This is a genomic window from Paludisphaera borealis (genome assembly GCF_001956985.1).
Lineage (GTDB): Bacteria > Planctomycetota > Planctomycetia > Isosphaerales > Isosphaeraceae > Paludisphaera > Paludisphaera borealis.
This window is the reverse complement of record NZ_CP019082.1, coordinates 7,257,286-7,372,628: the sequence shown is the minus strand read 5'-3', so window position 1 is coordinate 7,372,628 and position 115,343 is coordinate 7,257,286. Positions and strand designations below refer to the sequence as shown.

94 protein-coding genes, 1 tRNA gene and 1 pseudogene (2 of these 96 only partly in view) are annotated in these 115,343 nt (G+C 67.0%); 46 read left to right on the top strand and 50 right to left on the bottom strand.

Features of this window, described 5'->3' with window-relative positions; translation table 11 throughout:
• From BSF38_RS28515 to BSF38_RS28505, 3 genes are all read left to right on the top strand, one after another.
• Window positions 1-32, top strand: the final stretch of a protein-coding gene (locus BSF38_RS28515) for a DUF1559 domain-containing protein (protein ID WP_237170667.1). It extends 952 nt beyond the left edge of the window; the window shows 32 of its 984 coding nt (coding positions 953-984); its start codon lies off the left edge, out of view; the stop codon is at window positions 30-32.
• Complete coding sequence (locus tag BSF38_RS28510) at window positions 29-496, top strand: hypothetical protein (RefSeq protein WP_076350392.1); 468 nt, start codon at window positions 29-31, stop codon at window positions 494-496. Before BSF38_RS28515 ends, BSF38_RS28510 begins: the two co-directional genes overlap by 4 nt.
• A gap of 92 nt (window positions 497-588) precedes the next feature.
• Complete coding sequence (locus BSF38_RS28505; RefSeq protein ID WP_076350391.1) at window positions 589-2,688, top strand: G8 domain-containing protein; 2,100 nt, start codon at window positions 589-591, stop codon at window positions 2,686-2,688.
• A gap of 269 nt (window positions 2,689-2,957) precedes the next feature.
• Here the strand turns inward: BSF38_RS28505 and BSF38_RS28500 are convergent, their stop codons facing one another.
• Window positions 2,958-3,860 (bottom strand): AraC family transcriptional regulator, encoded by a 903-nt coding sequence (locus BSF38_RS28500; RefSeq protein ID WP_076350390.1) that lies wholly within the window; start codon window positions 3,858-3,860, stop codon window positions 2,958-2,960.
• Window positions 3,861-4,105: 245 nt separating this feature from the next.
• Here BSF38_RS28500 and BSF38_RS28495 point away from each other — a divergent pair, with 245 nt between their 5' ends.
• The 6 genes from BSF38_RS28495 (at window position 4,106) to BSF38_RS28470 (ending at window position 8,352) form a co-directional block, all read left to right on the top strand.
• Window positions 4,106-5,167 carry an NAD(P)-dependent alcohol dehydrogenase gene (locus tag BSF38_RS28495; RefSeq protein ID WP_076350389.1) on the top strand — a complete coding sequence of 354 codons (1,062 nt, stop codon included), beginning with the start codon at window positions 4,106-4,108 and terminating at the stop codon, window positions 5,165-5,167.
• Between the two features lie 17 nt (window positions 5,168-5,184).
• Window positions 5,185-6,183 carry an aldo/keto reductase gene (locus tag BSF38_RS28490; RefSeq protein ID WP_076351592.1) on the top strand — a complete coding sequence of 333 codons (999 nt, stop codon included), beginning with the start codon at window positions 5,185-5,187 and terminating at the stop codon, window positions 6,181-6,183.
• An 89-nt stretch (window positions 6,184-6,272) separates the two neighbouring features.
• Window positions 6,273-6,464 carry a tautomerase family protein gene (locus BSF38_RS28485; protein ID WP_076350388.1) on the top strand — a complete coding sequence of 64 codons (192 nt, stop codon included), beginning with the start codon at window positions 6,273-6,275 and terminating at the stop codon, window positions 6,462-6,464.
• Window positions 6,465-6,540: 76 nt separating this feature from the next.
• Complete coding sequence (locus BSF38_RS28480) at window positions 6,541-7,302, top strand: SDR family NAD(P)-dependent oxidoreductase (protein WP_076350387.1); 762 nt, start codon at window positions 6,541-6,543, stop codon at window positions 7,300-7,302.
• A gap of 22 nt (window positions 7,303-7,324) precedes the next feature.
• On the top strand, window positions 7,325-7,708 hold the full coding sequence (locus BSF38_RS28475; protein WP_076350386.1) for a DUF2255 family protein: 384 nt from the start codon (window positions 7,325-7,327) through the stop codon (window positions 7,706-7,708).
• Between the two features lie 248 nt (window positions 7,709-7,956).
• Window positions 7,957-8,352 carry a (R)-mandelonitrile lyase gene (locus tag BSF38_RS28470; protein ID WP_076350385.1) on the top strand — a complete coding sequence of 132 codons (396 nt, stop codon included), beginning with the start codon at window positions 7,957-7,959 and terminating at the stop codon, window positions 8,350-8,352.
• A 31-nt stretch (window positions 8,353-8,383) separates the two neighbouring features.
• On the opposite strand, the gene BSF38_RS28465 is transcribed toward BSF38_RS28470, so the two are convergent.
• From BSF38_RS28465 to nusB, 12 genes are all read right to left on the bottom strand, one after another.
• Window positions 8,384-10,912 carry a serine/threonine-protein kinase gene (locus BSF38_RS28465; protein WP_076350384.1) on the bottom strand — a complete coding sequence of 843 codons (2,529 nt, stop codon included), beginning with the start codon at window positions 10,910-10,912 and terminating at the stop codon, window positions 8,384-8,386.
• Window positions 10,913-11,028: 116 nt separating this feature from the next.
• Complete coding sequence (locus BSF38_RS28460) at window positions 11,029-13,545, bottom strand: LysM peptidoglycan-binding domain-containing protein (protein ID WP_076350383.1); 2,517 nt, start codon at window positions 13,543-13,545, stop codon at window positions 11,029-11,031.
• Entirely contained in the window at window positions 13,491-14,414 is a 924-nt protein-coding gene (gene rsmH / locus BSF38_RS28455; protein WP_076350382.1) for a 16S rRNA (cytosine(1402)-N(4))-methyltransferase RsmH, read from the bottom strand. Before rsmH ends, BSF38_RS28460 begins: the two co-directional genes overlap by 55 nt.
• A gap of 278 nt (window positions 14,415-14,692) precedes the next feature.
• Window positions 14,693-16,378 (bottom strand): 4Fe-4S binding protein, encoded by a 1,686-nt coding sequence (locus tag BSF38_RS28450; RefSeq protein WP_076350381.1) that lies wholly within the window; start codon window positions 16,376-16,378, stop codon window positions 14,693-14,695.
• Window positions 16,371-17,108 (bottom strand): Uma2 family endonuclease, encoded by a 738-nt coding sequence (locus BSF38_RS28445; RefSeq protein ID WP_076350380.1) that lies wholly within the window; start codon window positions 17,106-17,108, stop codon window positions 16,371-16,373. The genes BSF38_RS28450 and BSF38_RS28445 overlap by 8 nt, the downstream gene beginning before the upstream one ends.
• A 29-nt stretch (window positions 17,109-17,137) precedes the next feature.
• Window positions 17,138-17,767 carry a Uma2 family endonuclease gene (locus BSF38_RS28440; RefSeq protein WP_083713664.1) on the bottom strand — a complete coding sequence of 210 codons (630 nt, stop codon included), beginning with the start codon at window positions 17,765-17,767 and terminating at the stop codon, window positions 17,138-17,140.
• 37 nt (window positions 17,768-17,804) lie between these two features.
• The gene (locus tag BSF38_RS28435; RefSeq protein WP_083713662.1) at window positions 17,805-18,452 is read right to left on the bottom strand and encodes a Uma2 family endonuclease; all 648 of its coding nucleotides are present in this window, start codon (window positions 18,450-18,452) and stop codon (window positions 17,805-17,807) included.
• Window positions 18,449-19,543, bottom strand: coding sequence for a DUF362 domain-containing protein (locus tag BSF38_RS28430; protein WP_076350379.1), 1,095 nt, complete (start codon window positions 19,541-19,543; stop codon window positions 18,449-18,451). The genes BSF38_RS28435 and BSF38_RS28430 overlap by 4 nt, the downstream gene beginning before the upstream one ends.
• 100 nt (window positions 19,544-19,643) lie before the next feature.
• Complete coding sequence (locus tag BSF38_RS28425) at window positions 19,644-21,338, bottom strand: DUF6599 family protein (protein WP_237170665.1); 1,695 nt, start codon at window positions 21,336-21,338, stop codon at window positions 19,644-19,646.
• Between the two features lie 199 nt (window positions 21,339-21,537).
• On the bottom strand, window positions 21,538-22,443 hold the full coding sequence (gene ftsY, locus BSF38_RS28420) for a signal recognition particle-docking protein FtsY (protein ID WP_076350378.1): 906 nt from the start codon (window positions 22,441-22,443) through the stop codon (window positions 21,538-21,540).
• A gap of 112 nt (window positions 22,444-22,555) precedes the next feature.
• The gene (locus tag BSF38_RS28415; protein ID WP_237170664.1) at window positions 22,556-23,395 is read right to left on the bottom strand and encodes a PHP domain-containing protein; all 840 of its coding nucleotides are present in this window, start codon (window positions 23,393-23,395) and stop codon (window positions 22,556-22,558) included.
• Window positions 23,392-23,883, bottom strand: coding sequence for a transcription antitermination factor NusB (nusB, locus tag BSF38_RS28410; RefSeq protein WP_076351582.1), 492 nt, complete (start codon window positions 23,881-23,883; stop codon window positions 23,392-23,394). Before nusB ends, BSF38_RS28415 begins: the two co-directional genes overlap by 4 nt.
• A 546-nt stretch (window positions 23,884-24,429) precedes the next feature.
• Here nusB and BSF38_RS28405 point away from each other — a divergent pair.
• The 5 genes from BSF38_RS28405 to BSF38_RS28385 all read left to right on the top strand — a co-directional run bounded on the left by BSF38_RS28405 (window position 24,430) and on the right by BSF38_RS28385 (window position 29,269).
• Window positions 24,430-24,729 (top strand): hypothetical protein, encoded by a 300-nt coding sequence (locus BSF38_RS28405; protein ID WP_145952371.1) that lies wholly within the window; start codon window positions 24,430-24,432, stop codon window positions 24,727-24,729.
• 256 nt (window positions 24,730-24,985) lie between these two features.
• Window positions 24,986-25,984, top strand: a complete 999-nt coding sequence (locus BSF38_RS30475) for a DUF1549 domain-containing protein (RefSeq protein ID WP_076350376.1) — start codon at window positions 24,986-24,988, stop codon at window positions 25,982-25,984.
• On the top strand, window positions 25,969-26,820 hold the full coding sequence (locus BSF38_RS30240) for a DUF1553 domain-containing protein (protein ID WP_076350375.1): 852 nt from the start codon (window positions 25,969-25,971) through the stop codon (window positions 26,818-26,820). The genes BSF38_RS30475 and BSF38_RS30240 overlap by 16 nt, the downstream gene beginning before the upstream one ends.
• A 106-nt stretch (window positions 26,821-26,926) precedes the next feature.
• Window positions 26,927-28,225 (top strand): DUF1501 domain-containing protein, encoded by a 1,299-nt coding sequence (locus BSF38_RS28390; RefSeq protein WP_076350374.1) that lies wholly within the window; start codon window positions 26,927-26,929, stop codon window positions 28,223-28,225.
• 39 nt (window positions 28,226-28,264) lie between these two features.
• Window positions 28,265-29,269: a WD40 repeat domain-containing protein gene (locus tag BSF38_RS28385; protein WP_076350373.1), complete on the top strand. Its 1,005-nt coding sequence runs from the start codon at window positions 28,265-28,267 to the stop codon at window positions 29,267-29,269.
• 201 nt (window positions 29,270-29,470) lie between these two features.
• Here the strand turns inward: BSF38_RS28385 and BSF38_RS28380 are convergent, their stop codons facing one another.
• On the bottom strand, window positions 29,471-30,106 hold the full coding sequence (locus BSF38_RS28380; RefSeq protein WP_076350372.1) for a PEP-CTERM sorting domain-containing protein: 636 nt from the start codon (window positions 30,104-30,106) through the stop codon (window positions 29,471-29,473).
• A gap of 597 nt (window positions 30,107-30,703) precedes the next feature.
• On the opposite strand from BSF38_RS28380, the gene BSF38_RS28375 reads away from it, so the two are divergent.
• Window positions 30,704-31,660, top strand: a complete 957-nt coding sequence (locus BSF38_RS28375; protein ID WP_145952370.1) for a hypothetical protein — start codon at window positions 30,704-30,706, stop codon at window positions 31,658-31,660.
• A gap of 97 nt (window positions 31,661-31,757) precedes the next feature.
• Here BSF38_RS28375 and BSF38_RS28370 read toward each other — a convergent pair whose 3' ends face one another.
• The 6 genes from BSF38_RS28370 to BSF38_RS32310 form a co-directional block, all read right to left on the bottom strand.
• Complete coding sequence (locus BSF38_RS28370; protein WP_083713649.1) at window positions 31,758-32,072, bottom strand: hypothetical protein; 315 nt, start codon at window positions 32,070-32,072, stop codon at window positions 31,758-31,760.
• Between the two features lie 210 nt (window positions 32,073-32,282).
• A complete protein-coding gene (locus tag BSF38_RS28365) occupies window positions 32,283-34,925 on the bottom strand; it encodes a proton/sodium-translocating pyrophosphatase (protein WP_076350370.1) in 2,643 nt (880 codons plus the stop codon).
• A gap of 404 nt (window positions 34,926-35,329) precedes the next feature.
• Window positions 35,330-36,391 (bottom strand): vWA domain-containing protein, encoded by a 1,062-nt coding sequence (locus tag BSF38_RS28360; protein WP_083713646.1) that lies wholly within the window; start codon window positions 36,389-36,391, stop codon window positions 35,330-35,332.
• Window positions 36,375-37,067, bottom strand: coding sequence for a hypothetical protein (locus BSF38_RS28355; protein WP_076350369.1), 693 nt, complete (start codon window positions 37,065-37,067; stop codon window positions 36,375-36,377). The genes BSF38_RS28360 and BSF38_RS28355 overlap by 17 nt, the downstream gene beginning before the upstream one ends.
• Complete coding sequence (locus BSF38_RS28350; RefSeq protein WP_237170663.1) at window positions 37,064-37,645, bottom strand: ExbD/TolR family protein; 582 nt, start codon at window positions 37,643-37,645, stop codon at window positions 37,064-37,066. Before BSF38_RS28350 ends, BSF38_RS28355 begins: the two co-directional genes overlap by 4 nt.
• Window positions 37,642-37,764: an ExbD/TolR family protein gene (locus BSF38_RS32310; RefSeq protein ID WP_237170662.1), complete on the bottom strand. Its 123-nt coding sequence runs from the start codon at window positions 37,762-37,764 to the stop codon at window positions 37,642-37,644. Before BSF38_RS32310 ends, BSF38_RS28350 begins: the two co-directional genes overlap by 4 nt.
• Between BSF38_RS32310 and BSF38_RS31130 the strand changes: the two genes are divergently transcribed.
• Window positions 37,764-37,865: transfer RNA gene (locus tag BSF38_RS31130), tRNA-OTHER, on the top strand. The genes BSF38_RS32310 and BSF38_RS31130 overlap by 1 nt on opposite strands.
• Before the next feature lie 346 nt (window positions 37,866-38,211).
• On the opposite strand, the gene BSF38_RS28340 is transcribed toward BSF38_RS31130, so the two are convergent.
• The 3 genes from BSF38_RS28340 to BSF38_RS28330 all read right to left on the bottom strand — a co-directional run bounded on the left by BSF38_RS28340 (window position 38,212) and on the right by BSF38_RS28330 (window position 41,447).
• Entirely contained in the window at window positions 38,212-39,171 is a 960-nt protein-coding gene (locus BSF38_RS28340; protein WP_076350367.1) for a MotA/TolQ/ExbB proton channel family protein, read from the bottom strand.
• A gap of 252 nt (window positions 39,172-39,423) precedes the next feature.
• Window positions 39,424-39,894, bottom strand: a complete 471-nt coding sequence (locus BSF38_RS28335) for a hypothetical protein (protein WP_145952369.1) — start codon at window positions 39,892-39,894, stop codon at window positions 39,424-39,426.
• A gap of 452 nt (window positions 39,895-40,346) precedes the next feature.
• Entirely contained in the window at window positions 40,347-41,447 is a 1,101-nt protein-coding gene (locus tag BSF38_RS28330) for a DUF1559 domain-containing protein (RefSeq protein ID WP_099092045.1), read from the bottom strand.
• Between the two features lie 947 nt (window positions 41,448-42,394).
• On the opposite strand from BSF38_RS28330, the gene ispE reads away from it, so the two are divergent.
• From ispE to fmdA, 7 genes are all read left to right on the top strand, one after another.
• Window positions 42,395-43,273: a 4-(cytidine 5'-diphospho)-2-C-methyl-D-erythritol kinase gene (gene ispE, locus BSF38_RS28325; protein WP_076350365.1), complete on the top strand. Its 879-nt coding sequence runs from the start codon at window positions 42,395-42,397 to the stop codon at window positions 43,271-43,273.
• A gap of 31 nt (window positions 43,274-43,304) precedes the next feature.
• Entirely contained in the window at window positions 43,305-43,961 is a 657-nt protein-coding gene (locus tag BSF38_RS28320) for a SpoVG family protein (protein ID WP_076350364.1), read from the top strand.
• A 327-nt stretch (window positions 43,962-44,288) separates the two neighbouring features.
• On the top strand, window positions 44,289-45,269 hold the full coding sequence (glsA, locus tag BSF38_RS28315) for a glutaminase A (protein WP_076350363.1): 981 nt from the start codon (window positions 44,289-44,291) through the stop codon (window positions 45,267-45,269).
• A 58-nt stretch (window positions 45,270-45,327) separates the two neighbouring features.
• Entirely contained in the window at window positions 45,328-46,035 is a 708-nt protein-coding gene (locus BSF38_RS28310; RefSeq protein ID WP_145952368.1) for a transglutaminase family protein, read from the top strand.
• A gap of 127 nt (window positions 46,036-46,162) precedes the next feature.
• Window positions 46,163-47,809, top strand: a complete 1,647-nt coding sequence (locus tag BSF38_RS28305) for an alpha/beta hydrolase (RefSeq protein WP_168189483.1) — start codon at window positions 46,163-46,165, stop codon at window positions 47,807-47,809.
• A gap of 94 nt (window positions 47,810-47,903) precedes the next feature.
• Window positions 47,904-48,194, top strand: a complete 291-nt coding sequence (locus tag BSF38_RS28300; RefSeq protein ID WP_076350360.1) for an FmdB family zinc ribbon protein — start codon at window positions 47,904-47,906, stop codon at window positions 48,192-48,194.
• Between the two features lie 42 nt (window positions 48,195-48,236).
• On the top strand, window positions 48,237-49,493 hold the full coding sequence (gene fmdA / locus BSF38_RS28295) for a formamidase (RefSeq protein ID WP_076350359.1): 1,257 nt from the start codon (window positions 48,237-48,239) through the stop codon (window positions 49,491-49,493).
• A gap of 89 nt (window positions 49,494-49,582) precedes the next feature.
• Here fmdA and purQ read toward each other — a convergent pair whose 3' ends face one another.
• The 6 genes from purQ to BSF38_RS28265 form a co-directional block, all read right to left on the bottom strand.
• Window positions 49,583-50,371: a phosphoribosylformylglycinamidine synthase I gene (purQ, locus tag BSF38_RS28290; RefSeq protein ID WP_076350358.1), complete on the bottom strand. Its 789-nt coding sequence runs from the start codon at window positions 50,369-50,371 to the stop codon at window positions 49,583-49,585.
• Between the two features lie 19 nt (window positions 50,372-50,390).
• A complete protein-coding gene (locus BSF38_RS28285; protein ID WP_076350357.1) occupies window positions 50,391-51,221 on the bottom strand; it encodes an NYN domain-containing protein in 831 nt (276 codons plus the stop codon).
• A gap of 81 nt (window positions 51,222-51,302) precedes the next feature.
• Complete coding sequence (gene purL, locus BSF38_RS28280) at window positions 51,303-54,173, bottom strand: phosphoribosylformylglycinamidine synthase subunit PurL (protein WP_076350356.1); 2,871 nt, start codon at window positions 54,171-54,173, stop codon at window positions 51,303-51,305.
• A 109-nt stretch (window positions 54,174-54,282) separates the two neighbouring features.
• On the bottom strand, window positions 54,283-55,155 hold the full coding sequence (locus tag BSF38_RS28275; protein ID WP_076350355.1) for a prephenate dehydrogenase: 873 nt from the start codon (window positions 55,153-55,155) through the stop codon (window positions 54,283-54,285).
• Window positions 55,156-55,317: 162 nt separating this feature from the next.
• Window positions 55,318-56,658 carry a protein kinase domain-containing protein gene (locus BSF38_RS28270; RefSeq protein WP_076350354.1) on the bottom strand — a complete coding sequence of 447 codons (1,341 nt, stop codon included), beginning with the start codon at window positions 56,656-56,658 and terminating at the stop codon, window positions 55,318-55,320.
• A 107-nt stretch (window positions 56,659-56,765) separates the two neighbouring features.
• Window positions 56,766-58,433, bottom strand: coding sequence for an AMP-binding protein (locus tag BSF38_RS28265; RefSeq protein WP_083714035.1), 1,668 nt, complete (start codon window positions 58,431-58,433; stop codon window positions 56,766-56,768).
• A 388-nt stretch (window positions 58,434-58,821) separates the two neighbouring features.
• On the opposite strand from BSF38_RS28265, the gene BSF38_RS28260 reads away from it, so the two are divergent.
• Window positions 58,822-62,004: a PSD1 and planctomycete cytochrome C domain-containing protein gene (locus tag BSF38_RS28260; RefSeq protein ID WP_083713640.1), complete on the top strand. Its 3,183-nt coding sequence runs from the start codon at window positions 58,822-58,824 to the stop codon at window positions 62,002-62,004.
• Window positions 62,005-62,150: 146 nt separating this feature from the next.
• The gene (locus BSF38_RS28255; protein WP_076350353.1) at window positions 62,151-63,599 is read left to right on the top strand and encodes a DUF1501 domain-containing protein; all 1,449 of its coding nucleotides are present in this window, start codon (window positions 62,151-62,153) and stop codon (window positions 63,597-63,599) included.
• Here BSF38_RS28255 and BSF38_RS28250 read toward each other — a convergent pair.
• The 3 genes from BSF38_RS28250 to BSF38_RS28240 form a co-directional block, all read right to left on the bottom strand.
• Window positions 63,580-64,383 carry a tetratricopeptide repeat protein gene (locus BSF38_RS28250; protein ID WP_168189482.1) on the bottom strand — a complete coding sequence of 268 codons (804 nt, stop codon included), beginning with the start codon at window positions 64,381-64,383 and terminating at the stop codon, window positions 63,580-63,582. The two genes, BSF38_RS28255 and BSF38_RS28250, sit on opposite strands and share 20 nt — an antisense overlap.
• 304 nt (window positions 64,384-64,687) lie before the next feature.
• Window positions 64,688-65,590 carry a polysaccharide biosynthesis/export family protein gene (locus tag BSF38_RS28245; RefSeq protein ID WP_076350351.1) on the bottom strand — a complete coding sequence of 301 codons (903 nt, stop codon included), beginning with the start codon at window positions 65,588-65,590 and terminating at the stop codon, window positions 64,688-64,690.
• Between the two features lie 239 nt (window positions 65,591-65,829).
• Entirely contained in the window at window positions 65,830-66,381 is a 552-nt protein-coding gene (locus tag BSF38_RS28240; protein ID WP_076350350.1) for a hypothetical protein, read from the bottom strand.
• A gap of 326 nt (window positions 66,382-66,707) precedes the next feature.
• Here BSF38_RS28240 and BSF38_RS28235 point away from each other — a divergent pair, with 326 nt between their 5' ends.
• From BSF38_RS28235 to BSF38_RS28220, 4 genes are all read left to right on the top strand, one after another.
• Window positions 66,708-67,535 (top strand): hypothetical protein, encoded by an 828-nt coding sequence (locus tag BSF38_RS28235; RefSeq protein WP_076350349.1) that lies wholly within the window; start codon window positions 66,708-66,710, stop codon window positions 67,533-67,535.
• Between the two features lie 260 nt (window positions 67,536-67,795).
• A complete protein-coding gene (locus tag BSF38_RS28230; RefSeq protein WP_076350348.1) occupies window positions 67,796-69,358 on the top strand; it encodes a YcjF family protein in 1,563 nt (520 codons plus the stop codon).
• A gap of 63 nt (window positions 69,359-69,421) precedes the next feature.
• Window positions 69,422-70,882, top strand: a complete 1,461-nt coding sequence (locus tag BSF38_RS28225; protein WP_076350347.1) for a GTP-binding protein — start codon at window positions 69,422-69,424, stop codon at window positions 70,880-70,882.
• 22 nt (window positions 70,883-70,904) lie between these two features.
• Entirely contained in the window at window positions 70,905-71,345 is a 441-nt protein-coding gene (locus BSF38_RS28220; RefSeq protein WP_076350346.1) for a hypothetical protein, read from the top strand.
• Between the two features lie 36 nt (window positions 71,346-71,381).
• Here the strand turns inward: BSF38_RS28220 and BSF38_RS28215 are convergent, their stop codons facing one another.
• Genes BSF38_RS28215 through BSF38_RS28200 form a run of 4 tightly spaced genes read right to left on the bottom strand, consistent with a single transcriptional unit; the run spans window position 71,382 to window position 74,245 of the window.
• Window positions 71,382-72,269, bottom strand: coding sequence for a hypothetical protein (locus BSF38_RS28215; RefSeq protein WP_076350345.1), 888 nt, complete (start codon window positions 72,267-72,269; stop codon window positions 71,382-71,384).
• A 7-nt stretch (window positions 72,270-72,276) separates the two neighbouring features.
• Entirely contained in the window at window positions 72,277-72,786 is a 510-nt protein-coding gene (locus tag BSF38_RS28210; RefSeq protein ID WP_237170661.1) for an ExbD/TolR family protein, read from the bottom strand.
• A gap of 46 nt (window positions 72,787-72,832) precedes the next feature.
• Window positions 72,833-73,306, bottom strand: a complete 474-nt coding sequence (locus BSF38_RS28205) for an ExbD/TolR family protein (protein ID WP_076350343.1) — start codon at window positions 73,304-73,306, stop codon at window positions 72,833-72,835.
• A 24-nt stretch (window positions 73,307-73,330) separates the two neighbouring features.
• Window positions 73,331-74,245, bottom strand: a complete 915-nt coding sequence (locus BSF38_RS28200) for a MotA/TolQ/ExbB proton channel family protein (RefSeq protein ID WP_076350342.1) — start codon at window positions 74,243-74,245, stop codon at window positions 73,331-73,333.
• 1,187 nt (window positions 74,246-75,432) lie between these two features.
• Between BSF38_RS28200 and BSF38_RS28190 the strand changes: the two genes are divergently transcribed.
• From BSF38_RS28190 to BSF38_RS28155, 9 genes and pseudogenes are all read left to right on the top strand, one after another.
• Window positions 75,433-76,581, top strand: a complete 1,149-nt coding sequence (locus BSF38_RS28190; RefSeq protein ID WP_083713635.1) for an SGNH/GDSL hydrolase family protein — start codon at window positions 75,433-75,435, stop codon at window positions 76,579-76,581.
• A gap of 139 nt (window positions 76,582-76,720) precedes the next feature.
• Entirely contained in the window at window positions 76,721-77,155 is a 435-nt protein-coding gene (locus tag BSF38_RS28185) for a HEPN domain-containing protein (RefSeq protein WP_237170660.1), read from the top strand.
• Entirely contained in the window at window positions 77,134-77,859 is a 726-nt protein-coding gene (locus tag BSF38_RS28180) for a hypothetical protein (protein ID WP_076350339.1), read from the top strand. The genes BSF38_RS28185 and BSF38_RS28180 overlap by 22 nt, the downstream gene beginning before the upstream one ends.
• A 24-nt stretch (window positions 77,860-77,883) precedes the next feature.
• Entirely contained in the window at window positions 77,884-78,234 is a 351-nt protein-coding gene (locus BSF38_RS32305; RefSeq protein ID WP_237170659.1) for a hypothetical protein, read from the top strand.
• Complete coding sequence (locus tag BSF38_RS28175; protein WP_237170658.1) at window positions 78,186-79,325, top strand: trypsin-like peptidase domain-containing protein; 1,140 nt, start codon at window positions 78,186-78,188, stop codon at window positions 79,323-79,325. Before BSF38_RS32305 ends, BSF38_RS28175 begins: the two co-directional genes overlap by 49 nt.
• Before the next feature lie 193 nt (window positions 79,326-79,518).
• Entirely contained in the window at window positions 79,519-82,140 is a 2,622-nt protein-coding gene (gene alaS / locus BSF38_RS28170) for an alanine--tRNA ligase (protein ID WP_076350338.1), read from the top strand.
• A gap of 182 nt (window positions 82,141-82,322) precedes the next feature.
• Window positions 82,323-82,733 (top strand): annotated as a pseudogene (gene rplM / locus BSF38_RS28165) (50S ribosomal protein L13); the annotation flags it as partial.
• 306 nt (window positions 82,734-83,039) lie between these two features.
• Window positions 83,040-83,444: a 30S ribosomal protein S9 gene (gene rpsI / locus BSF38_RS28160; RefSeq protein WP_076350337.1), complete on the top strand. Its 405-nt coding sequence runs from the start codon at window positions 83,040-83,042 to the stop codon at window positions 83,442-83,444.
• 225 nt (window positions 83,445-83,669) lie between these two features.
• A complete protein-coding gene (locus tag BSF38_RS28155; RefSeq protein ID WP_145952366.1) occupies window positions 83,670-84,215 on the top strand; it encodes a hypothetical protein in 546 nt (181 codons plus the stop codon).
• Between the two features lie 355 nt (window positions 84,216-84,570).
• Here the strand turns inward: BSF38_RS28155 and BSF38_RS28150 are convergent, their stop codons facing one another.
• On the bottom strand, window positions 84,571-85,719 hold the full coding sequence (locus BSF38_RS28150) for an acyl-CoA dehydrogenase family protein (protein WP_076350335.1): 1,149 nt from the start codon (window positions 85,717-85,719) through the stop codon (window positions 84,571-84,573).
• Between the two features lie 519 nt (window positions 85,720-86,238).
• Between BSF38_RS28150 and BSF38_RS28145 the strand changes: the two genes are divergently transcribed.
• The 4 genes from BSF38_RS28145 (at window position 86,239) to BSF38_RS28130 (ending at window position 91,099) form a co-directional block, all read left to right on the top strand.
• A complete protein-coding gene (locus tag BSF38_RS28145; RefSeq protein WP_083713632.1) occupies window positions 86,239-87,396 on the top strand; it encodes a glycosyltransferase family 2 protein in 1,158 nt (385 codons plus the stop codon).
• A complete protein-coding gene (locus BSF38_RS28140; protein ID WP_076350333.1) occupies window positions 87,375-88,505 on the top strand; it encodes a DUF362 domain-containing protein in 1,131 nt (376 codons plus the stop codon). The genes BSF38_RS28145 and BSF38_RS28140 overlap by 22 nt, the downstream gene beginning before the upstream one ends.
• 46 nt (window positions 88,506-88,551) lie before the next feature.
• A complete protein-coding gene (locus tag BSF38_RS28135) occupies window positions 88,552-89,769 on the top strand; it encodes a glycosyltransferase family 4 protein (RefSeq protein ID WP_076350332.1) in 1,218 nt (405 codons plus the stop codon).
• Between the two features lie 145 nt (window positions 89,770-89,914).
• Window positions 89,915-91,099, top strand: coding sequence for a metallophosphoesterase (locus tag BSF38_RS28130; protein ID WP_076350331.1), 1,185 nt, complete (start codon window positions 89,915-89,917; stop codon window positions 91,097-91,099).
• A 25-nt stretch (window positions 91,100-91,124) separates the two neighbouring features.
• Here the strand turns inward: BSF38_RS28130 and BSF38_RS28125 are convergent, their stop codons facing one another.
• The 7 genes from BSF38_RS28125 to BSF38_RS28090 all read right to left on the bottom strand — a co-directional run bounded on the left by BSF38_RS28125 (window position 91,125) and on the right by BSF38_RS28090 (window position 100,645).
• Complete coding sequence (locus BSF38_RS28125) at window positions 91,125-92,099, bottom strand: alpha/beta hydrolase (RefSeq protein ID WP_237170657.1); 975 nt, start codon at window positions 92,097-92,099, stop codon at window positions 91,125-91,127.
• 272 nt (window positions 92,100-92,371) lie between these two features.
• Window positions 92,372-93,316, bottom strand: a complete 945-nt coding sequence (locus BSF38_RS28120; protein ID WP_083713626.1) for a class I SAM-dependent methyltransferase — start codon at window positions 93,314-93,316, stop codon at window positions 92,372-92,374.
• Complete coding sequence (locus BSF38_RS28115; RefSeq protein ID WP_145952365.1) at window positions 93,303-94,169, bottom strand: hypothetical protein; 867 nt, start codon at window positions 94,167-94,169, stop codon at window positions 93,303-93,305. Before BSF38_RS28115 ends, BSF38_RS28120 begins: the two co-directional genes overlap by 14 nt.
• A gap of 1,384 nt (window positions 94,170-95,553) precedes the next feature.
• Window positions 95,554-96,414, bottom strand: a complete 861-nt coding sequence (locus tag BSF38_RS28110; protein ID WP_076350327.1) for an ABC transporter ATP-binding protein — start codon at window positions 96,412-96,414, stop codon at window positions 95,554-95,556.
• 80 nt (window positions 96,415-96,494) lie between these two features.
• Window positions 96,495-98,075, bottom strand: coding sequence for a benzoylformate decarboxylase (gene mdlC, locus BSF38_RS28105; RefSeq protein ID WP_076350326.1), 1,581 nt, complete (start codon window positions 98,073-98,075; stop codon window positions 96,495-96,497).
• 66 nt (window positions 98,076-98,141) lie between these two features.
• Entirely contained in the window at window positions 98,142-99,320 is a 1,179-nt protein-coding gene (locus BSF38_RS28100) for a cupin domain-containing protein (RefSeq protein ID WP_076350325.1), read from the bottom strand.
• A gap of 194 nt (window positions 99,321-99,514) precedes the next feature.
• Window positions 99,515-100,645 carry a Gfo/Idh/MocA family protein gene (locus BSF38_RS28090; protein WP_076350323.1) on the bottom strand — a complete coding sequence of 377 codons (1,131 nt, stop codon included), beginning with the start codon at window positions 100,643-100,645 and terminating at the stop codon, window positions 99,515-99,517.
• Window positions 100,646-100,765: 120 nt separating this feature from the next.
• Here BSF38_RS28090 and BSF38_RS28085 point away from each other — a divergent pair, with 120 nt between their 5' ends.
• Entirely contained in the window at window positions 100,766-101,887 is a 1,122-nt protein-coding gene (locus tag BSF38_RS28085) for a Gfo/Idh/MocA family protein (RefSeq protein ID WP_076350322.1), read from the top strand.
• A gap of 27 nt (window positions 101,888-101,914) precedes the next feature.
• Here BSF38_RS28085 and BSF38_RS28080 read toward each other — a convergent pair whose 3' ends face one another.
• On the bottom strand, window positions 101,915-102,955 hold the full coding sequence (locus BSF38_RS28080; RefSeq protein WP_076350321.1) for a DUF1559 domain-containing protein: 1,041 nt from the start codon (window positions 102,953-102,955) through the stop codon (window positions 101,915-101,917).
• A 247-nt stretch (window positions 102,956-103,202) separates the two neighbouring features.
• Here BSF38_RS28080 and BSF38_RS28075 point away from each other — a divergent pair, with 247 nt between their 5' ends.
• The 3 genes from BSF38_RS28075 to BSF38_RS28065 all read left to right on the top strand — a co-directional run bounded on the left by BSF38_RS28075 (window position 103,203) and on the right by BSF38_RS28065 (window position 108,048).
• Window positions 103,203-104,603 (top strand): sensor histidine kinase, encoded by a 1,401-nt coding sequence (locus tag BSF38_RS28075; protein ID WP_076350320.1) that lies wholly within the window; start codon window positions 103,203-103,205, stop codon window positions 104,601-104,603.
• On the top strand, window positions 104,600-106,033 hold the full coding sequence (locus BSF38_RS28070) for a sigma-54-dependent transcriptional regulator (RefSeq protein ID WP_076350319.1): 1,434 nt from the start codon (window positions 104,600-104,602) through the stop codon (window positions 106,031-106,033). Before BSF38_RS28075 ends, BSF38_RS28070 begins: the two co-directional genes overlap by 4 nt.
• 176 nt (window positions 106,034-106,209) lie before the next feature.
• Window positions 106,210-108,048, top strand: a complete 1,839-nt coding sequence (locus BSF38_RS28065; protein WP_076350318.1) for an SGNH/GDSL hydrolase family protein — start codon at window positions 106,210-106,212, stop codon at window positions 108,046-108,048.
• A 17-nt stretch (window positions 108,049-108,065) separates the two neighbouring features.
• Here BSF38_RS28065 and BSF38_RS28060 read toward each other — a convergent pair whose 3' ends face one another.
• The 5 genes from BSF38_RS28060 to BSF38_RS28040 all read right to left on the bottom strand — a co-directional run.
• Window positions 108,066-110,960: a serine/threonine-protein kinase gene (locus BSF38_RS28060; RefSeq protein ID WP_076350317.1), complete on the bottom strand. Its 2,895-nt coding sequence runs from the start codon at window positions 110,958-110,960 to the stop codon at window positions 108,066-108,068.
• 188 nt (window positions 110,961-111,148) lie between these two features.
• On the bottom strand, window positions 111,149-111,997 hold the full coding sequence (locus BSF38_RS28055) for a dimethylarginine dimethylaminohydrolase family protein (protein ID WP_076350316.1): 849 nt from the start codon (window positions 111,995-111,997) through the stop codon (window positions 111,149-111,151).
• Window positions 111,994-113,301: an ornithine cyclodeaminase, nickel-pincer nucleotide-dependent gene (locus tag BSF38_RS28050; RefSeq protein ID WP_237170656.1), complete on the bottom strand. Its 1,308-nt coding sequence runs from the start codon at window positions 113,299-113,301 to the stop codon at window positions 111,994-111,996. The genes BSF38_RS28055 and BSF38_RS28050 overlap by 4 nt, the downstream gene beginning before the upstream one ends.
• Window positions 113,302-113,326: 25 nt before the next feature.
• The gene (locus BSF38_RS28045; protein ID WP_076350315.1) at window positions 113,327-114,496 is read right to left on the bottom strand and encodes a cystathionine gamma-synthase; all 1,170 of its coding nucleotides are present in this window, start codon (window positions 114,494-114,496) and stop codon (window positions 113,327-113,329) included.
• Between the two features lie 31 nt (window positions 114,497-114,527).
• A protein-coding gene (locus tag BSF38_RS28040; RefSeq protein WP_076350314.1) for a cystathionine beta-synthase crosses the window boundary here: on the bottom strand, window positions 114,528-115,343 show its 3' portion. Its footprint extends 537 nt past the window's final position; 816 of the gene's 1,353 nt are visible here — the last part of the coding sequence; its start codon lies off the right edge, out of view — the gene reads right to left on this strand; the stop codon is at window positions 114,528-114,530.

The following is a 115,343-nucleotide window of genomic DNA, read 5'->3' as shown; positions in this document are numbered from 1 at the left end:
GCCGCAACGGCGGGGAGATCGTTCAGGAATGAAGGAGTCGCCCCTGCCGACGCCCCGGCGCTGGATCCGCTCTGCGGCGACTTCCGTGGTCGCGGGACTCCTGGTCACGGCCGTCGGTTGCGGCGGCCCGGAGTCCTGCCTCGTCTCGGGCAAAGTGCTCGTCGACGACCGCCCCGCCGAGGGCGTCTACGTCGTCTTCCATACCGCCGGGGACTCGACCGGGCTGCCCGATTCCGGTTCGGCTCGATCGGGCGACGACGGCTCGTTCACGGTCGTCGTCAGCACGCCGGGCGAGTCGACGGTCACCGCGTTCTGGCCGACCGTGACGGTCAAGGATCAGGACACCATCGAGGGGGTGGATCGTTTCGGAGGCGCCTATCGCGACCCGCGACGTCCGGTTGCCACGGTGACGATCCACGAAGGCGAGAACGCCGTGCCGCCGATCAAGTTGACGAGCCCTCCGCGCGGCAAGTCGAGGACCTCCTCTCGCCGCTGAAGCTTTCGCCCTCGAGAAGAACCGAGCGGCGTGACGCCGCTCCCCGTACAGACCTCCGTCCACGCTTCCCTACGCACCCTTGAGAGGCCAACATGCAGATTCCTCGGTTTCCCCACTTCGTCTTCACCCTGGCATTGGTCGCTTCGTGCTCGTCGGCCTGGTCCGCCGAGCCCCCCCTGGTCCGGTCGGCGAGATCCGGCGCGTGGTCCGCAAAGGAGACCTGGGATCTGGGTCGCGTCCCGAAGGCCGGCGACCGGGTCGTCGTCCGGGGCGGCCATCACGTCGAGTACGACGTCGTCTCCGAGGAGGTCATCCGCCTGGTCCAGATCGCGGGGACCCTGGAGTTCGCCAGGGATCGCAACACGCGTATGGACGCCGGGTTGATCACGGTCACGAGCTCTGAAGAGCCTTCGGAGGACGGCTTCGACTGCCACGCGACGATGACGGCCATGAAGGACATGCCCGAGTCCGCGCGCCCCGCGCTGCTGGTCGGTCGGCCCGGATTGCCGATCCCGGCCGAGTTCTCGGCCGTCATCCGCCTGCACTACGTCGAGGGGATGGACAAAGTCTCGTGCCCGGCGGTCGTCTGCTGCGGCGGGCGGATGGAGTTCCACGGCCAGCCGCTCCAGCACACATGGCTGAAGATCCGGCAGACGGCCGACGGCGGGGCGTCTTCCGTCTATGTCGACGAATGGGCCGGCGGCTGGAAGCAGGGGGACCACGTCATCGTCACCAGCACGCGACGTCAACGCGATGGGCGCGGCGTGGGCGGCGACTTCCTGGCGGGGGCGCAGACGGAGGAGCGTCGGATCACCGGGCTCTCTGCAAAGGACTTCACCGGCGGCTACGCGGTCAGGCTCGACCGTCCGCTCGCGTTCTCCCACTTCGCCGAGGGGAACTTCCGCGCCGAGATCGCCAACCTCACGCGCAACGTCGTCGTGGAGTCGGCCGATCCCGACGGCGTGCGCGGGCACACCATGTACCACCGGAACTCGGCCGGCTCGATCAGCTACGCCGAGTTTCGTCACCTCGGCAAGAGAGACGAGAAGGGGCGATACAGCATCCACTTCCACCTGGCCGGCGAAACCATGCGGGGCAGCTCGGTGATCGGGGCCTCGATCTGGGACAGCCACAACCGCTGGATCACCATCCACGGCACCGACGCCTTGGTGGTGCGCGACGTCGTCGGCTACAAGAGCGTCGGCCACGGCTTCTTCCTTGAGAGCGGGACCGAGATCAACAACATCCTCGACCACAACCTCGCGGCGCTCGTCCTGCCGGGCAAGCCGCAGAAGGAGCAGGAGGTTCCCTTCGACCCCAATCGGGGCGCCGGGTTCTGGTGGGCGAACAGCCAGAACAGCTTCACCCGCAACGTGGCCGCCGAGTGCGCCGAGTACGGCTACAGGTTCGACGTGAAGAAGACGAAGGACTACGACCCGGTCCGCCAGATCCGCCAGCCCGACGGGACCCTCGCGGCGAAGGACGTCCGCGTCCTGCCGTTCGTCCGGTTCGAGGACAACGAAGCCCACACGATGAAATTCTTCTGCCTGAACCTGCGGGGGGTGACGCGACCGGACCGGGGCCTGGACTTCTACAGCCAGAACGAGAGCCTGGCGCGCGAGGCGGTCGAGGCCATGCCCGAGCCCGGCCACCCGTTCTGGATCCGAAACTTCCGCGGCTGGGAGGCTAACTGGGCGACTCACCTGGGCACGACCGGGGTGTTCATCGACGGTCTGGACGTCTTCCGCTCTGACGTGGCGATCTGGCGCTCCATCATGGACGGCTCCGGATTCCGCCGGATGACCACCAAGGACATGCGCGTCAACGACATCCATAACCCGATGAGTTCGGGCTACGTGCCCACGAAGGAGCAGGCAGACAAGGGCGCGTTCCGTGGCCTCTCCAGCTTCAAGGACGATATGCCGCCGACCACGGTGATCACGTCGGCCATACGGGAGGGTAACCTCGTCCGCGTCCGCGGCTCGGTCGCCGACACGAGCGACATCAAGCGGGTGCTGGTCAACGGCCGGGATGCGGCCTCCACGCGAGGGAGCTTCGCCGAGTGGGAGGCGGTCCTCGAGGCACCCTCCGGCGCGGCGATCGACGTCGGCGCGGGCGCCGAGGACGTCCACGGCCACGTCGAGCCGAGACCTCACGTGATTCATGTTGAGGCTTCAGGGATTTCGAGCTGATCCTCGGGCCATGCCGCGAACGAATCCCTCGGCCGCAAACGCCCTATGATTAATAATCGCATGCTCGAATGAGCATTGAGTGTCGCGGGGTCGGCCAGCCGGCCCCGCGCCATACTCGACTTTCTTGCTTGTTCGGAACCGGCGGGAGCGGAGTCTCAGGGGCAAATGCGCATTGCGCCCCCAACATCGGGCAGGGCAGGATCAGGGGGGACCTCCTACACGAACGCCGGGCCGATCGTCGGAGCCCAGGGGCATATGCTGCCGGGACTTCAACCGGCCACAAGACGAGCCCGCGTCTGCTCGGCCTCTTCAACGGGCGTCACGCCGAAGAGCCGCTTGAACTCCCGGCTGAACTGCGATGCGCTCTCGTACCCGACGGCCCTCGCGGCGGTGTTCGCGTTGTAGCCGTCGTGGGCCATGAGTCGCCTCGCCTGGTCGAGGCGGATTCGCTTGAGGTACTGGAGCGGGGAACTGGCCGTCACGAGCTTGAAGTAGTGGTGGAACGCCGCAACGCTCATCCCGGCCTGCCTCGCCATCTCTTCGACGCTGAGCGGCTTCGCGTACTCGGCGTGGACGTGTCTCAAGACCCGGGCGACTCGGGATAAATGCTCGTCCCGGCTGGCCAGGGCGCGCAGGGCCCCACCTTGCTCCCCTTGAAGCACGCGATAGACGACCTCGCGGACCGTCTGGCGGCCGAGCATGCGGCTGTCGAGCGGGGACTTGAGGCATTCGAGGAGACGGCAAATGGTCCCGCCCAATTCCTCGGTCATCGGGGTCGAGGAGATTCCCCGCGGCGTCGGGCCGATCGGCGACGGGGGTTCGTCCATCTCCAGCATCATCTCGCCCAGCATCGTCGGCTCGACGTTGATGGCGAGGAGGAGCAAGGGCTCCTCGGGGCTGGCCTCCGTCTCGCACTCCGCCGGGATCGGCACGGACAAGACGAGGTAATTGTATGCGTCGTATCGGTAGACCTCGCCGCCGAGATAGGCCCGCTTTCGGCCCTGGCCGACGATGAGGATCTTCGGTTTATAAACCACCGGGGCGCGGGGCGCCGGCTTCGAAATGCGAGCCACTTCCACCCCCTCGACGAGCGTACGATGCACCCCCTCGTGCGCGGCCACCTCGCCGAGGAGGCTCGCGAGCTGCTGGCGAGTGTCACGCTGGCCTTCCATCCCATCCTCCGGTCTTTCTAGGGTTCCCAGATGATCAGGTTACATAATTCCGCGTCCCGAGGGTAGTTCTCCTGGACCCTAATAGAATTGGGCAAACCTTTTGGAGGAACGTTCCTTTCCGTCCCCTGGCGGTTGGCCTCTAATGAACCTCGGTGATCCGATCCGCGAGGCAACGGCGTCGGAGCCAGTCATCGAGTCGTCGCCCATGCCACATGCCGGCGTCGCTCAAGAAAAAAGGATGTGATATGTATAAGGCAAAAGCTTATTCCGCCGCCGGTGAGACGTCTCCGATGGCCTCCACCACGATCCCGCGACGCGACCCGGCCGAACACGACGTGCAGATTGAGATTCTCTTCTGCGGCGTCTGCCACTCCGACCTCCACTCGGTTCGCAACGAGTGGAGCGAGTTCATGCCCACCGTCTACCCGATTGTGCCGGGCCACGAAATCGTCGGGCGGGTTTCCAAGGTCGGCTCCGCGGTCACGAAGTACAAGCCGGGCGACCTCGCCGCGGTCGGCTGCCTGGTCGATTCGGACCGCACGTGCCCCAACTGTCAGGCGGGGCTTGAGCAGTTCTGCCCGAACCAGACCCTGACCTTCAACTCCCCGGACAAGCACGGTGCCGCCCCGGTCACGTACGGCGGCTACTCGGACAGCATCGTCGTCGACGAACGCTTCGTCCTCCGCGTTCCTTCCAATCTCGACCTCGCCGGGGCCGCTCCGCTCCTCTGCGCCGGGATTACGACCTACTCGCCCATGCGTCATTGGGGCGTGACCAAGGGCAAGAAGGTCGGCGTGGTCGGTCTCGGCGGGCTCGGCCACATGGGCGTCAAGTTCGCTCATGCACTCGGGGCCCACGTCGTGGTCTTCACCACGTCGCCCCGCAAGAAGGAAGACGCCCTGCGTCTCGGCGCCGACGAGATCGTCGTCTCCCGCGACGCGAACGAGATGCGGAAGCATGCCGGCAGCTTCGACTTCATCCTCGACTGCGTCTCCGCCGAGCACGACGTCAACGCATACCTCAACCTGCTCCGCCTCGACGGCAACCTGACCCTCGTCGGCGCCCCGGCGAAGCCACTGCCGGTCTCCGCGTTCGGCCTGATTGTGGGGCGTCGCAGTTTGTCCGGCTCGGCCATCGGCGGCCTCCCCGAGACGCAAGAGATGCTCGACTTCTGCGGCGAACACGACATCACCGCCGACGTCGAGGTCATACCCATCCAGAAGGTCAATGAAGCCTATGAGCGGCTGCTCAAGTCCGACGTGAAGTACCGCTTCGCCATCGACATGGCGTCTCTCAAATCCGAATGACTTCGAAGGAGGAACACATGCAGAAGCGCAAACTCGGCAACAGCGGCCTGGAAGTCTCGACCATCGGACTCGGCTGCATGGGGATGAGCTTTTCCTACGGCCCGCCGAAAGATGAGCAGGAGATGATTTCCCTGCTCCGGACGGCCGTCGAACGCGGCGTCACGTTCTTCGACACCGCCGAGGTCTACGGCCCCTTCACGAACGAAGAGCTGGTGGGCGAGGCCCTCGCCCCCGTCCGCGAGCAGGTGGTGATCGCCACCAAGTTCGGGTTCGACCTCAGCGGGGACGACAAGCGGCCGGGGGCGGCGGGGCTGAATAGCCGACCGGAGCACGTCAAGCAGGCCGTCGAGGGCTCGCTCAAGCGGCTCAAGGTCGACGTCATCGACCTGCTCTATCAGCATCGAGTCGACCCGAACGTACCCATCGAGGACGTTGCGGGCGCGGTGAAAGATCTGATTCAGCAAGGCAAGGTCAAGCACTTCGGCCTCTCCGAGGCGGGCGTCCGGACGATTCGTCGGGCTCACGCCGTCCAGCCGGTCACCGCTCTCCAGAGCGAGTATTCGCTGTGGTGGCGGAAGCCCGAGGCGGAAGTCATCCCGACGCTGGAAGAACTCGGCATCGGCCTCGTGCCTTACAGCCCGCTCGGCAAGGGCTTCCTCACGGGCAAGCTCGACGAGCACGCCACCTTCGCCAGCAACGACTTCCGCAGCACCCTGCCGCGCTTCACGCCCGAGGCCCTGAAGTCGAATCAGGCCCTGGTCGACCTGCTCGGCGGCATCGCCTCACGGAAGGGGGCCACGCCGGCCCAGATCGCCCTCGCCTGGCTGCTTTCCCAGAAGCCCTGGATCGTCCCCATCCCGGGCACCACGAAGCTCAATCGCCTCGACGAGAACCTCGGCGCAGCCGACGTCGAACTCACGGCCGACGACCTCCGCGAAATCGAGACCACGGCCTCGAAAATCCCGGTGGAAGGGGACCGATACCCCGAGAAGCTCGAAAAGATGACCGGCCTCTGAACCATCGCCGTGGCATGCCGGAGCCGCGATCGTGAGCGAGGACATGTCTGAACTTCGGCTCGCAATCGGAACAATCGGAGGAGGGAACAATGCCTCATCTCATCGTGAAGCTCTGGCCCGGGAAGTCGGCAGAACAGAAGACTCGGCTCGCCGAACGGATCACCGAAGACGTGATGGCCGTTCTCGACTACGGAGAGGAGTCGGTGTCGGTTTCGTTCGATGAGGTCGCTCCGCAGGACTGGGCGGAGAAGGTCTACAAGAAGCCGGGATACACCATGTAAGGGGCATTTCCAGCTCCACGCTCCGACGACCGTGCACACCCACCCGAGCATGCCGAGCGAAAGAGGGAACACGTTTATGCATATGTCTTTTGAGGATAAAATTGCGCTCGTCACAGGCGCCGGCTCCGGCATGGGCCTGGCGACGGCGAAGGCCTTCGCCGAGGCGGGGGCGTCGGTGGTGTTGGCGGACAGCAATGAGGAATCGGTGCGTGCCGCGGCCGAGGAACTCATCGCCGCCGGTAACAAGGCGCTCGCCATCCGCTGCGACGTCGCCGTCGAGGACCAAGTGGCGGCCATGGTCGAGCAGGCCGTCGCCACATTCGGGCGGCTGGATGCGGCGTTCAACAACGCCGGCGTCCAGAGCCCCGTCGCGGAGACCGCGGATGCCAGCGGCGAGGAATTCGACCTCGTCAATGCGGTCAATCTCCGCGGCGTCTGGAACTGCATGAAGTACGAGCTTCTCCAAATGCGCAAGCAAGGAAGTGGCGCCATCGTCAACAATTCTTCGATCGGCGGACTCGTGGGTATCGCCGGCCGGGGGGCGTATCACGCCTCGAAGCACGGGGTGCTCGGGCTGACCAAGAGCGCCGCCCTAGAGTATGCTGCCAGGGGCATTCGCATCAACGCGGTCTGCCCGGGGATCATCGAGACGCCGATGGTCGCGGACATGCTGGCCACTCAGGCGGAAGCCATGAAAGAGCTGATGAAGGACGTGCCGATCGGGCGGCTTGGCCGGGCGGAGGAGGTCGCCGCCGCCGTCCTTTGGCTCTCCAGCCCCGGCGCGAGCTTCGTGATCGGTCAAGCGCTCGCCGTGGATGGCGGGTACACTGTCCGCTGAGGACGAAAGGCGAGGACCCACGATGACCACCTGGCCGAAAGACGAGCTGAGGAAGATCGCCGAGGCCGATGACCTGCACATTTCACCGTTCCGCGAGGATGGGGCGACCTACGGCACCCCGACGTGGATCTGGTCCGTCGCGGTCGACGACGCCCTCTACGTGCGTGCCTACAATGGAAAGAACTCTCGCTGGTACCGGGCCGCGGTGCGGCGGAAGGCGGGGCGGATCACCGCTGCCGGCATGACGAAGGAGGTCGTCTTCGAGCCGGTCGACGGCTCGATCAACGAACGCGTCGACGAGGCCTATCGGGCGAAGTACCGCGGTAGCCCGTATCTCAGCCCGATGATCGGGCCAACTGCCCGCTCGGCAACGGTCAAGGTCATGCCGCGCGAGACTGACGTCTGATCGTCGAGCCCATCCCGTGCGGCAGCCGGCGAACGCGATTCTGTTCCGACCGACGGGCCAGGGCTTTGAGGTGCAACTCGAACGGAGCAACTTGGATGGCTTCCTCTAACGATCATTACATCGACTGCGGTCCCGCCATGCGGCGCCGCCGCCACTTCATCGCCACGGGGTTAGGGTTGGCCGCGGCGCCGTCGTTGACTCAAATCGCCGTGGGCGCCCCCCTATATCAACATCATCCGGAGGTTCGTATGGAAATCAAAAGAATCGGCTCACAGCCTTCCGGCAAGGGGCCGGCCGACTGGTTCACCGGCGCGGTCCGCATCGACCCGCTGTTCCAGATCCACGCGCCGGCTCGCGCGGCCGGCGCCAGCGTCACGTTCGAGCCCGGAGCCCGGACGGCGTGGCACACCCATCCGCTGGGGCAGACCCTGATCATCACGGCCGGCTGCGGTTGGGTTCAGCGTGAGGGGGGCCCGGTCGAGGAAGTCCATCCCGGCGACGTGGTCTGGTTCCCGCCGGGCGTGAAGCACTGGCACGGCGCCGCGCCCACCACGGCCATGACGCATATCGCCATCCAGGAACAGCTCGACGGCAAGGTCGTCGACTGGTTGGAACATGTGAGCGACGAACAATACTGCAAGTGAGTCTTCGCATCTCACTCGCTGGCGGTTGGAGCTAAACCTTCTTGCGCGGGCGGAACCAGCGGGAGAGGGCGGTTTCGAGCTGGTCGGGGATTTGCAGGCCGCGGGCGGCGAGCTCGCGGTAGGCTTCCTTGGGGTCGTTGAGTGGCGTCTGGTGGGCGCGGGGGGCGTCCCAGAGGACGGACCGCTGGACGCTTTTGAAGTCGTAGTGGGTGATCAGCAGGCTGTTGTCGCGATAGATCCAGACGGCCAGGATCGGCTTGTTGCGGGAGCCGCTGGTGCGGAGGGTCGGGGTCAAAAGTTCGATCTGCTTGTTGGCCATGCCCTGGATGGCGACCTGGCCGGCGGCGGTGCCGCGGATCGAGGGGATGACGACCAGGCGGTAGGGGCCGATCGCTGTCGGGCGATGGCTGGCGGCCTTGGTGCCGGGAGCCTTCTGCATGGCCGTGACGGCTTCCTTCCAGAGTTCGTGGAGTTCTCCCTGGAGAAACCGGATAGGGTCAGGGTCGACGAGTTCGATTCGATCGCGGTCGGTGGGCGAGGCTTCCTCGGCGATCGCTTCCATGCGGGCGGCCTCGGCCCCCGCGCCGAGGCGCGCTGCCAGGGGGTCGAGCTCGTCGTCGGCCGGCTCGTCCTCGGGCTCGGCCCGCGAGAGAACCTGGTCGAGCTGCTTGGCCGAATGGTCGAGCTGCTCGACGACGCCGGCGGGGACGTCGCGGTTCAGGCGGCGGTCGAGTTCGTCGCCGGAGTCGCGGAGCCGCAAGACGCGGCTGGTGAAGTAGTCCCACACTTCACGCGCCCGACTCCGGTTCTGCCGCTCGGCGCGGGCCAGCTCCATCAGCGGATAGACGACCTCGGCCCACATGGCGGCGCCGGAAGGGTCGCGATTCGAGCCGCCCGAGGCGTATCGCAGGGCCGCCAGCCGGAGGTCGGAATGGTCGCGCCAGGCGTCGGCCAGCCGGTTCCAGCGCTCGACCAGCTTGTCGCCGACCTCGCTCCGGGGCGGGGCGAGTTTGGCCAGATCGTCGAGCGATCGCGGGATCAGGCCGGGGTTGAGCACGCCCCGGTCGTCGGTCATGTGCTTCTGGGCGTACGTGCTGGCGTCGTGGATCTCCTTGCGGACCTTGCGGAGCATCTTGCGGCGGGCGGGGGTCTCGCGCCAGCTCAGGAACTTGGCCAGCACGGCCGGGCTGAGCGCTGACCGTACGTCGATGCGCTGGTCGAGCAGCTCGGCGGCCTCGGCCACCGCCGCGTCGGGGTCGTGCGCGGTCAGCGCGTAGGTCGTCGCCAGGATCAGCCGCGCCCGGTCGGCGTTGAGCCGCTCGATCTTCCGACGCGCGAAGAACCGCTTGCGTCGCGAACCGATCAGGAGATAGGCCAGGTAGTGGCCGTAGAGGTAGCGTTCCTCGGGATTCAGCGCGATCGGCTCGGCCAGAACGGTCCGGAGCATCTTGCGGACCAGGGCCGATGAGACGAGGTCGGCCGCGTCGGCGATCGCGACGGGCGAGGGAGGGGCGCCCGCCGGCCGGTTCGCGATCGAAACCTTCTCGACGCCGGGCGTCGACGACTGGGCCGTGATCGTCCGTCCTTCCCCCAGCTCGGCCAGGGCTCTGAGGTCCAGGGGCGAATCGACCGGCTCGGCCGGCGCCGGGCTCGGCGCGGCGGGTTGGGCATGGGAATGTGTTGAGGCCTGGGGACGGAGCTTGTCGGCTTCGATCCGGAGGGCGTCGGCGATGATCGCGCCGTTGGCGGGACGGTCTTCCGGACGCTTGGCCAGCAGCGCGAAGATCAAGTTTTCGAGATCCGGGGAGACGCCCAGATCGCGCGAGCGGAAGATCGGCGGCGGGGTGTTCGTATGCTGCGCCATGACCGACATGGGCGTGCCCGTGAACGGGACGGCGCCGGTCGCCGACTCGTAGAGCATCACGCCCAGCGAATACAGGTCGGTGCGGTAGTTGAGCCGCTGCCCCTTGGCCTGCTCGGGGCTCATGTAATGCGGCGTGCCGCGAACCACGCCGGCCGCGTCGTCGTGCTCGGCCAGGAGCGAGAGGCCGAAGTCCGAGAGCTTGGGGGCGTCGGCGATGGTCAAGAGCACGTTGCCCGGCTTCACGTCACGGTGGATCACCCCTTGATGGTGGGCGTAATCGAGCGCCACGGCCACTCCGGCCAGGATTTGCAGTCGCTCGCCAAGCGTGATCTCCCGCCAGCGGCGGACGTAGCTCGTGCCGTCGACCTGCTCCATGACCAGGTACGACGTCCCCTCGGACTGGCCGAAGTCGTAGATCCGGACGACGTTTTCGTGCAGGAGCCGGGCGGCGATCTGGGCTTCGAGGCGGAGCCGCTTCGACACCTCTTCGCCGGCCTGCTGATCCTTGAGAACCTTGATGGCGACCGCGCGTTGGAGCACCTGGTCGGTCGCCGCGTAGACCGCTCCCATCCCCCCTCGGCCCAGCTCTTTCTCGAGCAGGAATCGGTCGTTGAGCGTCGTTCCCGTGCCAATCACCGTGGGGCTCCCGCCGTCGTTCCAGGCTTTGCCGTCGACTTCAGAAATGACGCTCGACATTGAACACGCCGTGGACGAGACGCTCACGGATCACCCAGCCATGATGCATCCGGAAGACTCGCGAGTCAATCTCGCGGTGCTTCACGGAAACATCATCCGGCGCGGCGGGCTCGGACTCAGCGGCGGCTTCGGGGTCGCGCGACCTTGGCGTCATCGGGGAGTTCGAGGATCTGGCCGACGATCAGTTCCGACGGGTCGTCGATGGTATCGCGATTGAGTTCGAGAATCTCGTTGGCGCGACGGCCGCTTCCGAGCCGGTCGCGTGCGATCGTCCGCAGGGTTTCGTCGGGCTGAACCTTGTGAACCGGCCGCGTCGAGACGCTGCGCGAGGCCGCCTCGGGCTCGGCGCGGTTGCGATCACGGTCGATCTCGTCGTCGCGATCGTCGTCGCGGCGGGCGGCGACGGCGCGGCCGGCGGGCCGTTTCCCTTCGTCGGACGCGCGTTCGGCGTCCGGGTCGGAGACCGGCAGGTTGAGCTCGACTTCCGACCGGCGCGCGCGGCGGATCGGCGCCACCCCCTTCGGGTCGGCCGCGTCGGCGGTCCTCGGCGAGCGCGACCGCGTCGCGGCGTCGGCGGCGCCCACCGGGCCGGTTCGAGCCTTCGAGCCGTAGCGCGTGCCGGGAGGGTCGATGAAGGCGGGGTCCAGGTCTTCGGGCGGCGGAACGCGAATCACGGCGCCGACGCGCAGATCCTCCGGCCTCTTGAACTTGTCGGAGTTGGCGTTTGCGAGCGCGCGATAGTAGCGTCCCGAACTGTAGTAGCTCTGCGAGATGGAATAGAAGTTCTCGCCCGACTCGACCTTGTGCAGCACCGTGTCGATCTTGCCGGCCGCTTTGGGGGGCGTCGTGGCGGAAGCCTGACCGCCGCGACCGCCTCGGCTCGCGTCCTGGCCGCTCGGGACGTAGGTCTCGACGTCGAAGCTCATCTCCTTGTCGGCGTGAGCGTCGGGGTCGGTGGAGCGGCCGGCGTCGCGACGATCGAAGGGGTCGTCAGAGTCGCTGCCGATGTCGCTGATGACGATGTTGCCGGAGCGGCGGATGGGCGTCACATCCTGGCGGCTCGGCGCCTCCGTCGGATCGTGCTTGACCTCGGCGGTCGGCGTCGATGCGGGCTTGCCGACGGCCGCCGGCGCGGAGGCGGCTTCGGGAACCGCCTGGAACGACGGCACCTCGCCCTGGGCCGGGGCCGGGGCGGACGTGGTGGCCGGCGCGGACGTAGTGGCCGGCGCGGACGTGGGGGCCGGGGCCGGGGCTTGGGACGGCTGTGGCTCCTGCCGCGGCGCGGGTTGGGGCTCGGCGACGTGGGGAGGCGCGTCGACGGGCGGGGTAGGTGCCGAGGGGGCCGCCGGTTTGTCTCCCAGATTCTTCATCACCGCGCCGGCGGCGGCTCCGATTCCGACGCCCAGGCCGATCGCGCCGACGGCTTCCTTGGCGGCCGCCCCGGGGACGACGGGCGCGGGAGCGGCCAGGGGCAGGATCGGTTCGGCGGCCGGCCCCGGAGCCGGACCCGCTCCGAGGCCGGGTGCCGGCGCGGGAGGCTGGGCCGTTGGCTCAGCTCCGGCTTTCGACGGTTCCGGCGTGCTCGTGCTCGGCGCAGGGGCCGGAGGTTCGGCAGGTTTTGTCGCGGGCGCGGGAGCAGGCGCGGGGATTTCGGGCGCGGGGACCGCTTCGGGCTCGACCGCCGGCTTGGTTTCGCCCGGCGTCAAGACCGGCGCGGCCGCCGGAGTGGGAATGGGGACGGGGGGCGGTGCCGCGGCCTCTTCGCGCGGCGGATCGCCGGGCTTCACGTCGGCCGCCGCCAATTCGAGCGCACCGAGCCCCGTCGCGTCGGTGATCGCCGGGGCGGGCGCCGGTTCGTGAGTCGCATCCAGATTCGTCAGGCCGCCCGCGTCTTTGTCGATGGCGGGCAAGTCGGGGAGGCCGGACTCGTCGACTCCGGCGGTCAGCTTCACGGGCTCGACGGGAGGCGTCGGTTCGCGATCGTTCGGCATCGCGAGGAGCGATGGGGAATGAGTCTCGCGTTCCGGCGCGGGCGCCGGATTGGGGGAAGGCGCCGGGCCGTCGGGGGGCGTCTTCGAAGCGCCGGCGTCGGCGAGGTGCTTGGGCTCGATATCGTCCGTCTCGGCGGCGGGCTTCGGCGCGGTTTCGGCGGTGTGCCCGGGCTCGACCGGTTTGGCATTCGCGTCTACGGGATCGAGGCCGCCGTCGGCCTTGGCCTTCTCCTTGGTTTTGGACTCGGCGTCCGCGTCAGGGCGGGGGCCGGGGCTGGGGATGTGGGTGATGGTTAGAACGCCCCCCAGAACCAGCACCGAGAGCCCCGAGGCGAGCATGGCGCGGGGATAGCTGCGGGCCAGGATCACCCCCTGGGCGGCCGCGAGGCTCGCTTTTTCGAAGGTCCAGCCTCCCGCGGCGAGGGCGGCCGCGCGGAACTTGTCGAAACCGCCGGGCGTCGCGGGCTCGGCCTCGGTCGCGAGGCTGGGCTCGGTCGCGTCGCCGGTCGCGACATCAGCATCGGCTTCGGCGAGGGGGGCGTGCTCGTCGTCGGCGTATACGGGCGCGTCGGCGGGCGCGTCTGGGTTCAGGGCCTGGGGATCGTCGGATTCGGAGTTCGGGAAGGGTCCTGATTCGACCATCGTTCGGCCACCCTCAGTTTGGCGCTACGCGCACGGGGATTGACGGCTGTTTCCTGCGCCGTCGCGATTACGGGCTTCTTGGTCAGGATGGACCAGCGAGGCTCGTTGCGGAACGCCCATTTGACGCGACGGTCTTCCAGCGAGTGGAAGCTGATGATCGCGGCCCGGCTCCCGGGTGCGAGCAGGTTGGGCAGTTCCTTCAAGAGAGCGTCGAGATGCTCCAGTTCGTCGTTGACCAAGATCCGCAGGGCCTGGAAGACGCGGGTCGCCGAGTCGATGGGGCCGTGCCGCAACCGACCGGGGATGCAGCCGCGGACCAGTTCGGCGAGTTGCCGGGTGGTCCGCAGCGGCTCCGCCGTTCGCGTCTCGACGATCCGTCGCGCGATCCGGCGGCTGAACCGCTCTTCCCCGAAGTCAAAGAACGCTTGGGCGAGTTCGTCGGCCGGCATCTCCGCAAGCAGCTCGGCGGCCGTCGGCCCCGAAGAATCGGGGTTGAACCGCATGTCGAGCGGGCCGTCGGCCGCGAAGCTGAACCCGCGATGCCGCCAGGCGAGCTGGTCGGACGAGAGCCCCAGGTCCAGGAGTACGCCCTGAACCCGTTCGGGGGGGATCTCCAGATCCGCCAGCACCCGTCGCATCGCGCTGTAGGGCGCGTGAACCAGCGTGACCGGCAGGCCGGCGGTGGCCTTGCGGGCCAGCTCCAGCATGTTCGGGTCGCGGTCCAGTCCGATGATCCGCCCTCCCGGGCCGACCCGCCTCGCCAGCGCCGCGGCGTGTCCTCCGGCCCCGGCCGTCCCGTCGACGATGATCGAGCCTTCGCGAGGATCAAGCCAGGTCGTCACCTCGTCGATCAAGACGGGGCGATGCACCGCTCCCGATTCCCGTTGCGGTTCGTGCTCGTCTTCCGGAGGCGTCGGCTGGCTTGACACGGCCTGCTCGCTGAGATGAGACGCCCCACGACCAAGGTACAGCCTGGAAGGGCCGCGCCCTGGGTGAGTGCGTCGGACTCTATCCAAACGCTCGATCCTGTCAACCCCGACGCCGAAGGCGCGAGCCCAAGGCGTCGAGAGTATTCCCGATCGTCTCCATCGGTCGGGGAGCGGGGCCGGCTTGAGGTGAACCAGCCGGCCCCGGGCGGCCTACGGCCTCAGACCGAGACCCAGTCCTGGCCCTCGCCGTCGACCAGCGAAAGCAGCAAAGATCGGCTCTTGTCGCGGGTTTCGCCGATGGCGGTGACGTAGACGGCTGGGTCGTCCTTGACGGGGCACTCGTGCTCGCAGATGCCGCAGCCGATGCACTTGACCGGGTCGATGAACGGCCGCTTCAATTCGAGCGTCTTGCCCCAGCGGTCGGTGACCTCGACGTTGCGGGTGAAGATCGCCTTCGGGCTGACCGGGCAGACTTCCTCGCAGACGACGCAGCTCGTGTCCATCGCCCAGGGGAGGCAGCGCCCCTGGTTGTAGAACGCGGTGCCGGTCTTGATCGGCCCCTTTGCTTCGAACGGTCCGATGCCGAGCTTCTCGACGATCGAGATTTCGCGGATCGCGCCGGTGGGGCAGACCTGGCTGCACAGCGTGCAGTTCAGCTCGCACCAGCCCATCTTGGAGATCATGATCGGAGTCCAGAGCCCCTCGACGCCGGCCTCGAACATGGCGGGCTGGAGGACGTTCGTGGGGCAGACCCGGATGCACTGGTCGCACTTGATGCACCGCCTCAGGAACTCGTCCTCGGCGACCGAGCCCGGAGGACGGATCACGCTCCGGTTGAAGTTCTTCCGCACGCCGCCCGAGAGCCGGGCCATCGGGAAGAAGAACAGGCCGAAGAGGCCGGCGAGGACCACCTGGCGACGGCCGACGGCCGGGTACGCGACCTCGCTCGCCTTGCGCGGCAGAAACCGGAAGGTGAGGGCGTCGTGCGGGCAGTCCTCGATGCAGTTGAGGCAGACGAAGCACTCGCTCTTGCGGAGGTCGCCCTGCGGGTCGGAGGCGCCTTCGCAGCTCTTGAGGCAGAGATCACAGTCGGTGCACCGGACCGGATCGCGGTCGATCCGCCAGATCGCGAACCGACTGAAGATTCCCAACAGCGCGCCCAAGGGACAGATCGCCCGGCAGAAGAACCGAGGAATCCACCAGTTGGCGAACAGGAAGCCCATGAAGATCAGGCCGACGATCCACGCCTGCCAGTATTCGCGAGGCTCGGTGTAGACGCTCTCGGTGCTCTTGTTGACCGTGGGCAGGACGCTGGTGGTCAGCGATCGGACCGTGAGCGCGATCGGGTCGAGCAGGCCGATCTGGAGCGTGCTGTTGCCCGCCTTGTGCTCCTCGGCCGACGCGGCGAGCCCCCAGCCGACCGCCGCGAACGCGCGCGCCGGGACCGACCGGCTCACCAGGGCGGGTTCGTAAAACGCGCGCTTGATCTTGCTGGGGGCGTCCAGGATCGTAGGGATGATCCAGAGGCTCGCCATCGCGAGCATCGCGGCGAGGATGTAGTACTTGATGGCGTAGATCTTGCGGTAGCGGTTGACCTCGATCATCTGCTTGGTGTTGCGGCGGTTGCCGATCCAGCCGAACAGGTGGTGGAGGATGCCGAACGGGCACATCCAGTTGCACCAGACCCGGCCGACCATCATGGTGATCGCGATGATCACCAGGCCCCAGACGAGGTTGCGATAGATCGTGTGGGTCGTCAGCGCCGTGGCGACCGCCACCAGGGGCGTGGCTTCCAGGAACAGCGACACCGGCCACCCCTTGAGGTAGCGCAGGTCGGTGATGATCAGGAAGAACAGGAAGAGGCCCAGAAACAAGACCTCGTAAGCGCGTCGGATCTTAACCATCGGTTCCTCCGGCGGGGGCGTTGGGCTCGGCTTGTTTCCTGGGCCGCCACTGGTCGGCCTTCTCCAGAAGCCTCGCCAGCGGCAGGCTGAAGCCGGGAAGGAGCGGGGTCTCGTAGCTCTGGCCTTCCGTCACGATATCATAAGTCGTCGTGGAAGACTTCCTGGTCTTCTTCGTCTTGTAGACCGTCATGACGCGCCGGAACCGATCGATGATCCAGTATTCCTTGACCCCGGCGGTCAGGTACTCCTCGCGCTTCTCTTCATAATCGCGCAGGGCGTCGCGGCGGCGCGACGAGACGAATTCGATCACGATCGCGGGGACGTCGGTTTGTTCATCGGGCTTTCGGCCGAGTCCGACCCAGATCGCCCGATCAGCCCGTCGGCGATTGGTCGTCGCGATGGTCTGTTCAGGAAGAGTGTCGGCGACGATCGGTTTTTTCGAGGGGGTCTCGAAGTACTGCGTCAGCATGTAGCCGAGATAGTCGTTGAGGCTTCGTTCACCTGGACCCGGAAATGGCGACACGACGAAGACCCCGCTGATGACCTCGTACCGATTGCCCCGGACGAACTCCGAGGCCGGGATGTCGTCGAACTCCTCGGGCTTCATCCGCAGGCCGGCCGATCCGGGGCCGTACCGATCGTCGTACTTGCGGCGGGCGATCGGCCTCGCGGTCGCTGGTTCGCGAACGGAGCGATGCGGCGTCGTGGTCGTCGTGGAGCCTTGGGTCATCGGGAGATCTTCCTCTTCAGCTTCGCCGGTCAGTCGAACAGGATCCCCTTGAGATCGAGCGTGAAGCCCGGCAGCACGTCCTCGCCGGAGAGCGTCGCCGGCCGGTCCAGGACCTCGACGGGGCGGCCGGGGCGGTGGATCTCGACCCGGCCCTTGTCGGGATCGAGCAACCATCCCAGCCGCAGGCCGTTGTCGATGTATTCGCGCATCTTCTCACTTGTGGTCGCGTCGTCGTCCGACGGCGAGCACAGCTCGACCGCGAAATCCGGGCAGATCGGCGCAAACCCTCGTTTCTCTTTGGGCGTCAGAGCGTTCCAGCGTTCGTTGCGAATCCACGAAGCGTCGGGCGACCGCGTTCCTCCCTTGGGCAACACGAACCCGGCGGAGGAGTCGAAGGCGATTCCCTCGCCGTCGGCCTCGGCCCAGACGACGAGCCGCGAGGTCAGCTTGGCGTTTCGTCCTCCGCTTTCCGATCCCGCTGGCGCCATGACGATGACATCTCCTTGCGCGGTCCGTTCCAGCCGAAGATCGGGATTGGCGCGGCAGAGGGCGGCGAAGTCGTCGTCGGCGATTTGCAGGCGGACGCTTCGGGGGATCGCCAACTCGATCCGCTCGTCCGCGACCGATGCCGTCGGGGCCTCGACTTGCACGCTTGCCATGGGATGATCTCCTTCACTCTTCAGTCGTTCCGGCCGGTCAGTCGAACAGAATCCCCTTGAGATCGAGCGTGAAGCCCGGCAGCACGTCCTCGCCGGAGAGCGTCGCCGGCCGGTCCAGGACCTCGACGGGGCGGCCGGGGCGGTGGATCTCGACCCGGCCGGTGATTGGATCGATGAGCCAACCGAGCCTCGCGCCCTGGGCGAGGTAACTGGGCATCTTCTGTTTCAGCAGATGTAACCGCTTTGATTTGTCGGATCGAGAACGGAGCTCGATCACGAAGTCGGGGCAAAGCGGCGCGAACTGCTCCTCCCGCTCTTTTTCCGTGAGTGTGTTCCACCGATCGCGGCGGACCCACGAGGCGTCGGGCGAACGGGTCGCCCCGCCGGGGAGATGGAAGCCGGTGGAGGAGTCGAAGGCGATCCCCTCGCCGTCGGCGTCGGCCCATAGGACGAGCCGCGAGGTCAGCCTGGCGTTCTTCGCTCCCGTGCCTCCGCTCGTCGGCGTCATGATCTCGACGACTCCATCTTCCGTTCGTTCGAGGCGAAGCTCGGGGTTGGCCCGGCAGAAGGCGAAGAAATCGTCGTCGGGGATTTGCAAGCGGACCCCCCGGGGGATCGCTAGCTTGATTCGCCTCCCCGATAAGATCGAGCCTGGATGGGTCTCGGCCTCGACGTGCGCGCTCATACGGTGATCTCCTCGGTCCACTGGGGACGCCAGTCCTTGCCGAGGCCGCGCTGGATGACCTTGTCGAGGTAGACGATCTCGTGCCGCGACTTTTCGAGCAGGCGGGTGACGCACCAACTGTCGACGGCCGTGTGGTCGGTGCCGACGACAATGGTGTCGCTCTTCTTGACGTCGTTCAGGCTGCCGCCGGTCGGGCCGTTCCGCATCAAGAGCTTGCGGCCGTCGGCGATCACCAGCGTCGGCTTGATCATGAGCGCGAAGTCGGAGATGATTCCGTGGATGTTTTGATGGAACTGGTTGCGGGGGTTGCCCAGCAGGCCGTACCAGTTCTTCATGGTGACGGTCGCCTTGCAGAGGTTGTGGTCCTTGACCGGCGAGACGCCGATGACCTTGGTGGCCTCGCGGAACGGCCGGTAGAACATCCGCCAGGTGTTGGTGATGGTCTCGCCGCCGACGTAGAGCTGCTCGAAGTAGCTGTCCTTGGGCATCATCAGCTCGGCCCCGGCGCGGAGCGCCGCGTCGCCGACCTTGGTCTTGAAGAAGCAGCTCTCGGGGTTGTTGATCGGGTTGTCGGCGACGATCACCTTGCGGGCGCCGGCGCCCAGGCAGAGCCGCACCACGGCGGCGACGGTCTCGGGTTGGCTGGTGGCGGCGAGGTCGGGGTTCTTGTCGAACGCCACGTTCGGCTTGACGACGACGACGTCCCCCTTCTTGATGAAATGGGAGACGCCTCCCATGGCGTCGAGCGCCGCCTTGACCATGCGGAACGCCTGATCGTGGAGCGCGGCGTCGCGGGTCTCGGCGTCGGCGTCGGCGGCGACCGGGCTGGAGCGGACGACGACCAGGCTGGGCTTGCTGGTGATGGGTTCGACGTTGAACGGCTTGAGGATCTGGGCCGGCGGCGGCTTGACCCCTTCCATGCCCCACTGGTCGCGGAGCAGCAGGCCGCCGCCCACCGCCGCGCCGGCCGCCGCGCCGAAGCCGCCGACCTGGTTCAAAAAATGCCGCCGCGAGAACGACTCGTCGGCCGGGTTGACGCCGCCGAGCCGCTCCAGGTTCTTGATCTGGGTTCGGGTCAGTTTCTCGCTCATCGTCGACCTCGTTCCAGTGAACCGCCGGGGAAGGCGGACGGCTCGTCACACGGGGATTCGGGTTCGCACGCGGTTCATCGTCTTGAGTTCATCGTGATGGTCATTTGCCGCCGCCGACGGCCGGGACCTTGTCGGGGAGGCTCTTGGCGAGCGCCCGGGCGAAGGCTTCGGCGGGGGGGGCGGTGGTCGCGCCGTTGGCGCCGGCCAGCGTGTTGCCTTTGCGGAAGACCACGTCGAACAGGCCGATGTTCGAGACGGCCACCATCGCGTCGGCCCCTTCGGATTCGAGCGGCTTGACCTCGGCCCCGTCTTCCTTGACGCTCGCCACGTAGCGGTCAAGGACCGCCTGGGCCTCCTTCGCGTCTTTGTAGGGCCGCAGGAAACCTTGCCAGCCGACGTCCCCCTCCTTGTAGTCGGCCATGAAAACCTCCGACAGGAAGCTGTAGCCGAAAACGTCCTGGGGCACGTACGTCGGATCGTTCTGACGGCCGCCGGCGGGCAAGAGCGCGAAATAGTCCGCCGGCGACATCTCCGCCGCGGCCGGCTTCACGTCGGCCGGTTTGGTCGCGGCCGCCGTGGGAGTCGTTGCGGGCGCCGGGCTCGCGGAGGAGGCGGCCAGGGCGGGGGCCGGCGCCGGGCTTCCCGGCTTCTGCTTGGCGGCGACGCGGCGGGCGATTTCGAGGGCGAAGGCGGCGAACTTCGGGTCGTCCTGGGTCGAGACGAGCTGCGTGTAGTATTTTCCGGCGTACAGGAACGTGCTTCCCGCCGAGGTGTAGCCGCCGTCGCCGAGGGCGATGCTCTGGTTCTCGTCGGGCTTCTCCGAGCCGAACTTGCCGAGCGCCCGCAGGGGGTCGGCCATCTCGAAGACGTAGAGCTGAACTTCCTTCGAATCGTCGTTGGCCGGGTGGTAGTAGGTGTACGCCATCCCCTTGACGCCGTACTGGAGGAAGCTCTCGGCGCGGCCGTCGATCTTCTCGTACAGGTTGTCGGCGTTGAACGTCTCGATATACTTGTCGCCCGACTTCTCCACGACCCAGCCGGCCGGGACGTCGGTCAGCGGCAGCATCGCGGCGATCGCCTTCTGAGGCTCGGGGACCGCCGCCAGCTCGGCGTCGACCTGGGCCGGAGCCAGGCCGTTGACCGGGGCCGGCGCGGGCGCGATCGCCGTGGCCGCAACCGCGGGGGCGCTGACCGCCGGCGCGGCGGCCGCCCTGACGTCGATGGGGGGGGCGGTGAAGTCCATGAGCTGCTGCGGGCCGTCGAGGTTGATGCTCTGGCGAAGCTGGGCCAGCGATTCCAGGACGTTGGGGATCGCCTGGGCGACGGCCGCCGAGGTCCCCGCCGAGGCCCGCAAGGCGAGCATCGCCTGGTCGAGCTTTTTGACGCCGTTGACTAGGTTCTTCCGCTCCAGGGCGAGTCGCTCCATCTCCTGCTTGACGGCCGCGTCGGCCTCCTTCAGGGTATTGAACCCCTTCCCCTGGTCGAGCACCGACCACGTCCGGTTGGGATCGAACTCGTAGCGGTTTTCGTCGAAGTGCCGGCTCTTGAGCACCAGGGCCGCGAACGTCGCCGGGATGCTCATGACCAGCATCGTGCCCACGATGATCGAGACGAACGACGGGCGCTGAAGCACCCGGCCGCGACGCGCTTTGAACCAATCCATGCGACCGAGGACGGCGACCGCGATGGGCGTGCTGGCGAACGCCGCGAGCGCCGCCGCCAGGCTGATCGTCAGGAGCGGGTCGTCGGCCAGCTCCGCGGTGAACTTCGTCCAGAGGTTCGCGACGTCCATCATGCCACCGCCGTTTGCTGTTGCTTTGGGATCTCGAACGATACAGCCGGAACGACCGGAATCCGAGTCGTCGCCAGGCTTTGCGGAAAGTCAGGGCTGGGTTCCCGGGCCGGGGCCGCAAGTTTGCTGTTTAACAAGCGTTGGATCGGCCCGCAATCCGGAATTATATCGGGGTTCCGTCCTCCGAGGCAATGCTGGCCGCTCAGGTGAACAGCGACTCCACGAAGGTATCGGCGTCAAACGGTTGCAGGTCGTCGATCGCTTCGCCGACGCCGATGAATTTGACGGGAAGTTTCATCGTCTGGCGGACGGCGACGACGACGCCCCCCTTGGCGGTGCCGTCGAGCTTGGTGAGGATCACGCCGGTGCAGCCGATGGCCTTGGTGAACATCTCGGCCTGGCGGATGGCGTTCTGGCCGTTGCCGCCGTCGAGCACGAGCAGAACCTCGTGCGGCGAGCCGGGAATCTGCCGCTGGATGACGCTCTTGATCTTCTCCAGCTCGCGCATCAGGTGCGTCTGGGTGTGCAGCCGGCCGGCGGTGTCGACGATCAGGACGTCGGTCGACCGGGCCAGCGCGCGCTGGCAGGCGTCGTGGGCGACGCTCGCCGGGTCGGCTCCGGGGGCGCCTCGGACGATCTCGCAGCCGGCCCGCTCGGCCCAGATCGACAACTGGTCGGCGGCCGCGGCGCGGAAGGTGTCGCAGGCGGCCAGCACGATCGAGTTGCCCTGGTCGCGGAGTCGCTGCGCGAGTTTGGCGATCGAAGTCGTCTTGCCCGAGCCGTTGACGCCGGCGATCAGGTAGACGCTCGGCTTCTTGGCGGCGACCGTCAGCACGTCCGGGCGCGGATCGTGGAGTAGCTCCTTGAGCTGGTTTTTGACGAACTCGACGAGTTCTTCGTCGGCCGTCTGGTCGGCGTAGGCTTCGCGGACCGACTTGATGATCTGCGCCGTGGCGACCACGCCGACGTCGGCCTGGATCAGCCGGCTCTCCAATTCGTCGAGAAATTCCTGATCGACCTTGCGGCCGAACCAGGAGCGGACGTTGAACAGTTGCGCCGTCTTGGCCAGCCCCTTCTTGAACCGCTCCAGCAACCCTTTGATCGCCATAACCGCCTTTCGTCTCGTCGGATGATCGTTGTCGCTACGTTGTCTGTTTCGCGCGTGAGGACGCCCGGAGGACCGGCCCTCGCTTGCAGGTCATTTTACCAAGTGTCGGTCGTCAGGCCGACGCCGGGTTCGACGGCTGTCGGTCTCGGAGGCGGTCGAGGTCGGCGTCGGAGGTGGTGATCGCGCCGACCCATCGGCCGGGGCGGTCGGGAGCGTGGAAGTCCGAGCCGGCCGTGGGGACCAGATCGAGCGTCACGGCCCAGTCGCGGAACCGGCGGCCGACCCGGTTCTGAATCCCCGGTCCGGCCGTCTCGATCGCCTGGAGCCCGGCCTCGGCGAGCGTTCGGAGCGATTCGAGCCGCAGGTTGTACGGAGGATGGGCCCAGGAAGCGACGCCCCCCGCGTTGCGGATCAGGCCGATCGCCTCGCGGGCGTCGAGCATGAGCTTGGCCGCGCAGGCCGGTCGACCGTCGGCCAGAAACCGATTGAAGGCCTCGCGGACGCCGGCGACCTGCTTGGTCCGGGCCAGGTATTCGGCCAGGTGCCGCCGGCCGAGCACCGCCCGGGGGAAGCAGCGGCGGACGGCCGCCAGGTCGACGACCATCCCCAGCTCGGTCAGCCGCTCGGCCATCGCCTGGAACCGACTGGCGCGGCCGGTCCGGAGCCGGCTCATCGCATCGAGCAGGTCGGGGTCGTCATCGCGGAAGAAGTAGCCGAGAACGTGGATCTCGCGGCCGTCGTATTCACAGGTAAGCTCGACCCCCGAGATCAGCTCGACGCCCAGCCGGTCCGCCTCGGGGCGCGCGACGGCCAGGGCCGAGATCGTGTCGTGGTCGGTGATCGCCAGGGCCGCCAGCCCCACGCCGGCCGCGGCGACGACGACCTCGGCGGGCGAGCAAGAGCCGTCCGAGTGCGTCGTGTGCACGTGCAGATCGGCGTTGCGACGGATCAACCGTTCTCGTCCCCGACCACGGGCGCGTCGGGGGCGTCGTCGCTTTCGAGGTCGGATGGGACCGCGTCGACTTCGGCGGCCGGGACCTTGACCTGGAAGACCTTGTCGAGAATCCCGTTGACGAACCGGCTCGACTGGGCGGTGCTGTACCGCTTGGCCAGTTCGAGGGCCTCGTTGATGGCGACCTTGGCGGGCACCTCGGAGCAGTAGAGCATCTCATAAGCGCCGAGACGAAGGATGTTGCGGTCGATGGCCGCCATCCGGTCGAGCCGCCAGTTCTCGGCGACCTGCCGGATCATCTCGTCGATCTCGGCCTGATGTTCCTTGACGCCGGCGATCAGGTCGAGGGTGAATTCGACGAGCTTCGCTTCACGCAGCAGCCGACGGTCGATGAACCGGCGGATGTCGGCTGCCTTGAAGCCCGAATTCTGCTCGATCTGGTACAAGACCTGGAGGGCGACTTCACGGCCTCGGGAGCGTCGCGTCATGATCAAATGCCTCGGCCTCGAACGGCGTCGCCTTCCCTGTTCTCGATAGCTTCAATATTGGCTCTCTCGATCATAGCCCATCCCGCCCCGGATCGAAAAGACCAGTGGAGTCGAACGATCGCGTCGAAGATCCACGAGCCGTCGCCCGCGCGCTCTGCGGCCGACCTTTTCTGATGGGGGTTTTGTTCGGCCTCGGCGGGCCTCGGGAGACCGACCCCTGTGCGGAAAATCTCCAGATTGGGCCAACCGACCTCGGTGGTTTTTACGTCTAGAATCTCAACGCGACGACGGTTCCATCCGCGCCGGACGATCCTCCGGCACTGGAAAAGCCTGGGCGATCGTTGTCGTCCCTCCGAAAAATCCTCCTAACTTTCGGCGTCCGCCGCCGAATATCCCGCCGAACATTTCCACCCCGTGATGCGTCGTATCGACAGCAGCCGGCGGTGGAACGAGACGCCCCGACGTTCGCGACCTACAAGTGTTATTGGAACCTTGTTGAATCCGAGCACGATGTCTTGGAACTCACGAAGCAAGGAAGTCGACTCCATGACCTCATCTCTCACCCTACGCGCCATGATGCCTACACCTTCGTCTCAGCCCGGCTCGCCCCAAGGACAGGGCCTTCGGTTCGACCCTCCGCACGACGCGCAGGACGTCGCCAACATTCTACGCCAATTGACGTTGCAGGCGTTCCACGCCGTCAAGCCGACCGCGCGAGGGTTTGACCTCCACGGCGTCCACGGCGAGATCGTCCGCCTCGAAGCCGAGATCGACCGCCTCGGCATGCGCAAGCTTCTCTCCTACACGTCCGCCCTGCGGAGGCGTGTCGAATCCGCGATGAAGTAATCTTCATGAGGTGTTGCTGTCGCGGAATTATTAAACAAAATTTGAAGATCGGCTTGAACTTGATATCTTGAAGGGTTATCTTTCGACGAAAGACAACAGATGGAGTCGGCCTCTTTTACCATGGAGTCGGCGTCATTCGTGGGTGCAGCCTTGAGGTGCATCGATGGAAACATGGAAGGTCGGAACGGCGCTTCCGCCTGGGCGGCGCGTTTCGAGAGACCGCGAGACAGTGAGACGAAGGGCGACGTCGGCCTGGGTGTCTTTCGCGTTCGCGTTCGGCTGGCTGGCGGCGACGGGCGCCGCGGCGGCCGACCAAGAATCGAGCGACTCGACCGCGCCGGCCGGCGCGGCAGGGAAACCGACGCCTCAGGCGGCGTCCCCTTCGCCTCGTCCCTCCCCCCCCTCGCCGGATGATTCGCTGCACGAGCGGATCGACCGGCTGATCGAAGCGAAGCTCGCCAAGGAGCTTCCCGGGCAGTCGCCCTCGGCCCCGGCTTCGGACGCCGAGTTCCTGCGCCGGGCGTTCCTCGATTTCTCCGGGGTGATTCCGACGGTCGACGAGGCCCGGGCGTTCCTCGACGATCCGTCGCCGTACAAGCGGTCGCGGCTGATCGACCGCCTGCTTGAGAGCCGTTCCTACGCGCGGCGGATGGCGCAGGTTTTCGACGTGATGTTGATGGAGCGACGGCCCGAGGCGTACGGCCCCGCGGCCCCCTGGCGGGAATTCCTGTTCCAGGCGTTCGCCGAGAATCGCCCCTTCGACGTCTTGGTCCAGCAGATCTTGGAGCCCGACGGCAGCGATCCCAAGACGCGTCCCGCGGCCCGGTTCCTGCTCGAGCGCGACGCCGACCCCCACACGATGACGCGCGACGTCGGCCGGCTGTTTCTGGGCATGGACATCCAGTGCTGCCAGTGCCACGACCACCCGCTCATCGACGATTACAAACAGCAGCATTATTATGGCCTTTACGCGTTCTTCAGCCGCACCGTCGTGATCGCCGGCAAGAACGCTTGCGGCGTCATCGCGCCGGGCGCGACGCCCGTCGTCGGCGAGAAGGCCGACGGCGAGGTCACGTTCGCCTCGGTCTTCAAGAAGAAGGTGACGCACAAGACCGGCCCGCAGGTCATCGACGCCAAGCCGCTCCCCGAGCCGACGGTCGACAAGGGCCGCGACTACCTGATCCCCCCGACAAGGACGGCAAGGTCCGGCCGGTCCCGATCTACAGTCGCCGTGCCCAGTTGGGCAAGGCGCTGACCTCGGCCGACGACCCCGCATTCGCCCGCAACATCGCCAACCGTCTCTGGGCGCTCATGATGGGCCGGGGCGTCGTCCACCCGCTCGACCTGCTCCACGGCGACAACCCGCCTTCGAATCCCGAGCTTTTCGACCTTCTGGCCGAGCGGATCGCGGCGATGAAGTACGACGTCAAGGCCTTCCTCCGCGAGCTGGCCCTCACCCGCGCCTATCAGCGGAGCAGCGAACCGCCTCCCGATTCGAGCGCCGAGTTGGCCGATCCGAACCGGTTCGTCGTCTTCGCCGTCCGTCCGACATCCCCCGAGCAACTGGCCTGGAGCACGATGGAGGCCGTCGGTTACGTCGCCGGCGTTCGTCGCGAGGTCGACCAGCAACTCGACGGCGTCGACCCCCGGATGAAAGCGATCCTCGCCCTTGACGCCAAGCGCAAAGCGCTGCGTGAAGCCGAGCTGGAAGCGGCCGTTTATTCCCGGCTCGCTCCCAACGTCGGGTCGTTCGTCAACCACTTCGGCGGCGTCGCGGGTCAGGCGCAAGAGGCCGCCGAAGCGACATCGACCGTCGACCAGGCGCTGTTCGTCACCAACGGCGAGCCGGTCAACGGGTGGCTCAACCCCGCGCACGGCTGGCTGGTCGGCCGTTGCGCCGCCATGGCCGACGCGTCGGCCGTCGCCGAGGAACTTTACCTGAGCATCCTCTCCCGCCGTCCCACTCCGGACGAACGGGCCGAAGTCGCCGCCTACCTCGCCGCTCGCAGCGATCCGAAAGAGCGTCCCGCCGCCGTCCGCGAACTGGCGTGGGCCCTCCTGGCCTCGACCGAATTTCGGTTCAACCACTGACAACAACGACGAAGGACGCGAACCCGGCCCAGCCGGCCGGAATTCGTCGCCTTCGGCTCGCCCCGCATCCCTCCCGCCGATCAAGCCCGCCGATGGAGACTTCGCCATGAAGTGCACGTACGCCTGCAACACGATGGACCACACGCTGTCGCGACGACGGTTCCTCGGGGGCCTGGCGGCCTCGGCGGCGGGGGCGGGCGCCCTCGGCGGCGGCTTCTCCAGCTTCCTCTCCCCGGCGGCCGGCGCCGAGCTGGCTGGCAAGCAACGGCACGTTCTGGTGGTCTGGCTGGCCGGCGGCGCCAGCCAGCTCGAAACCTGGGACCCCAAGCCCAAGACCGACACCGGCGGCCCGTTCCGATCGATCGAGACCAGCGTTCCGGGCGTGCGGATCTCGGAATTGCTGCCCAAAACGGCCATGCAGATGCACCGCCTGGCCCTGTTGCGGAGTATCAACACCAACGAGAACGATCACGGCAAGGGCGCCTACCTGATGCAGACCGGGCGTCCCCAGGCGGCGGGCATGGCGTATCCGCAGCTCGGCTCGGTGATGTCGAAGTGGCTGGGCGACGAAGCCAACCCGCTGCCCGGCTACATTTACATCACCCCCGGCGGCGGCGGCAAGGGGCAGAGCGAGGCGGCGTTCCTGGGCCCCAAGTACAACCCGCTGTACCTCGGCAACGGCAGCGCCCCGGCCAACACCGCGCAAGACCCGGCGATCTCGGCTCTCGGCGCATCGGGGCGTCAGGCCCTGCGAATGCACCTCAACGACCGCTTCGCCAAGCGCCGGCGGACCGCCGAGACCGAGGCGTACACGACGACCTATGAACAAGCCCAGAAGCTGATGACCCGTCGCGACGTCTTTGACGTCACCAAGGAGCCGGCCAAGGACCTCGACCGCTACGGCTCGCACGACTTCGGCCGTCACTGCCTGCTCGCCCGTCGGCTGCTGCAAGGGGGCGCGACGTTCGTCCAGGTCACCCACTCGAACTACGACACCCATAACGAGAACTTCGACTTCCACCTCGAACAGGTCGGCGAGTTCGATCAGTCGTTCGCGACCCTGATCGACGACCTGGCCGCGAGCGGGATGTTGCAGCATACGCTCGTCGTGGTGATGTCGGAGTTCGGCCGGACGCCGCAGATCAACTACCTCTACGGCCGCGACCACTGGGGGACCGCCTGGTCGGTCTGCATGGGAGGCGCGGGGATCACCCCGGGCAACGTCGTCGGCAAGACCAACGACCGCGGCACCGAGGTCGTCGACAAGCAGGTCGGCGGCGGCCATCTGTTCCACACCTACATGCGCGCCGTCGGGCTCGATCCGACCGAATCGTTTGAAGCCGACGGCCGCGCGATCCAGCTCGCCGAGCCGGCCGCATCGGCTATCAAGGAACTCCTCGTCTGAACGACGTCCCGCCGCCCGCCGCCAGAATCGGGGAAACCGATGCCCGCCGAGCCCGAGAAGACGCACATCGCGCGTGAACTGAAGTACGGCAAGCCGCTGATCGCCTGCCGGTTCGACCCGACCGGCAAGGCGGTTTTCGCCGGCGCCGAGGACGACACGGTCCAGCGCTGGGATCTCGCCGCCGACCCGGCGAAGGTCAAGCCGATCGCCTACAACGCCCACGAGGGCTGGCCGTTCGCCCTGGGCGTGTCGCTCGACGGCCAGACGCTTTTGACCGGCGGCACCGACGGTAAGCTGATCTGGTGGCCCGCGACGGGCGACGCCCCCAAGCCGATCCGCGCGCTCGCCGCCCATAAGGGCTGGGTCCGCGCGATCGCCTTCGCCCCCGACGGCAACCACTTCGCGTCCTGCGGCAACGACCGCAAGGTCCGGGTCTGGTCGCTGGCCGACGGCGCGCAGGTTCTTGATCTCCCCGGCCACGAGCGGCCGATTTTCCGGGTCGCCTTCACGGCCGACGGCAAGCACCTGCTGTCGGCCGACCTGAAGGGCCTCGTGATCCAGTGGGACGCGCGTACCGGCAAGGAGGAGCGCCGGCTTGACGCCTCGAAGCTCTATCATTACGACGTCGGCCAGGGGGTCGATTACGGCGGCGTCCGCGACCTGTCGCTCAGCCGAGATGGGGCGTTTCTGGCGTGCAGCGGACAGATCAACGCCAGCAACCCCCTGGGCGCGGTCAGCAACGCCGCTCTGGTCGTCCTCGACTGGAAGACCGGTGAGCACAAGCAGCTTCAGCACCCCAAGGAAGGGGTCTCGGGCGTCGCCTGGGGCGTCCGGTTCCACCCTGACGGGTTCCTGATCGCCTCGTCCGGGGGCACCGGCGGCAGCTTCCTCTGGTTCACGAAGCCCGATCAGACCAACGAGTTCTTCAAGCTGACGTTCCCGAACACCATCCGCGACCTCGACCTCCATCCCGACGCTCTGCAAATCGCCACCGCCCACCACGACGGCGTCGTCCGCATCAGCGCGATGAAGGCCAAGGCCTGATCGCTATGGACTTGCCGAACGTCTCGTTCGAGCCATGCTCGGCGGCGACCATGGCCGCCCGGACGACTCCGGAGAGCGGGATCGCCCCGAACCGGCTAGACGCCAGGCGCAATTCGCGAAGACGATTTGCGGAGGGGCCGATTAGCTCTTCCCGGTCGGCGGCTCTGTTTGACAGCGCGGGGACGGCCCCGAGTCGGCCGGTCAGACGGCCTTGGCCGCCTTGCGGCGTCGGCCGGCGGCGATCAGTCCGAAGACGCCGACGCTCAGCAGCGCCATGCTCGACGGCTCCGGTACGGCTTGGCTGATGACGCGCGCCTCGATTTCGAAGACGCTGGGCAGGGTTGACCATGCTCCGGGGCTGCCGACCCAGGCTTGGTTGAACGCGCCGATGGCCGCCCCGACCGCCGGGACATAGCCCAAATTGCCGGACGCGTTCGTGATCGCTCCCGTAAACGTGAATGTGTCGGGCACGACCACCGACGGGACGCTGAACGCGATCAGGGTGTTGGTCGAATTGATGGCGACCCCGGTCATCACCGCGCTCTGCCACAAGAGGGTCCCCGGAGCGCCGCCGGCGCCGTCGTTGGCGTAGAGGAACGCCTGAAGGTCGCCCGTAACGGACAGACCTTGCGAGGTGAATCCGAGGTCCAGCTCGGTCACCGCCCGAGGCGTGCCCGGCGCGGCCGTCACCTCGCCGCCGATTTGAAGAGCGCCCGTCGTGGTGATGCCCTGGTCGCCGGCGCTGGAGTTGTCGAAGATCAGGTCGGCCGAGGCGACAGCCTGAAACGAGACGGTGACCAGGGCCGCCGCAAGGATCGACCGAATTTGCACAAACATCAAGACTCTCCCAGGTGACGAAATTCCAGCGGAATCGATGTGACGGATTGTCGACCAGCTCTCGGTGCTCTCGCGCAACGGCATGGAGCGGAATTCGGTGGGGATTGTAACACCGGAAGTGGGTCGAACAGGCATCGTGTTGTGGGAAATCAACGATCTCGGGGAACCAAAGACCGCTTGGCGGCGAGGCGGGACCGTCCCGCCCACTTCGACGGCGTCGTCCGCCTTGGCGCCGTAAAGGCCAAGGCCGTGATCAGAGCGGAACGGTCTCTCCATAGAAGCCGTGCTCGCCGACGCCGCGTCGAATTAAGCGGCTCGACTGCTGGTCTCGGCGGAAAACGCCGATAGATCCGAGTACGAGCCCGAAGCGCCAGCGAGTGCATTCCCAGTCAGCCGTCCGGACCATGCACTCGCTGGCGCTTCGGGCTTATTCCCGAGTCTTGTAGGGTGGGCATTGCCCACCGTTTCAACCCGTGACGGCGTAACGATTTCGGATGGTGGGCAATGCCCACCCTACGAAGCTCATTCTCGCGCGACGGATCGCGAAGCCTTCTTCACAAGAAGGAAGGCGGGGGAGATGGAGGAGAATCGCACGACATGAGAAAGTCTGACTCCGTTCCCCGCCGTGATCGTCGATTTCTTCCTGATGGATTGGGCGATGCGCTGGCGCTCGAGCCGCGCAGGCTCTTGAGCGGCGGAGCGTTACATGCGGTTCGGACCCCAGCGTCGGCCCGTGCGCAGCGGGTCACGCCGGCCACGATGATCAATCGCGAGTACGCGGCGTTCCTCGCCGATTTCCGCCGGGTCGAGCAGTCGTATATCGCGGCTCTCAACGATCAGGCGGCCGGCACGACGACCGTCACGGCGAACCTGGTTCAGCCCTATCTGAGCGGCGGCAGCCAGGTCGTGGTCGACAACGCGTCGGTCTTTGGGCCCAACGGCTCGTTCGCCGCGCCCGTGACGGCGACCGTGACCATTTCGGGAGTTCCCAACGGCGCCTACCTCACGCTTGTGGGCCGCAGCGGCAATACGCTGATCGTCGACCCGGCCGCGTCGAGCGCCGTGAATCTGGCGGCTTCGGGCGTGGCGCTGACGGCCTCGGTTCCGGCCACCGCGCAATCGAGCGCCGCGGCCTTGTTCCCCACGTTCATCGTCAACCGCGCCAATCAGATGGCGATCAACCTGGTGATCTATTTCAACGGCCTGCCGCAGAAGCTTCCGTATTACAACGCCCCGCCGCGCACGCCGAACCAGCGCGGGGCGATCCAGAATTACGTCTATTCGTCGATCTCCGGGGGCGGGGCCACGAACCTCGTGGGCGCGCTGACGGCGATCCCCCTGCCGGCCACCGCCGGCGCCGACCTGCAAATCTACGACGCCTCCGTCGCCAGCGCGGTCGAGCAATCGCGGCTCCAGGTGCAAAACGGCGTCTCGCAGATCTTCAGCGGCAGGTTGAAGATCTCGATCCAGGCGCCGAACAACCGGCTCGGAATCGCGGCCAACAGCGGCGCGAGCGCTGGTGGAACGAGCACGCCCACCACCACCGGGGCGTAAAGTCGCCTCGGGGATTCCAGGACGAACACGAGGCGAGCCGGTCCGACGGAAAGTGTCGGACCGGCTCGCCTCGTTGTGATCTGAACGTCGCGCGGGGTTACTTGCCTCGGCGTCCCCCGGTGCCCTGCCTGCCGGCCTGCTGGTTGCCGCGTCCGATGTCGACCATGTGGTCGCGGATCGAGGGGCCGGAGTTCTTGGCCTGGGTGACTTCACGGATTTCGCGGGTCTGCTCGGCGGTCAGCTCGCTCGTGGCCGCCTTGGCGGGGTCGCCGGCTTTCGCCTTCTTGCTTCGTCCCGAGGGCTTGATCTGGCCCTTGCCCTTGAACCTGGCTTCGGCCGTCGCGTCGTCGGACGTGTCGGCGGCGCTTCGGGGCAGGGCGTCGCTGAGCTTGAATTTTCCGATCCCGGACATGGTGGATGTCTCTCCTTTAACGAACCTCGATCATCGATTCCGGCGGGCCGCTGATCCTTGATGCTAGATCGTATCGCGGCGACCGCACAAGAGGCAAAAGCCGGCGACCTGGCGACCCGTCGTTGAAGTTGAAAAAAGCAAGCCTCCCCGCTCCCGGTGAGCGGGGAGGCGGTGATGGATTTCGTCGCGGGTCGAACGCCCGGCGCGTGGTCAGACGTGCGAGCCGACGCTTTCGAGGCTTTGCTCGGCGGCGCCCGTGAGCTCGGCTTCCATCTCGCGAAGTTCCTTGCTCTCAGTCTTCGACCGCCAGACGGCCCAGCCGACGCCCACGGCGCAGAACAGGCCCACGATGTAGAGCACCCAGTAATAGTCGCGCTGGCCGACGGCCAGGATGGTCGGGATGGCCAGCAGGCTGACCATGTTCATGACCTTGATGAGCGGGTTCAAGGCGGGGCCGGCGGTGTCCTTGAGCGGATCGCCGACGGTGTCGCCGGTGACGGCGGCCTTGTGTTTCTCGGAGCCCTTGCCCGTGTACGCGGTGCGGGGCTCGTCCTCGATGGCCTTCTTGGCGTTGTCCCAGGCGCCGCCGGCGTTGGACATGAACACCGCCAGGAGCTGGCCGACGATGATCATGCCGGCGAGGAAGCCGCCCAGGGCCTGCGGACCCAGGAAGATGCCGACCATGATCGGCACCAGGATGGCCAGAAGCGCCGGGCCGATCAGCTCTTGCTGGGCCGACGAGGTGCAGATGTTGACCACGCGGCCGTAATCCGGCTTCTTGGTCCCCGCCCAGATTTCCTTGTCGCGGAACTGGATGCGGCACTCCTTGACGATCAAGAACGCCGCGCGGCCCACGGCGCGGATGAGCATCGAGCTGAACAGCATGGGGACGGCGCCGCCGATCAGGGCGCCGACGAACACCTTGGGAGTCGCCACCGAGAGCTTGCCGGCTTCGTTGAGGTAGTCGCTCAGCGGCATGGTCGCGACCTTATCTTCGCTGCCCACCGCGACGACCGCGATATAGCTGGCGAAGAGGCTGACGGCGGCGATCACCGCCGAGCCGATGGCGATGCCTTTGGTCTCGGCCTTCGTGGTGTTGCCCACGGCGTCGAGGTCGGCCAGGATCTGGCGGGCGCGGGTGTAGTTGGCCTCGCCCATCTCGGCCCGGTCGTAACCCATCTCGCCGATGCCGTTGGCGTTGTCGGCCACCGGGCCGAACACGTCCATCGAGATCGTGTTGCCGGTCAACGTGAGCATGCCGATGCCGCACATCGCCACGCCGTAGGCGACGAACAGCGGGCTGGCTCCGTCATAGATCAACACCGACAACAAGATCGCCCCCGCGATCACCAGCGTGGCCACCACGGCCGACTCGTAGCCGACCGCGATCCCCTGGATGATGTTCGTCGCGTGGCCGGTCTGGCAGCTCTTGGCCAGGCTCTTCACCGGCTCGTACTGCGTGTGCGTGTAATAGCTCGTGACCTTGTTCAGAGACACCGCCAGGATGATCCCGATCAAACAGGTCCACGCCGGCCGCATGTCGAGGGTCTGGAACAGGCCGAGGTTTGCCCAGAACGACTGTCGCGTTGAGAGGATCGGCCCCTGGTAAGCCTGGGTGAACGCCTTGAGCTCGGTCTTCGCCGCCAGCGCCGCGTCGCGGGCCGTGGCGAACTCGGGTGTGACGTTGTAGCCGTAGGCCGCCTGCGGGTAATTTTTGATGTAAGCGTCGTTGATGTGCAGGTAGGCCAGACCCAGGAACATGAAGCCGATCACGCTGATGATCGAGCCGATGATGAACCCCCGATGGACCGAGTGCAAGGCCTCGTCGCTGGTGCTGTCGGCGCCGGCCTTGACGCTGTAGGTGCTGATGATCGAACCGACGACGCCGATGGCCCGGACCAAAAGCGGAAAGATGACGCCGATATGGCCGAAGCTGGCGTACCCCAGGATCATGGCGGCGACGATCGTCACCTCGTAGCTCTCGAAGATGTCGGCGGCCATTCCGGCGCAGTCGCCGACGTTGTCGCCGACGTTGTCGGCGATCGTCGCGGCGTTGCGCGGGTCGTCCTCGGGGATGCCGGCCTCGACCTTGCCCACCAAGTCGGCGCCGACGTCGGCCGCCTTGGTGTAGATGCCGCCGCCGACCCGCATGAAGAGCGCAAGCAGCGTGCCGCCGAAGCCGAAGCCGAGCAGCACCTCGTACGCCTTCTCGCCGAAGATGATGAAGATGGTCGTGCCGCCCAGGAGCCCCAGGCCGTCGGTGAGCATGCCGGTGATCGTGCCGGTGCGGTAGCCGAGCTGAAGCGCGTTGCCGTAGCTCGTCCGCGCCGCGGCGGCCACCCGGAGGTTGCCGCGCACCGCCAGGCTCATGCCCACGAACCCGACCAGCCACGAGAAGAACGCCCCCGCGGCGAACGCCGCCGCGCGCCCGAACCGCACCGCGCCGGTCGCCTCGGCGGTGAAATAGAGGATCAGCGTGATCAGGAAGATCAGCGGGAACAGGGCCATCGCTTGCCGCATCAGGTAGGCCCACGCCCCCTCGCGCACGGCGTCGGCCACCTCGCGCATCTTCTGCGTGCCCTGGTCCGCGCCCAGCACCTGGCCGACCAGCATGCCCGCGTAGCCGAGTCCGGACACCGCGATCAGCAGAGTCAGGATCAGCCCCACGCGCTCCGGCAGGGCGTATTTCGTTATCGGCTCGAACAACTCGAGCGCGTGCTCGCCCTCTGGGATGCCCGCCGCCGGCGTGATGATCGGCGCGGCCGCAGTATCTTGTTGGGCGAATATCAGGGAAGGGCTCGCCAGCAGGGCTGTCACGAGCGTCGCTGTTCTGAGAACGTGCCACCGTTGCATGATCCCTGTCTCCAACCTTCAAAGAAGTTGAACCAACACGAGGCTCGTCGCACTCCCGATGCGTCGGTCGGTGGGAAACTTGCTGCCGCCGGCCCGTTGCAGGCCGAAAACCCACGAAGAGCAGGGTCGCGCCGGCTCCATCCTCAATGTCTTCCAGCCTACCGCCGACGACGACGTCGTCGTCCACGGACAGCCCGGCTCCTCAACGGAATCGTCGAAATTGCTGACGAAGGGTGATTCCCGATTCCTCCCGATTAAACACCAGCGGCGGCGGTCGGGAAAGAGCCTACATCCGAAAACCCATGGGTTCCAGATTCCTGGAATTCACCCACGGCGACGCCGAGTTTCGGCTCGTCGTACTTCCAGAAATGATGGAATGACGACATGATTCAGCGTTGTCGGAATCACTTGGGGAATCGGGTGGTGTCGATGTAGCGGTAGGCGCCGCCGGTGGCGGTGGCGAGGCGGCGGAGGGGCGTGTTCTGTCCGAGGTCGGGGCCGCGGCCGAACTCGACGGCCTGGATGCGACTCCGGCCGGTCTCGGCCAGCAATTTATCGACGTCGGATTCGCTCATCGAGTCGGCGTCGGTCAAGAAGAACACGACCTCGGGCTTGTCGGACAGCCCGGTGCGCAGGGCCAGGAAATGGTCGGTGCCGCCGTAGGGGACGACGGCCGTGAGCTGCGACCGGATTCGCGACTTGTTCACGGCGGAGGCCGACATCATCCCGGGACGGCCTTGCGGATCGGTCAGCTTGTTGGCCTGAAGGTGATAGAACGTCACCGAGACCAGGGCGTCGGGAGGGAGCCGATCGAGGCTCGCCAGCAGCTCGCGCTTGGCGACGTCGAGCGCGTTGCGCAGGCCCATGCTCCCCGAGCAATCGATCACGTACGCGAACGACCGTCCGGTCTCGCGGGCGCCGAAGAACTCGGCGCCGGGACCGATTCCGCGCCCAACGCCGCCGCCCGAGCCTCCTCCCTCGCCCTCTCCGCCTCCGCTCCCCGACCCCGCCAAAAGCCCGACGCCCGAGGTCGGCAGGCCCGGCAGGTCGCGTTGGAGCGTCGCGTCGGGTTTGACGTCGGTCCGGGGGAGGATCTCCGAGAGCAGGGCGTCGGCCGCCGGATCGCGCACGGCCTTGATCGCGGGCGCCTCGCCGGACGGAGCCAGGGCCGGATCGCCGATGCCGCCGATCTCGCCCGGGCTTCCGCCTCCCCCCGCGCCCGACGTCCGTTTCGGATCCGCGCGGTTGTCGACCGGCTCGATCTCGCCGCGAAGGGTTCGCGGCTTGTCGTCGTCGCGCGTCGCGGTTACGTTCATGACCGTCAGCGAGGCCAGGAGAACGAGCAGAACGTGGACGAGCGTCGAAGTCGCCAGCGATCGCGGGTCGGTCAGCGGGGTGGTTCCCAGCCGCTCGATCGCCTCGCCCAGGACACCCGCGTCGCGGTCGTACTCATCGCGAATCGCCATCGGCGGGCTCCCGTTCGTGATCGAAGAATTCCGGTTCGGGCTCGGAGGCGGCCGATCGGCCTCTCTCGCGGACCGTCGCCGGCCGGTTCAAGGTCCGCCAGGCGAGGATCAAGGCGATCCCCGCGAGGCCGATGAACAATCCTACGGCCCAGGTCGAGTCGGACCAGACCGAAACCGCGGCCTGGGGATCGAAATCGCGGGGCTTGGCCCGGGCTCGCGTCTCGACCCGCGGCGGTTCGGCGCCGACGATCAGGGGGGCGAGCCGGCCGCCGTCGTCGGCCGCGTAGCGCACCCGCCGCAGGAACGTCCCGGTGAAGGCGACCGACGCGCCCGAGGCGATCGCGGGCGCGTCCGTCGCGCCGAAGGCGAAGACCGCGCAGAAGAGGTTGCCCGGCGGCTCCTCGATCCAGGCTTCGACGAGCGGTGGAAAGCTGCCGACGGCGGCCTGGCGGAACACCCGCGCGACTCGCCCCCGGACGATCACGCGACGGCCTCGCCAGGCGTCGGGACGGGCCCACAGGTCGCGGAACGCGACGGCTTGCGGCGGCTCGCTGGCGTCGCTCTTGCCCGTCAGCGCCGCATGCTCGGCGGCCAGATCGGCAAGGCCCAGTGGCGCGTCGTCCTCGACCTGGCCGGCGAGAACGAACAGCGTCGCGGCGATCAGCCACGCGATCATGGCGAGGCTCCAGGCTGGGCCAGCCGGATCGTGGCGACCCCGGCGGCGGAGCAGACGGCGATGATCCGCGCGGCGGGCTCGTACATCAGCCGGTCGTCGGCGATCAGGCGGACCCGGAGCGGGCGCGAGCCCATCAGGCCGATGTAGCGATGGAGGCGGTCGGACAGGGTGTCCAGGTCGGGGACGACGGCCTCGCCCAGGCGGATCGTTTTGAGGTCGCCGAGGTCGTCGGCCTCGGCCCGGATCAGGAGGTCGTTTTCGAGGTCGGCGTCGATGGTGCGCGACGAGGTCGATCGAGCTTGCCCGCGCGCCGACGAGGGGAGGGCGGCCGGGGTCGACGGCAGGTGCAGTTCGATGTGCGTCTCGGCCGTCGGCGCCTTGAACGTCAGGATGAAGAAGGCCAGGAGCTGAAACGCCATGTCGAGCATCGGCGTGACCGGAAAGAAGACCTCGTCGGGCGGGCCGGGGCGGTACGAGCGCGATCGCGGCGAGGCGCCGGTCGCGACCGCCGTCGGGGGCGGCACCGAAGCGGGAAAGTCGTCGGCCTCGAAGAGCATCTGGTCGGGTCCGACGCTCACGGCTGTTTCCTCCTCAGGACGACGAGGCTGAAGTTGGCGAAGCCCTGCGTCTGGGCCTCGGCGAGCGTCCGCCGGACGTGGCCGTACGACGCCTCGCGATCGGCCCGGAGGATGACCACCGTCGGTAGCTCGGCGGCCGGGGCTCTCGGTTCGAAATCCGAACCGAGAGCGAGTTCGGCGCGTCGGTCCGGCTCGACCAGTTCGAGTCCCGAGCGGCGGATCGCGGCCTGGTTCTTCCACCAGGCGGCGGCGGCCGGACCTTCGAGAATCGTGTCGTCGACCAGTAGCCCGCCGCGCGCGTCGAGGCTCGCCGACAGCCGATCGACGGTCAGGTCCGAGCCGGGCAGGGCGGCCGGCGCCAACGGCAGCCGCACCGCCCGGTTGGCCCCTTCGAGCCGACTCCCAAAATGGATCAGCATCATGAAGAACGTGATCAACTGGAGGACCATGTCCAGCAGCGGCGTCAGGTTCGGACTGAGCATGTGCGAAGACGACGAGCGGGGCATGGGGCGACCTCGGCCGGCGCGGCGGATCGAGACGAGACGACACGACACGGGACGACTCGGTTACTCGGAATGGGCCGGGGGCAGCGCCGATCGCGGCGCCGCGCCGGCCGAGGCGGCCAATGCGGCGTTGAGGGCGAACGGGTGCGGGTGCGAACCGGTTCCCGGCATCGGCATAGGAGTCGCCGTCGAGGGGGCGGCCGGTTCTTGCGGCTTCACCCCCGGCGCGAACTGCTCCAGCAGCGGCTCGGCGGCCATCGCCACTTCGAGCGACAGCCGGGCGATCCGGTTGCGGAAGAACGAGTAGAAGTAGATCGCCGGAATCGAGATCGCGATCCCTTCCAGGGTCGCGAACAGCGCCGTGGAGATCCCCGCCGCGAGCTGGCTGGCCTGCGGCGACGAGCCTTCGGTCGCGATCACGCGGAAGGCCATGATCATGCCGTAAACCGTCCCCACCAGGCCGATCATCGGCCCGAGCGTGCCGACGGTGGCGAGGTAGGTGGTGCGGTGCTCCATCTCCATCGTGGCGTCTTCGTTGGCCATCTCCATCGACCGCTGCGCCTGGGCCACGCCGCTGGAGAGCTTGCGGACCCCCGCCGAGAGCACCCGGCCGAACAGCGACGGATCGGCCGCCGCCCGGCTGTAGGCGTCGCTGTACCGCTTCTGGTCCAGAAGCTCCTGGACCTCGCGCACCAGCCGCCGCGGCAGCGCGGCCGACGTCCGATAGCGAAGCGCCATCCAGACCACCAGGGCGATCAGATAGAACGACATCGCCGCGATCAGGACCCCGATCGGCCCCGACGCGCGGACCATCCAGCGAAAGAACGATTCGCGCGCGTCAACCTTGGGGGCGTTCGCGTCGCCGGCCGACTCGGCGCTCGCCGATCGCTCATCGCCGCCCCGGGCCGAGGCTCCGTCCTGAGCCGTCGCGCGCGTCGGTGCGAGCGGGACGAGGCCCTCGGGACCGGCCAGGAGCAGCACCCCGATCACCATCGCCAGCACGCGGCCGTACCATGATTCCATCGCTGCCAGACCTCCTCGCCCCGTCGTCGAAACCCCTCCACAACAGATTACTCGATCATCCCTCCGCCGACAACGCAAACCCAACAACGCCAAGGATAAGGAACGTACGACGACGCAAACGCACGATCGGCGGCTCGCCGGCCGCGATGCTTGAGGTGAGACGGGGGATCTGGGGAGGGGGGAGAGGAGCCGATCGGGAGATCGAGGTTCCCGGGGTCGGGCCGGGAACCTCGGGCTTGCAGCGAGGGGAGGTTACTTTTTCGAGGCGGTTTTCTTGGCGGACTTGGCGTCGACTTCGGTCGACAACTTGCCTTCGGCGGGCTTGGGGGCGGCCTTGAACTCCTCGGCGGTCATCTTGACGGTCGAGCCGTCGCGCATCAGGACTTCGCCGCCGCTCTCGGGGGCCGTCTTCTCATAGGCCACGACGGTCTTGGAGTCGGTCGGGTCGAAGTCCACCCCCCAGTAGACCACCACGGCTCCCGCCTGGAGTCCCATGTAGGCTTGAGGGAAGCCGTTTTCCATCGGAGCCAGGTCCTTGATCGACTTCGGGGCGGGCTTGCCCCCCTTCTTGTGCATCCGCAAGAAACTGTCGATGTCCTCAAGCGCCAGGGCTGCCTGCGTGGGCGCCTCAGAGCGGCTCGCGCCCGATGAGCCGCAGCCGGGGGCCGCCACGGCCAGACCCACGATGAACGCGAATCCGTAAGCCAAACGGGATAATGTCATGGTCCAATCTCGATGATTAAATAGGAGAAAGAAAACGACGGAAGGGGCATGCGCCGCCCCTTCTGCGGGTTCACTCGTCCAGCGCGGTCTACAGTCGGGTCGTGGGCGGCTATCAAGAAAAGCTGCCGCGAGCATGCCTTCTCCCTCAAGGGTGAAGGGAGTTCGGCGCCGGCCCGCATGATGCGATCCGAAAGCAAACCACGCGAGGGCGGTTTGCATTCGGGTTGCATACAACAATCAAAACAGGACGTTGCGAGCATGCCTTCTCCCCTTGCGGGAGAAGGTGGCCGGAACGACCGGATGAGGGGTGAATCATAGGAATTCCTCGGACGCCAAGGCGATCGAAGAACCCCTCATCCGCCCCTGCGGGGCACCTTCTCCCGCAAGGGGAGAAGGGAATTCGGCCTCGGCCCGCGTGCAACTCAAATGCAAACCGCGCTAGGGTTCGAAGATCAGTACGCGTCGCTGCTGACGACCTCGCCGCCGGCGCGGGTGCCGAGGGCGAACCAGGTCCGGGGGTTGATCGAATCCTTGATGAAGTGGACCGAGCCGTCGCAGAACGCCGTATTGGCGCCGCCGGGGTGGTAGCTTCGCGCGGCCTGGTGGGAGGCGTAGAACGTATCGTTGCCGCAGTCGTTGGCCTTGTAATTCGGGGTGATCGTGTGGGTGTAATTGGTGGTCATCGGCAGCCAGCGGTAGTATTGGCCGCCCCGATATTGGATCAACCAGTACACCTGGGAGTTGTCCCAGTTGGAACATTGAGGGTCGATGACCTGGTTGCTCCAGGTGGGGCCCGAAGTCTCGTAGTACACCATGTCGATCGAGTAGGGCGTTCTCCCCGAGGTCGAGGCTGAGCTGGACGCGCCGATGTAGTGCGACTTCGTGGTCTCGGCGAACATCCCGGTGTTCGACGTGCCGTCGGTGAAGACCGACATCTGCGTGCGGCTGGTGACCTTCTGATAATCGGGGGTGTTCACCTTCGCGGTTTCGTTGAGCTGGACGTTGAACGCCCCCAGGTAGGCGCTGTTGGTTTCTTCGTAGCCGTACGTGCCGCCGAAATACTGGCTGGCGGTGCCGCCCAGGCTGGCCATGTAGTTCGAATAGCCGAGTTCCGTTCCGGGCGCCGCGACGAACCGAGCGCTCGCGCCGTCGGACGGGCAGTTGTATACGGAGACGATCTGCGTCTGGGCCGTGTTGTTGAGTGACGAGGCGCCGTAGGTGTTCATACTCACGGAGAAATTGAACGCGTTGTAGGTGTTGCCTCCCTCGATGAACGGCAGGATCAACGCCTGAACATTCGCCCGGCCGCCGCCGCCGGGCGGGTTCGGGGCGCATCCCGGCGGAAGCTCGCTGTAGGTCGACTCGAAGGTCAGCGCCGCCAGAGCCATCTGCTTGAGGTTGTTCGTACATTGCGCGCGGCGGGCCGCTTCACGGGCCGACTGAACCGCGGGGAGCAAAAGCGCGATCAGGACGGCGATGATCGCGATCACGACCAGGAGCTCGATCAGCGTGAAGCCACGGCCGCGGCTTCTTCCAATTCGTTGAAGCACCATGAGCTTGGGTTCCTGAAGACGAGGGAAGGGATGGCGAGATCAAGAGGCGGAAGAGAGGCTTGCGCTTGCTTCGCGGCACCGCCGAGAGGGGGCTGTGCGGCGAGGTCGGAAACACCCTGGACCTTTGTGCCGGACGCTACGTCGCGACCGGTGGGGGCTGGGTTCGGGAGGAGAGGCTCATTGGACGCGGGGTTCTGGGCGCAGCCGATGATCCCAATGGCCGTCGCCCGGGCCACGAGGAGCCTGGAATCGGATGGATCCCGCAAGCATGTTTCGATGACTCTCAAGGGGGAATCGTCGAACCTTCGCACGCTCGGGCAAGGAGAGATGGTGCCCGATGCGTCTCCTCGGTGGACGACGATGGATTCGGCCGGCTTCCGAGAACGAGTAAGTTAGGAGATTTTCATCGATGGCTCGTTCATTCGTCAATACCTTGCGACCGAGGGATCACGCATTTTTTAAGACTCGGAGCGGATGCGTATCGACCGAGCGTTCGGAGAGGCCGTCGGCGGGCGACGGAACGTCTTGGGGGAGGGGGGAGTCGAGGCGGGCGTCGAGGGCCGAGAAAAGGCCGATGCAACCTTAGGCGGAAGGGCTCGCGAATAGGCGATTCGGGCTCGGAAAACAAGGGCGAAACGAGGGCGTTGGGACGGCTTTGAAAAAAGGTAAAAATGGTCCGTCGCCAAACTTAGGGCGATTCCGACTTTAATGATTTTTCGATCTTGCGAGGAATCGCACGAGGGGATAGAACGACCGCAGAACGGGGCTCGGAAGAGCGACGAACGACGAGGAAAACCGGCTTTGCAAAACCACGACCGCTCATCACACTTAATCGTACGAAGAGCGGCCTCGGCGGTAGGTTTTTTGGGAATCGTCGATCAAGGCGAGGCTCGCCTTTCCGGGTCGGCCGCAATGCGGTCGGCGAGGGATGAAGGAGTGTTGGGCCGATGATCGTCCGTTCGATCGCCGGGGGCGTGGAAGTCCTCGCGCCGGCGAAGTTAAACCTGTACCTTGAGGTTCTGAAGCGAAGGCCCGACGATTACCACGACATCGAATCGTTGATGGCGGCCGTCGATCTGTTCGACGTGCTGACCGTCCGCGACGAGGCGTCGGGGGCGATCGTGCTGGAATGCGACGATCCGAGTTTGCCGGTCGACGGCCGCAACCTCGTGGTCAAGGCGGCCGAGCTTCTCAGGGTGTTGACCGGATGCACGTCCGGAGCGCGGATCAGCCTCAAAAAGGCGATACCGGCTCAGGCGGGCCTGGGCGGCGGATCGAGCGACGCGGCGGCGACGCTGACGGCCCTGGATCGGCTCTGGAACCTTGGGACCTCTCCCGGACGGCTCGACGCGATGGCTGGCGAGATCGGCAGCGACGTGGCTTTCTTCCTGCATGCACCGGCGGCGGTCTGTCGCGGTCGGGGCGAGCTGGTGGAGGCCGTATCCCTCTCGGTCCCTCTCCATTTCGTGTTGATCGTCCCCCCCGTCGGCCTGAGCACGGTCGACGTGTATCGACGTCTGCGACCGCCCGAAAATCCCAGGACGATCGGACCGGTTCTGGACGCCCTGGCCCATGGAGGGCCGGTGGAGCTGGGTCGAAGCCTGTTCAACCGGCTTCAACCCGTCGCCGAGACGCTTCGCCCCGAATTGATCGGGGTGCGCGACGCTCTGGCGAGCCTGGACTCGCTCTTGTGCGGGTCCTTGATGAGTGGTAGCGGCTCAGCCTATTTTGGGCTCGGCCGTGATTCCGCCGCGGCCGATCGCGCCGCGGACGTCCTCAAGCCGCTCGGACTAGGATGGGTCCGGGCCGTGACCTGCGGCCCCTGAGCAGAGAACGCCTCGTAAAGGAGTACCGGCTGTGGAGATCACCGAAGTTCGCATCAAGCTCATGGAAGACAACTCGGGCAGCAACGAACGGTTGCAGGCCTTCTGCAGCATCACGTTCGACGACATGTTTGTCATCCGGGACTTGAAGATCATCGAGGGCGCCAAAGGCTTCTTCGTCGCCATGCCCTCGCGCAAGCTGACCGACCGCTGCCACAACTGCGGCACCAAGAACCACCTGCGGAGCCGTTTCTGCAACCAGTGCGGATGCCGGCTCGACGAGAACCGCGCCCTTCGCGACGCCGATGGACGCGCCAAGCTCCACGCCGACATCGCCCATCCGATCAACTCGATGTGTCGCGAGAAGATCCAGGCGGCCGTGCTCGCCTCCTACGCCGAGGAACTCGAGCGGGCCAAGATGCCGGGCTACGTCTCGCGGTACGACGACTACGAAACCGACGATTTCGACGTGCCGTTCGACAGCCACGCCGCGACCGCCCAGCACCCGGTCATGAGTGGCGAACCGCCGCTCCGCCGCGGGCCTCTTCGCGGCCACACCCAGCACGCCCGGGGTGGTCAGTCGGTCCTCCGAGGGCCGCACGTTCCCCCTCGCAAGGAGAGCTCGCCCGAAGGCGTCGCCTCGGAGCACCATCATCATCGCAACGACTCCTCGTTCGGCAACGGCCTTTGAGCCGTTCGTTCGCCACGAGTCGAGTCGAACCTCTTCGGTCCGGAGTCCGCCTGAGTACGCCCTCCTGAATCCGATCTCCACGACTTCCAACCCGAATTCGCATTCCGTTCTTCAACAAGCCTGGACTGCGTCTTTCAAGCCGAGACCGACGCGCCACGGTCCCCACCGTAGCGCCGGCTCGGCTTTTCGCGCTTCCCCGTCGATCGACGCGCCCCTCTCGCGCCGCTGGACCGGCGTTCGGTCCTTGATTATCATCCATCCAACGGCGAATCCATTTCCTCCGCCGATCGCGGCGTTTCCGTCATTGGGAAAGCGATTCCATTGGCCATGTCGACGAACTCCCCCTCCGGATTGACGGGTTCCTCGACCGCCGCCGATCGCGCGAGGGCTTTGACGGTTGAAGCGCACGAGCGGTTCAAGTCCGTGAGCGAGGGGAAGGTCGCGGACTACATCCCGGCTCTCGCCGCGACGCCCGGCGCGTTGTTCGGCGTTTGCATGATCGGCACCTCGGGCGCCACGTTCGCCGCGGGAGACTCGGACTACGAATTCTCGATCCAGAGCGTGTCCAAGCCGTTCGTGTTCGCCCTGGTCTGCCAGGCCGTCGGCGAGGACGAGGCTCGCGAGAAGCTCGGGGTCAACAGCACCGGACTGCCGTTCAATTCGGTGATCGCCATCGAGCGGACGAAGGATGGGACGACAAACCCGATGGTCAACGCCGGGGCGATCGCGGCGGCCAGCCTCGCGCCGGGGGCGACCGCCGAAGCCGAGTGGCGGTTCCTCCACGAGGGCCTGTCGCGCTTCGCCGGCAGGCCCCTTACGCTCAACCACGCGGTGTACGAGTCCGAGGCGGCTACCAACCAGCGGAACCAGGGCGCCGCCAAGCTGCTTCAGGGCTACGATCGCATTTACTTCGACCCGATCCAGGCGACCGACGTTTACACCAGGCAGTGCGCGCTGAACGTGACCGCTAAGGACCTGGCGGCGATGGCCGCCACCCTGGCCAACGGCGGGGTGAATCCTCTGACTGGGGAGCGCGTCATCGACGCCGTCCACTGCCAGCACGTTCTGGCCGTCATGGTGACCGCCGGACTTTACGAACAGTCCGGCGACTGGCTGTACGAGACCGGCTTGCCCGGCAAGAGCGGCGTCAGTGGCGGGATGGTCGCCGTCGCTCCGATGAAGGGCGGGCTGGGTACGTTCGCGCCGTTGCTGGACGATTCCGGAAACAGCGTCAAGGGCCGGCTTGCGGCCAGGTTCCTCTCCGAACGGTTGGGCCTGAACCTCTTCGCCTCGAACCCCGCCGGATGACTTCGAATGACGAGTCTCTCGCCGCGCATTCAGCTCGATTGGATTGGACGAGTCCGCCATGAAACGCATCCGCATCACCCACGTCAATTACCACGAGCCGGTCACGTTCGGCGTCCACCGCGCCCTGCTGAGGCCTCGCGAGGGCCACGATCTCCACCTCGAGAGTTCACGCCTCAAGATTGATTGCGTCGTCGACCCCACCGCTCAGTCTTACCCGTTCCAGTACGACGCGAGCGAGCAGGTGGAGATCATCCCGTACCGACTCCCTAGTTATCCGCACGACGGCCCGGCGCTTCGAGAATGGCTCCGAGACCTGTACAGCCCCGGCGATCTCGTCAACACCTCCGAACTCCTGAACAAGCTGAACACGCGCATCTACGAAGCGTTCCAGTACGTTCGTCGTGAGGAGCCGGGGGGCCAGCTTCCTTGCCAGACGCTCGGTCTGGGCACGGGATCGTGCCGCGACTTCGCCGTATTCATGATGGAGGCCGCCCGGCACTGGGGGTTCGGGGCGCGATTCGTCACCGGCTACATTCAAATGGGCGAAGGCCAGCACGGCGCGACCCACGCCTGGGCAGAGATCTACATTCCAGGCGCGGGCTGGCGAGGCTTCGATCCCACGAACAACAAGCTCGCCGGCGACGAGCACGTCTCGGTCGCGGTGGCTCGCGAGCACGACAAGGCCTCCCCGCTCTCCGGTTCCTGGCAAGGGCCGGCGAACGCCTGGGATCGATTGGAAGTTTCGGTGCAGGTCGTGGCGCTCTGATAGGCCTGGTGACACGCGCGGCAGTCGAGCCGGAGATACGGTGGAGTTCGCCATGACGATCAAGCCTCCAGATTCCGCTTCCTTACCGCCGACCTCCAGCTTGCTGCATCGGATTCGACGTGTCGTGATGCGAGTTTCCTTTTTTCTTCTTGTGCTGATCGCGGGCTATATCGCCGTGCTTTACACCTTCCAGACGAGCGTCATCTTCCCTGGCGCCGCGACTCAGGGCCGTCCCGAGTCGGTGGCGCGTCTCGGGCCGGGGGGGGAACTGACGCGGTTGACCACCTCCCACGGCGGCGAGGTCGTCGCGCTGTACGGTCCGGCGCTCCAGGCCGACGGCCGCGCGCACCCCGACCCGGCTTCGCGGCCGGCGCTCGTCTACTTCTACGGCAACGCCATGTGCCTGGCGTACAGCGCCGCCGAGTTCGACCGCTTCCGGCGGCTGGGGCTCAACGTCTTGATCCCCGATTACCTGGGTTACGGGATGAGCGGCGGCAAGCCCTCCGAGGCCGGCTGCCGCGAGACCGCCGAATCCTGTTATCAGCATTTGATGTCGCGGGGCTTTCGCTCCGATCAGATCTTCGCGGGAGGCTGGTCGCTGGGAGGGGCGGTGGCGATCGACCTGGCGTCGCGGCAGCCGGTCGCCGGGCTGTTCGCGTTCAGCACGTTCACGAGCGTGCGCGAGATGTCGCGGGCCGTCGTGCCGCTGCCGCTGCCGGGAGTCCTGTTCAAGCACAAGTTCGACAGCCTGAGCAAGATCTCCAAGCTGACCTGCCCGGTCCTGCTGGGCCACGGCCGCGCCGATTCGATCGTCCCGTTCTCGATGTACGAGCGCCTGGCCGCCGCGACGAAGGCGCCGCTGTCGAAGCTGATCGTCGACCGCGCCGACCACAACGATTTCTGCGACGTCGGCGGGCAGCGGATCGACGAGGCGATTGAGGCGCTTGTGGCGAACGACGAGAGGAGCCCAGGGGTGCTGGATGCGTTCCAGGCGAATATGATCTTCCCCGGCGCCGCGACCCAGGGCCGTCCCGAGGCGGTGGTGCGTCCCGGGCCGGGTGGGGAACTGGCTCGGTTGACCACCTCTCACGGCGACGAGGTCGTCGCGCTGTACGGTCCGGCGCTCCAGGCCGACGGCCGCGCGCACCCCGACCCGGCTTCACGGCCGGCGCTCGTCTACTTCTACGGCAACGCCATGTGTCTGGCGTACAGCGCCGCCGAGTTCGACCGCTTCCGGCGGCTGGGGCTCAACGTCTTGATCCCCGATTACCTGGGTTACGGGATGAGCGGCGGCAAGCCCTCCGAGGCCGGCTGCCGCGAGACCGCCGAATCCTGTTATCAGCATTTGATGTCGCGAGGCTTCCGCTCCGATCAGATCTTCGCGGGAGGCTGGTCGCTGGGAGGGGCGGTGGCGATCGACCTGGCGTCGCGGCAGCCGGTCGCCGGGCTGTTCGCGTTCAGCACGTTCACGAGCGTGCGCGAGATGTCGCGGGCCGTCGTGCCGCTGCCGCTGCCGGGAGTCCTGTTCAAGCACAAGTTCGACAGCCTGAGCAAGATCCCCAAGCTGACCTGCCCGGTCCTGCTGGGCCACGGCCGGAACGATCCGCTGGTCCCGTTCTCGATGTTCGAGCGCCTGGCCGCCGCGACCAAGTCCCCCCTCACGAAGCTGATCGTCGACCGCGCCGAGCACAACGACTTCTTCGACGTCGGCGGCCGGCGGATCGATGAGGCGATCAAGAAACTGGTGGCGGCGGTCGGGTCGGCGGACGATTGACTCGCTCCTTGGCGCGCGATAGAGTCGCGCAAGCTGGGGGGCCCGGACAGGGCGACCCTCATATCCCGATCCGATGGCGAATGTTGAGGTCTACATGGCGCTCTACGAATTTGCCTGTCCCGGATGCACGCCCGTCGAGGCCTTCTTCCCCATGGGGGCCGCCCCGGACAGTCTGGAATGTCCCGAGTGCGGCGGGCGGGCCGAACGGCGGATCTCAACGCCCCGCCTTTCGATCGCGGGCACTTCCGCCTTCAAACTGATCGACGCCGCCAAGAAGTCCGCCCATGAACCTCAGGTCGTGACGGGCGCCCTTCCCCAATCAGGCCGAAAACGAGCCACGCCCACGACGACCAATCCGCTCCACCGCAAGCTGCCGCGTCCCTGATCTTGCCATCCGCAAGTCCCAGCATCAGCGCCAGGAGGAGTCATGCCGAAGGTCATTTTTCCGCTCGATTCGTCGAAGAAGTTCGAGGACCAGGAGAAGCTCGGCCACAATCGCTGGCATCCGGAGATTCCGCCGGTCGCTTCGGTGAAGCCGGGGGACAGCTTCCGGGTCCACTGCCGGGAATGGTTCGACGGGGCGATCGTCAACGACGACTCGGCCGACGACATCCTGAACGCCCCGCTGATGTGCGTTCACAAACTCAGCGGGCCTTTCCGCATCGAAGGCGCCAAGCCCGGCGACCTGCTGATCGTCGACATCCTGGACGTCGGACCCATTCCGCAGGAAGACTCGGGCCCGCTGGCCGGACAGGGGTGGGGCTATACGGGAATTTTTTCGCGGAACAACGGCGGCGGCTTCCTGACCGAGCAGTTTCCCGACGCCTACAAGGCGATCTGGGATTTCAACGGCCAGATCGCCACGTCCCGTCACGTTCCCTCGGTCTCGTTTCCGGGGCTGATCCACCCCGGCCTGATGGGCACGGCGCCGTCGGCGGAGCTGCTCAAGAAGTGGAATATGCGCGAAGGGGCGCTGATCGCAACCGACCCGAAGCGGGTCCCGCCGTTGGCACTCCCGCCCGAGCCTCGCGAAGCCGTGCTGGGCGGGGTTCCCGCGGCCGACTTCAAGCGCGTGGCCTCGGAGGCCGCCCGCACCGCGCCGCCTCGTGAAAACGGCGGCAACCAGGACATCAAGAATATGTCCAAGGGTACGCGCATCTTCTATCCGGTCTTCGTCGACGGCGCCAACCTCTCCCTGGGCGACTTGCACTTCTCGCAGGGGGACGGCGAGATCACGTTCTGCGGCGCCATCGAGATGGGGGGCTTCATCGACCTGCACGTCGACCTGATCAAGGGAGGCATGGAGACCTACGGCGTCTCCGAGAATGCCATCTTCATGCCCGGCAACGTCGACCCGCAGTTCAGCCAGTGGATCGCCTTCTCCGGCACCTCCGTCACGCTCGACGGCGAGCAGCGCTACCTGGATTCCCACCTGAGCTACCAGCGGGCCTGCCTGCACGCCATCGACTACCTGACCAAGTTCGGCTATTCGCCGGAGCAGGCCTATCTCCTCCTCGGCGCGGCGCCGATCGAAGGCAGGCTCTCGGGAGTGGTGGACATCCCGAATTCGTGTTCCACCGTTTACATCCCGACGTCGATCTTTGATTTCGACGTAAGGCCTTCTGCCAAGGGCCCGCATCAGATCAAGCCGGGGATCGGCGCCCCGCGATCGGCCAACAAGTAGTAGGGCCGGCGAACGGCAACCCGACGTACAAAGCAAAGAGAGCCGCCTTCTGGGGCGGCTCTCTTTGGCTTACGTCCGGTGACGCGCGCCTACGCACGGAGCGCCGCGAGCGCCCCGCGGAAGACTTTCAGGCCGTGGCCTTCGGGTCCGAGTGCTTCGCCGAGGCGGGTCCAGCGGGGGTGATGGAGGGGCGAGACGAACCGCTCGGGGTGGGGCATCAGGCCGAAGATCCGGCCGGTGGGGTCGCAGACGCCGGCGGCGGCCAGGGACGAGCCGTTGGGGTTGGCCGGATACTCCTGGGTCGGCTTCCCCGTGGCGTCGCCGTACTTGAGGACGATCTGGCCGGCGGCGTCGAGCGCTTCGAGGGCGCTTGGGTCGGCGGTCAGGAACCGGCCTTCGCCGTGGGCGATCGGCAGGTCGATGGGTTCGTCGAACGACACGAACGGCGAGAGGCCGGGCTGGGGCAAAAGCGTGACCCAGCGCGCCTCGAACCGTCCCGAGTCGTTATGCGCGAGCGTGGCGGGGCAGGGGGCGTCGCCGCCGGGCAAGAGCCCGCAGCGGACCAGCACCTGAAAGCCGTTGCAGATGCCGAGGATCAGCCCGCCGCGGTCGTGGAACCGTCGCAGGGCGTCGCCCAAACCGCGGGCCAGATGCGTGGCGAGGATGCGCCCGGCGCCCAGGTCGTCGCCGTACGAGAAGCCGCCCGGGAGGGTCAGGATCTGGAACAAGTCCAGCGCATGGGGCTCCTCCAGCAGGCGGCCGACGTGCCAGGTCTCGGCGCGGCCGCCGGCGAGTTCCCAGGCGGCCGCCGTCTCCTCTTCGCAGTTGGTTCCCGGGGCCCGAAGCACGATCACGCGAGGCGTCGCCTTGGTGGTCATGTCGCTTGTCGAAACTCCGTTAGTAAGAGGGATCGGACGAGCCGAGCGACGACTGGTAGTCGGGTTCGGCGCGGTACGCGAGGTTGCGCCGCAGCAGTTCGGATTCGTAGACCTGGACCACGAAGTCGGCGGCGATCTTGAGCCGCGACGAGGTCCCCTTGGCGGGGAAGTCGGCCGGCGATCCCTTGCGGAACTCGGCGACGCCGACGTGCTTGGAACGGCTCTTGACGTAGTTGATGCCGGGGATGCCGTCGGCGTCGCCGGAGATCAAAAGCGCGATGTCGTAGGTCTCTTGCAGCGCCACCATGTCGACGGCCAGGCTCGTGTCGAGCCCCTTCTCATTGACCGTGTGGTGCAGCAGGTCGACCTTCCAGTGTCCTTCCTGGCGGATCTCGACGAAGTCGGTGGCCGACTGGACGCCGTGGTAGAACCGCTTCTTGCGCTCCAGGGCCCGTCGCTTGTTGTCGTACCACTCGCGGGTCTCGCCGAAGCAAAGGTTCCACGCTTCCTCGACTTTCCGCTCCATCGGCACGTCGGAGAGCCTTCGGCTGACGTCCTCGACGTAAGCGTCGCGGAGCCGCGGATTCATCTCGAACCGGGCCCGCAGTCGGGCTTCGGCCTTGGGGTCGTTCAGGTCCCATTCGTCCATCTTGCCGACGACGTACCAGTAGATCCGCGAATGCTGGGCGGTCGGCCATCGCGAGCCTTCGGCGAAGGTCCGGCCCCAGTAGTGCACGCTCTGCTCGAAGACGTGGCGATAGAACGCGCCGTAGTCGTCGACGCGGAGGTTCAGATGCTTGAGCACGCCGTCCAGATTGGAACCGTCTACGAAAGTGACGAACCTTAACATAGAATTACCCCCAGATACATCCCGAGAAATTATGGACATAGATGATACCGGATAGCGTTTTTGTTTGTAGGATGCGGACGACTACCAGCGGAGCGGTCGCCGCCAGGCTTCTTCGAGGGCCGACAACGTCGAATCGACGACGGGCGAGCCGTCCAGACCGGTGATCGTGAGCCGCGCCGGCTCGCCGTCGGCTCCGTCGCGGGTCTCGCCGAGCCGGCCCAGCGGCAGGCCGCCGAAGAGGTCGGCCAGCGCGCCGTAGCAATCGGGCTCGATTTCGAGCAAGAACCGCGACGGCGATTCCGAGAACAAGAGCGCGGCGTCGACGGCCGCGTCGTCGTCGCAAGGGACGTCGCGGAGCGAGACCTCGGCGCCCACGCCGCCGGCGAACGCCATCTCGGCCAGGGCGACGGCCAGGCCCCCCTCGCTGAGGTCGTGGCAACTGCGGACCAGCCCGCGCTGGATCGCCGTGAACAGGGCCTGGAACAGGGCCGACCCGAGCGCGGGGTCGACGGCCGGCGCGGCGCCCCCCTCGACGCCTCGCACCTCGCTCCAGAGCGAACCGCCGAACTCGCGGCGGGTCGAGCCGACCACGACGACGAGGTTGCCGGCCCGCTTGAAATCCATCGTCACGCAACGGCTGGCGTCGGGCGTCTGGCCGATCGCGCTGATGAGCAGCGTCGGCGGGATGGCCAGGCTCTTGCCGTCGTGCGTGTACTCGTTGTAGAGGCTGTCCTTGCCCGAGATGAACGGGGTCTTGTAGGCCATCGCCAGGTCGTGGCAGGCCTGGGCGGCGAGGACCAGCGACCCCAGCGTCTCGGGGCGTTCGGTGTTGCCCCAGCAGAAGTTGTCGAGGAGGGCGATCCGACGGGGGTCGGCGCCCACGGCGACGCAGTTGCGGATGGCCTCGTCGATGACGCAGGCCGCCATCGCATACGGGTCGATCTTGCCGTACCGGGGGTTGATCCCGCACGAGATCACCAGGCCCCGGTTCGAGCCGGCGACCGGCAGGATCACCGAGGCGTCGCCCGGTCCGTCCTCGCGGACGCCGACCAGCGGCTTGACCACGGTGCGCGCCTGGACTTCATGGTCGTACTGCCGGACGATCCATTCCTTGCTGCAAACGTCCCAGTGGCCGAGGATCGCCAGCAGGTCGGCGGTGAAGTCCTGGGACTCGGGAAGCTCGATCGGCCGCTCCGGCGGCGGCGTGAACGAGGCCGAACGGACGACCAGCGGCCGGCCTTCGTGGAGGAAGTCCATCGACAGGTCGCCGACCACCTTGTCGTGGTACCGGAGCGTGAGCCGGCCGGTCGCGACGAATTCGCCGAGGTCGGTCGCCTCGACCCCTTCGAGCGCGCACAGGTCGCGCAGCTCGGGCCACGATTCCGGCGGCACGGCCAGGACCATCCGCTCCTGGGCCTCGGAGATCCAGATCTCGGTGTACGAGAGCCCCTGGTACTTGAGCGGCGCGTTCTCGAGATCGACGACCGCCCCCAGCTCGGCACCCATCTCGCCGACGGCCGAGCTGAAGCCCCCCGCGCCGCAATCGGTCACGGAGCGGAAGAGGGCCCGATCGCGCGCCTGGACGATGACGTCGAGGACCATCTTCTCGGTAATGGCGTTGCCGATCTGGACCGAGCCGCCGGAGATCGATTCGCTCTGGCTGGTCAGCTCGACCGAGCTGAACGTCGCGCCGTGGATGCCGTCGCGGCCGGTCCGGCCGCCGATCGCCACGATGCGGTCGCCCGCCTCGACGCTCTTGAACGCCTTGCCGCGCGGCAGCACGCCGACGGTCCCGCAGAAGACCAGCGGGTTCGCGAGGTAGCCGGGGTCGACGGCCAGCGCGCCGTTGACCGTGGGAATCCCCATCCGGTTGCCGTAGTCGCGGACGCCGGCGACGATCCCCTTGAGCACCCGCTTGGGATGGAGCACCCCGGCGGGGACCTGGTCGGGAGGCAGGTCGGGGGCGGCGACGCAGAAGACGTCGGTGTTGCAGATCGGCTTGGCGCCCAGGCCGGTGCCGAGCGCGTCGCGGATCACGCCGCCGATCCCGGTGTTCGCACCCCCGTAGGGGTCGATGGCCGACGGGTGGTTGTGGGTCTCGACCTTGAAGCAGACGTCGTACTCGTCGTCGAACCGGACGACTCCGGCGTTGTCGGAGAAGACGCTCACCAGCCAGTCGAGCGACAGCTTCTGGGTCGCGGCGAAGATCGTCTCTTTCAGCAGGTTCTGGATCGTCCGGCCCTCGAACTCGATCCGCCCCTTGAGCGTCTTGTGCGAGCAGTGCTCGCTCCAGGTCTGGGCGAGGGTCTCAAGCTCGGCGTCGGTCGGGTCGCGGCCCAACTCGGCGAAATGGCCCTGGATCGTCCGCATCTCGGCGAGGCTCAGCGAGAGCTGTCCGTCCTTGCTCGTCCGCACGAGAGCGGCGTCGTCCATCGCCCGGATCGGCACCGTGATCAGCTCGAAATTGTACGCCTGGCCCTCGCCGAGCCGGTCGATTCGCAGCGAGCCGCGGAAGACCTGCTCGACGGCGTCGTTGGCCAGCACGCGCTGGATCAGCCGCGGGAGCTGGTCGGCGGGGCCTTCGATCCGGTAAGTGCGGATGCTCCGCGCGCCGTCGACCGCGTAGCCGAGGTCGCGCAGCAGGCCCAGCGCGCTTTCGCCCTCGGGGTCGGTGACGCCCGGCTTGGGCGTGACGTGGACGACCGTGCCGGCGTCGTCCTCGACGGACGGGCAGGGGCGGACGTGGAAGGCCTCGACCACCGGATCGACCAGGACCCGCCGCGCCGCCTCCTCCAGGTCGGTCGCCGACAGGTTCCCTTCGACCAGGAAGCCGCGTCCGGCTGTCGCCCGCCAGGGGCCGGGAAGGCCCGATTCGACGGCCTCCTGGGCCAGCCGGCGACCGGTCGAGTCGGGGTGATTCGGTGCGGTACGGATTTCAAGATGCCAGAGCATGCTTTTTTAATCGACGATTACGAGGGATTGAGTTTTTTAAGCACGACGGAAGGCGGATGCGGCGTCGAACCGAAGGCGGCGGACGCCGGCGAGGGCGCGGCGGGGTCGACTACGATTCGGGGGGTTGTTGAGCTTCGAACAGGGCGCGCCGGGTTCGGGCGTCGTCCCACCAACGACGGATGGCGTCCTCGTCGTCGTTCATCAGGGCGTATTTGAGGGTGGCGAGGCGGTCCTGGAGGGCGCCGACCGCCGTCATCAGTGGGCCGCGGTTCTCGCGGAAGATGGCCGTCCAGAGTTCGGTGTCGGCACCGGCCACCCGGCTGCCGTCGCGGAAGGCGCCGGCGGCGAGCGGAAGCCAGTCGACGGGGACCGTGGCGGCCAGCGAGGCGGCCAGCGCGTGCGGCAGATGGCTCGTGTAGGCGACGACCTCGTCGTGCTCGACCGGCCCCATCTCAAGGATGCGGCACCCCAGCGACGACCAGAACCCGCGCGCAGCGCGGAGGCGTGAGGCCGGGGTTTTGGCTGTGGGGGTGAGGACGCAGACGCGGTCGCGGAACAGGTCGGCCTTGGAGAAGGCCGAGCCCGAGCGTTCTGACCCGGCCAGCGGGTGGGCGCCGACGAACAGCTCGGCGGCGGAAGGAGTCTTTTCGACCTCTTCCACGATCCGCCGCTTGGTGCTTCCCGCGTCGGTGATCAGGGCCGTCTTGGGGGCGGATTCGGAGGCTCGCCGCACGTCGAGAGCGACCCGGCCGACCGGCGTGCAGACGACGACCACGTCGGCCTCGGCGACTCCCTGGGCCAGATCGGTCGTCGCGCGGTCGATCACGCCGCGGTGCCTCGCCTGCTCGAGCGCCTGCAAGTCGCGGCCCACGCCGACCACCGTCGAGGCCAATCCCCGGCTGCGCAGCGCCAAGCCGATCGATCCCCCGATCAGACCGACGCCGACGACGGCCACCGTTCCGAAGCGATCCAAAACACGCACCTCACACCGGAGTTCTGATAGAGCACGACCACGGAGTATTCCAAACAGCGTCGCCAGATTGATCGACTTCTCAGTCTCTTCATCTTAACCACGTCGCAACGACAAAACGAGAACATTATCCCCGACCGGCGACCCGTCGAGTCGTCGTCGCCGCCGGGGGGCTCAGGCCTGGGTGACCGCCGCCAGCTCGTTGAGCGCCTCGCCCATCGCCTTCGCCGATTTCCAGCGGTCGCGGGGCTGTTTTTCGAGGGCCTTGTGGAGAATCCGCTCGAGTTCCTCGGGGGCGTCGGGCCGGAAGGCGCGGAGGGGGACCGGCGGGTGCTGGAGGATGATCTCGTAGGAGTCGGCCCGGCGGGGGTCGAATCCCAGGTAAGGGTATCGGTTGGTGAGCAGGTAATACAGGGTGGCCCCGGCGCTGTAGATGTCGGCGGGTTCCTTGACGTCGCGAAACTCGCGGATATGGTCGGGCGACAGGAAGCTGGTCGACCCGCCGACGTCCCCCTGGCGGGTCATGGTCGCGAACAGGTTGGTGTCGGCGAAGCTTTTGGCCAGGCCGAAGTCGGAGAGCTTGATGCGCGGGCGATGGACCGGGCCCATGACGAGGATGTTCGACGGCTTGACGTCGCGATGCACGTAGCCCTTGGCGTGGGCGTAGGCGAGGGCCGAGAGGAGCTGGCGGCCGATCTGGGCGACCGTCGCGACGGGCAGGGGCTGCTTCTGGTTCTCCGCCCAGGCCAGGGCGTTCTTGCCGTCCACGTACTCCATGACGAGCTGGAAATGGCCGTCGATCTGGAAGATGTCGTAGAACTCGACGATGCAAGGGTGGCACTTGCCCCCCGGCATCAGCAGGCCCTGGAGCACCCGGATCTCGCGCTGGAAGTAGTTGAACGCCTTGTCGCCAGGCGCGCCGTTGACCAGCAGCATCTTGATGGCGACCCGGCGGTTGGTCGAGAGCTGGGTGGCCCGATAGACCTCGCCCATCCCCCCCTCGCCGACCAGTTCTTCGATCAGGTAGTCGGGATGGGTTTCCGGGAACCGCCTGCGCTTGGCGAGGCACTCGGAGCAGAGGCCGGAGTCGATGGTCGCGAACGCCTCGGCGTCGAGCACGCCGGTCTTTTCTTCCGATCGCGAGTCGCCGTCGATCCGGGTCGCCAGCCGGGCGCCGCAGCCGACGCAGCTTCGCGTGACCGCGCTTCCCGGATGCGACCCGAACACCACGACCTCGAACGCGCTCTCCCCCGCGGTGATCACGTCCCCTTCGCGGATCAGCACGCGCTCGACGCGAAGGCCGTTGACCTTCGTGCCGTTGGTGCTCCCCAGGTCGATCAGGTGGCAGGCGAGGTCGTGCTTCTCGATCTGGAAATGGTCGCGCGACAGCAAGACGTCCTGGACCATCGGAAACGACGCGCGCGAGGAACGGCCCACCACGAGGACGTCGGATTGGTCGATCCGACGCTCCTCACCGGCATGCGGTCCCGAGGTCACACGTAGCAACAGGTCCATTCCGGCCTCCGGCTCGCGACTTCAGATTGAATCTCCATGATATCCGATTTCGGCTGCGATTTGAATCCAGAAGAGCGCGCGACGCGCGGCCCTAATAGCGAACCGCGTCAGGCGACCGGCTGCTTCTGCGCCAGGTCGCGGAGCGAGCGGAGGTCGATCTTGCCGGTCCCCGTGATCGGGATCTCGTCGACGCGGACGAAGTCGCGGACCGAGGGAATCCAGAGCCGGGGGACGCCGGCCGCCATCAAGCGGCGGTGCACCTCGTCGGGGGCGACCCCCAGGTCGGTGTAGAGCACGCAGATCCGTTCGCCGTGCTTGGGGTCGGGCAGCGAGGTCACGGCCACATGATGCTCGTCGACGCCCGTCGCCTCCATGATCGCCGACTCCACCCCCACGTGCGGCACCATCTCGCCGGCGATCTTCGAGAACCGGCTCAGGCGGTCGGTGATCTTGAGGAACCCGTCGGGGTCGACGAATCCCAGGTCGCCCGTCGAGTACCAGCCGTCGCGGAGCACCTTCGCGGTGGCCTCGGGCTTGTTCAGGTAGCCGAGCATCACCTGCGGACCCTTCACGCAGATCATGCCCACCGCCCCCTTGGGCAGGTCGGCGCCGGTGTCGGGGCAGATCGTCTTGACCGACGTGCCCGGCACGGGGACGCCGACCGTCCCGGGACGGTTGCCGTGGATCGTCCGCCCCGCGCCCAGATCCATCTCGGCCGGGATGTTGACGGCGACGACCGGGGAAAGCTCGGTCGTGCCATAGCCTTCCATCGGCTCGATCTTCAGCGTCTCGTTGATGTCGCGATACGTCTCGGGCTTGAGCTTCTCGGCGCCGAGCAGCAGATGGGTGAGCGCGCGGAATTGCTCGGGACGGCAGTTTTTCAAATAGAACCGCGTGAACGACGGGGTGCCGGCGATCAGGGTGACGTCGTGGTCTTCGCAAAGCTTGCCGATCGTCCGGGCGTCGAGCGGGTTGAAGTGGTAGACCACGCTCTTGCCCAGGGCCAGGGGGGTCCACAGTCCCACCGTGAACCCGAACGAATGGAAGAACGGCAGGATGCCCAGAATCACCTCGTTCTCGTGGAGGTGGATCTGCTCCTCGATCTGATGCACGTTGCTGAGGATGTTGCGGTGCGAGAGCATCACCCCCTTGGGCTCGCCCGTCGACCCCGACGTGAAGATCACCGTCGCCAGGTCGTCGAGCCCGCGGCGGGTCAGGCCGGGCAGGAACTTGCCGAGCGTCGACTCGGGCGCGAACCGCGAAACGGCCGCTCCCCAGAGCTTGTCGGCGAGCTTCACGCGGGGCGGAACGTCTTCCAGCAGGATCAATTCCGCCTTCGGCTGCATCTGGCACTTGTCGAGAACGCGGGCCGACGTGACCACCTGGCGGATGCCGCACTGCTCGATCGCCGAATCGATCATCGCCTGGTTGGTCGTGAAATTCAAATTGACCGGAATCTTACCGAGCAGACCGAGCGCGAGATTGGCCACGGCCGAGGGGACCATCGGCGGGAGGATCAGTCCGACGTAGTCCTCGCTTCCCAGGTCGCGGGCCAGCACCCGGCTGAGGACCGCCGCCCGGAGAAACGTCTCGCCATAGGTCAGCTTCACGCCCGTGCTGTCGCGCATGGCGATCCGCGAAGGGTGGAGGCGGGCCTGCTTGATGAAGGCGTGCGAGAGCGAGCGCCACTCCGAGGGCAAGGGAGAGAGCGGACGGGGAACCCCGTGTCCCTCGATATCAACAGAATCCGCCGCCGCGGCGCTCGTTACAGTCATCGTAAGAAGCTCCTCCAGAATCATCTAACCTGACGAGACCTAAATATTTCGGTTGATTACGGGTGGATGGCTCAATGTACATCAGGAATACGAGCCCGACAACCGTTCACTTTCATGATATCGCGAAAACTCGGGTCGCGTTCGTATCATTTTTTGGTGCAGTTGCGCTATTTGCATGCGGCCGTGAAGGCGAGTCGTTTTTCGGTGTTGGGAGAGCGAGGATCGGCGAAGCCCGCGCAAGAGTCGTCGAAAAACACCGCGCGGCCGGCCGGATCGTGTACAATGAGCAGTTGAGGGCCCGCCAACCGCTTCCTTGCAGCCGGCCGCCAGCCAGAATCCCTCCGTATCCGTCGGGTTGCATCGAGACATCCTGCCGAGGAATTAGACCATGACTGAGCGTCGGCTCGAAGCGAGCCCACTCCGCGACGGTCTCGACCGTTACTTGTATGCGCCGGCGCGAGCCTGCCTCGCCGTGCTGGCCTTGGCCCCGTTCTCGATCGACGCGCGGGCCGGCGAGGGCGAGTCCAGGTCGCCCGGGCGGACGGCCCCGAAGACGGTCCAGTTCAATCGCGACGTCCGGCCGATCCTCTCGGACAAGTGCTTCCAGTGCCACGGCCCCGACGCCCACCAGCGCAAGGGGGACCTGCGTCTCGACACCCTGAAGGACGCCACGGCCGCATCGGCCTCGGGCGAGCGGGCCGTCGTTCCGGGCAAGATCGACGACAGCGAGCTGGTCCGGCGGATCGAATCGGACGACCTCGACGAGCGGATGCCGCCGGCCAAGTCGAAGAAGCAGCTCTCGGCCGCCGAGGCCCAGACGCTGAAGACCTGGATCGCCGAGGGCGCCGAGTACGAGGGGCACTGGGCGTTCCTGCCGCCGGTCGCGTCCGCCCAGCCGACCGTCTCCCGGTCCGACTGGACCCGCAACCCGATCGACGCCTGGATTCTGAAACAGCTCGACAAGGAAGGGCTCGCGCCTTCGCCCGAGGCCGAGAAGGTCGTCTTGATCCGTCGGTTGAGCCTCGACCTGATCGGCCTGCCGCCGACGATCGCCGAGGTCGACGCGTTCCTGGCTGACGATCGCGGCGACGCCTACGAGCGGCTCGTCGACCGCCTGCTCGACTCGCCCCACTACGGCGAGCGCTGGGGACGGATCTGGCTCGACGCCGCCCGGTACGCCGATTCCGACGGCTACGAGAAGGACAAGCTCCGCAAGGTCCATTTCTACCGCGACTGGGTCGTCCAGGCGATCAACCGCGACCTGCCGTACGACCGGTTCATCGTCGAGCAACTCGCCGGCGACCTGCTCCCCAAGCCGACCCAGGACCAGCTCGTCGCCACCGGGTTCCTGCGGAATTCGATGATCAACGAAGAGGGGGGCATCGATCCCGAGCAGTTTCGGATGGAAGCGATGTTCGACCGGATGGAGGCGATCGGCAAGGGGGTCCTCGGCCTGACGATCCAGTGCGCCCAGTGCCACACCCACAAGTACGATCCGATCACGCATGAAGAATATTATCAGATGTTCGCCTTCCTCAACAGCACCCACGAGGCGAACATCGCGGTCTACTCGCCGGCGGAATTGACGAAGCAGGCGGATCTCCTCCGCGCGATCCATGAGACGGAATCGAAGCTTCGCGCCGACCACCCCGACTGGGCCGAGCGGATGGGCCGTTGGGAAGAGTCGACGCGCGACCGGGGACCGTCGTGGCAGGTCGTCCGCACCAACGTCGACGCCAACAACGGCAGCGGCCAGAAGCATTACCTGCTCGACGACGGCTCGCTGCTGGCCGCCGGCTACGCGCCGACGCTGCACACGACCCAGTTCACGGCCCTCAAGCCGGTGCCGAGGGTCTCGGCCGTGCGGCTCGAACTCCTGAACGACCAGAGCCTGCCGCTGTCCGGCCCAGGCCGGTCGACCAAGGGGCTGTTCGCCCTCACCGACTTCCATGTGGAGGTCGCCCCGGCCGACAGGCCGAACGAGCGGAAAGAGGTCAAGATCGTCCGGGCGACCGCCGACGTGAACCCGCCCGAGACGGTGCTTGAGCCGATCTTCGACGACCGCAGCAAGAAGCGGCGGGTCACCGGGCCGATCGCCTTCGCCATCGACGGCAAGGTCGAGACCGCCTGGGGGATCGACGCCGGCCCCGGGCGGCGGAACGTCCCGCGCAACGCGGTCTTCGTGCTCGAAAAGCCGGTCTCGTTCCCGGCCGGCGTGATCGTCACGTTCAAGCTCGACCAGAAGCACGGCGGCTGGAACAGCGACGACAACCAGAACAACAACCTCGGCCGGTTCCGGTTCTCCACGACCGACGCCCCCAACGCCGAGGCCGACCCCGTCCCCGCCGGCGTCCGAGCGATCCTGGCGATCGACCGGGCGAAGCGGACGCCCGACCAGACGGCCGCCGTCTTCAGCTACTTCCGCACGACCGTCCCCGAATGGAAGGGGGCCGACGACCACATCGATGCGCTCTGGAAGCAGCATCCCGAAGGCTCGTCGCAGCTCGTCCTGGAGGATCGCGAGCGGCCCCGCGAGACGCACTTGCTCCAGCGTGGCGACTTCCTCAAGCCCGGCAAGGCCGTCGTTCCGGGCACGCCCGCGTTCCTCAATCCGCTGCCGAGCGACAAGCCGGCGAACCGCCTGACGTTCGCCGAATGGCTGGTCGACCGCCAGGCGCCCACGACCGCCCGCGCCTGCGTCAACCGCGTCTGGCAGGCGTACTTCGGCACTGGCATCGTGGCGACCAGCGAGGACCTGGGATCGCAGAGCGAGGCCCCGTCGCATCCCGAGCTGCTCGACTGGCTGGCCGTCGACTTCATGGACCACGGCTGGAGCGTGAAGCGCCTGCAACGGCTGATCGTCAACTCGGCGACCTACCGCCAGACGTCGCGCGTCAGCCCCGACCTGGCGGCCAAGGACCCGTACAACCGGCTCCTGGCCCGAGGCCCGAGGCAGCGGGTCGACGCCGAGATCGTCCGCGACGTCACCCTGGCGGCGAGCGGCCTGCTCGACCGGCACGTCGGCGGCGACAGCGTCTTTCCCCCCGCGCCGGCCTTCCTGTTCGAGCCGCCCTCCAGCTACGGCCCGAAGCAGTGGCCCGAGGCGTCGGGCACGGCCAGGTACCGCCGCGCCCTGTACACGTTCCGCTACCGGTCGGTGCCGTACCCGATGCTCCAGGCGTTCGACGCGCCCAACGGCGATTTCTCGTGCGTGCGTCGGCCGAAGTCCAACACGCCGTTGCAAGCCCTGACGCTGCTCAACGAGCCGATCGCCCTCGACTGCGCCCGGTCGCTGGCGGCCTTGACATTGAAGGACGGCGGCGCGACGGACGCCGACCGCATCGTCTTCGCATTCCGCCGCTGCGTGGCCCGTAAGCCGACCGCCGAGGAGGTCGAGGTGCTGTCGAGCCTCCTCAAGCGGCAGGTCGAGCGGTTCGCGGCCGGCGAGATCGACCCTCGCGAACTCACGGCCGACCAGCCCGCCACCGGCGTCGCCCCGGCGCAGCTCGCGAGCTGGACCGTGCTGGCGCGCGTGCTGCTCAACCTCGACGAGACGATTACCAAAGAGTAAGTGATCGTAGGGTGGGCTTTGCCCACCGGCTTCGACTTTCGACGTCGTCTAGCGTTCGGACGGTGGGCGGCGCCCACCCTACAAAAGAGTGAACGGCCATCGATTGGCCGACATGAGCCAAGAGTGAATTCCGCCGGAGTTTCGCCATGAACTGCCAGGATCATCTCTATCGCCGCACTGATCCCTCGCTCGTCTCGCGCCGCTGGTTCCTCGAACAGTGCGGCGTCGGTCTGGGGACCATGGCGCTGCGCGACCTGCTCGGTGGTGGGCTCGCGACCGCAGCCTCGCCGACGGCCGCCAAGGGGGGTAACCCGCTCGCCCCGAAGGCGCCGCACTTCGCGCCCAAGGCCAAGCGGGTCATCTTCCTGTTCATGGCGGGTGGGCCGTCCCATCTGGAGATGTTCGATAACAAGCCGCAGCTCGCGAAGTTCGACGGCACGCTGCCGCCGGCCGAGCTGCTCAAGGGCTATCGGTCGGCGTTCATCAACCCCGACGCCAAGCTGCTCGGACCCAAATTCAAGTTCGCCAAGCACGGCCAGTCGGGCACCGAGGTCTCCGAGCTTCTCCCGCATCTGAGCCGGGTGATCGACGACGTGGCCGTCATCAAGGGGATGTCGACCGACGCCTTCAACCATGCCCCCGGCCAGATCATGATGAGCACCGGCTCGATGATCTTCGGCCGGCCGAGCATGGGCTCGTGGGCCTGCTACGGCCTGGGGAGCGAGTCGCAGGACCTGCCCGGCTTCGTCGTCTTCAGCACCGGCCAGAAAGGCCCCAGCGGCGGCAACTCCAACTGGGGGAGCGGCTTCCTGCCGACGCTCTATCAGGGGGTGCAGTTCCGTACCGGGGGCGATCCGGTGCTCTACCTGTCGAACCCCAAGGGGGTCGACCGCAACATTCAGCGCGACTCGCTCGACGCCGTCCGCCAGCTCGACGAGATCCGGCTGGCGAAGATGGGCGACCCCGAGATCGCCACCCGGATCAACTCGTACGAGATGGCCTTCCGGATGCAGATGACGGCCCCCGAGGTCATGGACATCTCGCGCGAGCCCCAGCACATCCGCGACCTCTACGGGGCCGAGCCCGGCAAGCCGTCGTTCGCCAACACTTGCCTGCTGGGTCGCCGGCTGCTTGAGCGGGGCGTGCGGTTCGTCGAGATCTTCCATGAGGCGTGGGACCAGCATGGCGACCTCGTCGGCGGCCTCAAACGCAACTGCGGCGACACCGACCAGGCCTGCGCCGCGCTCGTCCAGGACTTGAAGCAGCGGGGGATGCTCGAAGACACGCTCGTCGTATGGGGGGGCGAGTTCGGCCGCACGCCGATGGTGCAGGGGGGGGCCGACGGCCGCGACCACCATCCCAACGCGTTCTCGATGTGGGCCGCCGGCGGCGGGATCAAGCCGGGGGTCAGCTACGGCGAGACTGACGACCTCGGCTTCAGCGTGGCCCGCGACAAGGTCCACGTCCACGACCTGCACGCCACTCTGCTGCACCTGCTCGGCTTCGACCACACGAGGCTGACCTACCGGTTCCAGGGCCGCGACTTCCGGCTCACCGACGTCCAGGGGCGGGTCGTCAAGGAGTTGCTGGCTTGAAGTCGGCGGCGCGACGCCCGAAGGTCGGTCGGAACCCCGCCCTTTGGGCTTGTTCGACAGCCCCTTGGAAGTCGTGGCGAAGCCGCTCGACCTCCGCTTCGGCGGCCTGCGCCTCGTCGCCGCGATCAAGCTGGTCGAGCACTTTCGCATAGCGCTCGAGTGTGTCGGCGTACGTCGGATTCAGGGTCGAGCCGGACCGCTTGAGGATCGTCAGCGCCCGCCGCAGGTGTGGCTCGGCCCTGTCATACTTCTCGAGTCGGAACTCGACGGACGCCAGGTCGCAGAGGGTCGCGGTGAGCGACGAGTTGTTGGGCCCGACGGCTTTCTCCTCAATCCGCAGCGCCTCGTGGAACAACTGCTCGGCCTGGGCGTCATGGTGCTGCTCGCGATGGATCAGCGCGAGCAGGTATAGGCTGTCGAAGAGCACGTCGGCGTTCACGTCGGGGTCGGGCTTGCGTACGTCGACCACCCACTTCTCCAGCGGCTCGGCGTCGGCGTAGCGCTTCTCCGTGTAGAGCACGCGCGACAGGTCGTGGTAGCTGCGGACCAGCAGACGCTGGCTGATCGCTCGGTACGGTTTCACCTGCTCGATGGCTTTCTCGAACCGATTCTCGGCAATGCTGTAGTCGCCTCTGTTGAATGCCTTCCAGCCCATATTGTTGTAGTAGGACCAATCGGCGACGACCGCCGGGGGCAGGGTCGCGGGCTGGGCCCGGAGGGTTCCGGCGGCGATGGCCAGGTGGATCGAGAGTCCGCATAGGAGCAGTCGGCGAAGTGATTTCATAGTGGCGCCGCCGAGTTGAAGAGTGCGGGGCGAACGAATCCGATCCGACGTTGGGTCGGCGCTTCGTCCGACGCGTCCGGAACCTCGGACGCCCTCGCCCCATTCTACTCCCAGGACGCGTCGATCGAAGGGCTGGAAATCGGAAAAAATGTTTCCAATTCCGTTCGGCTTCGAAACCAGCGCGAACCGATCGAGTCGCGGGCGGAGGTCGCCCATGGACTCGATCGGTTCGGGAAGTCTCTCGGTCGCCGTCGGCCGGGAGGTCGCGTCATGTCGTCACGTCACGTCCAGCGGACCGGCTCGATCAGCGAGCCCCTGGCTGGCTGAGGAGGGTCGGCTGAGTCGTCGTGCTCGCGCCGGCGACGCCACGGACGCCCAGCTTGGCGTAGTCGACCGACCGGATCGTGAACGAGGTCTGGAGGATCGAGTTCAGCACGGTCTGGAACGGGGCGGCCAGACGGTCGATGAAGATCGTGGTCCGGACGATCGGGTCGCGATAGACCACGACGCGGTCGCCGGGCATGAGCTGGTAATTCGTGGTCGGGTCGCCGCCGCTGGTGATCGCGGCCAGGTTCACGGGCAAGAGCTGCTCGCAGCAGGCGCCTGGAGGGGCGGGGCGGACCAGGCGGATGTTCTGCGGCGCGGCCGTCGGCAAGAGGCCGCCGGCGTACTGGAGGGCGTCGAGCACCGTCTCGTTGCCGGTGATCGGCAGCTTGCCGGGGGCTCCCACGTCGCCCAGGACGTAATAATTCTTGCTGTTATAGGCCGTCACGTCCACGAAGATCCGGTCCGAGTCTTTGGGATCGATCGGCTTGACCTTGCCCGTTTCCGGGTCTTCTTCGTACAGGCCGAGGACGTTGTCGGTCAAATGCTTGCGCAAGTGAAGGACGATCTTTTCCTTGATCTCCGGGATCGTCAGGCCGGCCACGAAGACCTCGCCGTAGAAACCGAGGGTGATCTTGCCGTCGGGACGAACCAGGCGTTCGCCCGAGATCGGTCGGCCGGGCAAGGCTTCCAGCACCTCGACCAAGATCAAGTCGGGGGGCTCGACCACGTAGTCGGGCATCGCGACCTTCTTGAACTCGGTGGGTATATTACTGTTGGCGATCTTCTCTTCCGGCGTCCGGACCGTCTGGCAGCCGCATGCGGCGCAAGCGGCCAGCGACATCAACCAGCCGGCCCGGCGGATCTTCCCTGTGCGTTCCATGCACCACTCCTCCCGGCACTCCGAGACCGGCTCGGCAGAAATCCCCGTCTCCCGCATCGAACGGTCGCCGCGATCCTTCACGGCACGTCCCGCTCGCCGGATCCCATTTCTGCTATTCGACTCATCCCAACGCTGTTCGCTTCGGCGTCCGACCCGCCGTCGAAGGGATCGGACTTGACAGTAGCTAAAATCGGCACAATCGCCCGCTCGCTCAAATCGAAGTCGCGCCGTTTTTGCGGTTATCGGGCGGGTTGTGGAAAATACCGCGACTCGCGCTGGTAGAATTTCCGGGAATTCGCCGCGCCGGCCGTCGTCGCGACCGGGGCGACCGGGGCGGCGCCCCTGGGCTGGATGCGATTGAAGTACCGCGACGCCTGCCCGCCGACGATGTTCGGGTTCCTCGTGTGCGCCGCCGCTCGGGGCGCAACTTCGCCCCCTCCTCGGACGCCGCTGATCCGGCCCGAGCCGAGCCCGGTGAACTGCTGGACCGACGAGACCGCCGACAGCCCCACCTGGCCCCGCGTCATCGGAATGGCCGTCCCATACAGGTAGCTCGCCGCCATCGGATCGACGAGCATCGGGTTGGCGTACCCCGACGCCGCCGCCTGGGCGGCCGCCGCCGAAGTCGCGTTCGCCGCCGGGGCCGCCACGCCTCGGCCCGGAAACGCCGGGGCCGCCCCGTTCTGATAGGGATCGACGCGCGCCGCCTGCCCGTGCGCGGCCGCCTCGAAGAGCGGAACGGCCGCAAGCAAAGGCAAGAGCCGGAAAACCATCCTCTGTCGACCGGTCATGACGCGCCGTTCCTTCCGTGAAGAGTCTCGGGACGAATCCGGGCCAACGACCCCAACCTTGTCTTCCATCGGCAAACCCACCGCTCCATTGCAGATAATCAAAATCGACCGATCGCAAATAATTCGCGAATTCCGTGCGATCGGCGTGATCTGATTCTTCGTCATTTGCGTAAAACCCGGATTCTACGCTGGTTATCCATTTTAACTGGAGCAGGACGAACGACGGACCCGATCGAAATCGCAGTGATCGAGCACGAAGCCGGGTCAGCCTCCCGTTCAGGATTGTCGGAGGCGCGGCACATCACCCCGATCGAGACGAGGCAAGGATGCTGACAAATTCGATGAGGAGGTTCTCCGGAAGGGCGCTGGCCGTCTTCGCGACGGTCGTGATCCTCTCCGACTGGACCATGGCGCAGCAGACCGGCTTGTTCCCGCTGGCCCCGATCCGGCGGACACGGCCCCGTTGCGACCAGCAAGACCCGGTTTACAAGCTCTACAAGGACCAGTATTTCGGATACCATCCGACGCTCTGGAGGAAGTTCCCCAGCGGCTGGGGCGCTCCCAGCCCTGAAGCGCCGGACAAGGAGAAGTCGTTCAAGGAAATCCCGCTGACCCCGCCGGAGGGTCTGGGAGAGGACCAGGGCGACCAGGGCGACCAGGGGCAGGACATGCAAGGCGAGCCCGGCGGCGCCCGGGCCCCGCTTCCCAACCCGCCCAGCGAGGACAACCGCTCTCCCTTTGAAATGGACGGCCCCGCCGCGGCTCCGAACGGAGCCCGGCCGAGGAATCCCAACGGCGCGAACCCTCCGGCGGGCGCTGAGCCCTCGCCCTTCGACAAGCCGGGCCCCCGCGCCGGCGCTCCGTCCGCCCCGCGATCGTCCGCCCCGGACCTCTCGGCGCCGGCCCCGACCCGGACCTCGAGGCGCGGCCGGCCCGCCGAGATCGACCCGGCCGACGCCGGCAGCCCGATCTTGGCCGCGACCGACGCGTCGGCCTCGATCGACGACCGCGACGCCGGTCTCCAGGACGTGAGCGGCGCGATCGACGCCCCCGTGGCCTCCCCCGCGATCGCCGATCCGAGCCGTCAGCCTGCGGCGAAGCGAAGCCGGATCGGCACGCTGATGAGCGGCCTGGGATGGAACGTCCGCCGCTGATCGCCGCGACTTCGCCGTTCGCCTGTCGTGATTCATCCGCGACGGGGGCGAGATTCTCGCCGAGCACCCTCCCCGGGAACCGCTCGGCGGGGCGCTCGCCCCCCGCGGCATTTCCCGACTCCGGGCGCGGTCCCGGACCGATGAGTCGGCAGACCTCTCTAGCGGTCGTCCGCCCCGAGTCGTCAGAATCAGGGGTTGGGCGAACCGAATCCCTCGCGTCCCCATCGGGTCGCCGTATCTTCGAGCAAGAACAAAGCGGCATGCGACATCCGAGATTCGGATCATCACGATTGCTCGCCCTTTCCGCCCTCGGCCTGGTGGTCGTCGGCCTGTTCCTCGCCCTCGCGTGGAACCACGACCGGCTGGGCGTCTGGGGCCGGACGCTCATCCTCCCCCTCGGCCTGGGCGTGGCTCTGCTCGCGGCGGCCGTCGTCCGGCTCGTCCGGCGCCGGAGTCCGGCGTCCACGACCGATCACCCGACCGACGCCGAGCCGCTCGACCCCGAGGTTCTGGCGCAGGCGGCGGAAGCCCAGTCGGCTCGGGCCCGGGAATTCATCGACAAGATCCGCGACGCCGACCGCCGCGACAAGCTCAAGGGCGAACTGGACCAGCTTGACGGCGCGCGCCGGCAGCCGCCGGCCGAGCTGGGCGTCGTCGTCTTCGGGACGGTCTCCGCGGGCAAAACGTCGCTGATCAACGCGCTGGTCGGCCGCCACGTCGGCGAGACCGGCGCGGTGATGGGGACGACGCGGCACGGCGAGAATCATGTCTACACGATCCAGAGCGTCGATGGGACCGTCCACCTGACCGACACGCCCGGGATCTCGGAAGCCGGCGCCGGGGGCGCTGACCGCGAGCACGAGGCGCGGCGGCTGGCGGCGCGGGCCGACCTGCTCCTGTTCGTCGTCGATCACGACCTGATCCGCGGCGAGTACGCCCCGCTGATCGAGCTGGTCAGGCTGGGCAAGCGGTCGATCGTGGTCCTGAACAAGAAGGACCGGTTCCCGGAAGCCGACCTCGCCGCGATCCTCGCCAAGCTCCGCGAGCGGCTCGACGGCGTCGCGCCCGCCGAGGATGTTGTGGCGGTCGCCGCCGCCCCCCGGCCGATCGCGCTGCGGACGGTCCTGCCCGACGGCGGCCACGAGACCGTCTACGAGGTTCAGGAGCCTGACATCCAGGCCTTGCGCGACCGGATCGCCGGAGTTCTGGCCCGAGAAGGCCCGTTGCTCCGGGCCGCCAACTTTCTGGTCAAGACGAAGCTGCTCAGCGACGAGGCGGAATCGGGTGTGGCGCGGGAACGGCTCCAGCGGGCTGACGAGGTGGTGGACCATTGCCAGTGGGTGACCGCCGCCACGGTCTTCGCGAATCCGATCCCGGCCTTGAACCTCGTCGCCGGTGCGGCAGTCCAGCTCGACATGATCGCCGACCTGGCGCGGATCTACGGCCTTGAGCCGTCCACCTCCCAGCTTCGGGCGCTCGCCGGGCGGATGGTTCAGGCGATGCTCAAGGTCGGGCTGATCGAGGCCGCGGCGTCGGTGATCGCGGGGATCTTCAAGCGGACGCCGCTTACGTTCGCCGCGGCGGGCGCCCTCCAGGCCGTGACGATGGCGTACCTGGTCCGGATCGCCGGCAAGGCGCTCACCGAGTATTACCGCAACGGCGAGAGCTGGGGCGAGGAGGGGATCGAGGCCGCGATCCTCCGGCAGTTCGAGCTGAACAGCCGCTCCGACTTTCTCCAGGACTTCGCCCGCCAGGCCGTTGACCGATTCTTGCGGAAGGTCCACCTCAAAGCCGCGAAGGTCGCGGGGCGGAGCGGAGCTTGATCCGAGTTCAACCCCGCCGCCGGCCGGTCGCCGTCGGCGCGAGAAAGACCGAGGCTTGACCCCATGAGCGTTCCGACGGACCCCCCGACGACCGCACCGGAGACGCCCAAGTCGGCGGCCGCGGCCCTCGATCCCCTGCTCGCCGAGCTGGAGCGGAAGCGGGGCGTCGATCCGGTCGTGGTCGCCCCCGACGCCGTCGACCGGGCGCGCGACACCATCGACGCCACGATCGCCTCGCTCAAGTTGACCCCCCAGGAGGAGCAGGCGATGGCCTCCGAGCTGGGCCAGCTCCGCGACCTGGCGCGCAAGCTCGACCAGTCGACCGTCGAGATCGTGGCCTTCGGGATGGTCAGTCGGGGCAAGTCGTCGGTCCTCAACGCCTTGCTCGGCCGCGACCTGTTCGAGGTCGGTGCCGTCCATGGGACGACGGTCCGGCGGTCGACCCAGGAGTGGGCCGACGCGGCGAGCGACGGCGAGGCGTTCGACGGCGCCCGCCTCGTCCTGGTCGACACCCCGGGGATCGACGAGGTCGGCGGCGAGATCCGCGAGGTCCAGGCCCGCGAGGCGGCCCGCCGCGCCGATATCGTCCTGTTCGTCGTCTCCGGCGACATGCAGCGCGGCGAGATCGACGCCCTGGCCGAGCTGCGACGGCTCCAGAAGCCGATCCTCCTGGTTTTCAACCAGATCGACCGCTACCCCGACGCCGACCGCCGCGAGATCCACGCCAAGCTTGAGGACGAGCGGGTCAAGGGCCTGATCCGCCCCGAGGACATCGTCCTGTGCGCCGCGCGTCCCGACCCGGTCCAGGTCAAGGTGCGGCTCCCCGACGGCTCGACGAAGACCGTCTGGGAACGTCCCGAGCCGATCATCGAGCCGCTCAAGGCCCGCATTCTGGACGTCCTGGAAAGCGAGGGCAAGGCTCTGGTGGCGCTCAACACGCTGCTGCTGGCCGGCGACCTGCACGCCGAGATCCTCGACCGCAAGGTCCGCATCCGCGACGAGGCGGCCGACCGCCTGATCTGGAACTTCGCGCTGGCCAAGGGCGCTGCGGTGGCCCTCAACCCGATCCCCGTCGCCGACCTGGCCGGCGGTCTGGCGGTCGACGTGGGGATGATCCTGGCCCTGAGCAAGGTCTACGGCATCCCTTTGAGCCGTCCGGCGGCCGTCCGGCTCGTCCGTGACATGATGTTCGCCCTGGGGGCGATGGGGCTCGTGCAGGTCGCCACCCGGCTGGTGGGCAGCGGCGTCCGGGCCTCGCTGGCGGGCCTGACGATCATGACCGGCGGGCTCGCAGGGCCGCTGGCGGCGATCGGCTACGGGGCCGTCGGCGTCACCCAGGCCGCGGCGGCCGCGTCGACCTCGTACGTCCTCGGCCAAGGCGCCGGCACGTATCTCCGCCAGGGGTGCCAGTGGGGGCCCAACGGCGTCAAAACGGTCATCCAGCAGCTTCTGGCCCAGGCCAAGGCCGACTCGGTCGTCGACCGCCTCCGCGACGATCTCAAGAACCGTCTGAAGCAATCGTAGACCCTCGTATGACAATGAGAGCATGACTCAACAGACCCGGAACGTTTTGATCGGCGCGGCGTGTTTCGCGGTACTCGCCTTGGGGCTGGCCTACGAGGTCGTCTCGACCCGCCCGGTGCGCCAGGCGGTGCAGGCCTACTCCGAGTTGGTCACCCTGGCCAACCGCCCGGACCTCTCCATCGCCGGCCGCCTGGAGGCCGCACGGCCCTTCTTCTCGGCCCGCTACCTCGCGACCCACGATCTCCAGACGGCCCGCGAGGGGGGCCTGGTGGGCCTCCCCCGCTACATCAACAAGAACTTCCAGGCGTGGCGCCAAGGCCCCGCCGTCTGGCTCTGCCCGAGCAACCGCATCGGCCCCGTCTACCAACTTGTCAAAGAAGACGGCCGCTGGAAATTCGACGGCCTCATCGGCATCCTCCGCTCCCGCAACGTCCTCGTCCCCGCCTCCGAAATGCCCGAGTAGACGTTTCGCTCTCGCTGGTCCGAACCATCGGGGCGATCAGCCCGACGGCGCTCGGCCTTCCTCATCCTCGTGCGGTTCGTCCTCGGGCCCTTGGGATTCGACCCACGCCTGGAGGTCGGCGGGGGGGATCTCGTCGGTGAAGGGTCGAGTCGAGCCGAGGCTCCGGCGCGGGGCGTAGAGGTACTGGAAAAGCTGGAACACCCAGCGGAGCAGCGAGACGAGGAACATCGCGCCGATCGCGACCATCGACCAGAAGAGGACGCGGTTCGACTCCTTGACGGGTTCGGCGGCGAGTGGGGCCTCCCAGCCGAGCTTGCCCACGAGCACCGGGGCGCCTCGGACGGCGTCGCCGGCCTGGTATTTCAGGATCTTCAGGAAGTAGCCGTTGAAGACGACCCGCTCGGAGACGTCGACGCCGATGGGCAGGCCCCTGGGAGCTTCCTCGAAGACGCAGTTATAAGGGTATTTGCGCGCGTCGGGGGTGGTGATCCAGGCCTCGTACAGCCATCCGGTCTTGCTCAGCTTCGACTCGAACCTGAGGATGCGCAGGGCCGTGCCGAGGAGGTGGACGGGGACGCCTCGGTAGCGTTCGGGGCGCTCCCACAGGTGCGTCGAGAACACGTCGCGGCGGCTCTCCTGGGCGAGTTCGGGGGCGGTTCGCTCGCGGGCCTTTTCGAGCAGCTTGGCATAGGCGGCGTTGTCGCGGAACGACATCGGCGTACGGTCGGTCACGGTCTCGAATTCGGGCGATTCGTCGGGCGCGACGGGTTCGGGGATCGACTCGACCCGCAGCGGCGGCTCGGGCGCGGGGGGGCGGTGGTGGGCGAAGTGCCAGACCGCGGCCCAGCCCGCGAGCATGACGGCCGCCAGGAGCGCCAGGCGGGGCAGCTCCGAACCTCGGAAGAACGGGTTGGACCGCTCCATGGCCGGGTCAGCCTCCCTCGTTCGGGCCGAGCTCGTCGAAGCTCAGCCTGGGTTCCTTCTTGGCCCTGAGAAAAGCGTTTGTGAACGCGTCGATGACCGTCATCAGCTCGGAATAGCGGAGGTTGGGGTCGACCTTGATCAGCGTCTGGTCGAACGGGGCGTCGGGGTCGAGGAGGTAGCGGTCGAGTTCCTTCGCGAGGGCGGCCTGCTCGTTGGGCACCTCGACGTCGGCGATGGTCACGCGCGCCAGGCGGCCGTCCTCGGCGGCCTTCAGGGTGGTGGGCAGGGTCCGCAGGCTCGCCGGCAGCTCGGCCGACGGGGCGGCGTCGGCCGGGGCGGCGGCCATCGAGGTCACCGGCTGGGGCGGCAGCAGGTTCATGATGAACTGGCCCTCGACCGGCGCGGCGCGGTAGGTCAGGACGAAGAACGTCAGGAGCTGGAACGCCATGTCGAGCATCGGCGCCACCGGCACCTGCGGCCCTTCGGTCTTCTCGGACTTGCGACCTCGCCGTTTCACGGAGGCGTCTCCCTCGGGAATGCGTGGAATAGGGCGGGCCCGGCGATCAGCCCCGGATCATGGCCTTGAGCGCGAATTTTCGGAAGCCCTGGTTCTGGCAGGCTTTGATCAGGTTCAGGACCGATGAGAAGGTGACGTCCTTATCGGCCCGGAGGATGATCGTGGTCGGCAGGCCGGCGGTCGCGACGTCGAGCTTCACGCCCGTGACCTTGAGGTTGAGCTTCACCAAGTCGGCCTGGTGCTTGATCGTCTGCGTCGCCTCGTTGAGCGGCTGAACTTCGTTGCCGGTGAGCAGGTTGCCGCTCTTGTCGATGTTCAGGACCAGGCGGTCTTCCAGCACCCGCTGCGAGTCTTCCACCGGCTGGGCCGAGCCGGCGTCGGGCAGGCGGATGCGCTGGTCGTAGTTGTCGGTGGCGAAATTGATCACGAGCATGAAGAACGTGATCAACTGGAACACGATGTCCAGCAGCGGCGTCAGATTCGGCTCGGCCGATTCCTTCGGCACAACGGATCCGCTCATGGTCGCACCTCCCCCGCGCGGCGGTCAGGCCGGTTTGTTGGTCTTGGCGGCCGTCACCAGCGAGTTGATCGTGCGGTCGGCGACCCGATTGGCTTCGATCGTCATCTGGGCGACGCGGTTGCGGAAGAAGGCGAAGAAGAAGATCGCCGGGACTGCGAGCGTGATGCCTTCCAGGGTGATGAACAGGGCGGTCGAGATGCCCTCGGCCACCTTGTCGGGCCGAGGCTGGCTGCCGGCGGCGGTCGCGATCTCCTGGAAGCTGCGGATCATGCCCCAGACGGTGCCGACCAGCCCGATCATCGGGCCGAGCGTGCCGATCGTCGCCAGGTAGCTGATCTTCATTTCAAGCTCGGTCACGGCCTCTTCGGAGGCCGTCGCGATCGCCTCCTTGGCCTCGGCCCGGCCGTTGGGGAGGTTGGCGATCCCCGCCCGGACCAGACGGGCCAGGAACGAGTCGTTGTCGCGGCAGGCGTCGTACGCCTCCTGGAACTTCTTGTCGCGGATCGCCGCTTCGAGCTTCTCGACCAGGGGCGCCGGCACGGCCTCGCTGACGCGGTATTCCATGAACAGGCGGATCACCAGGGCCGTGAAGTAGACCGACAGGAAGACCAGTAGGACGCCGATCGGACCCGACGCCCGGATGGCCCACTGGAGCATGTTCTCGGGCGCGGCGGGGGTCGTCCCCTCGGCCCCCGGCGCCCCGGGGGCCGGCTCGCCTTTCGCCGCGTCTCCAGCCGCTGGCTCCTCGGCCTTGGCCGCCGGGGCCGCGGCCGCCGGAGCTGGCGCCGCGGCGGGCGCGTCGGCCTTCTTGGCTTCCTGGGCCGAGAGCCGCGCGGCTTGGCCCCATGACAGCCAGATCAAGAACGCCGTCGCCATCGAAAACACGAGCCAGGAACCGCCCAACGCCCCGGCCCGACGGGCACCCAATTGCAGCCGCATGGAACCGATCCCCCCGACTGACACGACCAGAAATGCGAGATGGAAACCGCGAACGCCCCGCCCTCAATCACTCTACGACATCGCCGCGGGTTGAGTGACTCGAACCCTGGGGAACTCGACCCGGTTCGTCCCGTCGGTCCTCGTCGCCGTGGATTCACTATCCGATGGACTTCTTAGGCTGTCAATCCGGTGGAATTCGTGGTTGAGCGCATCGCGTCGTGTGGACCGTGGCGGCGATCTCCCGCAATTGGCTTGGTTCGACGACAAAACACACCGCCGGCCGCCCGGACCGCGGCCCCGGGGCCGTCGCCTCCGGCATCCCGACGCCTGGCCGGGCGGTATCGCGATTGGGTTTGTTCGGCGCGACGCGGGCGACCGAAAAACCGCAGTAAGTCCTGGATTTCAAAGACGTTGTGGGCTGACTGGAAATTGGGTTCGATCGCGCGGAAACCCGCCGCATTCGGGGGGCGACGAGCGGCCTCGCCCGTCGCCGCGTCGCTTTCGTGATTGGGTTTGTTCGGCGCGTCGCCATCGGCCGAAGGATCGTCCTGACACCTGATGGGGTCGAATTCGATTCGCTGTGAGGAAATTGGGTTCGCTCGCGCGGAAACCCGCCGGCTTCGGGGCCGTCGATCGGCCCGACGGATCGTCCCGGCCGCGCCGGCGATTGGGTTCGTTCGTCGTGTCGCGGGCGGCCGAGAATCAACCGCAACTCTTTGCGTGCATTGGCTTTCATCGCGATGGCGAAACTGGGTTCGCTCGCGCGGAAACCAACGCGTTTTCGGGTCGTCGCTCGTCCTGATCCGTCCCCCGCGTCGGGATCGGGCCGGCCGGCGAATTGGGTTCGTTCGCTCCGATTTCGTGATGAACTCCGATCGAGCCGGAGACCGCATGCCGGATTGACAAAGATCGTTCCGAGACGGAATTCCTCACTATGAGTATATGACACGATGCATCTGTTTGGATGAAGTTTTCCGTGGGGCGGCGAGCGGGTCGATTTTTCTGTTCGGGTGGATCGAGCGGATTGTGTTGGCCAGTGCGGGAGTGTGGCGTGGCGCGGCTTCGATCATTGACAGGCGGTGTCGGAGCCAGTCTGATCGAGCGGACTCTTCCGGCGAGCTTCCGGCGCGGGGGGAGGAGGTCGATTCGAGGTCCGTGGTTCCGGTCGTTCACGAAAGGGTTGGTCGATGCTGCGTTCAGGTTGCGTGGTTCTTGGGGTTCTCGCGTGGACGACGTCACCGGCCTCGGCTCAACAGACGACGAGCCCGGCGGCCGGCGCGCCGATCGAGGCGGCGCGATTGCTCCAGGGGCCCTGGGGCCAGGGTGAAGTCCACGGCGAGAGCGTCTTGTTCATCAAGGGCAAGGAGGGCGCCCCCAAGGCCAGGCTGCTCTACGACATCGACCGCGTGACCGCCGTCCGCAGCGCCGATGGACTCAAGACGTTCGAGGCCGGGCGCGACTTCCGGCCGCTCGCCGACGGCTCGGGCTTCGAGCTGACGGCGGACTCGCGGATTCCATTCCTCTCCGAGTCGGACCTCTTCCGGCCCAAGGGCTCGCCGACCAGCATCGGCCACAAGGCCGGCGATCCGGAGACGAGCGTCTTGTTCGACAACGCCCACTTCTTCCACGACCACCAGGTCGAGGTGAGCTACGTTCCTCGCGGCCCGAAGTGGGACGCGTACCGCCCGGCGTTCGCCGGCGACCGCTTGCCGCGCACCCTGGCGAAGCTCAAGAGCAAGCAGCCGATCACGCTGGTGGTGAGCGGCGACAGCATCTCCGAGGGCTTCAACGCGTCGAAGTTCACGAAGACCGCGCCGCTCCAGCCGGCGTTTCCGGAACTCACCGCGCGACAGTTGGAGCGGTCGTACGGGTCGAAGGTCGCCCTGCACAACCTGGCGGTGGGGGGCTGGTCGTCGGGGCAGGGGGCGGCCGACCTGGACCGGGTGCTGAAGCTCAACCCCGACCTGGTCGTGATCGCCTACGGGATGAACGATGTGAACCGCCGCGACCCCGAGGGGTTCAAGGCGGTCATCAAGGGGATGCTCGTGCGGATCAAGCAGGCGAATTCGGATGCCGAGGTCGTCCTGATCGCGACGATGACCGGCAACCCCGACTGGTTCGCGACGCCCGCCGAGATGTTCCCCGCCTACCGCGACGCGCTCAAGTCGCTGGAAGGCCCCGGCGTCGTCCTCGCCGACCTGACCGCCGTCTGGCGGCGGCTGCTCCAGCGCAAGCGGCACTTCGACCTGACCGGCAACGGCGTCAACCACCCCAACGACTACGGCCACCGCGTCTACACCCAGACGCTCCTCGGCCTGCTGGTCGAGAACCGCTGAGTGGCGATTTCTCCCCTTCGCGGCCGCCGCCCTTCAAATCCTGGGTTGCCGCGACCGGGATGGAACCGAAAAAATGGAAGTATCGGACCGGCGCCGTCCGGGATGAGCGAAAACGGACGACGGCCGGGGAGGATTCGGGTTGAATCACGCCGAACTGCAACGGATGACGGAGGAGCGCACGCGGGACGCCGAGGTGCTGCTTGCCGGCGGCCGGGGGGCGTTCGCGTATTATGTCGCCGGCTACGCCGTCGAATGCGCCCTCAAGGCGTGCCTTTTGAAACGGATGGTGCTCACCGGCTGGGTTTTCGACGAGAACGCGAAACGGGTCGATGAGTGCCGAACGCACGATTTTTCGACGCTCATCAAAATCGCCGGAATGCAGGCCGAGCTGAACCAGATGGAGGCGGCCAGCACACCCGAGGGCGTCGAGTTCCGGGCCAACTGGAAAGTCGTGAAGGAGTGGGCGGTCACAAGTCGCTATGATGAGAAGTCGGAGGCCGAAGCCAGAAAGCTCGTCGCGGCGATCACCGACGAGCCGAACGGGGTGATGATATGGATTCGGAACTACTGGTAGAACAGAAGGACGACGGGCGCAAGCTCGTCGAACAGCTCGCCCGCGACGGATTCGAGGTCGCGGCGGCGTTCTGGATTCTTCGCCACGGCAGGGTCTCATGGGAACTTTATATCGCGTCCCCGCTCGTCGATGGACAGAACTCGAACGAAGCATATCGCCGCCTCATCCCCTCGATCGCCAAGGTCCCGTCGAAGTGGGTCACGATCTCCGATTTGGATCTACTCAACCCCGAGAATCCGATCGTGAAGGCGGCCGTTGAGATCCGCGACCGCGATCCCGATGGCCGGGCCGTGACCTATGAGGGCGGTCGGCTCGGGGACATGGCGATCCAGGGCGCTTACATCTATCCGGAGATCGCACCCGCTCGTCTGTTCTTCATCGTCCAGTATGATCGGGGCGACCACACGAATGAATGGAACGCGAAAGTCGAGTATGTGACCTCCTATGAGAACATGAGGCTCCGGGGCGCGGTCGGTTACTCGACGGCGACTCGGGACGGCGACTCTCCAGCGGACCCCGGAGGCGCTCTTGTCGGCGCCCTGGTCGAGATCGACCCCAAGTTCGTCCCGTTCTCACCACGCGATCGGCAGGACATCCTCGCGGTCGCTTCCCGGCAGGCGAGGGCGGCGGCGGACGGGATGTTCAAGTCGCACCACCCGGAGGCGGTCGTCGAGTCCGCCGACGAACACTGCTTGGCGTCGTAGGGGTCGAGTGAAAGGGATAAGTTGATGACGTTCTTGCTCTGCCTGGCTTGTACGACCCTGGCCTGGGACGAACCTCCGAAGGCGGCGGCCCCGGCCCCGGCGGCGATCGACGTGGTTTCGGCCCTGGAGAAGACCCTGGCCGACGCCATCGCGCGGGCTGAGCCGTCGGTGGTGGCCATTCACCGCGACAAGGCCGACAACGCCCAGGAGACCCTGGCGGTCCGGGGCAAGACGCGGCGGCCTCGCCAGGTCGGTCCAGGGGGATCACCCGAGCCCGTCCGCTCGGCGAGGAAAACGATCAGATCTCGTTCGACTTCGGATCGGGCGTGGTGGTCGGCGACGAGGGGCAGATCCTCACGGCCTTCCATGTGGTGAAGGGCGCGCGGGGGCTGATCGTGCGGGCGACGGATCGGCAGGTCTTCGAGGCCGAGGTCATCGCGGCCGATCCGCGCAGCGACCTCGCCGTGATCGCGCCGATCTCGACTCCAGGTCTGGAGAAGCCCAAGCTCAAGCCGATCCCGCTCGGCGACGCCGGCGCGCTGCGGAAGGGGTCGTTCCTGGTCGTCCTGGGCAATCCGTTCAACGCGGCGCGCGACGGCAAGGCGTCGGCGAGTTGGGGCATTCTCTCGAACGTCTCCCGCCGGATCGACCAGGACATCGACGACGTCTCATTCACGAGGCGGGCGCCCCTGCAACTTCCGAATTATCCGACGCTCCTCCAGCTCGACGCCAAGCTCAACCTGGGAATGAGCGGCGGGGCGGTCGTGAATATGAAGGGCGAGCTGGTGGGGCTGACCACGATGGCGTCGAGCCCGGCCGGCTTCGACGCCATGGCCGGCTACGCGATCCCGATGGACCGCATGGGCCGCCGCGCGGTCGAGACGCTCAAGAAGGGCAAGGAGATCGAGTACGGCCTGCTGGGAGTCCGTCCCCATTTGCAGAGCACCAACCGCGTCGAGACGGTCGCGCCCAACTCGCCCGCGGCGCTCGGCGACCTGCAACGAAACGACGAGATCATCGGGGTCAACGGAACGCCGGTGTTCGACTTCGACTCGCTTATCCTGGCCATCGGCGCGTACTCGGTCGGCGACTCGATCCGACTTCTCGTCCGTCGCGACGGGCAGGAGATCGAAAAGCCGATCGTCCTGGCCAAGTTCCCGGTCGACGGCGAGGTCATCGCCACGACGCAGCCGCCGGCCTGGCGGGGGCTTCGGGTCGACTACCTGAGCACGCTCAACGCCCGGCCGGCCGGCATCGACCTGGTCGACGCGCTGCCGGCGGGGGTGGTCGTCCGCGAAATCGAGCCCGACTCGCCCGCGGCCCGGGCGGGGCTCAAGAAGTGGCAGATCATCCGTCAGGTGGGCGACCAACCCGTGGTCGATCCCGCCCAGTTCGCCAAGGCCGTCGCCGACCTGAACGGCCCCGTCACCCTGTTGACCGACCAGGGGCCGATCGTCGTCCGTTGAAGCCCGTCGCCAGGGGCGGCGGCCGGCTCTTCATCAAGGCCGGGTTGCCGCGGCCTGGCTCGTCCTGCACAATACATCGACGCCGCATTATTGTGGATCGAACTGTGCGCCGTTCCCCGCGCGGATCGCCCGCTCGGCCGGGACGTTCGGAAAACCCGCGAAGCCCTCGACCTCCGTTGCCGATGATCTCTCCATGAAAACCGACGACCTTCGTGAAGCGTATCTCGAATTCTTCGCCTCCAAGGGGTGCGTCCGCAAGCCGAGCGACGTGCTGGCGCCCAACGACCCAACGGTCCTGTTCACGCCGGCCGGGATGAACCAGTTCAAGCGCGAGTTCATGGGCCTGGGCGATCCGGGCTTCAAACGCGCGACGACCTGCCAGAAGTGCATCCGCACCGGCGACATCGAGAACGTCGGCAAGACGCCCCGGCACATGACGTTCTTCGAGATGCTCGGCAACTTCAGCTTCGGCGACTACTTCAAGCGCGAAGCGATCCACTGGGCCTGGGAATTCCTCGTCGACACCCTGAAAATCGATCCCAAGCGGTTGACCTTCACGGTTTACCTCGACGACGACGAGGCGTTCGACATCTGGCACAAGGAAATCGGCGTCCCCACCGACCGGATCACCCGGATGGGCGAGGACGACAATTTCTGGCCCGCCGGCGCGCCGACGCAGGGGCCCAACGGCGTCTGCGGGCCGTGTTCGGAGATCTTCTACCACGGCGACGGCATCGAGGAAGTCGAGATCTGGAACCTCGTCTTCACCCAGTACAACCGCGTCGGCCCCGGCCAGCTCGAACCCCTGCCGAACAAGAACATCGACACCGGCATGGGACTCGAACGCGCCGCCGCGGCGCTTCAGGGCGTGCGGTCGAACTTCGAGATCGACGTCTTCGCGCCGATCGTCGACGCCGCCGCCGACGTGCTGGGCGTCGATTACGCCCAGGCCCGCGACACGCTCGACGGCGTCCGCATCCGCCGCGCCAGCGACCACGCCCGGGCGATCACCTTCTGCCTCCACGAGAACATCCGGCCCGGCCCCGAGAAGCAAGGGTACGTCGTCCGCCGGCTGCTCCGCCGGGCGGTGCTCGACGCCTACCAGATGGGCCGCCGCGAGCCGTTCCTGTATACGCTCGCCCCGGTCGTGGCCGAGTCGATGCGCCGGGGGTATCCCGAGCTGGTCGACAGCGTCCCCCGGGTCCAGCACATCATCCGCGACGAGGAGGAGCGGTTCCTCCGCAACCTCGAAAACGGCATGCGGCTGCTGAACGACACGTTCCGCAAGACCAAGGCGGCCGGCTCGGACGTGATCGCCGGCGACGCCGCCTTCGACCTGCTCTCGACCTACGGCATCCCCGTCGAAGTCACCGAAAGCCTGGCCGCCGACCAGAACCTGCGGGTCGACATGCCGGGGGTCGAAGCCGCCCGGACCAAGTTCTCGGCCGTCTCGCGCGGGACGACCGAGGCCGCCGACGTCTTCGCCACCGGCCCGCTCGACACCCTGAAGGAAGCCTATCACAAGGGGAGCGAGTTCCTCGGCTACACCAGCACCGAGGCCCCCGCGACGGTCATCGGCATTCTTGAACAGGGCCAGCTCGCCCAGTCGGCCGAGGCCTCCCAGGGAGGTCCGCCGATCGTTCTCGTGCTCGACCGGACGCCGTTTTACGGCGAGTCGGGGGGCCAGGTCGGCGACGTCGGGACGATCCGGGGCGACGGGTTCGCGTTCCACGTCGAGGACACGAAGAAGGACAACGATTTCTTCCTCCACCTGGGCCGGGTCGTCGAGGGGAAGGTCGCCGTCGGCGGCCATGTGACCGCGACGGTCGACGTCGATCGGCGGCAGGCGATCCGCCGGGCCCACTCGGCGACCCACCTGCTGCACAACGCCCTCCACAAGCACCTGGGCAAGCACGCCCAGCAGGCCGGCAGCAAGGTCGAGCCCGACCGGCTCCGGTTCGACTTCGCCAACCCCGAGGCCGTCGGCAAGGAGCGGCTCGAAGCCATCGAGAAGACCGTCAACGCCCTGGTCATGACCGGCTCGGCGGTGAGCTGGACCTTGATGCCGATCGCCGAGGCCAAGACCCTCGGCGCGATGGCTCTGTTCGGCGAGAAGTACCCCGAGATCGTCCGCGTCGTCCAGATGGGCGACTTCTCCCGCGAGCTGTGCGGCGGCACGCATCTCGACAACGTCGGCCAGGTCGGCTTCTTCAAGATCGTCGGCGAGGAGTCGGTCGCGGCCGGCACCCGGCGGATCACCGCGCTCACCGGCCAGGCCGCCCTCGACCTCGTCCGCCAGGAGGAAGACGTCCTCGCCCAGCTCTCGGCCACGCTCCGCGTGCCGGCCAGCCAGGTCCCCGACCGCGTCGCCGCCCTGCTCGACGAGATCAAGACCCTCAAGAAGCAAGCCGCCCAGCGCAAGCCCGACGCCGGTGACAAGACCTCGGCCGACGACCTGCTCGCCGCCGCTCGCTCGGCGGGCGGCGCGACCGTCGTCATCGCGGCCGTCGAGAACGCCACGGCCGACGAACTGCGCGTCCTGATCGACGGCCTCCGTCGGAAGCGAGAGCAGGGCCTCGCCGTGCTCTTGATCACCGCCGCCGAGGGCAAGGTCCAGCTCGTCGCCGGCTTCTCGCGCGACCTCGTCGACAAGGGCCAGCACGCCGGCAACTGGCTCAAGAAGGTCGCACCCGTGGTGGGAGGCGGCGGCGGCGGCCGTCCCGAACTGGCCCAGGCCGGCGGCAAGAACCCCGACCAGATCCCCGCCGCTCTCGAACAGGCGTGGACCGTCATTCAGGAAAACCTTGGCGGTTGATCGGATCATCTGGGGGGGCAGGCGAAATAGAGCCTTGGCGTGGACCGTTCGGCGGCCGGCCGGGTTGACAAACCGATGAAGGTGGACTTGACGTCCGCATCGGGGCATGTAGGATGGAATTTTTCCCAACGACATTGGGATTCCGCGTCCAGCGCTTTTTTGTGACTCAGGCGTATTTCTCCATGAAGTGTTATCAAGCGAAGACCGGGGAGCTGACGCGTCAATGGTTCACGATTGACGCGGAGGGTCAGGTCGTCGGTCGGCTCGCGGCGCAGATCGCCTCGATCCTGATGGGCAAGCACCGCCCGACCTACACCGCCCACATCGACACCGGCGACTTTGTGATCGTCACCAACGTCGATAAGGTGATCTTCTCGGGCAACAAGTGGCGCGACAAGGTCTACCAGCGGTACTCGGGCCATCCCGGCGGCCAGAAGGAAGAGGCCGCCTGGAAGTTGTTCGAGCGTCGTCCGGATCGGATTCTTGAGCTGGCGATCCAGCGGATGATGCCCAAGAGCAAGATGGGCCGTCACATGATGGACAAGCTCAAGCTCTGCGTCGGCCCCAACCACCCGCACCAGGCCCAGAGACCGATCCCGCTCATCCCCCTGTCGGGACGGCCGGCCCCCGCCGGCGCCTTGATCACCGTCGCCGCCTCGGCCTCGAAGATCTCCGGCCGCGCACCCCGGGGCGAAGCCGCCCACGTGCACGCCGCCGACGCTTCGGCCGAGTGAGTGAGTGATTGAGATCGCCTCGACGTCTCGCTCGCCGGCCCGGCTCTGACGCCTCGCCGGGCGAGCCTATGCCACACAGGCCCGGTCAGCCGGCGCCGACCGTTCCGACGGACTCCGGGCCCCATCCGAGACGGGATCTTCCAGCCAAAGGTTGAGAAAACGAATATGTCAGCGACCGCACAAAAGACGTTCACCTGGGGCACCGGCCGGCGGAAGACCGCGGTCGCCCGGGTCCGAATCAAAGACGGCACCGGCCAGTTCATCGTCAACGGCCTCGACGCCAAAGAATACTTCCCGCTCGAAGTCTGGCTGACCGACATCCACGCCCCGCTCAAGGCGACCGAGATGACCGAGCGCGTCGACGTGTTCGTCAACGTCGACGGCAGCGGCAAGTCCAGCCAGTCGGGCGCCGTGGTCATGGGCCTCGCCCGCGCCCTCAAGGCCCACCGCACCGACCTCGACCAGGCCCTCCGCGACGGCGGCTACCTCACCCGCGACGCCCGAATGGTCGAGCGGAAGAAATTTGGACATAAGAAGGCCCGTAAGAGCTTCCAGTTCTCCAAGCGCTGATCGCTCGACCCGAGCGACTGGCTCTTACCGACTCCGAATCACGAAGACCCGCCGCGCCCCGGTCGCAAGACCTGGCGCGCCGGGTCTTTTTCTTGCGCGCCGATATTGTTTCGCTCGCCGCGTCTGGATCGTGTGATATTTACAGGTCCGTCTCACGTTGATATGATGCCGGCCGCTTCGCGATTGATCCGAGGCGCGGTCGTCAACTTACGGAGGAGCTGATCCATGAGAATGCGCATCCTGTCCGCCGCGGCCTGTCTGAGCCTCGTCCTGCTGGGCGCCGGTCTGGCGCAGCAGGTCGGCCCCGGCCCCGTCACCAAGACGGAAGATCGGCCGAACGCCGACCCGCCGTCGTCGGACGCCGCGCCGAAGCCCACGCCCGATAACGCGTCTCAGGTTGCGTCGCTGCGTTCTCAGTTGGTCCGGCTCCGCGCCGAGGTGGAACTGCTGGAACTGGAGCACGAGGCCGACGTGGATCGTTTCAAGGCTCTTGCGACGGATCTCCACGCCTCGAACGACCATGAGAAAGCAGAGAGCGTCGCGAGCTCGTTGATTCCGGAGTTCGAGAAGAAGGTCAACGGAAAGATCGAGCCTTCGATGTTGAAAGAGCTGGAGTCAGAGAGGCTCGTGGACTCCACCACCGCCCGAGTCCTCCGTGAGGAGTACGACAAGACGAAGAAGGAGTTCCTTCGCACGACCGCCGAACTGAACGAGAAGAAGCTTCAGTTGATCGACCTGGAGAAACGGTTCCGCGCCGTGGCCGGCGATTGACGGACGAGCCGGAAGCCGGCGAGTGCATGATTCCCGCGCTCATTTCCTCGCGGCGGCGGAGCCGCTCCGGCGGACTGGGAATTCACTCGCTGGCGCTTCGGGCTTGTATTTATGGAAGCCCGAATACAAGCCCGAAGCGCAAGCGAGTGCATTGTTTTGCGTCCGCTTATTCAGCACGCCGGCCGAGTTCGGAAATTCACTCGCTGGCGCTTCGGGCTTGTATTCGGACCCGGGGCCGCCCCAGCGTCCCCATTTTCATGAGGCCGGGTGTCCTGAAGGCGTCATGGCGGTTTGTATCGGGGCGTGCCGTCACCCATCAGCTTGTCATTATGGAATGAGATGACGATTCAACGCTCTAAATCCGCAGGTGCTGGGCGATGATGTTGCGCTGGATGTCGTTGGTGCCGGAGAAGAGGACGCCGCCGACGCCGTCGCGGACGTCGCGTTCGAGGCCCTCTTCGATGGTGTAGCCGGCCGCGCCGAAGATCCGGACGGCGTCGATGCTGTTCTGCACGAAGCTCTCGGACACGTGCAGCTTGGCCATCGAGGCGGCGATCGTGGCGTCCTTGCCCTGCTGCTTGAGCCAGGCGTAGCGATAGACCATGTAGCGGCTGGTCTCGACGCGGGTCATCATGTCGACGATCCGGTTCGAGACCGATTGGAACTTGCCGATCGACTGGCCGAACTGCTTGCGGGTCCGGGCGCGGTGGACGCAGCGGTCGACCTGCCGGCGCATCGTGCCGACGATGCTGGCGAGGATCGCGCCGCGCTCCCATTCGAGGGCCTGGTTGAAGATCCGCGAGCCGCGTCCTTCGCGCCCCAGCATGTTTTCGAGGGGCAGTTCGCAGTTCTCGAACACGAGTTCACCCATCGGCGCGGTCCGCATCCCGAGCTTGTCGATCTCGCGGACGACCTTGAAGCCCGGCGTGTCGCGGTCGATCAGGAAGGCCGTGATGCCGAGCACCCCCTTGGTGGGGTCGGTGGTGGCGAAGCAGAGGAAGACGTCGGCGACCGGCCCGCCGGTGATCCAGACCTTGCGGCCGTTGAGCACCCAGCGGTCGCCCTTGCGCTCGGCCCGGGTCTTCATGCTGAAGATGTCGGAGCCGGCCTCGGGCTCGCTGGCGCCGTTGGCTCCGAAGTGGCGGCCATCGACCAGCGGAGGCAGGAACCGGGCTTTTTGCGCGTCGTCGCCGAACATGAGGATCGGCATCGTGATCGTCCACAGCGACGCGTTCAGTGAGAACAGCAGCCCCGTGTCGGCGCAGGCGTAGCCGAGCCCTTCCATCGCGGCGACGGCCGTGGCGATCTCTTCGCCCTGCCCGCCGTACTCGCGCGGGACGGTCAGCCCGGCGGCGCCGAAGCGGGCGCACCGCTCGTAGCCCTCGCGCCAGAACTCGCCACGCTGATCGCGGGCGACGCCGTCGGGATCGACGAGCTGTTCCTTGGCGAAGGCGACGGCCGCGTCATACCACTTCTGCTGCTCTGCTGAGAATCCGAAGTCCATGACTTCGACCTCCTTATCGTCTCGTTTTTATTCCGGGAGCCGACGATCCAATCCGTGATGCGCGACTCCGAATACAAGCCCGAAGCGCCAGCGAGTGCATTGTTTTGCATTCGATTATTCAGAACGCCGGCTGGGAATGCACTCGCTGGCGCTTCGGGCTTGTAATTCGGGGTTGTAATCGGGGGTGGATTTTTCGAAGGCTCGGAATACGTGTCGGGTCGTCCGCTTCTCGTTCGTCCAACATCCATGCCGGCCGGATGATCGCCGAAGAACGGGCGTAGGGCAAGATCACAACGGTGAGCCGGACCGCGTTGACAGGTAGGAGGGTTCCGGCTACATTTCCGCCGCACGTCGCGGCCGTAGAGCCCGATGGACGGTTGATGGGTGCATCTTGGAGGAGACGACGGCGACTCGTTCGCCCCGTTCCGTGGCCCTATGGTTCAAGGCGCGTGCTCGGGCGACCCCATGGATGGAGACGCATTCCGGCGCGTGCCGCGTTTAGACGGGCGAGGGTGAATCATGGACGATGTCCCCGCTGGTCCGGCGAGCCCGGAGCCGCGGAGGCCATCGCTTTCCGTTGTGGTCCCCGTTTGCAACGGGGGTTCCGACTTCAAGCGCTGCCTCCGTCGGCTTCGCGACTCTTCCTGGGCCGACTTTGAGTTGATCGTGGTGGACGACGGTTCCACCGACGATTCGGGCCTCCTGGCCGAGAGCCAGGGTGCGATCGTGCTGCGCCACGATCGTCCGCAAGGCCCCGCCGCGGCCCGCAATCTAGGGGCTGAGCGGGCGTCGGCCGACCTGATCTTCTTCCTCGACGCCGACGTGGCCGTCTATCCGGATACGATCGAGCGCGGGATGGCCCGGTTTCTGGACGATCCCGGGCTGACCGGTCTGTTCGGCTCATATGACGACCAGCCGACGGCGCCGGGGCTCGTGAGCCGGTTCCGCAACCTGTTGCATCACTACGTCCACCAGCAGGGCGATTTCGAGCTGGACAGCCGGCCGGTGCATACGTTCTGGACCGGCTGCGGCATGATCCGCCGCCGCGACTTCCTCGATTTCGGCGGCTTCGACCCCCGGCTCTACCCCCGGCCGGCGATCGAGGACATCGAGCTTGGCTACCGGCTGACGCGGTCGGGACGCCGGATCGTCCTGGCGCGCGACGTCCAGGCGACGCATATGAAGCGGTGGTCGGTGTTCGAGGTGGTCCGCACCGACATCTTCCGCCGCGGGGTGCCGTGGATGTTGCTGATCAAGCGGAGCGGCACGCACGAGACCGACCTCAACGTGCAGCTCAAGCAGCAGGTTTCGGTGGCGGCGACGGGCCTGATGCTCGTCGCGGCGGCCGGCGTCCCGCTGTCGGCCTGGGCGGGCGTGGCGGTTGGAGCCTGCGCCGGGAGCGTGGTCGTCTTGAACCTCGAATTCTACCGGTTCCTGGGCCGGCGTCGGGGCCTGGGATTCGCCCTGGCCTCGTTCCCGCTGCATCTGCTGTACTTCGTCTGCTGCGGCGTGTCGGTCGTGATCGCGCTCTTGCGATGGCACGTGCTGGAACGGTCGCATCGGGCGAACGCCCGGGGGCGAGGCGAGCGGGTCGATCGCGGCGCGCGGTCTATTCCTGGACCGGCATGGAGTCGATTGGCACGGAGGCTCAAACGATGGACGGCGCGATCAAGGTAGCCGTGGTTCAGGGCGACCGCCGGCGCGGGGCCGTGGCCCAGGCGCTCGGGCTCATCGCCGACGACGTACGCGACCGCGTCCAGGGGACCGGCGCTCTGGTCGTCCCGACGCTCGACGAACTTGGCCGAGGCTGGGCGTCGACCGACCGCGACGCGCTCTCGGCGACGATCGACGCCCTGCTCGCCGCCGGGGCCGGAACGATCGACGTGGCGACCGGCAAGGGAGTCGCGCGTCCGGGCGCCGCGGCCTGCTTCGATCGGTTCGGCTACCGCTCCGAGACGGCGGGCCGTCCGGTGGCGTACCACGATCTGGACGCCGAAGCCGACGCCTGGACGACCATCGAGACCCGGGGCGGTCTTCCCGAGGACACGCTGCGCGTGGCGTCGCGCGTCGTCGCCGCGACCTGCCGGGTCTCGCTCTCGATCGCGCGGACGCACGGCGTTTTTCGGCTCGGCCTGGGACTGCCCAACCTGGCGACGGTCGTTCATCCCGATGATCGGCGGCGGCTGGAACCGGCGCCGTTTCCGTCCCGGCTGTCGTCGCGCGCCGCATCGATCTCCAGCCTGCTCGAATCATGGCGGGGATGGCTGGTGCGCGGGTGGTTGAGCGTCCGGTCGCTCGACGGCGGCATGATGCTGACCGGCCCCGAGCGCCGGCGACTGGAACGGATCGAGCGGGCGACCGACCTCCTCACGGCGCTTGCGACCTCGGTTCTGCCGACGATCAGCGTGGTCGACGGCTTCCTGGGGATGCACGGCGAAGGTCCGCGTCTGGGCAAGCCGCTCCGCCTCGGCACCGTGATCGCCGGGACCGACGCCGTGGCGGTCGACGCGGTCGCCGCCGCGATCATGGGGTTCGACCCGCTCAACGTGGCCTATCTGCGGCGGGCGCAGGCCGCCGGCCTCGGGGTCGCCGACCTGGCCGCCATCACGATCGTCGGCGAGCCGTGGTCGCAGGTGCGCCGCAAGTGCCGCCGGCACGCGTCGGATCGCCTGCTTCGGCTCGTCTCGGGACCCGACGACGGTCAGCCCGTCGGCGTCCCCAGTCCGCACTTCCGATCCCGGCGCGAGCGGTTGCGCGCAGCCGCCCGGAAGTCGTCGCGGTCGTAAACGATCACCGCGCCCGTCCTTTCTTCCACCAGGAGCAGGCTCGACGATGCGAATCGGCTTTGATGGGAGCTGTCTGTCGAACCGTCGCGGCTTCGGCCGGTTCGCGAACCGGTTGCTTTCGGCCCTCGTCCGCCAGGCGGAAGGGCATGAAGTCGTCGTCGTGATCGACGAGCCGTCGGCCGCGACGGTCGAGCTGCCCGAAGGCGCGACCGCCCGGATCGTCGGCGTCCGCGACGCCCCGAGCGCCTCGGCCTCGGCGCGCGGCCGGCGCAGGCTGCGTGACATGCTGGCCATGAGCCGGTCCGTGGCCGGGGCGCGGCTCGATCTCATGTACTTCCCCGCGACGTACACGTTCTACCCCGTCTGGGGCGTCCCCCGGCTGGTCGTGACGATGCACGACACGCTCCCCCTGGAGCATCCCGAGCTGGTCTTCCCGACGCGTCGGGGACGGGCCGCGTGGATGCTCAAAGAGTACGTCGCCGTCCGCTCGGCCGATCGGATCGTGACCGTCTCGGAGACGTCGAAGCGGTTTCTCAAGCAGCGGTTCCGGCTGAGCGACGACCGGCTGCGGGTCGTCGGCGAAGGGCCCGACCCGATCTTCCGGCCGATGGGCGACGACCCGCGCGCCGAGGCCGTGCTGGAGCGTTACGGCGTCTCGGCCTCGGCCCGGTTCCTGCTGTACGTCGGCGGTCTGAGCCCGCACAAGAACCTCCCCCGGCTGATCGAGGGCTTCGCGCGGTCCGCCCCCGCCGACGTTTCGCTCGTGCTGGTCGGCGACCTCAACGACGTCTTCCACACGCATATCCCGGAGATCCGCCGGACGATCGCCGACCACGCGCTCGAAGATCGCGTCATCCTCACGGGCTTCGTGCCGGACGCGGACCTCGTCTTTCTGTATAGTCGCGCCTACGCACTGGCGCTCCCCTCGCTGCTGGAGGGCTTCGGCCTGCCTGCCGTCGAGGCGATGGCCTGCGGGACCCCCGTCGTGGCGAGCCGGGCGGGGTCGCTCCCCGAGGTCGTCGGCGACGCCGGCCTGTTCTTCGATCCGCTGAATGTGGACGAGATCGGCCGGACGCTGGGCGCGATCCTCGACGATCCGGGACGCCGCGACGAACTCGCCGCGATGGCCCTCCGACGCTCGGCGCGGTTCGACTGGGACCGCTCGGCGCTCGATCTGCTCGCCTGCTTCGAGGAGCTTTCGCCCCCTCGATCCGCCTCCAGGCCTCACGCGGCCGGGTCGCGTAGGGTTCGCGAACGGTCGTGATCCGAAATTGGCCTTGAACGGATTCGTTCGGGATGCGCTGCTGATGAGGACGAAATGCGCGGCTCTAGCTCGCCAGCCCAGGAGACGCAACGACTCGATCGAAATGTGAGCTAGGCTTGAAGTACACCGACATGGAGTCAGCATCTTGGTCGCCAACCTTTTGATTTATCTGATCGTCGCGATCGGCGAGGCCGTTTGCGTGGCCTTCGCGATCAACGTCGTCCACGGTCGCGCCTGGAAAGTCCGCTGGCATGAGAAGGCGACGATGGCCTTCATGGCCGTCTGCGGGCTGGGGTCGCTCGAACTCGCCCGACGCTACCGGCTCACGCCGTTCGCGGACTGGCCGGTCCTCCTCAAGAGCCTCGCGACGCTCTGCTCGTTCGTCGCGCTCGTGGTGTTGCCCGCCGTGACGTTCGCGAGGAGTCGGCGTCGGACGCCCGAAGGGATGGTCCGCGACGATCATCGCAGCGTTCTCGACGGCAAAAACCGCGAAGCTTTCATCGGCCAGGGAACCTTTTCCTGGATGCTCCGGCTTCCCGGCAACGAGTCGCTCGATCTGACGGTTCACGAGTGGTCGTTGCGCATCCCCCAGTTGCCTCCCGAGCTGGACGAGCTGTCGATCTTGCACCTGACCGACCTGCATTTCTCGCACGCGTACGACCGCCGGTATTTCGAGGCGGTCGTCGAGGCCGCGGCGTCGGCTCCCGCCGACCTCGTCTTCGTCACCGGCGACCTCGTCGACGAGCCCGAGTGCATCGAGTGGATCACGCCGCTGCTTGCTCGCCTTTCCGGGCCGCTGGGCCGGTTCGCGATCCTCGGCAACCACGATCATCACCACGACATGGACCGGATCGCCCGAGCGACGACGGCGGCGGGGTACACGGTCCTCGACGGCGACGTGGCGACGGTCGACGTCCACGGCCGTCGGCTGGCGATCGGCGGCACGTGCGCTCCGTGGGGGCCGGCGATCGCCGCCGGCTCGATCCCCGAGGCCGATTTCTCGATGCTCTTGAGCCACACCCCCGACCTCGCGTACAAGGCGGCCGCCCAGGGCTGGGACTTCATGCTCTGCGGGCACAATCACGGCGGCCAGATTCGGTTGCCCGTGATCGGCCCCGTGCTCATGCCCAGCCGATTCAGCCGTCGGTTCGACCGGGGGTTCTTCCGGATCGATCCGACGCTGATGTACGTCAGCCAGGGAGTGGGCGCCAAGCACCCGATCCGTTACGGCTGCCCCCCGGAAATCAGCCGATTCACGCTCGTCCGCCACGACGTCGCCGCGCCGCGCGACCAATCGGCCGGCGCGGCGCGACAACCCGTCGAAGCCTGAGCGGAACGCGATCCGAGCCGGTCGATCAGCCCGGCCGCTTCTCAACCGCCCCAGCGGGCGCGGCCTGCGCCGCCTTCGCGGCGGCCGGCTTGGCGAGGTGCTGGTCGAACCATTCGACGAACGTGTCGAGGTCCTTGTCGAGCCCGACCCAGCCGTGTCCCGAGCCCTTCTTGACGATCAGGCGGCTCTCGACGCCGGTCTCCCGGAGCTTCTTCTCGAACGATTCCGACTGCTGGATCGAGACCAGCGTGTCGGCGTCGCCGTGGATGAGGAGGGTCGGCGGGTCGTCGGGCGTGACGTGGGTGATCGGCGACGTCGCGCGGGCGATCTCGCGCCGCGTATCGGGGTCGTCGATCGGAAGCCACAGGCCGGTCTTCTCGTCCGGCTTGCGGTAATCGAACGCGGCGCTGAACTGGGGCTCGAAGTCCGTCGCCCGGAGCCTTTCCTTGCCCGGCTCGCCGAAGTTCAGCCAGTCGGTCGGTGGGAAGAAGCAGGCCACCGCCTGCACCCGGCTCGACTCGCGATCGACGGGGTCTTTGGCCGAGGGATCGCCGGCCTTCCCTGCCGTGCCGAGCATCAACGACAGGTGGCCGCCGGCCGAGGCGCCGTAGACGCCCAGGCGGTCGGGGTCGATCTTGTAGTCCTTGGCGTGGTGGCGGATGAACCGCACGGCCCGGTTGACGTCCTCGATGATCTCGGGGACCTGAAACCGCGGCTGGCAGCCGTGGACGACGGCGAAGACTGTGTAGCCGTGGTCGAGGAACGGCTTGAAGAACACCGGTTGGATCGCCTCGTGCGACGAGACGAAGCCGCCGCTGACCATGAAGATCACGCCGACGCCCTTGGCGTTCGCCTTGGGCGTCAGCACGTCCAGGGTGAGCGCCGTGCCGTACTTGCGACCATAGATCACGTCTTCCTTGCGGTCGAAGCCGGGCTCGTCGGCCCGCGACGGCGCCGCCTGAAACAGGCCGAACGCCAGGAACAAGTTGAGAACAATCATCGTCACGCGCGTCATTTGCGGAGAGCCCCCAGGGAATTTCGGATCGTCCGGCGAACGATCGAGGATAACGGGGGGGCGCATGGCCGGGCAACGGTCAGGCGAGTCGAGTCAGGCGTGATCGCGCATCGATCGGCGCGGTTTCAGGAGCAAATATTGACGATGTTTAGACGAGAAGACGTGAGATAATGTTGGTTTCGGCGAAGGGTCGTGCGGCGCGACGCCGAGGAGGCGAGGTTCCTCGGCGTCGCGCCGTCGAGCTTGGGTCGTCTCGGTCAGGCGGGCTTTTCCGCGAAGAAGGTCAGCGACGACGTCAGGTATTTGACGAGGGGGGCGGGCGTGAGCTTGAACATCACTTCCGCCTTGGTATAGGACCCGTGCTTGAAATCAGGGCGTTTGCGCGCGGCCCGGATCGATTCCGCGTCGGCCGGGACGATCTCCGTCGGCGAGCGATACGAGGTGTCGGGGACGGCCCAGTAGGGCTTCAGGTTCGAGAAGCCGGCTTCCGTCACGAGCCGGTGGAGGGTCGGATAGGAATGGATCATGCCTTCGGGCCGCGACTTGCCGAGCAGCCGACCCAGGAGCGAGATCAACCAGCGCGGCATCGCCTGACCGAACCTCCAATTGAAAGTGTGCGGGTCGTGGACGCCGTGAAGGAGGACCATGCCGTAGCGATTCTTGGTCGTCAGGTAGATCCAACCGCCGGGTTTCAGCACCCGCCAGCACTCCCGTAGCAGCTTCTTCTGCGACTCGACGTGGGGGGTCGACGGATCGCGCTGGCCGCACCATTCCAGGACGAGATTCAGGACGACGCCGTTGAACTGGCCGTCCTCGAAGGGGAGCTGACAGTCATCGACCCCGCATGCGACCTTCGCGTTGTCGAGCCCCTCCTGGCGACACCGTTCCGCGGCGAAGCGGGCGAATTGCGGGACGACTTCCAGAGCGTGGACGAACCCGACTCGGCGCGCCAGGGCGGTCGTGATTTGTCCATGTTGCGCACCGATCTCCAGGATCGTGCTCTCTTTGTTCAGCGGCAGCAGATCCAGGAACTTGTACCTTACGGGACTCGTCATGTAATCGATCGAGTCGTACGTCTGCTTGACCGCGTTCAGCCAGCCGTCACGAACCGCGAGCTCGTTGAGCCGGTCCAGCTCGCGCGTCCGCTCTTCCGATTCGGTTTGGGGGAACTTCAGATAGTTCGGCATCTCAGTGTCGATCATTCAGGTACGCCTCCAAGGAATCCAGTTGCTTGAGCCTGGCCAACGCCGCGGCGACGTCCACGACCGTCTTTCGCTGGTCGCGACTGATCGAGCCCATAACGTCGTCGTTCACGACGTCGTCCGGTCGCCTCGTCACCGGATTGGGGAGCGGCTCGTCCAGGGTCATGGATTTGCCGCCCAAGGTCGCAAGCATGTAACCGCGGACGTCGACGGGGTCACAGGCCATGATCCGGCAGTGGCGATCGATCTCGGCGCGAAGACGCCCCCTCCCCAGCTTCATCCACAGCGTCATGGCGATGAGATCGTAGAATCCATATCCCCGGACCGCGGACCTTTCCCAGTCGATGATTATGGTCCGATTCCACGCCGCGATTCCAGGGGGTTGCAGCAAGTTATGTAAATTCAAGTCGTCGTGCATGATTGCGAGTTGAGGCTGCCAGGCTCCACGCTCGAGGCGTCCCAGCGCGAGCGACGCTGCGTCGCGCACGTGCCCGGGCATCGAAGACGCATCGCAGAGGTGTTCGAGAGGGGTGATGAAGCGATCCTGGCGTTCCTCGGCCGTCGGCTGCTGGACGGTTCTCTCGGTCGCGAGTCGCAGCCAGGGCAAGAGCCGTTTGCCCACCAACGATCTCCGCATGGTCCTCAGGAACCGTCTCCGAATTCTGACGGGGCGACAGTAAGGGAAGACGGCGTAATCCGCGCCTTCCAGGACGCCGACCTGCAACGGTTCCAGAATCACCCCGCCCAACGGCCCCAGGGCGCGCCGGGCCTCCTCCGCCTTCTCCACATTCCCCGCCACCGCGCGAGGTTCGAGCTTGGGAGAGACGATCGCGACGACTCGCGACCGCTTCATCCGATCGAAGCCCAGGAACTTGAATGTGTTGACGGGAATCCAATGCTTCCAGGCGGGCTCGGTTATCTGCCTCCACCCTGCTATCGATCCATCAAAAACATTCCGCAGTGAATGGCCGACTTCGGCGGACTCCCTGTCGCGCAAGGACAACAAGAAATCATACTCGGAACTGCAATGACCAACACGTGTTGCTTGCATGATTCGTCCTTGTTGTTGCGTTCGGAGAGTGGAGAGGGAATGGCTCTCTGAAACGAAGCCGGGAAAACAAGGCGCGTACAGTCTCGGCCTCGCGCGGATGCGGAGTCTGGCGCAGCCACGCAAGGAGGGGGGGCGGTCCGTCGAAGCTCGGGCGGCGAGCCACGAGTCTCGGGCCGCGGTCGGTCACGGATTCGGCGCGATCGTGAGCCTCCGACGCACGGAACCGGCTGGGCGGAGGCCGTCCCCATTCAGAGCGACGAGGTCAGACGCGGGCTTTCGTCTTGTCGTACCGTTTTGATCGAGCGCTCGGCGGGGGCCCGGAAACAGGAGTCCGTCCGCCGCACAGCGATCTCGCGACGGAGCCGACTCCTGACAGCATGGTCAATTAAGAAGTCTTAATTGATCGATGTTCTCGGTGGAGGGCTCTGGTCGCGACGTTGGATTATCAGAGGACCGCGCTTGGAGGGCGACGGTGCAAACCGCCGGCGGTCAGCCAGCGGGCATTGAGATTTATGCGAAGATAAGATGAAGGTTGCGTGAAGTCAACGGGCTCGGTGAATTTCGTGGAGGTATTTCGATAGAAGCATGATCCTACGCAATTGAAGTTGTTGCCCGCCATCCGTTTGCGCCGCCGATGTGGCCAGGAGGTCGATGGACCCCTGGACGTGTGAGCCCGTGCGCCGACCAAGCGATCTCGCGACGAAACCAATTCCTGACGACACAATTCATTAAGACGTCTTAATTAGTTGGTGCGCACAGCGGAGCATTTGCCTGATGACGCAGGTGATTAAAATATTTTAATTTGTTGTTGCGCACGCCGGAGGTCTCCGCACATCATGTTGATCGATCAAAGGACCGAACCACCATGACGCCGTGGAGACGCCCGGCGTCATGGTGGTTTGTATTCTGCTCCCCGATCGTCCTGCGGGTGGTCTCTCGGACCATTTTCAGAGCAGCAGCCTGGAGGGCGTCGGTGGAAACCGCCGGCGGTCGGTCGGTAAGTTTTATGAGAGATGCGAAGACAGGATGAAGACCGGGGGAAGTCGATCGCCCCGGTAGATGTCGTGGAGTTTCTCCGATGGAAGCATGCTTCTATGCGACCGAGGTTGGGTGCTGCCGGCCGCCGTCGTGGCGCGCCCGATTTTCGGCCGCGCCTACGCCTCGGATACCGAGGTCGGGCGCGGGCTCAGCTCTCGGCGAGCAGCGAGTCCCAGGCGCCGGGGCTGACGCGGGAGTAATAGCGGCCTTCGCTCTGCACGACCTGGAGCGGGCAGCGGTAGACGGCGGAGAGCAGGTCGGAGCGGAGCACGTCTTCGGGGGCGCCCTGAGCGGCCACGGCGCCTTCGTCGAGAACCAGGACGTGCGAGACGGCGGGGGGGAGTTCTTCGAGGTGGTGGGTGATGAGGACGACCGTCGGCCGCTCGCTCCCGTTCTGAAAGAGCGACTGGATCGTCGCGAGGACTTGCTCGCGGGCCAGGAGATCGAGCCCCGAGGTGGGCTCGTCGAGCAGCAGCAGCCGGGGCTTGCGGATCATCGCCCGGGCGATCAGGCAGCGGATACGCTCGCCGCTGCTGAGGTTCTGGTAGGGGGTGTTGAAAACCGAGCGGAGACCCACCGTCGCGAGCAGTCGTTCGGCCTCGGATCGAATCGCGTCGGTGACCTGGCCGTAGAGGCCCACCGTCCCGAACGCGCCGGTGAGGGCGACCTCGAACGCGGTCGCCTCGGAGTCCGGTTCGGCCAGTCCGGTGGGCTGCACGAGGCGGAGCGACTCGCGCAGCTCGTGGAGGTTCACCGAGCCGAACCGCTCGCCGAGGACCGAGAGTTCCCCGTCGGTCGGCCACATGTAGCCGGAGATCACCCGCGTCAGCGTGCTCTTGCCGCTGCCGTTGGGACCGAGCACGGCGACGCACGACCCGGAAGGAACCGTCCAGTCGACGTTCTTGAGAATCCAGCGGCCGTTCCGGTACACGCCGACGCCGCGGGCGCGGATCGCCGGGGGAGACGCGGGGTTTTCAGCGGGGGCGTGATTCGGGGCATTGTTGTCCATGGATACATACTCTATCGTCTGCGCGCGGAACTTGCGAGTTCGTCCCGGGACGGCCCGACGAAGAGGAGAGGAGGCTGTCGTCAGCCGAGGAGGGGTGGGATTTCGGGATCGATGCGGACGACGACCATGCGCGGGCCGTCGGCGGCGAACGCGTCGCGGAGGGCGGCGGCCAGGTCGTCGGTCCCCGCGACGCGGCAGGGGAGGCCATAGCCGGCGGCGAGGCCCGCGAAGTCGATGCCGCCGAGGTCCAACCCGGGGATGCCGGGCGTCTCCTCGAACTCGGCGAACGATTTCAGGATCGCGTACTCCCGGTTGTCGAGCACCAGGAACACGATGCGGAGCTTCTCCTTCACGGCCGTCCAGAGCCCCTGGATCGAGTACTGCGCCGCGCCGTCGCCGAGGAGGCAGACGACCGGGCGGTCGGGGCGGCTCATCTTCACGCCCACCGCCATCGGCAGCGCCGAGCCGAGGATGCCGTTGCCCGTGCAGAAGAAGCTCAGGGGCTCGTTGCGGGGGATCAGCCGCTGGTGGATCGACCGGCTCGAAAGGCTTTCGTCGACGACCACAGTGCCCGATGGCGCCACGTGGGCCAGCGTCTTGTACACGAACGCGGGGGGCGTCGGGTCGGCCGGCTCGGCCCGAGGAGGAGCGGGTCCGGCGGGGGGCGAAGATCGTGGAACCCCCGCGCGGGTCGTCTCCAACAGCATCCGGACGGCCGCTCGCGCGCAGCCGATCGCGCCGTCGCCCGCGACGGCCCGGGCCGCTTCCGACGGGTCGCTGGTGACGTGGAAAACCTTGATCCCCTCGGGCATGAACGGGCCGGGCACATAGGGGTAATACAAGAACATCCGCGTTCCCAGCACGAGCAGCGCGTCGAACCCCGCGAGCGCGTCGGAGACCGGCTTGATCGCCGCCGGGAGGAAGCCGCGAAACAACGGGTGGTCGGTCGGGAACGACACCCGGAAGTTCTCGGGAGGGGCGAAGACGGCGGCGTTCAGCCGCTCGGCCAGCGCGATCGTCGCGGGCCAGGTTTCGGGGTCGTCCAACTCCTCGCCGGCGACGATCGCGATCCGCTTCGAGGCGTCGAGCTCCTTGGCGAAGAGGCGGATCGTGGCTGAGTCGGGCGGCGGCGAGCCGTTGACGCGGCGTGGGGCGACGGCCGGGCAGTCTTCGTCCAGGCCGTCCATGCAGATCGAGACGAAAACCGGCCCGCGCGGCGCGCTCAGGGCCGTGTGATAGGCCCTCGCGATCGCCTCGGGGACGTCGACGGCGCGGTGGGGCTCGTACGACCATTTGACGTAGGGACGGGCCACCTCGACCTGACGTCCCCAGAGCATCGGCTCGATCCGTTCCATCGCTCGGAGCTGCTGGCCCGCCGTGACGACGAGAGGCGCCTTGCAGTGGTGGGCGTTGATGATCGCCCCCATCGCGTTGCCCATCCCTGCCGCGGTGTGGACGTTGACCAGGGCCGCTCGGTCGCCGGCCAGGGCGTAGCCGACCGCCATGTTGACGACGCTCGCCTCGTGGAGGCCCAGCACGTAGCGAAGGTCGCTCGGGAAGTTCTGAAGGAACGGCATCTCGGTCGAGCCCGGATTGCCGAACATCGTCGTCATGCCGACCGATCGATAGAACTCGTAACAACGTTCCGTCACGCTCGCCATCGCCGTTTCCTCCTTCGATTTCGACTCGAAACCAGGGCGGACGACAGACGCATGCAATCGCCGCGCCTATTTCGAGGCTTCAGGGCCGTCCTTGTCGGCGATGAACACGTCGGCGCGGGGAAACTTCTCGAACAGGGCCGCCGGCTTGCTGAAGTTGGTCGCCAGAACGTCGGTCGGGTTGCCGGCGATCCACTGCGAGAGGTCGATCGTCTCGTAGACCCCCGTGTTGAAGCCGATCAGGACGCGGGACGGCTTGTTGCCGACGTTCTCGATCGAGTGTCCGTAGCCTTGCGGAATGTAGCCGACGTCTCCCTTGGCGAGCGTCTCGGTCCGGAATCGACCGTGCGAGCCGAACATCGTCACGCTGACGTCGCCCTCGATCACGTACTGCCACTCGTCGGCGGTGGGATGCCAGTGCAGCTCGCGGAGCGCTCCCGGATCAAGGTCGAGGATCACGCCCGTCACCGTCTTCGAGATCGGGAACGACGTGGAGTCGACCCGCCACTCGCGGCCCCCCTTGTAGACCCTGTGGGGGGGCTGGGCCAGAAGCTGGTATTTGTGGGTCAGCGGCGGCAGTTTCCATCCTTGGAGCGGCTTCGCGGGCGTCTCGGGAGGTTCGGCGCCGCGGGCGAAGTAGACTTCTTCCTGGGGGAACCCGTCGAAGGCCGATTCGAGGAGGCCGAAGTTCTTGGCGAGGAGCGGCTTGGGCACGTGGCCCAACCAGTCGGTGATGCTGAACGTGCCGAACTCGGAGAAATAGCCGTTGTCGAAGATCAGGATGAAGTGCGTCGGCGCATCGCCGAGACATTCGAGCATGTGTCCATGTCCACGAGGGAAGTACCAGACGTCCCCCGACTCGAAATCGTTGGTCTCGCCATGTCCTTGCGGATCGATGACCGTCGTCCGGACCCGGCCTTCGATCACGAACGCCCATTCGGCGGCCGTGGCGTGCCAGTGCAGCTCGCGCATCGCGCCGGGTTCGAGCTTCATCGAGACGCCGGCGATCCCCTTGGAGATCGGCAATTGCTTGACGGTCGCTTCCTTGCCGAAACTCTCGCCGATCACCTTGCCTGCGGATTTCTCCAGTTCGAACTTGAACGTCGGCAGCTCGGGGCCGCTAAGGACCTCGTCGGGGATGTTGTTCATGAAGCTGGGATCGCCGGCCTCGGCGGGTCGCGTCGCAGCAAAGGTAGCCGCGAGCGCCGCGGCTCCCGTCAGAAATTCCCTGCGTTGAAAGTCGGACATGACGCCTCCCAGCGATGGCTCGTGGAAAAACATTGGAACGGAGAAACGACGACGCCTCGCGACGTCCTGGACTCGAAACCGGTCCATTCCCTGCAAGGGGCGGGCCGAGTCGAGACGAAGACGGCGCGAGGCGCGAAGGAATCATTCCGGCGGAATGTATTCAAGTGGTCGATCGAGGCGCGGGAGGCCGACTTTCAGAACGTCGGGATCATCACGCGATCGCCCCCCTTCATGGAGGACTCGTGAGCGCAGAGGCCGACCATGGTCCAGTTGGCCGAGGTTTCGGCATCGGGCAGGGCGGGGCGGTCGCCCTTCACGGCGCTCAGGAACGCGTGGACCAGGTGCGGATGCGATCCGCCGTGGCCGCCTCCCTGAAGGAACGACAGGTGGTCGGCGTCCTGGATGGCCGCCGGCTGGGTGAACCGCTGGATGCCTTCGGGCAGGAGCTTGGCGTAGTCGGGCACCTTGACGCGCTGGGCGATCTCGGGCTCGGCGATCGGGTGCTCGGGCGTGCTCTTGGTGTGGATGACCGGGTCTTCGCCCTCGACCTGTTGCCACTCGAACGACTTCTTGCTCCCCGAGGCGTCGAAGCTCTCGCGGTACTGCCGAGCGACGTCGAACAGGCTTCGGGTGACCTCGGCGACGACGTCGCTGTCCTTGATCTTGAACGTGGCGGTCTCGATGGCGAACGGGCTGTTGTACTTGGCGATCAGGTCTTCGCGAATCCGGCCCGAGCCGTGACAGACGACGCTTTCGGCGTGTTTGCCGAGGATCGCCAGGCAGGGGCTCACGCAGTGGGTCGCGTACCACATCGGGGGGAGGCCGGGCCAGTACTCGGGCCAGCCGTCCATGTCTTGCTGGTGGCTGCCGCGAAGGAACTGCATCCGGCCGAGTTCGCCTTTCTCGTACAGCTCTTTGACGAACAGGTACTCGCGGCTGTAGACGACGGTCTCCATCATCATGTAGACCTTGCCGCTCTCGCGCTGGGCCTTGACGACCGCGGCGCAGTCCTCGACGCTGGTGGCCATCGGCACGGTGCAGGCGACGTGCTTGCCGGCTTTGAGGGCCTCGATCGACATCCAGGCGTGGTCGGGGATCGGCGAGTTGATGTGGACGACGTCGACTTCCGGGTCCTTGAGCAACTCGCGATAATCGGTGTAGCGAGCCTTGATCTTGTACTTGTCGCCGACCTCGTCGAGCCCCTTCTGGTCGCGCCGGCAGACGGCGTACATCTCCGCGCCGGGGTAATTTTGATAGATCGGGATGAACTCGGCCCCGAAACCTAGACCAATGATCGCAACGCGGATCGGCTTATCGCTCGCCATCGTCGGAAATCCCCTGGTTGTCTGACTTTTCGCCCCTGTCATAGGTGGACACGCGCGTCGTAATGTGCAGGATAGTAGGGCCACAGGGCAAAAACAAGCATACCGCGAGGCTCGATTCTCATGTCTTCGTTCTCGACGTCGAAACCAGTCCGGGTGGCGTTCATCGGCGTGGGCGCCGTGACGGCTTATCACCATGCGCCGGGCCTCCGGCTCGACCCCCGCGCCCGGCTGACCGCCGTCTGCGACGCCGACCCGAACCTGGTCGAGAAGCGTAAGACGGAATGGAACGTCGAGATCGGGGCGACCGACGCGATCGAACTCTGCCAGTCCGACGCGATCGACGCCGTCGTGATCGCCACGCCCAACGACACCCACAAGCCGATCGCCGTCGCCGCCGCCAAGGCGGGCAAGCACGTCATGTGCGAGAAGCCCCTGGGCCTGAGCGGCGTTGAAGTTCGCGAGATGTACGAGGCGGCGCGCGACGCCGGGGTCGTCCACATGACGGCCTTCACGTACCGCTTCGCCCCGTCGATGCGCTACCTTCGAAGCCTGGTCAAGTCGGGCGCGCTGGGCACCCCCCGGCATTTCCGGTCGCAGCGATTCCTCGACTGGCCCGAGACAAGCTGGGGATGGCGGCAGTACAAGAATCGCGCCGGCGCCGGCGACCTCTTCGACATGACCATCCACCGGATCGACTTCGCCATCGATCTGCTGGGGCCGATCGCCCGCGTCTGCGGCGCCGTCGCCCGGTTCGCCGAGCGGACCCAGACGCCCGACGGCAAGCCGTGCCCGCCCTCGGAAGTGGACGACTGGTCGTCGATCATCGGCGAGTTCGACTCGGGCGCGACGGGCGTCTGGGAAGGGACCACGCTGGCCAAGGGCTACCATCGCGACGGCTTCGGCCACGAGTGGGCCGAGATCAACGGCTCGGAAGGGTCGGCCGTCTACCGCCTGCACGAGCCCAACACGATCCTCCTAGGCAAGACCGGCCACGACCTCGCGCCGGTGACCGTGCCCGACGAGTTCCTGAAGCCCGCCGGCAGCCCGCGCGACCCGTCCGAAGGAGCGCCCGCGACGGTCTTCCGCTACGACCTGATGTGGGAGTTCATCTCGGCGATCGTCGAGGGCCGACCCGCCGTCCCCAGCTTTTACGACGGCCTCAACGCCCAGCTCGTGGCCGACGCCGTGCTCGACTCGTACCAGCGCCGGACGTGGTTGGACACGCCGCCGGCCGTGATCTGAGTTGCGATCGGCGGGCGAATTTCGCGGTCAATACGCGTCGGCCGAGATCACCTCGCCGGCGCTGATCGTGCCGAGGGCTCGCCAGGTGGCCCCGCTGATGGTGCTTTTCACGAACCGCACGCTGCCGTCGCCGAGAAGGACGTCGACCCCTCCAGGATGGTAGCTGCGCGCCGTGATCGCGGCGAAGGTCGGCCCGCCGTTCTCTTCCCGGATCGCGATCAGGTCGGCGTCGGGGACGGTTCTTCCGCTGTACTGCCCGGGGGTGACCTTGTTCGGCGGCCAGGCCGTGGTGAAGCCCGCCTGGCTGGTGTTGCCGTCCTCCCATTCGGAGTGCCCCGAGTCCGGCCGAAGTTCCGAGTTGCCGCCCGAGCACCCCGTGTACTGCGCGATCGACGCGGGGTTGTCGTTCGGCCCCGGCTGCAACGGTCCCGCGACCGGCGAATAGGTCAGCCCCGAGCAATTCAGCAGGTACGGCGTGTGCGTCTTGACCTCGGCGGCGAGGATCGTGTTGCTCAGACCGTCGGTCACGCCCCCGAGACGGACCACGAAGTTGACCCGGAACGGCGAGTTCGGCTGGACTGCCGAGGCGTTCGCGCCCCAGACGTACCAATCGCCTCGGTTGAACGCGTAGTTCGTGTTGTTCCGTGGCTGGCCGTCGTCGATGAACTGGGTCGTCGCCTGGCCGTCGGACGGGCACATGTAGGCGGGGGTCGCGACCCGCATCGCCGTGTCGTTTTGCGGACTCTCGTTGGCCAGGCTGAAGTTGCAGGCGTTGAACTTGTTCTGGTCTTCCATGTAGGGCAAGATCCGCGCGGTCACTCCCCACCCGGGGAAGATCGGGTTGCCGCCCTTGTCGAACGCCACCGAGCAACCCAGGGGCAACGAGCCCACCGTGTCGGTGTAGTTGTGGACCGCCAGTCCGATCTGTTTCATGTTGTTGGTGCACTGAATCCGCCGGGCCGCCTCGCGCGCCGCTTGCACGGCAGGCAAGAGCAAGCCGATGAGCACCGCGATGATCGCGATCACCACGAGTAGCTCGATCAACGTGAATCCGCCTCGTTTCGACATCGGAAATCCGCTCCTCGGCGTGGTGCGCGCTCGACCTTTCGGGAACCTGCTCGTACTCTTGTCTCTGGGAGAGACGTCGCGCTCTTAAGCAAGGCCTGTTCCAATAGGACGACGATTCTAAAAGCACGTTAATCACGGGGCTGAGGCCGGAACGCCTTGATTGAGCTTGTCGATTTGTGAACAAGAATCCGCCGATGGCGGCTGAAAATGCGTCGGGCCCTGCTCGACGTTCGGGGACTGTCATTCCTTGCGCCGGTCGATCCGACAACAAATCCTGGTGCCGCTCGTGGTCATCCAGACGGTCGCCTTGGCCGCGATCACGGCGGCCGGCGTCGGCCTGGCGGCGCGGCGGAGCGAGCAGCAAAGCGTCGACCGCCTAGGCGCGGTGATCGACGTCCTCAGCCGTTCGAGCTTCCCGCTGACCTCGCGGGTCCTGGCCCAGATGCACGGGCTCTCCGGCGCGCACTTTGTAGTGAAGGACGCCGAGGGCCGCACGACCGCGGCCAGCGATCCGGAGGTCGGCGACCAGGCGGTCGACGCCGCGTCGATCTCCGTCCTCGGCCGTCCGGAGTTCCGGTCCTGGCGCGACTGGCCCAAGCTGTCGGTCGCGGGGCGGACCTACTTCGGCGCTGCGATCCCCGCGCCGGCGTCGGGGGGCGCCGGCGCGTCGACCTTGCTGGTGCTCTATCCCGAGTCGAGCTGGCGCGACGCGCTCTGGGATTTCGCGCTCGCGCCGGTCGTGCTGGGAATCGTCGCGCTGGCGCTGATGGTTCTGGCGAGCCGATGGTTCGCGGATCGGATCAGCCGGCGGGTCCACCGGCTCCGCGCGCAGGTCGCCCGGATCGCCGAAGGGGAGTTCAGCGAGCTGGAGCTGGGGGCCGGGCACGACGAGATCCAGGACCTCACGCGCTCGGTCAACCAGATGAGCGCGCAACTGCGCGACATGCGGCTAACGATCGTCCGGTCCGAGCGGACGCATCTGCTGGCCCAGCTTGCGGCCGGGTTCGCCCACCAGTTGCGGAACACGCTGACCGGCGCGCGGCTGGGCATTCAGCTCCATCTCAAGCGATGCCCGGCCGCTGGCGGCGATTCGAGCCTGGGCGTCGCGCTGCGGCAGCTCGCCTTGACCGAGGAGCAAGTGCAGGGCTTGCTCACGCTCGGCCGCCTCGAACGCCGGCCGCCGCGCGCCTGCGATCTCGGGGAGCTGATCCGCGATCTCGAATCGCTGCTCGAACCGACCTTTCAGCACGCGCGGGTGGCGCTCGAATCGTACGTGCCGCACGAGCCGGTCACAGCCGAGATCGACGAGCCGAGCGTGCGCGCGGCGATTCTCAACCTGGCCTGGAACGCGATCGACGCGGCTGGTCCCGGCGGCCGCGTGCAATTCCATTTGATCGACGGCGGCGAACAGACCATCATCGAGGTGGCGGACAGCGGCCAGGGGCCCCCCGCCGACCTCGAACCGGCGTTGTTCGATCCGTTCGTCACGGGCAAGCCGGAAGGCGTGGGCCTCGGCCTGGCCCTGGCCCGGCACGTCGCCGAGGCGCATCGCGGCGAACTCGACTGGAGCCGGCGCGACGGCTGGACCTGGTTCCGGCTGACCTTGCCGCGCACTCCCGATCTTGACGGAAAAGGAATCAGCGAATGAGTCGCGTGCTGATCGTGGACGACGAGGCCAGCATCTGCTGGGCGTTCGGCGAATACCTGGGCGATCTCGGACACGAGGTCGCCGTCGCCGCGACGGCCGAAGAGGGTCTCGACCTGGCCCGTCGCCAGCCGCTCGACGCCGTCGTGCTCGACGTCAGGCTGCCGGGCATCGACGGCATCTCCGCGATGGGAGCGTTCCGCGAGCACGTCGGCGCGGCGCCGATCATCGTGATCACGGCGTTCGGCAACCTTGATACGGTTATTCGCGCCATGGACGCCGGCGCCTTCGATTATCTCGTCAAACCGTTCGACCTCGATCAGGCCGCCGCCGTCGTCCAGCGCGCCCTGGAGATCGGCTGGACGATCGCGGGGGCGTCGGACCCGGCCCTCGGTCGCGAACCCGAGGAGCGTCCTTCCAACCGGCTGATCGGCAGCTCGGCGGCGATGCAGGCGCTGTTCAAGCAGATCGCGCTGGTCGCGGCCACCGACGTTCCGGTGCTGATCACCGGCGAGAGCGGCACCGGCAAGGAGCTGGTTGCGAGGGCGATCCACGAGCACGGCAGGCGGCGCGGCCGGACGTTCCTCCCCGTCTGCCTGGCCGCCCTCAGCCCCGGCCTGATCGAGGGCGAGTTGTTCGGCCACCTGCGGGGGTCGTTCACCGGCGCGAACCAGGATCGCAAGGGGCTGCTGGAACTCGCCGCCGGCGGCACGGTTTTGCTCGACGAGATCGGCGACGTGCCGCTGGGCATGCAGGTCAAGCTGCTGCGCGCGATCGAGCACCGCGAGGCGACCCCCGTCGGCGACGCCCGGCCCCGACCGATCGACGTCCGCTTTTTGGCCGCGACCAATCGCCCGCTCACCGAGCTGATGGCCGCCGGCCAGTTCCGCGAAGACCTGTTCTTCCGCCTCAGCGTCTTCCCGATCCACGTCCCTCCGCTCCGCGAGCGGCTGGACGACGTGCCCGTCCTGGCGAAGCATTTCCTCACAATGGCGAGCCCGCGCCAGGGGCAGGAGGTTTCGCTCCGCGACGACCTGATCGACGAGCTGACCCGGCGTCCCTGGCTGGGCAACGTCCGCGAGCTTCGCAACGCCATCGAACGCGCGGCGATCGTCGCGCGGGGCGGGCCCGTCCTTCCCGAGCACCTTCCCCCCTCGATCGACCTCCACGGCCGAGGCGCCGAAAGCTCCAACGCCCGGGGGCTCGAAGAGGTGATCGCCCGATGGACCGAAAATGCCTTGAAGGAGCCCGAAGCGGTCGAGCCTTCAAACGAGGAGAGCACGCTCTACGACCAGTTCCTCGCCCAGGTCGAGCCGCCGATGCTCCGGACCGTGCTCCGCCGGCAAGGGGGCAACAAGGCCCTGGCGGCGCAACGGATCGGAATCCACCGATCCACGCTCCGCCAGAAGTTGCGGAAGTACGGACTGGAATGACCCGGCCGGCTCGGACGCGGCGAGTCGACTGAGTCAAAGATCGCTTTCACGCATCATTGCGGCCCAGCCGTGGTTGAAAATCGCTCTCAGGATTGTTACGTTTCCAATCTCTCTGTTGCGATATCATCAAATGACTTAGTGATTTCGGAGTCTGGGGCGGCGAGCTTGGGGGACGGATGGCGAACACGTCGATCACGCGCGAGGAGGTCAGCCGGAGTTCGCCGACGCTTCGCTTCTACGCCCTGCTGACGCTTGTGTTGACGCCTCTGATCCTGGCCGTAATCCTCGGTTACTTCTGGATCGTCGACCGCACGCCGGTCTGGGTTTACTGGAAGATCGGGCTGATCGTGTTGATCGGGATCGATCTGGCCTCCGCGCTGGCGATCGCCTCGGCGGTCGGCTTCCTCGCGATTCTGGCGATCCGGCTGTTGTTTCGAGGCCTGGGCGATTTTCGGCGACGGGAGGCGGCGGCCCGCGGCGCGTTGCTTTGTTTTTCGACCGTCTGCTGCGCGCTCCTGGCCGAGTCGGTCGCCGCCCTTTGGCTGGCTTGCGAGGATCGCACGACGGTGGTTCCCACCGGGGGGCTTCGGGCGTCGAGCGGTCAGAATGAGCCGAAGCCGCCGGGTTCGCTCGAAAGCGTCGAGCTTCCCACGGCGTTTCCGGACGATCTCAACGATGGTTCGATCTTGGTGTCCGTGGTCGGCGAGTCGAGCGCGGCGGGGATTCCCTACGATCGCTGGCTGTCGGTCGGCAGTCTCGTCGCGTGGCGGCTGGGGCAAGAGATTCCGGGGAAGAACTTCATCTACCACGTCGTCGCCCAATCCGGATCCACCCTGGAACGGCAGTACGCGGAGTTGGGAAAGCAGACGCGTCGGCCGGACGTCCTGATCATCTATTGCGGACACAACGAATTCGGGTCGCGCATCGAGCCCTCGCGCGACTTGAACTACTACGCCGACGCTCTTGTCCCCAACACATGGGAAGCCGCCTTCGAATGGGCGACGTCCTGGTCGTTCTTCCATCTCCTGGTCCAGCGGAACATCGCCAAGTGTCGGATCGCGATCCCGCCGCCGGCGAACGGATACCGCGCGGCCGTCGATACGCCGGCGTACACCGAGGCCGAGTACGCGCGGCTGCTGGACGACTTCCGGCGTCGGCTCGACGCCATGACCGCGTACGCCAGGCGGCTGGGCGCGATCCCCGTCTTGATCGCGCCTTCCGCGAACGACTCCGGTTTCGAGCCCAATCGTTCCTTCCTGCCCGCGACGACGACCAAGGCCGAGCGTCGGGCGTTCGAGAGCGACCTCGACGCCGCGCGCCGGCTTGAAGAGACCGATCGCGATGCCGCGATCGACCGCTACCGCGAACTCGTGGCGCGACAGCCGGGCTTCGCGGCGACCCATTTTCGACTGGCTCGGCTGCTGGAGGCGAAGGGCGAGTGGGCCGAGGCGTACGAGCACGACGTCCGGGCTCGCGACGCCGACGGCTACCCGATGCGCTGTCTGACGCCGTTCCAGGAGGTCTACCGAGAGACGGCCGCCCGCCACGATTGTATTTATATCGACGGTCAAGACTATCTTCACAAGGTCGCCGCCCGCGGACTGCTCGACGACGGGCTGTTTCACGATGGAATGCACCCGTCGTTGCGAGGTCAGATCGCGCTGGCCCAGGCGGTGCTGCGCGGCCTGCACGCCCGCCGCGCGTTCGGCTGGGCGGCGGACGCGCCCACGCCGACGGTCGACCCGGTCGAATGCGTCCGTCGCTTCGGGCTCGATCCGGGGGTGTGGCGCTATCTCTGCCTGTGGGGCATCATGTTCTACGACCGCACGTCGCCGGCGACCTACGACCCCACCCGCCGCGCCGGCAAGCGGAAAGAGTTCATCGCCGCCGCCGACAAGATCGAGGCCGGCTCCCCCCCTGAGTCGGTCGGCCTGCCGAACATCGGCGTGTGCGAGCCGGTTCCGATCGTGCCGTACGGAAACCCGTTCTCGTCGATGCCCGCCGCATCGCCCTGACGCGCCGCGGTCGCTCGTCAGATCGGCACGACGACGGTTCCGCTGAGGCGGTCGTGAGGGCCTCGGCTCGGCAGCCAGAGGGCCGTCATGACGAAGACGATGAGCAGCAAGACGCCGGCGATCCACGACGACCACGCCAGCATGACGGCGTCGGGCGACCGGTACTGAAGGTAACGCGAACCGGCGAAGACGCCGACGGCCGGCGCCCAGACCAGCAGCGCGCGAAGGCCGCACGTCAGCCGGTTCGCGACGCGGCCGTCGCCGCCGACGACCGACAGGCCGGCCAGGGGGAAGCTCAGCCCCCCGCGCATCAGTATCGCCCAAAGCACCCAGAGAAGGGGCGCGGCGACCACCAGTTGGAGATCCCAGGGGATCACTCCGGGGCGGAGCTTGGGGCACGAAAGAGCCGTGATCACCAGGAGGCCTGGCGACAGGAGGAAGGCCTGGATCGCCAGTTGCACCATGCGTCGAGCCGCGCCGACCTCGGCCGGACGATCCGCCGCCGCGGCCAGATCGGCGCGGAGCGCGGCGAGGCTGGAGTACGGGGGGCGGACGCCGGCGAGCTGTTCAAGGATCACGGCGGCTCGTTCGGGCACCGCCGCGCGGATGCGTCGCGGGGTGGAATCGACGTGCTCGCTCGCATCGTCTTTGCGAGCGAACCGCCGCGAAGTCCGGCCCCCTTCCAGCGACAACCGCGCCACGTCGCGGAGGAACACGAGGGCTTTCCGTTCGTCCCGGTCGACGCCGTGCGGATCGGCCTCGGCAGTCGCTTCGCGATCGGGGGCGTCGTCCCAGTCGAGGGGGTCGATGATCTGCACGCGGCCGTCGTCCTGAATCCAGACGTGTTCGACCGAGAGCCGGGGCGGAAAGGTGCCGTCGCCGCGCGCGGCTTCCACCTCTTCGGCCAGATCGGTGAGGAGCGAAAGCACGTCGGCCCAGGGCAGGCCGCCCGTTTGCACCAGTTCGCCCAGCGGCAATCCCGAAGGGGCGGTGAACGCGTCCCATCGGCCTTCCGGCTGATCGCCGCCGCCGATCCATCGCGGCCTCGTCAGACGGTTGAGCGCGCGCCGGGGAGGCCCGGGAGGCGAGGCGGTCGGGGGACGGAGCAAGATCCAGACCTGGCGGTCGAGGGTCGAATCCTGGCCGAGCAAAACCTTGCCTTGCGGTGCGGAGAGGACGGCGCCGTGGACCCGGTACGGCCCGACCTGCGCGACCTCGCCAAGTAACGGCTGACGCGACGTCTGCGCCGATTTCCTGGCCGCGATCCGGCTCCTTCGCATGAGCGAGCGCGATCGCCTGCCGCGGACGACTTGCACGACGCGCGTGCCGCTCAGCCACTCGTGGGGCCCTCGAAACCCGGAACGGCGGCGCATCGTCGCGAGCAGCGCGAGCATGCCGAGCGCCTTGACCAGGATCAGCCCGACCCAGTACCAGACGCCTCCGCCCGCGTGAGGATCGAGCGCGAACAACTCGGTGAGCACGTCGCCGCCGAGTCCGATGAAGACGTAAAAACAGAGGATGCGGACGATCCCGCGACCGAGCCCCGGCGGAGCGCCGCCACCGACGCCGCCGCGGACCACGCGGAGCCCGGCGAGCCATTTTCCGAGCGAGGCGCCGAACAACCCCTCGGCGAGGGCGAAATACGCGATCCAGGCGATCCGCCAGGCCCAGGCGATCGCCGCGCCCCAGCTTTCGAAGAATTCGAACGTCTCGAAGAACCGCCCTCGGAAATAGAGGATCCCCACGGCGAACATCGCCCAGCCGCCCAGATAAAAGAGCAGGAGGTCGAACAACTGGGCGCCGATCCGCAGTCCGAACGCGCCGATGCCGAGCCTCTCGGGCACGAACGGCAGCAGGGCGTTGTGGAACTCCTGGAGGTTGCGCCAGCGTCGCGCGCGATCGCGCTCCAGCCCTTTGTGAATCACCGCTTCGAGCGCCCTGGGGACGTCCGGGGCGAACGTCCTCACGAGCGGCGCGGGTTCCGAGACGATCCGCGCCAGGGCTTCCGCCGCGTCGTCCGTCTTGACCGGCGGCCGTTTCGTGAGCAGGAAGTAGAGCGTCGCCGCCACCGAGTAGACGTCGGTCTGCTGGTCGAGCGCGTCGCGCTTGATCTGCTCGGGCGACGCATACAGCGGCGTTCCCAAGAACGCCCCGGTGCGCGTCAGATCGAGCCCCCCTTCCAGCGACTTCGAGAGTCCGAAATCGCCGATCTTGACCCGGCCCTCGGCGTCGAGAAAGCAGTTCGACGGCTTCACGTCGCGGTGGATCATGCCCAGCTTGTGGAACTCTTCGAGGCCCTCGATCACGTCGAAGATCTTGACCAGCGCCGAGGTCGGATCCAGCGCGCCCTTCTGGTCGACCAGCGATTGCAAGGTCGTTCCGGGCATCAGCTCCATGACGAGGTACGGCCGCCCCTGGTCTTCATCAACGGCCAGTACGAACACGCAACGGGGATGCGTCACGGCGCTCGCCGTCTTTCCTTCCTGACGGAACCGCTGGAGCGCCTCGTCCGACGCGACGTAGTTCCGCGCGATCAGCTTCAGGGCGACCTTCTGCCCCTGTCGCTCGTCGATCGCCTCAAAGACGGTCCCCATCCCGCCCGATCCCAGTCGGCGAACCAGCCGGTAGTCGGCGATTCGCTCCGGGAATTCCTCGGGCTGCGCGGCCTGGCCGGCCGACCCGCCGGAAGCGTACGTCGCCGTCTGGCCGGCCCCGAGATACGTCCTCGTCCGGTCCGGTGCGTCCGCCGGGATCGTCGAACCGTCGTCCTCGGTCTTCTCAAGTGGCACGCCGCAATAGGCGCAGAAACGGGGGCGGTCGCCGGAGTATTCGAGCACGCGCAGGCAGGCGGAGCATGCGACCCGACCCGCCGTTCGCGTCGGCTGTTCCGATGTCGGTTCGCGCTCTGACATGATGATTATTCGCCACGAGGCATTCACGCTTTGGAGCCGAGCGGCCGTCGACGCCACGCCACAGACCATCTTATGGGTGGCTGTGGCAGAATGCCACAGACGCAGAGGCCAGGGCATTGTCCCTGTGGCATTCTGCCACAGCCACCCAATACGGGCGAGCCCGTCTGCCGCTCAGATTGCAGACTACGCTACGAAGGCGTGGCGGCCGACTTCCAGTTCGCCGCCTCCTCGCCGTCGATCCGCAACGTCAGGCATTTGGCGCTGCCGCCCGACTTGATGAACTCCGACAGGTCGAGTGCGCGGGTCTGGTAACCGAGCCTTTCGAGATCGGCGGTTAGCTTGGGCGCGCCCTGATTCAAGACCACGGTCGAGCCGACCACGACGGCGTTGCAACTGAAAAAGACGGCTTCCTCGGCGCGGACTTCGATCAGCGTCGGGATGCGGTCAAGGATCACCGAGCGGCCGTATTCGTCGAACGCGCCGGGGTAATAGACGGCGACGCCCGGCGCGAGCGGGCAGAAGCAGGTGTCGAGATGATAGAACCGAGGGTCGATCAGCTCCATGGGCAGCACTTCGACCCCGAGCCGTTCGCCGATCCATTGATGGCTCTGGACGTCGCTGCGGAATCGGTAGCCCGCGAACAGGGCGTCGCCGCAGAAGAGAGCGTCGCCGGCCCCCTCGAAGTTCTCGCCGGCCGGCAGTTCGACGATCCGGAAGCCCCGGCTTCGGGCCCATTCTTCGAACCGCGGCGTCTCCCCCTGACGGACCTTGTAGCGGAACCGCGAAGGGATGAAGAGGTCGTGATAGACGAGCCCGGCGTTGGCGGTGAACACCAGGTCAGGCAGGCCCTTGACCGGTTCCATCAGGTCGATCTCCACGCCCAGATCGACGAGGGTTTGATGGAGCGCCTTCCACTGCGCCGAGGATCGCTCGGGATCGGTCCCTTTCTGGACGCTCATCCACGGGTTGATCTCGTACTCGATCCCGAAGTAATCGGCGGGGCACATCAGAATCCGAGGCTTTTGCGAATCCGTCATGACGGCGACGACTCCCCCTGGACGGGCGACGACAGCTCGGCGGCCAGCGAGCGGAGGAAGGGCTCGACGTCGGTGACCATGCCGATGGTCTGGAACGTGCCGCGGTCGGCGAGCTTGGTCACGGTCGCGGGGTTGATGTCGACGCAGACCACCTTCACCCAGGCCGGCAGCAGGTTGCCGGTGGCGATCGAGTGCAGGGCCGTGGCGATCAAGAGCGCGAAGCCGACGCCCCGGACCGACTCGCGCATCCGGTCCTGGGCGACGATCGAATCGGTGATCACCTCGGGGAGCGGGCCGTCGTCGCGGATCGAGCCGGCCAGCACGAGGTCGACGTCCTGATTGAGGCACTCGTACATGATCCCCGAAGTCACCAGGCCCGACGCGACGGCCCGGGCGATTCCGCCGGCCCTCCGGATCGTGTTGATGGCCCGCAGGTGGTGTTCGTGACCGTGCTCGACCGCCGCGCCGTGGGTCAGAGAGACGCCCAGGCTGGTGCCGTAGAGGGCCTGTTCCAGGTCGTGGGTCGCCAGCGCGTTGCCCGCGAACAGGGTCTGAATCCAGCCCTCGCGGATGAGCTGGGCGACGTGCTCCGACGACCCGGTGTGGACGATCGCCGGACCTCCCACGAGCAAGACCTTCTTGCCCTCGGCCCGGGTCGCGCGGATGGATTCGGCCACGCTTCGCAGGCTGATCGCCTTGGGCTTCTCACTCGACACGCTCGAACCCATGAAGCCGAACGGCGACGATTCGCGGGCGCGCTCGACGGGCAGGACGCGGATTCCGGCGTGGCCGACGACGATCGGCAGGCCGATCGTCACGTGGATCATCGGCACGCACCAGGCCCGGCCGGCTTCGACATCGAGGGCGACGCCGCAATCCATCTCCTGGTTCTCGACGTCGATCCAGCGGCCGTGGAGCCGAACCTGCGTCTGCTGGTTGGTCGTGCTGTAGAAGTTCTCGGGAAAGGCCGTGGCGACGTCGGCCGGCACGGCCCGCACGTCCTCGGGGTGGACCGGCGACGCGCCGTGCTCGACGAGGTCGCCGATGATGGCGTCGAGCGCCTCGGGCGTGTCGGCGTGAACACCGATCCGCGCGTAGCTCGGGTCGGATCTTTTGACGCCGATCTTGCACTCGTGGATCTCGAACGCCCCCCCCATCTGGAGGATGCGATCGAGGATCTTCGGCAAGAGGAGCGAGTCGACGATGTGGCCGCGAACCTCGATTTCGTCGACCACGCCCTTGGGTTTGGCGTCGGTCTTGGTCGACCGGGACGCCGTCGCTTGCTGTTCCGGGCTCGCCATCATCGGGGCTCCTTCGTCGCCGGTTCGATCACGCCGAAAGCGATTCCAAGGCGCGTTGCAGGTCGGCTCTCAGGTCGCGAACGTCTTCGATGCCCACGCTCAGCCGGACCAGGCCGTCGTCGACCCCGCGCGCGGCGCGGATCTCGGCCGGGATGCTCGCGTGGGTCATCGTCGCGGGATGCGAGATCAGCGACTCCACGCCGCCCAGGCTCTCGGCCAGGCTGAATATCCGCGTGCCGGTCAAGAACCGCCTGGCCGCCCCTGCGCGCCCCTTCAAGTGAAGGCTGATCATCCCGCCGAAGCCCTTCATCTGGCGGCTCGCCAGCGCGTGTCCCGGATGCCCGGCCAGACCCGGGTAATAGACCTTCTCGACCTCGGGCCGGGTCGTCAGCCACGAGGCCAATTCCTGGGCGTTGGCGTTGTGCCGTTCCATGCGGACGGCGAGGGTTTTGACTCCTCGCAGCGTCAGCCAGCAGTCGAACGGGCCGGGGACGCCGCCGGCCGCGTTCTGATAGAATTTGATCGGTTCGAGGAGCGTACGCGACCCCATGACGGCCCCGCCCACGACGTCGGAATGGCCGCCGATGTACTTGGTCGTGCTGTGGACGACTAGGTCGGCGCCGAGCTTCAGCGGCTGCTGAAGGTACGGCGAGGCGAAGGTGTTGTCGACCGCCAGGATCGCGCCGTGGCGATGTGCGACGGCCGCGATCGCCTCGACGTCGAGAATCTGGAGCAGGGGGTTGGTCGGCGACTCGATCCAGACGAGCTTCGTTTTTGAGTTCATGAGGGCCGCGAAGCCTTCGGGGGAACCGTCCTCAGTGTAGCGCGGGACGACGCCCATGGGGCGGAAGACGCGTTCGAGCAGGCGGTAGGTGCCGCCATAGAGGTCGGCCGCGGCAACGACCTCGTCGCCCGGACGGTAGCACGAGAGCACGGCGGTCGTCGCGGCCAGTCCCGAGGCGAAGGCCAACGCCTGTTCGGCCTCCTCAAGCGACGCCAGGCAGGTTTCGAGGGCGGTGCGGGTGGGGTTGCCGCTCCGCGAATACTCGTAGCCCTTGTGCTCGCCGGGCGCGTGCTGGGTGAAGGTCGAGGTCGCGTAGATCGGCGTCACGGTCGCGCCGGTGGCGGGGTCGGCCCCCTGGCCCGTGTGGATGGCCCGCGTCGCGAATTCCCACGAGTAGTTGGTTCGGGTGCTCATGGCGGCTCTCGTCTCGACTCGGGTCGGAAGGTCAGGGATGGCGCTTGCGATTCCAGTACTGCACCAGGTCGAGCCGGGTGACGATATCGACGACCGCGCCGTCGTCGGCCGTCGCCAGGACGCCGGTGTTGCCCGCGAGGAGCAAGCGGTACGCCTCGTCGAGGTGCGTCTTGACGTCGAGCTGGGGCAGGGGCCTGGCCATCACCGTTCCCACCATGACCTTGTCGGGGTCGGAACGGTCGTGGAGGATGCGGGCCAAGGTGACCTCCTGGATGCTGCCGACGGCCCGGCCGTCGTCGACGACCGGAAGCTGCGAGATCCCGGTCTCTTGCATGACCTCGACGGCCGACCAGACCGTGGCGTCGGGAGTCACCGTGGCCAGCCGGCGCGGGCCTCGGGAACGGAGCAGGTCGCCGATCGTGTCGGTCGGGACGGCTTCCCAGTCGAGGTGGTTCTCGGCCATCCAGGCGTCGTCGAAGAACTTGCTCAGGTAGTTGCGGCCGGTGTCGGGGCAGAGGGCGACGATCAGGTCGCCGGCGCCCAGGCGGCGGGCGTACCGCAGCGCGGCGGCCACGGCGGTGCCGCTCGAACCGCCCACCAGCAGCCCTTCCTTGCGGGCCAGCTCACGGGCGACGTGGAACGACTCGGCGTCTCCCACCCGGACCCACTCGTCGACGACCTGGCTGTTGAGCGTCCGGGGGACGAAGTCCTCGCCGATCCCCTCGATCTTCCACGGCCGCGGCGTGTCGCCCGAGAGGACCGAGCCCTCGGGATCAGCGCCGATCACCTTGATCCGGGGGTCCTTCTCCTTGAGGAACCGCCCCACGCCCGAGATCGTCCCCCCCGT

Bases quoted from the DNA above. Each gene is read 5' to 3' on its own strand.
- BSF38_RS28110 (WP_076350327.1), bottom strand. From the start codon at position 96,414: ATGGACAACAATGCCCCGAATCACGCCCCCGCTGAAAACCCCGCGTCT.
- BSF38_RS28150 (WP_076350335.1), bottom strand. From the start codon at position 85,719: ATGGACTTCGGATTCTCAGCAGAGCAGCAGAAGTGGTATGACGCGGCC.
- mdlC (WP_076350326.1), bottom strand. From the start codon at position 98,075: ATGGCGAGCGTGACGGAACGTTGTTACGAGTTCTATCGATCGGTCGGC.
- BSF38_RS28070 (WP_076350319.1), top strand. From the start codon at position 104,600: ATGAGTCGCGTGCTGATCGTGGACGACGAGGCCAGCATCTGCTGGGCG.
- BSF38_RS28055 (WP_076350316.1), bottom strand. From the start codon at position 111,997: ATGACGGATTCGCAAAAGCCTCGGATTCTGATGTGCCCCGCCGATTAC.
- BSF38_RS28475 (WP_076350386.1), top strand. From the start codon at position 7,325: ATGACCACCTGGCCGAAAGACGAGCTGAGGAAGATCGCCGAGGCCGAT.
- BSF38_RS28090 (WP_076350323.1), bottom strand. From the start codon at position 100,645: ATGGCGAGCGATAAGCCGATCCGCGTTGCGATCATTGGTCTAGGTTTC.
- BSF38_RS28085 (WP_076350322.1), top strand. From the start codon at position 100,766: ATGTCTTCGTTCTCGACGTCGAAACCAGTCCGGGTGGCGTTCATCGGC.
- BSF38_RS28045 (WP_076350315.1), bottom strand. From the start codon at position 114,496: ATGAGCACCCGAACCAACTACTCGTGGGAATTCGCGACGCGGGCCATC.
- BSF38_RS32305 (WP_237170659.1), top strand. From the start codon at position 77,884: ATGACGTTCTTGCTCTGCCTGGCTTGTACGACCCTGGCCTGGGACGAA.
- alaS (WP_076350338.1), top strand. From the start codon at position 79,519: ATGAAAACCGACGACCTTCGTGAAGCGTATCTCGAATTCTTCGCCTCC.
- BSF38_RS28300 (WP_076350360.1), top strand. From the start codon at position 47,904: ATGGCGCTCTACGAATTTGCCTGTCCCGGATGCACGCCCGTCGAGGCC.
- BSF38_RS28450 (WP_076350381.1), bottom strand. From the start codon at position 16,378: ATGGTTAAGATCCGACGCGCTTACGAGGTCTTGTTTCTGGGCCTCTTC.
- BSF38_RS28375 (WP_145952370.1), top strand. From the start codon at position 30,704: ATGAGAAAGTCTGACTCCGTTCCCCGCCGTGATCGTCGATTTCTTCCT.
- ispE (WP_076350365.1), top strand. From the start codon at position 42,395: ATGATCGTCCGTTCGATCGCCGGGGGCGTGGAAGTCCTCGCGCCGGCG.
- BSF38_RS28225 (WP_076350347.1), top strand. From the start codon at position 69,422: ATGAGCGTTCCGACGGACCCCCCGACGACCGCACCGGAGACGCCCAAG.
- BSF38_RS28485 (WP_076350388.1), top strand. From the start codon at position 6,273: ATGCCTCATCTCATCGTGAAGCTCTGGCCCGGGAAGTCGGCAGAACAG.
- BSF38_RS28190 (WP_083713635.1), top strand. From the start codon at position 75,433: ATGCTGCGTTCAGGTTGCGTGGTTCTTGGGGTTCTCGCGTGGACGACG.
- BSF38_RS28380 (WP_076350372.1), bottom strand. From the start codon at position 30,106: ATGTTTGTGCAAATTCGGTCGATCCTTGCGGCGGCCCTGGTCACCGTC.
- fmdA (WP_076350359.1), top strand. From the start codon at position 48,237: ATGCCGAAGGTCATTTTTCCGCTCGATTCGTCGAAGAAGTTCGAGGAC.
- BSF38_RS28370 (WP_083713649.1), bottom strand. From the start codon at position 32,072: ATGTCCGGGATCGGAAAATTCAAGCTCAGCGACGCCCTGCCCCGAAGC.
- BSF38_RS28365 (WP_076350370.1), bottom strand. From the start codon at position 34,925: ATGCAACGGTGGCACGTTCTCAGAACAGCGACGCTCGTGACAGCCCTG.
- BSF38_RS28445 (WP_076350380.1), bottom strand. From the start codon at position 17,108: ATGACCCAAGGCTCCACGACGACCACGACGCCGCATCGCTCCGTTCGC.
- purQ (WP_076350358.1), bottom strand. From the start codon at position 50,371: ATGACCACCAAGGCGACGCCTCGCGTGATCGTGCTTCGGGCCCCGGGA.
- BSF38_RS28500 (WP_076350390.1), bottom strand. From the start codon at position 3,860: ATGGAAGGCCAGCGTGACACTCGCCAGCAGCTCGCGAGCCTCCTCGGC.
- BSF38_RS28200 (WP_076350342.1), bottom strand. From the start codon at position 74,245: ATGCGGCTGCAATTGGGTGCCCGTCGGGCCGGGGCGTTGGGCGGTTCC.
- BSF38_RS28050 (WP_237170656.1), bottom strand. From the start codon at position 113,301: ATGATGGCGAGCCCGGAACAGCAAGCGACGGCGTCCCGGTCGACCAAG.
- BSF38_RS28080 (WP_076350321.1), bottom strand. From the start codon at position 102,955: ATGTCGAAACGAGGCGGATTCACGTTGATCGAGCTACTCGTGGTGATC.
- BSF38_RS28385 (WP_076350373.1), top strand. From the start codon at position 28,265: ATGCCCGCCGAGCCCGAGAAGACGCACATCGCGCGTGAACTGAAGTAC.
- BSF38_RS28330 (WP_099092045.1), bottom strand. From the start codon at position 41,447: ATGGTGCTTCAACGAATTGGAAGAAGCCGCGGCCGTGGCTTCACGCTG.
- BSF38_RS28405 (WP_145952371.1), top strand. From the start codon at position 24,430: ATGACCTCATCTCTCACCCTACGCGCCATGATGCCTACACCTTCGTCT.
- rpsI (WP_076350337.1), top strand. From the start codon at position 83,040: ATGTCAGCGACCGCACAAAAGACGTTCACCTGGGGCACCGGCCGGCGG.
- BSF38_RS28285 (WP_076350357.1), bottom strand. From the start codon at position 51,221: ATGTTAAGGTTCGTCACTTTCGTAGACGGTTCCAATCTGGACGGCGTG.
- BSF38_RS28470 (WP_076350385.1), top strand. From the start codon at position 7,957: ATGGAAATCAAAAGAATCGGCTCACAGCCTTCCGGCAAGGGGCCGGCC.
- BSF38_RS28340 (WP_076350367.1), bottom strand. From the start codon at position 39,171: ATGGAATCATGGTACGGCCGCGTGCTGGCGATGGTGATCGGGGTGCTG.
- BSF38_RS28460 (WP_076350383.1), bottom strand. From the start codon at position 13,545: ATGGTCGAATCAGGACCCTTCCCGAACTCCGAATCCGACGATCCCCAG.
- BSF38_RS28270 (WP_076350354.1), bottom strand. From the start codon at position 56,658: ATGGACCTGTTGCTACGTGTGACCTCGGGACCGCATGCCGGTGAGGAG.
- BSF38_RS28425 (WP_237170665.1), bottom strand. From the start codon at position 21,338: ATGATGGACGTCGCGAACCTCTGGACGAAGTTCACCGCGGAGCTGGCC.
- BSF38_RS28310 (WP_145952368.1), top strand. From the start codon at position 45,328: ATGAAACGCATCCGCATCACCCACGTCAATTACCACGAGCCGGTCACG.
- BSF38_RS28140 (WP_076350333.1), top strand. From the start codon at position 87,375: ATGGACGGCGCGATCAAGGTAGCCGTGGTTCAGGGCGACCGCCGGCGC.
- BSF38_RS28480 (WP_076350387.1), top strand. From the start codon at position 6,541: ATGCATATGTCTTTTGAGGATAAAATTGCGCTCGTCACAGGCGCCGGC.
- BSF38_RS28505 (WP_076350391.1), top strand. From the start codon at position 589: ATGCAGATTCCTCGGTTTCCCCACTTCGTCTTCACCCTGGCATTGGTC.
- BSF38_RS28155 (WP_145952366.1), top strand. From the start codon at position 83,670: ATGAGAATGCGCATCCTGTCCGCCGCGGCCTGTCTGAGCCTCGTCCTG.
- BSF38_RS28135 (WP_076350332.1), top strand. From the start codon at position 88,552: ATGCGAATCGGCTTTGATGGGAGCTGTCTGTCGAACCGTCGCGGCTTC.
- BSF38_RS28260 (WP_083713640.1), top strand. From the start codon at position 58,822: ATGACTGAGCGTCGGCTCGAAGCGAGCCCACTCCGCGACGGTCTCGAC.
- BSF38_RS28205 (WP_076350343.1), bottom strand. From the start codon at position 73,306: ATGAGCGGATCCGTTGTGCCGAAGGAATCGGCCGAGCCGAATCTGACG.
- BSF38_RS28215 (WP_076350345.1), bottom strand. From the start codon at position 72,269: ATGGAGCGGTCCAACCCGTTCTTCCGAGGTTCGGAGCTGCCCCGCCTG.
- BSF38_RS28065 (WP_076350318.1), top strand. From the start codon at position 106,210: ATGGCGAACACGTCGATCACGCGCGAGGAGGTCAGCCGGAGTTCGCCG.
- BSF38_RS28510 (WP_076350392.1), top strand. From the start codon at position 29: ATGAAGGAGTCGCCCCTGCCGACGCCCCGGCGCTGGATCCGCTCTGCG.
- BSF38_RS28250 (WP_168189482.1), bottom strand. From the start codon at position 64,383: ATGAAATCACTTCGCCGACTGCTCCTATGCGGACTCTCGATCCACCTG.
- BSF38_RS28230 (WP_076350348.1), top strand. From the start codon at position 67,796: ATGCGACATCCGAGATTCGGATCATCACGATTGCTCGCCCTTTCCGCC.
- BSF38_RS28495 (WP_076350389.1), top strand. From the start codon at position 4,106: ATGTATAAGGCAAAAGCTTATTCCGCCGCCGGTGAGACGTCTCCGATG.
- BSF38_RS28490 (WP_076351592.1), top strand. From the start codon at position 5,185: ATGCAGAAGCGCAAACTCGGCAACAGCGGCCTGGAAGTCTCGACCATC.
- BSF38_RS28220 (WP_076350346.1), top strand. From the start codon at position 70,905: ATGACTCAACAGACCCGGAACGTTTTGATCGGCGCGGCGTGTTTCGCG.
- BSF38_RS28100 (WP_076350325.1), bottom strand. From the start codon at position 99,320: ATGTCCGACTTTCAACGCAGGGAATTTCTGACGGGAGCCGCGGCGCTC.
- nusB (WP_076351582.1), bottom strand. From the start codon at position 23,883: ATGACGCGACGCTCCCGAGGCCGTGAAGTCGCCCTCCAGGTCTTGTAC.
- BSF38_RS28125 (WP_237170657.1), bottom strand. From the start codon at position 92,099: ATGATTGTTCTCAACTTGTTCCTGGCGTTCGGCCTGTTTCAGGCGGCG.
- BSF38_RS28180 (WP_076350339.1), top strand. From the start codon at position 77,134: ATGGATTCGGAACTACTGGTAGAACAGAAGGACGACGGGCGCAAGCTC.
- BSF38_RS28440 (WP_083713664.1), bottom strand. From the start codon at position 17,767: ATGGCAAGCGTGCAAGTCGAGGCCCCGACGGCATCGGTCGCGGACGAG.
- BSF38_RS28265 (WP_083714035.1), bottom strand. From the start codon at position 58,433: ATGACTGTAACGAGCGCCGCGGCGGCGGATTCTGTTGATATCGAGGGA.
- BSF38_RS28245 (WP_076350351.1), bottom strand. From the start codon at position 65,590: ATGGAACGCACAGGGAAGATCCGCCGGGCCGGCTGGTTGATGTCGCTG.
- BSF38_RS28465 (WP_076350384.1), bottom strand. From the start codon at position 10,912: ATGTCGAGCGTCATTTCTGAAGTCGACGGCAAAGCCTGGAACGACGGC.
- BSF38_RS28430 (WP_076350379.1), bottom strand. From the start codon at position 19,543: ATGAGCGAGAAACTGACCCGAACCCAGATCAAGAACCTGGAGCGGCTC.
- BSF38_RS28240 (WP_076350350.1), bottom strand. From the start codon at position 66,381: ATGACCGGTCGACAGAGGATGGTTTTCCGGCTCTTGCCTTTGCTTGCG.
- BSF38_RS28235 (WP_076350349.1), top strand. From the start codon at position 66,708: ATGCTGACAAATTCGATGAGGAGGTTCTCCGGAAGGGCGCTGGCCGTC.
- BSF38_RS28145 (WP_083713632.1), top strand. From the start codon at position 86,239: ATGGACGATGTCCCCGCTGGTCCGGCGAGCCCGGAGCCGCGGAGGCCA.
- ftsY (WP_076350378.1), bottom strand. From the start codon at position 22,443: ATGGCGATCAAAGGGTTGCTGGAGCGGTTCAAGAAGGGGCTGGCCAAG.
- glsA (WP_076350363.1), top strand. From the start codon at position 44,289: ATGTCGACGAACTCCCCCTCCGGATTGACGGGTTCCTCGACCGCCGCC.
- purL (WP_076350356.1), bottom strand. From the start codon at position 54,173: ATGCTCTGGCATCTTGAAATCCGTACCGCACCGAATCACCCCGACTCG.
- BSF38_RS28060 (WP_076350317.1), bottom strand. From the start codon at position 110,960: ATGTCAGAGCGCGAACCGACATCGGAACAGCCGACGCGAACGGCGGGT.
- BSF38_RS28255 (WP_076350353.1), top strand. From the start codon at position 62,151: ATGAACTGCCAGGATCATCTCTATCGCCGCACTGATCCCTCGCTCGTC.
- BSF38_RS28305 (WP_168189483.1), top strand. From the start codon at position 46,163: ATGCGAGTTTCCTTTTTTCTTCTTGTGCTGATCGCGGGCTATATCGCC.
- BSF38_RS28335 (WP_145952369.1), bottom strand. From the start codon at position 39,894: ATGACATTATCCCGTTTGGCTTACGGATTCGCGTTCATCGTGGGTCTG.
- BSF38_RS28115 (WP_145952365.1), bottom strand. From the start codon at position 94,169: ATGAAGCGGTCGCGAGTCGTCGCGATCGTCTCTCCCAAGCTCGAACCT.
- BSF38_RS28355 (WP_076350369.1), bottom strand. From the start codon at position 37,067: ATGATCGCGTGGCTGATCGCCGCGACGCTGTTCGTTCTCGCCGGCCAG.
- BSF38_RS28360 (WP_083713646.1), bottom strand. From the start codon at position 36,391: ATGGCGATTCGCGATGAGTACGACCGCGACGCGGGTGTCCTGGGCGAG.
- BSF38_RS28390 (WP_076350374.1), top strand. From the start codon at position 26,927: ATGAAGTGCACGTACGCCTGCAACACGATGGACCACACGCTGTCGCGA.
- BSF38_RS28120 (WP_083713626.1), bottom strand. From the start codon at position 93,316: ATGATCGACACTGAGATGCCGAACTATCTGAAGTTCCCCCAAACCGAA.
- BSF38_RS28435 (WP_083713662.1), bottom strand. From the start codon at position 18,452: ATGAGCGCGCACGTCGAGGCCGAGACCCATCCAGGCTCGATCTTATCG.